Genomic DNA, 115,343 nt, shown 5'->3' with positions numbered 1-115,343 from the left:
GTCGGCACTGAAATTGAAAAGCTTCTACCGCATAAAACCGCAAGAGTCATTCTCACCTCAGACACGCCGCAAACTTATTTGCAAGAAGTTGCTGCTGGGCTTATGGCTCAGCTAGAACATGGGACATTGGGATTTTGTGGTATAGAGCCAACTCAACATACGCTATTTGGCCCTGCGCACTTAGCAACGCCTGAGGTAATTGATAACTGGCTGAGTGAAGTAACAAGTCTAGCCGTGCGAGGTGAGTGAATAAAAACACATAACTTCTATTGCTAAGCTTATTTTAAATCAAAATTTGCAATGCCGAATGTTGCTATCTTTTACACCAAGATGGCAACTTGGGCGGAGTGTATGCGAATTTGGAGTTTATTACTTTTTGCGTTTCCATTATTGGGAGCAGCAAATGAGCCAATTCTGCCACTTGAGCCTGCAATAGGGCTTGATGCCGATAAAGTCAGCTTGGGCAGATCACTTTTTTTTGATAAGCGGCTTTCCCGAGGAAACCAAGTCAGCTGTGCGTCATGTCACCAATTACCCAGTCATGGCGCGGATGTAAAGCCCCTTTCCAGTGGCGTTAATGGCGCACTCGGTGAGCTAAAAACTCCAACTGTTTACAATGCGGCTTTTAATATTCGTCAAGCATGGGATGGCCGTGCGCAATCGCTTTATGATCAAATCGACTCACCCATCTTAAACCCAAAAGAGCATGATATGACTTGGCCAGAAGTCGTTGCCAAGTTAAATCAAGATAAAACGCTGGTCGCGCAATTTACTAAAGTGTACTCGCAAGGAGTAACGCAGCACACGGTAAAAGATGCAATAGCGACTTTTGAAGGGTCGTTAATCACGCTTAATGCGCCGTTTGATTTATGGCTTAAGGATAACAGCATAGGATTACCTAAGTCGGCTATTGCCGGTTATGAGTTATTTAAACGGTATGGTTGCATTAGCTGTCATCAAGGGCGCAATGTTGGTGGCAATATGTTTGCCAAAATGGGCACCTTTGGTGATTATTTTGGCGATAGAAATACACCAATTCAAAAAGCGGATTATGGCCGTTTTAACGTTACCGGCAACGAGCAAGATCGCTTTGTGTTCAAAGTACCGAGCTTGCGACTTGCTAGCAAACAAGCATACTTTTTTCACGATGCTAGTCATAGCAGCCTAGAATCCGCCGTTGCGACCATGGCCAAATACCAACTTGGTCGCAATATATCAGACTCCGATATAAACAAGCTAGTTGCCTTTATTGACAGTCTAGCAGGACATCACCATGAAATGGATTTGGAAAACCACGAATGAAGAATAAGGCTTTCATTGGTGTGCAAGCGTTACTGCTGTGCGCGCCAATTGCGCTGTTTGCGTATTTTTACTCGCAGCAAGAGCTCAGCAGTCAAACACACCAAGCACGAGTTACCCTGCTCTTTGAAGCCAAAAGTATTGATGCCAAACTGGATGCCGCGGTGTTACAAATGCTTAGTGCACAGCTCAATCAATATGATGAGTTAGCGCAATTAGCACATGCAATCGACGCTTTGAATACACCACAGCGAGATGCATTATTTGCAGAAGCCACGCCCGACATTCGACAGCAATTTGATGCCTATCGTCAGCTACTCAGCAATAAAGTATTGCAAGTCGAATCCATTAAAACAGCGGCAGCAAATATTAAAAACAGCCTGCTTTATCTCCCCGAGTTGCTAATCGAGCTGGAGCAGAGTGAGCCCGAACTGGCAACCCACGCCAATAGAATGCTTGCTAATTTAATGTTGGGTCAGCTCTATGAATTTGTCGCAGAGCCTTTAATGACCATCAACTCTGAAAATGGCTTAGAGCAGCTTATCTATCAGCATTTTAACGTCGCGCTTGCTAACAGTGCAGAATTAAAAAAGGCAAAACAACGCTTTTTGTCTTTGCCGAGTGATCAAGCTTTTTCAGCCCTTTACGCGGCATATAGCCAGCATCACAGTGAAACCATAGAAAAAACCAAGCATCAAAGTGAATTGCTTTTACTGCTGACCATTGTGCTATTTTTGCTCTTGATTGTGTTTGCAAATCGGCTTTATGTGGCCAAAAATAAAATTCTGAGCACCAGCCAAACTTTGTCTGATGCCGTTGCGCGTTTAACCGAAGGCTTTGCTCTTTTTAGTCGCAGTGGCAATTTGCTGCTCTGTAACAGTGCTTGGCGTAATCATTTTGCAATTGCCGATAGCGAAAAAATGCCACGCAAGTTAGAAGAGTGGCAGCAGCAGTTTGGAGAAATTTTTAACTCCGACGCCAATTTGCATCAAACCGAATCTGGCGCTTGGTTACAGGTAAAACAAACGAATACACACAACAATGGCCAAGTGTTTGTGAGTGTTAATGTTTCCCTTTTTAAACAAGCGGAAGAAGAGCTTCGCAAGTGGGGCCATGCCATTGAGCAAAGCCCCTCTTCTATTGTGATCACCGATCCTCGTGCTCGCATTGAATACGTTAACCCTAAGTTTGAACAAGTTACTGGGTATTCACTTGAGGATGTGAAAGGACAAACACCCAAAGTACTAGGCTCCAAACAAGGATTTACCGACTACAAAACGCTGTGGCAAACCATCAAACAAGGCAAAGTCTGGCGTGGTGAGTTTTACAATCGCCGTAAGTCTGGAGATTACTATTGGGAGTACGCGTCTATTTCCCCGATTAAAAACCAGCAAGGGGAAATCATTAACTTTATTGCGATCAAAGAAGATATCACTGCACAAAAAAGCGCAAGTGCACAGCTTAAAACCGCAGCGGCGGTATTTAATGCAACGCAAGAAGGGATCATGACCACCAACGCAAAACTTGAGATCACCGCGGTCAATCCAGCTTTCACCAAAATTACTGGATACGAAGAACATGAAGTGCTCGGTCAACGACCTAATATTTTAAGTTCAGGTAAGCATGACAAACATTTTTATGAGCAGATGTGGAGCACCCTCAACTCGCACGGACAGTGGGCAAGTGAGATCTGGAACAAGCGTAAAGACGGTACTTTATATCCAGAGTGGCTAGCAATCAGTGTCGTGCATGATGACAAAGGGCTGGTGCAGCAATACGTTGCTATATTGTCTGATATGACCGAGCGCAAAGCGCAAGAAGAGCAGATTGAATATCAAGCCTATTACGATGTGTTGACCGGACTGCCGAATAGAACGCTATTACTTGAGCGCATTGAGCAAGATATTAAACGCATGAGCCGTACTCATCATCAAAGTGCAGTGTTATTTATTGATTTAGATAGGTTTAAGCGTGTCAATGACACCATGGGTCACGAGGCCGGAGATGCCTTACTTATCTCCGTAGCTAAGCGCTTAAACGGCCTGCTGCGTAAAAGCGATACCTTGAGCCGCTTTGGTGGAGATGAATTTGTATTGTTATTGAGCCAAATTGCGCACCCGGATCATGCTGCTCAAGTAGCCGATAAAATTGTCAAAGCACTGAGCGAACCATTTGTGATCAACGGCTTTGAGGTATTTACGGGGGCAAGCATCGGGATCGCGATTTTACCAAGTGATGCAAAAGATCAAAAAGAGTTATTACGACTTGCCGATTTAGCCATGTATAAAGCAAAAGAAGCGGGACGCAATCAGTATCACTTTTTTGCTCAAGAAATGCAGCAACAGGTGAATCGGCGAGTTGAGCTGGAGCAGCTGCTCCGAGCTGCGCTTGAACATCAGCGCTTAACCGTACATTACCAACCTATTGTCGATACGGTGTCGGGTAAATTATATGGTGTCGAGGCGCTCATGCGCTGGCCAACTGATTTCGGCCAGTATATTTCTCCTGCTGAATTTATTCCTGTCGCTGAAGAAAGCGGTATTATTGCTCCTCTTGGTGAGTGGTTACTTGCTAAGGCATGTAATGATATTCGCAGATTAAATAAAGCACTTGGCATGAATTGTTATTTGACGGTAAATGTCTCGAGTCAGCAATATCGACTTGGCTTTAACGCCACTACCATTAAACAAATCATACAGCAATCAGGCTTTCTTCCAGAAAATCTAACGCTTGAAATCACAGAAAGCATCTTACTTGAAGATGATAAAGCCGTAACTGCTTGGCTGCAAAGCCTGCGGGCAACGGGGGTCAACTTAGCAATCGACGATTTTGGCACTGGCTACTCTTCGCTTAGCTATCTTAAACGCTTCCCCATCAATATATTAAAGATCGACCGGGGTTTTATTCAAGATATAGATCAAAACCAAGATGCGGCCGTTTTGGTCAACGCGATTTTGTCGATGGCGGAGAGTTTATCGCTCAAAGTGATAGCCGAAGGCGTAGAACAACAAGGACAACTAGATTGCTTAAAAGACCTTGGTTGTCAGTATGTACAAGGATACTTTTATGCCAAACCAATGGCGGTTGAAGGATTAATCGACTGGGTTGAGCAATTTGCCATTGCATCGGAGCGAATACCTCCCAAACTGTGGTTGGATTGAAGTGTGTGGTTGTTAAATTGCAGTATGGGGTGTTGTGATCCAATGAGAGCTGATATCTGGGCCCGTGAATGGGTTCCCAATCAAATGGCAATCCGTTCTAGATGGGTTGGCAAAGCTGTTTAGCTTTGCCAACTACTCAACGCAAAATTGCAGTTAGTAAAATTAAGATCTGTAAAAGTAGGCAAAGTACATTGGTAACAATGATTGCCATTCGCTGAAATCTCAGCCCATACATCAGCCAAAAACTAAACACCAACACATACCCGATTAAAAACGTAAAGGACAAGTTGGTTGGGCCTTGGCGCTCAAGTTCGCTGAGTAGCTGGCCGAATAATGCGATAAAACCGATACCGCCGAAGAATACACCGGCGAAATCCCAGTAGGTATCTTTCGTTTGATAAAAGCCTGTCAGCCATGTTTTCATTCGCTTACTTCCTCTGATAAGTAGATATCCTGATAGTGATTGATACGGGCAACAATATGGTCGTGGTGAATTGTGCAAAAACGGTTAACCACGACTACGTCACAGCCTGCGCTAAGTGCGGATCTTACCCCTTGATCTGAGTCTTCAAATGCAAGACATTTAGAGGCTGCCACTCCCAATCGTTTGGCCGCCAATAAAAATGGCTCAGGGTGAGGCTTACCTTGCCCAACATCATCTGCGGTAATTAATATTTTAGGAATAGGTAAACCTGCTGTGGTGAGTCGTGCAATTGCATTGTGGCGATTTGCAGAAGTTGCAATGGCCCATTTGCGTTGCTGTGCTTTTATTTCGCTTAAAAACGATTTAGCTCCAGGAATGGCTGCTACGGTATGGGCAAGGTTGGCTTCAGCTTGTTCCAACAGCTCGACTTCATGCTGGCTATCTAAATGCGGAGTAAATTGTTCTATAAAGTCTTTGAAACGTGCACCTCGGCCCGTTGTTAATACCATTTCCAAATTGACATGATGTTTCTCACACCAAGGCGCGACGGCCTGTCGTACTGCAACTTCAGAATCAACAAGTGTGCCATCCATATCGAATATCAATCCCTGATAATGGTTCAGGTTGAGTGAATTAAGTGCCATTTTTACTCCTTATGATAATGTTTCATGCATAAACAGGCGTTTGTTGATATTAAATCGGCTTTATCGTGCATATGTGTGCAAATAATACGCTTGTATCTCGATCTTTTTCAAGTAAAATTACGCAAAAACATGCAGGAACATGCAATGCTATTGGCAGAACGTCATCAATTCATTCTCGATCAGCTTAATTTACAAGGGCGGATCACCTCAGTGTCCTTGGCGCAAACGCTTGATGTGAGCGAAGACACAATCCGTCGGGATTTAAACAAACTTGCTGAGCTTAAGCTCCTGCGGCGTGTTCATGGTGGCGCTTTAGCGCTGCAGGATAATACTCCTGACTATATCGAGCGTTTAGATAAACCCGATACCAGTAAAATTCGTTATATTGAACCTGCCTTAGCGATGCTCGTGCCTGGACAAACGATAGTGATTGATTCTGGCGAGACGTGCCGTTATTTAGCACAACACTTACCTAAAAATATGCCGTTGACTGTGGTTACGGGTTGTCCACTGATCGCCAAAGAGTTGGCCTATCATTCGCTGGTGGATGTGATTGTATTAGGCGGTCCTATGTTTAAACCAGCAATGCGGGTGGTAGGCATGACGGCGATCGAAATGGTGAAACGGATCCGTTTTGATATTGTTTTTATGGGGATTTGCTCGTTCCATATTCACCACGGTTTTAGCGCGAGCTATATAGAAGAAGCGGAGATCCTTTCTGCTACTATTCGTCAGAGCGACCACACTGTGATTATGGGACCGAGTCATAAACTAGATAAAGTCGCTACTTATCAGATTGTTACAGCTAACGAAATTGACACAATTATTACCGATGAAGAAATCAATCCAAGCTTAAAAAAGCAGATTGAGTCGCTAGAGATAGCGCTTACTTTGGTCTAGGTTAGTTGCATTAGGTTAACAAGTTTATATCGGCTACTTAGCAGCTAGGGTAGCCGACTTACGGTCGAGCTAAACAGCTACATATCTAAGGTTTTAATAAGGTAAAAATATGATTGTTATAGAAACGTTCATTTTTGAATATGGCGCGTTTTAACACCGCTTCTTGCTCAAAACCTGACTTCTCTAGTAGCTTCATTGATGCATGATTGTCGTCAAATACTGCGGCAAAGATCCGTTCAATATTGGTCTCGTTAAATACCTCTGACGTAATGTGTAAAATGGCTTTATGAGTAATTCCTTTACGCCAATGGCTTTTTGCGAGCCAATAGCCTATTTCACCAGAACGCTCATATTCAAACCCGCCAGGGTTAACACCTATACAGCCGATAAGCTGCTGACCATCGCAAATCGCCCGAACATAGCCTTGTTTACTGCCTTCATTTACCCACCACATGGCATCTTGCTCGGTGTAAGGTTGCGGAATTTTTGTTGATAAATACCGAACGACATCGGGATCGTTCAAAATCACGACCATATTGTCAACATCATTGGCTTGGAACGGTCTTAGTTTGAACATTGAGCTCTCTTTCAATAAATTTAAACGTAAATTCATCAATAAGTTACCATTCCCTTTCGAGGTATACAATGCGTGCTTTGTGTAGAGAAAAGTAAGCTGGGGTTGATTGTCGTCATCGGACTTTATTTTGCGTATTTTGATTGCATTAAATAACGTTAATTATTTTAGACGAGGAATGCACAATACTAACTTCAAGCCTTGCACCGCAAATTCTTCAACTGAGATTACCTAACCTGAACTCGGGATAAGAAGTTAGTTAAGTTACTAAAATATCTAAGTTCAGGTTACCTATATTGTTTTTATTTTGTTTGCCCTAATAAAGAGAGTGAGATTACAAATTAATTGCAAAGGATTAGGAAGAAAAAACGATGGATAAAAATACCTTAATTGAATTGGTGACTGAGTACTTTAAAAAGATTGATGTTGGAGATTCAAGCTATTTAGACCTATTTCATGATGAAGTGACTTTCTTTTTTCCAAAGTTTGGTGACGCTGTTGGTAAGCAAGCATTACTTGAGTTTGGCGATAAAATTGGCAGCTCACTCAACAGCATTTGGCACGATATTGCGCATTTTAATTTCATTGTGTCTGGAAAAACTGTTGTTGTTGAAGGGCGCGAAGGCGGTGTGATGCGTGATGGTACGCACTGGCCTGATAATCAAATTTCATCTGGCCGTTTTTGTAGTGTGTTCGAATTCTCTGATAACTTGATCACAAGAATGCATATTTATGTTGATCCAGACTTCTCAAGCCAAGATAGTGATAGAATTTCAATATTATCGCGCTAATGTTGAGCGTTTTGATAAAGAAAAGGATAGCTGAATTATGGTTTTCTCTGAAAGTGAAAAAAATACCTTACTCGCACTCAAGGGAGTCGGCCCAACGGTGATAAAGCGTTTTGAAGAAATCGGTATTTGCAGTTTGAGCGAACTTGCGACTTATGAAGTTGAAGAAATAGCTGAGCGGGTCGCTTCTATGTTGCAAACAACTTGTTGGAAAAACAGCCCGCAGGCCAAAGCTGCCATTCAAGCTGCAATCACGAAAGCACGTAAGATGAACTAGCGTGTAAAGCCCCTTTACGGGCTTATTTAAAGTAGTCTGGTAAACATATTATCTAGGCTTACTAAGCAACAGTTTCTACAAAGTTGAGGTCGAAACGTCCGTCCGGATCTTCTACTTTGATAAGCTCGTTAAGCGGTTTGTTTTTTAATGCCTTATTTTCAGCAAAGATGTCTAACAATAGTGGTTTTACTGCGTTTCCGCATAGCGCCTTGGCGAGTGCTTCATGAGAAAGCTTGAACAACAGGTCCATATTCTCGTCCTCGTCTTCAGCGAGTTCTATATCTTCCCAGCTCTCGAAAATGTCTCTCAGTTTACTGACTTCTGCGCAGTCTTCTTCAAAGTCAGATAAGATGATAAACTCGTCTGAGGCAACGTTTTTATGTTGTTCAAAACGGCTTTCTGGCAGGCTATAGATATTCCAATTTACATCGTAATGCCAAAACTCAACAGATAACGACATATGAGAATAAGCGCTTTGATTTACATAAAATTTTAGTTCGTTGATGCGCTTTTTAATAAGTGTAATTAAAACGTTTTCGTAAGCTTCAATAAGCGTATTTTTATCAAACATAATGTATCCTAACTGCGGTCTTAAATGCTAAGACTACGTGCTCCTATATTTGTTCTCAGTATTAATTCCACTCTACTATGTAAATGTGAACTTTTGTTACTGGCGTTTGCTAAAAGGTAATTTATCCAAAACAGGTTAATTTAACCACCAGTGTAGAAAAAATACCAGCCTATGCAGAGCCAATATGGCTTTAAATTGACAGTGTACGTTTAGTCAAAATAAGCTTGCTGTTTCGTTGTATAGCCATCGCACGATAGGCCCTTTGCTTTGATCTCTGCGTTGCACGATACCCATTTCGACGACCAGCGGGTTAGGAATATGTTCGGTTGATAGCTCGACCAGTTCGTTCATGTACCATGGTGTGTTGACAACATGTTCAGGTACTAATGCCCAACCAACCCCTCTAATGGCTAAACCCATGATGTAATAGTAACTGTCAATATGCCAGTGGCTTGTAGATATGGCTTGTGACTGAGTATTACCAATGCGGTCACGTATAACGAGCTGCCGATGTTGGTTTAGCTCCTCAATGCTTGGAGCAGAATGTTGTGCAAGCGAGTGGTGAGGGGAGCAGATCAAGATTTGTTTAAAGCTGCTAATTGAGGTGAAATCCAGCGATTCTGGCAATGGTTTTTGGTGAAATAAAATGCCTATTTCTGCCCTTTTTGCGCTCACCCATTGTGCAATGTCGTCTTGGGAACCATTAATAATGGCTAATTTTAATAGCGGAAATTGCTGAGCTAATCGTTCAAACAATGATTCAAATGCGATGATGGGCACTGCTTCATCCATGGCAACAGTGAGAGACACCTCTTCGCCACTATTAAGAGAATTGGCTCTTGATTGCAGGCGCTGACACTGCATGAGCACCGCTTCAGCTTCTTTAAACAGATCGAGACCAGCTTGATTTAACATTGGCAGTCTGGCAGAACGGTCAAAAAGTGCAAAACCTAGATCGGCTTCCAAATTGGCAATTGCGGTGCTGACCCGAGATTGTGCCTTTCCCAAGTGTCTTGCCGCAGCTGAAAATGACCCCAACCTGACGGCGGTGACAAAGGCTTCAAGTTGATCGAGTGTCCAATGCATAATGATTAACCTATCCGAATTTCGGATGGATACTAACTTTGACCAATCTCAATTACAAGGATAATAACGGTTTTTCTTGCTTAAGGATTTCATCATGCTGTTAGATTCAGCGAGCAAAACCCCCACAAAAGACACCAACGTTACCCGCACTTTTTGGCGTTATACCATCCCTGCCGTTGTCGCAATGATGGTCAATGGATTGTACCAAATCGTCGATGGTATTTTTATTGGTCACTACCTTGGTGCTCAGGGGTTGGCTGCTGTAAACCTTGCTTGGCCCATTATAGGGATCATTATTGGTTTTGGCGTTTTAATCGGGATGGGATCTGGCAGTTTGCTGTCGATTTATCGCGGCGCTGGCAACAATACAGGCGTGCAGCAGCTGATGGGCACTAGCTTTTGGCTCATCGCTATCTTGACTGTGGTTGCAATGACTGTCCTTGTATTATTCGGACCTACTTTGCTTGAGCTTCAAGGTGCATCGGGTGAGCTTTTACATTCCAGTTTGGCCTATTTGCAGGTATTGAATTGGGGAGCTGGAGTTACCATTGCGGCAGGTGCGTTGCCGTTACTACTAAGAAACAATGGTAAACCAGAAATGGCAACGGCTTTGCTGATTGTAGGGGCGCTCGGCAACATAGTGCTCGATTATTTTATGATTGTGGAAATGCAATGGCAACTTCCCGGTGCTGCACTTGCTACGCTGATTTCACAAGGGATAGTCGCACTTGCAGCGCTCTACTTTTTACTCACTTCTGGTGAAGAAAACAAACCCAAAGGTGCGTTTAATCAGCCCCTAGCCCTAGAAATACTAAAGCAAGGCGCAGCAGGATTGGTGATGTTTTTGTATTTTGGCTTTATCGTTGCGTTACATAACAAGCAGTTGCTGATATTTGCCAGTGAAGTTGAGGTGGCGGCCTTCGCTGCGGTTGGTTACCTTGGCGTTATTTACTATTTTATCGCAGAAGGCGTAGCGAATGGTGTCCAGCCGCCTATCAGTTATTATTATGGAGCAGGCCTTTACCAGCGCATTCACACTATGTTTAAGCTGGCGCTCAAAGTGAGCTTGGGTTTTGGTGTGATGATGGTAACTATGTTTTATCTGTTTCCGAAGGATGTACTTGGGCTCTTCAGTGAGGATTTTGCTTTGCTCAACGCGGCCGAGCGTGGTTTGCAGCTGCATCTATCCACGTTATTCTTGGATGGTTTTATATTTCTTACCTCGATGTACTTTGTTGCGGTAGGTAAAGGCGGTAAAGCGTTGGTTATTTCACTTGGAAACATGTTGGTGCAATTGCCGTTTTTATATTTATTGCCCTTCTGGTTTGGTGTTGATGGGGTGTGGCTTGCGGTGCCTATCTCAAACATCACGTTAACCGTTATTATCATCCCTCTGCTTTGGCGTGATTTATATCAGTTAAAGCATGCAGATATGGAAGCTACGTCAGGTGATAAGCTGTGCGCTTAGTTGCATACTGCAGGCGCTTATTTTAAGCGCCTTCTTAGGGTTATCTTTGGCGTACGTAGTAATTTTTTACCACGCAATCTAAATATCTCACAGCATTCACATGTCTAAATTTAAGCGGTTCGTTTAATTTTCCGAATAAAGGTATTCCGCCACCTAAAATAGTTGGAATGGTCGTGATAATTAGCTCATCAATGAGATCTTGTTGAAGAAAGCTTTGTATGGTTTTTCCGCCATCAATGTATAGATTTTTAAAGCCCTGCTGAGCCAGTTGTTCGGCGATATCTGTCAGTTCACCCCGTACAAGCGATACCTTATTTGAAAAGACTTTTGGCACTTCTTTAAGCGTATTACTTAATACAAAAACAGGTTTATTGTATGGCCAGTCGCAATCAAATCCTTGGATTGTCTCAAAGGTATTACGTCCCATGATGATGGCATCTACGCGGGCCATAAAATCGGCGAACCCCAAGTCTGAACCTTCAGGGTTGGGTAAATCATGTAGCCAGTCTAAGTGGTTGTTTTTATCCGCGATAAAGCCGTCTAGGCTTGCCCCAATATAGACGATGTTTGCCATTTTATACTCCAATTGAACCCTAAACTATTTCAAGATAAAATAAATTCTACACTGTAGAATTTATTTTATCTTAGCGAGAGTAAACAATGAGTGTCAAGGATAAGAAGCGTGGCCGACCGTTAGCGGAAGGTAAAGCACTAAGTCAGGAGCTGATCATACAAGCAGCCAAATTGCAGATGAAGGAAAGTAGAAAAGTGCCTAGTATTCGAGCGTTAGCGAGCAGCCTACATGTCGATGCGATGGCAATTTATCACTACTTTAAAAACAAACAGGCTTTGCTCGAAGCTTTGACCTGCTCTTTAGTCGATGAAATATATGAACCTAGCTGCGATGAACAGTGGCAAACAGAGCTACAAAAGCTCAGCGTAAGTTATTTACAGCTACTCGACGACTATCCAGGGCTGTTAACTGTGCTGCTATCAATGGACTCAGTAGGTCCAGCTGAAGTGTTTCAAACCCGATTTGAGGTGCTCACTCAAACGCTTGAATTACAGGGGCAGGCACAACAAGATGCGATTTGCTTACTGGTTGATTATTTACATGGTTTTGCACTTGCTATGGAGTGTCACCCAGATAGAGAAGCGTTAAATGTCTCGATGACAAACGGTACAATTGCACTAATTTGTAAAGCGATTGAGGCTTAATGTCATTGCGTTGTGGCGTTGTAAAGGGGCATTACAACACATAGAGGCGAAGTACCTGTTAGGGACGCCTGAGATAACGATTGGGAGTGGTGCCGATTATTTCTTTAAAATCTCTAATAAGATGTGACTGATCGGTATAGTTCAACTGAGCAACAATGTCTGCCATTGTAGTCGCATTGGATTCAAGCAGTGCAAGTGCTTGGTGCAAGCGGTACTTTCGAATTAGCCATTTAGGACTAAAACCGATGTAGTGTTGGCAAAGCCTTTGTATTTGTCGTATTGGCATGTCGCATTGTTTGGCAAGTTGCTCAACCGTAAAAATATCGCTGTGATCTTGCAAGGTGTTGAGAATACCTTCGGCCATAGCAGCACCTGTGCTTTGAGGGAGTGTAAACGACATTAAAAATTGTGATAGCACTGTTACCCGCTCTGCATCATCACTTGCCATGGTTAATGAAGAAACAAGTGAACTTGACGGCACATCGCAAAGATGCTGCAAAGAAAAGGTTTTATCGACACATGCCAAAGGGGTGATATCAAATCGTTCTACTAGGGCTCCGACCCTAAATTTAACCCCCAAGATCTGCCCTTTTCCATGCATTGTGTAATTGTATACTTTGCTTACAGGGCCAATAATTTTTATTTCATCGGTACTTAGCAGTAAATGAAAGTTGGGATCAGGTAAGTTTCTTTGTGTATGGGTTTTATTATCCGGCAAACTCCAGTCGACAAACCAAAATTGCTCGACAAGACCTTTTAACTCTGTGCATGGGAAATACCGTCTAAGCTGGTAGTTTGGAGCGCTTTGTTGTTGGTGGAGTACACCGGTGACTGGACTAAGGTTAGATTTCATCGTTGTCTTGTTATGGATAGAACTCATTGTTTGTTGTCGCGTTTTTACAATACCAATTTTAAATTGCGTGCTAGATTTAAAACAAGCTGCATAAAACTGCAGAGCAAGGTCAAACTCTTTTACTATAAAATTAAGGGAAATGCGATGCAACTAACAGGTGTGTACGAAATTATCAATTGGCAAGAAACCACAGAAAAACAATTTGATGATGGTGCCAAACTCTCCAAAGCCGTGGTGAGCCTCAGTTACGAAGGCGAAATTGAAGGCAGTAGCGAAGTTTATTATCAGCTTCACTATGCCGAAGAAGGAGATGTTGAGTTTAATGGCTTTGAAGCAGTAATCGGGTACTTTTCTGGGCAACAAGGCAAGGTTGTATTGATGCACGATGGTCGTTTTAAGCACGGTAAAGCACATAGTAATTTTACAGTGGTACAAAGCGATGTTGATGCTATTGCTGTGGGTGATAAAGGGTCGTTTGAGTCGACTGAGGGAAAAAAGGCAAACTACCAAATAACACATAACTGATAGCTTCAATGTTATTGCGCTAGGCTAAGTAGCGGTGTCTTCTTATGTCTAGCGTGTACAGCGCATCCACTAACTCCGCAAAGTGACTAATGACAACATCTGCTTGCTCTGCGTAGTGAGGTTTGTCATTAGGGGCAAACAAGCATGACGGCATGTTGGCGTTATGTGCCGCCTCTATATCGTAGAGGTAATCGCCAACATAAACACATTGATAAGGTGGCACTTGCCAGGTCTGAGCAACTTGCAGCAGCGCGGCTGGGTCTGGTTTGGCTGGCGCATCGTCTCTTGTTAAAATCAATGGAATTGGCAATCCCGCTGTTTTAAGCTTCAATCGCGCCGCTTTTGCAAAGTTTCTGGTCACAACGGCAAGCGGGACCCCCATTCTCGAAAGGTGCGCAACAGACTCCTTAACTCCAGGAATAACTTCACAGTGCTGTGCGTCACATAATTCATGTTGGTGGACGATGTTCATAGCCTCTTCACGCATGTAAGGTGAAGGCAATGTACTGATAAAACTGAGTAAGTCTTGCCCTACCGGACAGCCAATTTGCGCCCGAATAAGTGAGAAGTCGAGTTCAGATGTCACTAGTGTGCCATCTAGGTCAAAAATAATGCCTTTAACCGGTATCCTATCCATTTTTAATATCCTTTGGTTTCGCATGTGTACTGCGTAGCCCTACTTAAAGGTAGGTACGTAATTGAAGTTTGTAAAGATCAAGACGATGGAGTTTTGCTTTTGCGAGATGAGTGGCTCACTGATGGTAACGGTGAGCCACTTTTTAGTCTTTTCGAAGTTTTATGCGAGTTTGCGTAGTAGCCCTTGCGTGTTTTGTTTCATGGTGTTCGCCACCATAAAGTAACCAATCACAGCGACGAATGTTGCGCCAGTTGCAGGCCCTAATAGCCAAATATAGGGGTGCAAACGGCCATCCACATCGAATGTTTGAACTTGGATCACCAACAGTGCAATGTCACTGACCACGGCAGCTACCAGTCCTGCTAATCCGCCAAGTAATAAAAATTCATAAAGCGTGGCGAGTTTTATCAAACGACCTTTGGCACCGAGTGTGCGCAAGATAACGATTTCCTGCATACGTTCGGCAAGGCTTGCCTGAACCTGAGAAATGAGCACCAAAGAACCGCTGATAAGCACGATACTAAGTACAAAGCTAATCGCCAGTGAGACTTGAGAAATCATCGATTGTGCCTGTTTGAGCTGGCTCTGAATGTCGATCATACTAATTGTTGGATACGCTTTCAAAAACTGACTAATAACCTTAGTGTCTGCTATTTCAAGCTTGGCGGCAGTAAAGTAAGTCACAGGGAATTGGCCGGCGATTTTATCGTTGAATATCATCACAAAGTTAGGTTTCAGCGAGCCCCAATTGACACTACGTAAACTCGTCACTTTGGCTTCAATTGTTTGACTATTGATTAGGAAGCTAAGCGTGTCCCCCACTTTTATCCCTACCCGCTCGGCAAGCCCTTGAGCGACGGAAACTTGAAGCGCATCAGAGTCATCAAACCACTCGCCATCGACTACTTCATTACCCGCTGGCAATTCATCTAACCAAGTAAGATTGAGCTCTCGCCCTACCCCATCACGTGCATCTTCGTCTTTTTCTTCACCCTCTTGCAGTGAGACTCTGCGTGCAAACTCTTCGCCATTTAGCGCATTTACACGACCCAAAAAGACGGGATAAAAATGTTCATGCTTGATGCCACTTTCATCGAGTTTGCTTTGCATTGGCTGAATTTCTTGTTCCATGATATTGATAAAAAACGCATTGGGTGCGTCTTCAGGCACTTGCATCTGCCAATCTGAGATCATGTCATTTTTCAGCACCACTAAAAACAACATTAATTTGATAGCCAGAGCAAAGCTAATAAGCTGTACCGCATTTGCATTGGCACGTTTTTGCAGTGTGGCAATGGCAAGAGACCAACTTGAGCCCGGACTCAACCCTAGTTTTCTGCCCGCTGAAAATAATAGTCGTGAGATCACGTATAGCACGGCCATGAGTAGCAAGGTTGCGCCGAATAAAATCGCGGTGATCTTAATATCGCGACTAAATAGCCACATTAACCCGAAAATTGTTAATACTGAAAGCGCCATATGAATTCGACTAATCGCGATGGTGTCTCCAAGGTTGCGTCTTAGGACGCGCAGCGGCGGGATGTCAAATAAATCTAATAGTGGTTTTAATGAAAACATCATTGCGCATACCACACCCACGGCAATGCTCAACAGCCAAGGCCTAAACCCTGCTTCAGGCAGGGCCGTATCCATAAAGTTAATCAGGTAAGCGGCCCCAACACTTTGCAGCCCGTAACCGATAGCAAGACCGACTACAACGGAAAAAAAGGTCACTAAAGAAAGGTGTAAAAGATAAATACGGCGGATGGTTTTGCGACTACCTCCGAGCGTTTTCATCATGGCGACGGGATCATATTGGCGCTCACAATAGCGCTTTGCAGAAACCGCCATCGCTACGGCAGCGAGCATGATCCCAAATAGTCCAGCAAGGAGCAAAAAGCTCTCCGAGCGAGCTAAGTTTTCACCCAAAGGTGATTGCCTGTCTTTTATTCCCTGCCAAGATTGATTGCTTTTGAGTTGTGGTTTGAGCCAAGTGTAGTACTCTCTCAGCTGCTGCTCTGAGCCCGAAAATAATAGTCGGTAGAATACTCGGCTCCCGGGTTGAATGGCTTTAGTCACCGCAATATCATCATGATTAATAAGGACGCGTTTGTTCCCCGCCAGCGAGAAGAAAGGGGCATCAGGCTCGCTAATAAGCACCTTACTCACTGTAAACTGCCCTGCCCCTATTTCTACCACATCGCCAATTTTAAGGCCAAGGGAATAAAACAAGCCTTCGCTGAGCCATACATTGCCCTTTTTCGGAGCGGCTTGAACTTGGTAATTCTCGCCATTAAGGCTATCTCTTAAAGTAAGTTTACCTCTAAGTGGATATGTATCTGTCACCGCTTTTAGCGCGCCAAGTATTAACTCATCGTTGGCAAATAACATCGAGTCAAAATACACTTGCTTGGCGGTATTTAAGCCAAACTCTCGTGCTGTGGTCAGTACTCGGTCGTCGAAATCATGGTTGCTCGAAAGCCGCCTGTCAGCAGCGATAAAGTCTGCGGATTTTTGTTCTAGATTCAAACGGATCCGCTCGGTAATGGAAGACAAGCTAAACACAGTCAATACTGCAAGCGCAATTGCAGCTAGGATGATGGTGAGCTCGCCTCGTCTAAATTCCCTAGAGAATAAAGTAAGTGCTAACTTAAACCACATTGACAGCCGCTCCTTGTTTTATTACTTCTAGTTTTCCAGCTTCAATATGAATGATGCGATCACACTGTTGAGCGAGTTGCTCATCATGGGTAACAAGCACCAAAGTGGTGCCATTCTCTTTGTTTAGGTCAAACAGCAAACGCTCGATAAGATGGCCGTTCTTGCTGTCTAAATTAGCCGATGGTTCGTCGGCGAATAGGATTTTGGGTTTGCCAACAAAGGCTCTGGCTATAGCCACTCGTTGCTGTTCGCCACCCGAAAGTTGTGAAGGATAGTGCGTTAGACGATGAGACAAGCCAACTTTTTCTAATAACTCTGTCGCTTGATTTTTTGCACCTTTGTCCCCAGCTAATTCAGCAGGAAGCATCACATTTTCAAGTGCTGTTAAGCTTTGCACTAACATAAATGACTGAAATACGAAGCCGACTTTTTCTGCTCGCAGTTGAGCTCGAGCTTCTTCATCCATTTTTTGTAATGATTCGCCATCTAAATGAACTTCTCCTTTGGATGCGATATCTAATCCGGCAAGCAAACTAAGTAAGGTTGACTTACCTGAGCCTGAAGCGCCAACGATAGCCACGGACTCACCTGACTTGACAGTGAAATCGATATCACTAAGGATAGTGAGATTACCTTCAACGGTAGAGACCTGTTTAGTAAGGCCTTTTACTTGGATCATATTTAACTGAGAAAGCACTGACATGAAGTACTATTTCCTAAAGTTGTTGTTCATACTTGTTATTGTAATGACGCCGTTAAGCGCAAATGCCAAGCAAAAACTCATGATAGTTGGTGATAGCTTAAGCGCCGCTTATGGCCTGAAACAAGATGATGGTTGGGTTAAATTGTTACAAAATAAATACGAAATAGAACAAAATCCGATCGAAATTATCAATGTTAGCGTTAGCGGTCAAACAACAGGTAATGCTGTGGCAAAAATAAATCAGCAATTGAAAGCGATTGCGCCTACTCATGTATTAATCGAATTGGGTGGTAATGATGGCCTACGCGGATTTCCTGTAAAAAGGTTAAAGGCAAATCTCACACTGCTGGTGCAATCTAGCCAACAAGCAGGCGCCAACGTTGCCGTAATGGAAATCCAAATCCCCCCTAATTTAGGTCCTCGCTATACCAGTATGTTTACCGAGAGCTACCAACAAGTGACAGAGCAAACCGGTAGCTACCTAATGCCCTACTTTATGCTAGAAGTGGCGGCCAAACCGGAATTAATGCAAAGCGATAACTTACACCCCAACAAAGAAGCGCAACCTCTAATCCGCGACTTTATGTATCAAGAAATCAATCAATGGCTGGAAAAATAAGCATACAAAGCACAAAAAAACCCGCTAAGAGCGCGGGTTTGGGTGTGTTTTAGTTTGAAACTTTAACTTATTGCAGTAGTGCTTAATTAACTACATTGCGATTACTTGAAGTTTGCGATACTCGTTTTAGTCGCATCTACCGTTTTCCAAGCATATGATTGACCAACTACACCATAAGGCACGCCGCCAAGAGACCAGTTCGGGTTTGCAAAGTAGTCGTATTGTGTTGCATTACCAAATACATGTGGATAAGCCATGATACTAGCGAAGTTGTCTTGTACACCGTGGCCCATGCCATCAACGTATACACCACCGCTGGTGTCACCTTGTTTGCGTGAATGCGCTAGACCTTGGTTGTGACCAAGCTCATGTACAAAGGTTGTTGCACCACAATCGATACCTGTAATGCTGAACATACGGTTGCTCATGCTTGAATATAGGTTGCCATTACTACCTTGACCTACCCAAGCTAGACCACATGTGATGTAGTTACCATTGCGCTCACCTGTACCAAGTACCGCAACCATATCTGCACGCCAAGTATTACGAAGGTTAGCTACATAGCTACTGTTAGTCACAGAATCTAACCAAGCACTCGTTGGTGTGATGTTGTAGTTACCTAAGTTTTGTGTACCTGCAAGACGTAGTTGCAGATCGATGCCATTTTGGCTGTAAACTTGGTTTGTAAACGCAATCAGCTGATTGATTTTAGTATTAATGTTTGACGTAGCAGCCGCAGATTGATCGGTATAAAGAATGCCGATATCGACGGTTACTGCTGATGCGCTTGCAGATAGAGCGAGTGCCGTTGCCAGCGATGCTGCCTTTACTGTTGTTTTCATTGTTTTTCCTTTCTTTTTAGTTAACGTTACTTTTGGGTTGAAAAATATCTTTCTTCACAGAAACTGAGTTATGGTCTGTTTCGTCATGGCTATCATGCGGATGTAGTTCTTCTTCTTTGTGGGAGCGGTATAAGTCTCGCTTGGCAGCAATCCAGCCAAATTGATCTTTTGATTCAAATACATAGTTGCCACTTGGGGCGGTAAGTTGACCATATACGGCGTCTTTGCCTACGGTTAAAACGGTGGTATGGAAACGACCATCAGCACCGGTTACCTTACCAAAAACACTTTTATCGCCGTTTTCCGCTAAAGATATGCCTGTCACTTCTGCTACAAATGACTCTTGTGTTTGCGGAATTAACAATTCAAAGTTATCACCGCCTTCTAATTCTCTTAGTGTAGGTAAGTCAAACTCAATATACGCTTCGTTGCTTAAATCTTGTGGTAAAACCTTTGCGGCTGAAAGCACTGCTTTTGCTTTATTTGATACCTTATTCACAGCGTAAAAGTCATTGCCCTTTTGTATTGGCGTCGCTGTAGGGGTGACCTGCTCAGGGCTCGATTCAAGCGTCTCATGCTTTGGAGTTGCCTGGTTATCAGTTTCTAAGTTGTGTGAAGCTTGAATTAAATTTACCTGTGAAGGTTGAGCTTCTGGCATCATTTTCCAAAAGGCAATTCCAATAAAACCAATAAGTAATGCAACAATGAGCACTCGCATAATTCACCACGATGACGTTAATAAGTAGTGAAATACTATTCATGATGCAGCCTTCTTATCAACTTTTAATTTACTGAATGTTTTCATTGTTGATAGTTAAAATTAAATATCTTCATGATATATATGTATAAATGTCATTAACAAATCTTTACAATGTGAGCGTGTTAAGTGTGTTATGGCTTGTAATTGTCAAGCTAATGTAATCAAAGTGTGCTGTTTCAAAGTGTTTGATTGGATTAGCTTTATTTTTTGAAATAGCTGATAGTTTTATTATTTTTTGTCTGAAATAATGGTATTTCAATTTAATCTTTTTGATCTTCATCGATATTTTTATTCATAGTCCTGATGCGTGTGCAGGGTATTTTGCCATTTGTTTTGAAAATTGTAGTTTGACTTGATTAAGTAACTGATCTGGCGTGAGCTCTGCTGTATTGTCGATCGCTGGCATAATAACAAAAGTTTTACTGCGGTAGTCTATTGCCATAGGCACAATGGGGACTTCGACGGATTGCGCAATGTAGATGAAGCCTTTTTTCCATTCTAGAGTGTATTTACGAGTTCCTTCTGGAGCTAAGCCCAAAATCAATTTGTCGCTGGCATTAAAAATATCGCGAACCTGCGTGACCATACCATGCGGTGTATCTCGCCTAACCGGAATTCCACCCCATTTGCGTAATAACCAGCCAAATGGTGGGGTAAAAATGGTGTGCTTGCCTAAAAAACGAATTTCAACATCAAGTGCAAGCTTGACAGCAATGCCAATAAAAAAGTCCCAGTTTGACGTATGCGGCGCGACGGCTGCTACAAACTTTTCTTCACTTGGGAAGGTGCCAGCTATCTTCCATCCCATCATCTTAAGCATCAAGCTACCAAGCTTTCTACCAATCGGGCTGTTTGAGCGTGGGATATTGGGTGGAATATTGATCAAGGTAATGGCCTTCTTTATTTGTGTTATTTGCTGGTGGTGAATTCATTCTAGCTGAAAGTTCTAGGGCCTGTTGACCGTTGCTGCAAAAACAAACTTGAAAGATAAACAGGGCTTAGGCACTAAGCGCTGGTATGCGATGTTATCGTATAAAACGAATTACTGATTAGGCTGATAAATCTACAAAAAACTAGATATCCCTTACTTACACATACCAATCCCAAATTAATTAACCAAAGCCGATAATTCAAGTGTCAGTAGCTTATCACGCTGGACTGGGCCTAGTTGGGCGATATGCACTGGTGGATAGGTTGCCAAGTATATTTGGCGTTAAACAGGGTATCCCTTGTGTGACCACTCAAGTTTGGGTTTTGAAGTTTTAAAGCTTTCCTATCCTCAAATTTGGCTTTTGCAATGGCTTCACGAGTAATTGGATGATTGAAAAATAGTCTATCAAATGAGCCGTCTTCTATTGCTTTGTTGAGGCCATAGCTAAGGCGTTCCTTGAGTCGACTATTATTTTTATTGACGAAAAAGTACATAGCAGTGGGATAACAAAACGCGAACCTAGACTCTACTACTGTGCTATCCATGCTTTGTAACTCTGTCCATGGTTCGTGAAGTGCGCGAGGGAAGAGCTCAAAGCGTTTTTCTTCTAACATCTTTGGTAGCAAAGAAGCCATGCTAGTGACTACAACAAAGCCATTTTTTTCGTAGATTGAAGTATCGGGCCAGTCGATACCACTACCAAGCGTGAAACTCATTAATTGGGCGGGAGAGTGAAGCAAAGAGAGTCTTTCTTCGGTATCTTTGTGGATGAGAAATAAACGCGCGCCCATCATTCCTTTTAGTAGCGGCACATATACCGTCGCTAAACTCTTTTCTCTTTTGATGGATGTCATACTCCAGTGAACATCTAAAAGCTTCCCTTGCTCCAAAATTTCTAAGGTGCGTCCTTGAGGGGTATGATCGAAAGAGTTTTCACTGAGTTGGTAAGCGCCATATTTATCGCGGCTCTTATTTAGAGCCAGCCTTAATAACGCGATGTAGTAGTCTTGTTTTGGATCTGCAAATTCTTTAGAGATGTTATAGCGCACTAAATCGTTTGCACAGACGCTAAATGACGTCAGTAATATGCAGGTCAACACCAGCTTTATTGAGGCTATCATTCCTTTTCCTCATCGTGCATTAAAAAGTATTCTTTAACTTTAGCGCAGAACTTGAGTTGATAAAGTAAAAAAGGCACCGGAGTGCCTTTTAACTTTAGCGAGTTAGATAACCTAAAACGTGACGCTTAGCCAATCATCATTACCATCAAAGTGCAACGACCTGACTTTTCCTTTGCCTTCAAAGTTTACTAAATTGACTTGTTCTGACCACACATCTCTGAGTGCATTATGGCGCATTTTAAGTTCATTTATTGGTGAGAACAGCGGTGTTTCTTGATATACCCAAAAAAATTGGCCATCAATTTCCGCACCAACCAAATTTAAGGGCAGCACTTTACCTGCGCCTGTTTTTAATTCAACGCGCTTACTGACATAATTCGCAAAGCTCACTCTATCAGCAACATTGTTAAATATATCGGCATTGTGACTAAATAGGCTCTCTACCGCATGCTCAGTATCATGGAGATAGAATCTGTGCATGATTTCGATATTACCACTGCGTTCGTTAAATAACACCGTGGTGACCGCTGCTTTTAATTGGTGCGCTTGACAAAGCGGTGAAATCAGCACAAATAAACAGGCTAAGCGCCAGGTTTTCATTAGTTATCCTTTTTCTCTTCAAGTGGTTTTAGCTCGGCTTTAACGTCTTGCATGATATCGCGATACACTTTACCTTCACGTTCTTTCTTTTTATAGAGCTCTAGGCGAGATTCTATAATGCGTCTTGGGTAATGGTTATTCTCAATATCAACGTCAGCAGTTTCCCACCGCGGGTCAACGGTCACGGACGCAAGCGGTTTATCTTTATCTGTAATAATTAGCTTGCTGACGTTACGGGCATTGCGACGCCAAATCTCGGCAGGGATAGTCCGCTCTTCTTTGCTACCATCTTGGTACGTGAGCTCAAGTAAGATTGGCATCACGAGTCCACCGACATTACTAAACTTAAATACGTAATAGTTTTTGTCTTCTTTTACCGCGCGCTCAAGAGTACGTTTTTCCCAAGGTTTAAGCTCAGATAAAAACTCACGATACTCATTTCGTTCTTCATTGGTTACCGTAAACTGGTCATTATTATCGTAAAAGTCTGTTATGTCTTGGTTTTTATCAATCCAAAGTGCGCGCCCTTGTTCTTGATTGCGTTTGACGAATAACGACATTGGTTTGTTCTTTTCAAACTCACGTAGGCGACCAAAGTCGATGTCTGGGTTTTTGGTGTCCAACCGCAATTGATAGATTTTATCTAGTGAGATATCGACATGATCAGTGCTGTAAAACCAGCCACGCCAGAACCAATCTAAATCGACCCCAGAAGCTTCCTCCATCGTTCTAAAGAAATCAGCTGGCGTTGGGCGTTTATATTTCCAGCGTAGGGCATATTCTTTAAATGCAAAATCGAATAGCTCACGGCCTAAAATCACCTCGCGCAGAATATTAAGCGCTGCAGCAGGTTTCGTGTAGGCATTTGGGCCTAAGTGCAATACGCTGTCTGATTGCGTCATGATTGGAGACTGATCTTCAGATTTCATGTAGGCAGCAACATCTCTTGGCTCAACGCCCCAAGGAATGGTGGGATCCCATTCGCGGCCAGCAACGCCATCTAAAAAGCTATTGAGGCCCTCATCCATCCATGTCCACTGGCGCTCGTCTGAGTTGACTATCATAGGGAAGTAGATGTGCCCTACTTCGTGAATGACAACGCCGATTAAAAAACGTTTCTCGGCCAGTGAATAGGTGCGAGAGCCATCATCTTGCAATTTCGTACGAGGACCATTGAAAGTGATCATCGGATATTCCATCCCACCGACAGGACCATTTACTGATTGCGCGGTTGGATAGGGGTAATCAAACGAGAAGCGTGAATAGACTTCCATGGTATGAATAACGGCTTCGGTGGAGTACTTTTTCCACAAGTCACCACCCTCTTTGGGGAAAAATGACATGGCCATCACGAGAGGCTGCTCGTCACCACCTTGCTGATAGCCTTTAGCATCCCACATAAATTTACGTGATGAAGCCCAAGCAAAATCTCGCACATTTTTGGCCTTAAAGCGCCACGTTTTGGTGTCGTCTGTACCCGCTTTTTCGTTCTCTAGTGCTTCTTCTTCAGTAACGACGAATACCGGGCGTTTTGCTGTTTTTGCTTGCGCTAGTCTGTCACGCTGGGTTTTGCTCAGAACTTGCTTTGGGTTATCTAACTCACCGGTTGCAGAAACGATATGATCGGCCGGCACCGTGATTTCAACGTCGTAGTCACCAAACTCGAGCGTGAATTCACCACTGCCAAGAAACGCCTTGTTGGTCCAAGCTTCATAATCTGTATACGCCGTTAGGCGAGGGAACCATTGCGCGAGCAAAAAGATGTCATTACCGTCTTTTTCAAAGTGCTCATAACCCGAACGTGCGCCAACGGCATCTTCTTCAACAATATTAAAGGCGAAGTCCATACTAAATTGTAGATCTTTACCTGATTTGAGCGGCTCGTTTAGGTCAACACGCATCATGGTATCAACAATCGTGACCTTGAGCGGTTTACCGCGACCGTCCTTGACATTATTGATGATAAAACCAAGCTCAGTGTCATCCATAAACTGCTGGCGTCTGAGTTGATTTAGTGAAATTTTTGCATGTTTTGTAACCGGATTACTCTGTAATTCGTTCCCAAAAGTTGCAGTGCGTTCAGCAATTGAATCATTTTTGAAGATATTTTGGTCTAATTGTAGCCATAAATATTTGAGGGTGTGAGGAGAGTTATTTTTGTAATGTATGGTCTGCGTAGCGGTTAACCTTTTGGCTTTCTCGTCCAAGTTTACATCAATATCATAATCCACCTTTTGTTGCCAATAACGCTCTCCGGGCTCACCGGCTGCGCTGCGGTAGATATTTGGGGTCGGTAAAGTCTCATCTAATTGGCGAAACTTATCTTCAAAATGCCCTTTGGTTTGCGAAATGGCGCTGGCGTGTGCGACACCGGATAGCGCTAGTGCAACCAATAAAGGCATGGCTGGTGTTGATTTTTTCATTGTTATTTCCCATTTTATCGTGCCAAAGCATTGACCAATAAACATTTTTATTTCAGTTTTTGCTCGGAGTGAGTAGAGGGGATTTGCATGGTGACAAAGGAAGACAAATAAAACCTTCTACGTGTCAATAAACTGACAAATAAAAACACATAAATCAAAGTTTTGAGATAAAGTAACAAGATTTAGGCACGACTGAAATTACGCTGTTTTGAGTGTTTTTTAATCTGTTGTTTTCGATAGAAAAAACACAATGCTCAAAAAAATTAATTTGTATGCCAAAAAGGTATTTTGCTGGGTTATTGTCTACATTTTATAAATAAATAAAGAAAACAAAATTAGTTGTTGATATTGACCCAAGTTTGTCTTTAAAATCGCGCACTTTACAATCTATGGGTAAAACTGGCGTTAGTTTTGCTCTGTACTAAATACCCGTTTAGCGAATCAAATGTGGTGGGCAGTATGGATTTCTACATACTAAAAAAACAAGAGAAGTTTGTTGCAATTCCTGCAGACGAACAAAACTGTAAAGATTATTTAGATGACGGCTATTTTTATGTTGATAAAGTAGCTGCCTGTAACGAGAAATCGGCGATTAAACGCGTGCAAGATAAGCATAGTCGTGTTTTCAAGTTACCTGCTAAATTCTTTTTACTGGCATTACCTATAATCATTTTTGCTTGGTGGCAGTTGACTCACTAAGCTGTTAAAGCGTCAATATTCACAAGACGAATATTGCTCGACGATGCTATATTAGCGTTTCTATAGGAAAAGGAACGCTAAATGAAGGTTTTACACACGTCTGACTGGCACTTAGGGCAATCGTTTTACGAGCATGATCGCAGTGAAGAGCATCAGCTGTTTTTAGACTGGCTATGCGATGCGCTGGTTGAACAGCAAATTGATGTACTGTTGATCAGCGGTGATATTTTTCATACCGCAACACCGCCCGCGAGTGCTGAAAAGCAACTGTATACCTTTATCCAAAAAGCATCTCAACTGTGTCCTCAGCTGCACATTATTCTGATTGCAGGCAACCACGATTCCGCTAATCGCATTGAAACCGCAAAACCACTCTTAACCTTATTCAACACCCATGTTATTGGACGCTTTAACAAGCAAGCGCCTGAACAAGTTGTTATCGATTTACCCATCGCAGCGCAGCATATGCATGTTGTGGCAATGCCATTTTTGCGCAGTGCTGATTTACCAAAACCGCTAGATGACGAGTTTGACTATCAAACCGGGGTGCAATTAGCTTATCAGCATGCGCTAAGCACGATAGAAGAAGTGAAAGGTCCTATTGTGCTAATGGGGCATCTGCACGCCAAGGGTGGAACGATTTCTGAAGATTCTGAGCGTAACCTCAACATTGGCGGCTTTGATGCGGTGTCTGCCGGCGTGTTTGGCGAGCAGTTTGACTATGTTGCACTAGGCCATTTACATAAAGCGCAAACCGTCGCTAAGCAAAGTGCTATCAGATACTGCGGCACACCTTTGCCAATGTCATTTTCCGAACGCAATTATAAGCATCAAGTATTGCTCGCTGAATTTAATGAGCAAGGTCTGGTCGATGTAAACCCCCTTTACGTTCCCCGTTTTAAAGATGTGTTATATATCCCTGAAGATGGTGCAAAGCGCTTGGCTGAATTATGCGAAGCTATCGCGGCGCAGGATTTTAGCAAGTTCGATAGCGCTCCCTATGTTCGCTTAAAATTATCTGCAGCTGAAACCAATAGCCGCTTTCGGGCCGAGATTGATGAAGCGCTAAAAGGAAAGGATATTAAGTTTTGTGGTATTGAGCGGGTGTCTAAAGGCGCAGCTGCCAGTGAGTGGTTGTTTGAAGATTTGGGCAAAGTTGAATCGTTATCACCCAATACCTTGTTGGATATTGCCTATCGCGAAATTGAACCTGAGCAGGAAAAAGCACCCGCGACATTGCATGAAAAATTAGCAGAAGTGATCGCGAGCATGGAGGAGTAGTGCAATGAAACTTGAAAAAATATTAATCACCAACCTTGCCTCTATAGAAAGTGCTGAAGTCGACTTTACTGCGGCACCACTCAAAGACACCGGTCTTTATGCCATTACCGGTGATACAGGGGCGGGAAAAAGCACTTTACTGGATGCGGTTTGCCTTGCATTTTATGGCAAAACCGCACGGTTAAAATCGGACGACAAAGAGAAAGTTGCCTTTAATGGCGATAACATTAAGTTAAACGACCCGCGAAACCTATTGCGTCGGGGCTGTGTTGCGGCATCTGCTAGCGTGGTTTTTATTGCTCAAGATAGCAAACGTTATCAAGCTAGTTGGTCGGTAGAGCGCGCTAGAAAAAGCCCTAAAGGTAATTTAAAAACTGCCACTATTGAGTTGTTTAGCCTACCAGATATGACCCTAGTCTGTGAGAAGAAAAAAGAAACAGAACAACGAATCGAACAGCTAGTCGGGCTTAACTTTGAACAGTTTACTCGAGCTGTGTTGCTTGCTCAGCATGAATTCTCCGCGTTTTTGAAGGCAGGGGGAGATGAACGGGCTCAGTTACTAGAATGTCTTACGGGTACCGAAAAGTTCAGCAATATCGGTAAAGCGGTTTTTGAAGCGCACAAGCAAAAGAAAACTGAGCTGCAATCTCAGCAAGATAGGCTAGGTCAAATTGTGCTCTTGTCACCAGAGCAGCATGCCGAACTTGAAGCACAGAAGTTGGGATTGCTTGATACAAGAAATCGACAACAAGAAACAAGTACAAAGCTGCAAGCTCAGCTGCAATGGCTCGCGGATGTCGAGCTAAGAAAGCAAAAAATAGCTGAGGTGGAACACTCGCTACAAACGCTTGAGCAGCAAATAGAAGAGGGAAAGCCACAGCAGGAATATGCGCAGCAAGTCTTAAAAGCCAATGAGATGCGTGATAACCGTGAGCAGCATGAGCTGGCGGATAAACGCTTTGCGCAGCTATCTCAAGAGCGGCTAGCACTGCAGCAACAAGATTTTGCATCCGCCATTACAACGCTCAAAGCAAAACAGCAGCAACTGGAACAGCAGCTTATTACGCAGCAAGCCAATTTTGTAAAGTTAGAACCAAGCTTTAACAGCATTCGTATATTGGATGAAAAGCTGAGCCTACATAAAGCGCAAGAACGAGAAACTAAGCCCTATCTAGATAAACACGCCAATCTTATTGCGCAACATGAGGCTGCAATACAGAAGTATCAAGTGCAACAAGGCGAAATCGATACTGAATTACAGCAGTTAGAGCATGAGCAAGCGAATTTGCACTCAGTTAGCAATATTGCCGGGCAATGGAACGTGGTTCAACCTCAATTCGATGATCTGCAAAAGTACCAACAACAACGTAATGATTATGAAGTCCAGTTGCAAAAATTACCGAACGAACAGCAAGCGCTAGGTACACAATTGAGCAAACATGAGGCTGAGGCACAGCACCTACAAAAGGTTTACGACACCGAAGCCAGCGCGCTCTCCGCATTAAAAGAAGCACTCGCACCTTTGACTCAACAAGACCTAAATCTGGCATTGCAGAATTGGTCTCTATGCGTGCAGGCTTATCGTAGTATCGAAGAAGGAGATGCCTTGCTGCATCAGCTACGATCGCAACAAACTCAACATCATATTGGCTTGGAAAGGCTTGAGATACTGATCCGAGATACCAAGCAGCAAGATGAGTTGTCTAAGCAGCGCCTAGCCCTAACTCGTGATAACTTGGAGCAAGTGCAGTTACGCGCAAGTGAGCGGATCAGCGATTTACGCGCTCAATTGCGAGCAGGGCAAGAATGCATGGTATGTGGCTCAAAAGAACATCCTTATGGTGTAGAGCACATCGATGCCCATTGGGAGCAGTTACTATCGGATTTTCGGTCTCAGTATCAAGCTGCTGAGCAAGCTCGTGAGCAAGTGTTGCAGCGTTATAATCAACAAGTCGGTGAAAAAGAGCGTGAAAATGCGCTATGGCAGTCAGTCACTCAGGAAATTGCTCACTGCACTAAGCAAATAAATGAGAATCGCGCTCGACTAGATGCGTTGAGTGATGAGTATAAAGTTGGCAGCGCTGAGCAAGCTGAATTGCAACTCGTGAGTATTCAGTCACGGCTAAATGAACTATCCAAGTTACGCAATAATATCGACCGCCAGTGGCAATTGGTTCAGCAGGCACAACAACACCTCGAGCAGGCTAAACATAAAGGGCAGGCACTTCAGCAGCAGCACCATGATTTAGGTAATCATATTGCCTTTTTGCGAACCGAATATGATCAGCTATCACAAACAGTGGCTGCCTTACGCAATCGGCTTGAAGCGTTAATTTCCGATAAGTCGTGGTGGCAAGACTTTGATTCATCTCCTCAAGCTGCCATTAGGCAACTTAAAACGGGGGTGCAAACTTGGCTAAAAACCACCGAGCGCACTGATGCGTTAACGGCGGAAAAAGTTCAGCTTGAGCATCAATTACATCTTGTCAGTCAACAAAAACAAGATGAAGCGCAGCGACTTGAAGAATTAGAACATACGCTTTTACAACATCAGCAGAATATTGAACGCCTCAATCGCGAACGTGCTGAATACTTACCACAGCAGCACACCAGATTGGATGATTGGATTGCAGAGCTTAAGCTGCAAGAACAGCAAAGCCGAGAGCAGATCACACAAACCCAGCTAGCGCTGAGCCAAACCGAAGCACAGCGTGAAAAGACCCAACACAGTCTGACGCAACTAGAAAAGCAAATTGCCGAGCAAACATCCCGGTTGCAGCAACTTGATGCGCGTTTTGAACAATGGTTGCTCGACCAGCAAGGGCAGCTAGACAAAGTAAAAGTATTAGCGTTACTTGAGGTTTCTTTGGATGAAGCTCGAGCGAATTTAGAAAAGTGTGCGCAAGTTCAGCAAGCCTTTCAAAACACTAAGCTGCAGCTTAGTCATCAGCGTGAAGAACTCAGCCAACTTGAAAGTAAGTACCCTGATGGGGTTGATAGTGAACAAGTTAAGCAAAGTCATGCCGAGACGACGCAAGCACTTGAACAAACTCAAAATCAGTTACTACAAGTGCAAAGTGCATTAGAGGTTGATGCTCAGAATAAACAACAATTCTCTTTGCAAGCCGCAAATCTCGCTCAGTTGCAACAAGACTACGAGCAGTGGCATTTGCTAGATAAGTTATTAGGCGACGCAACAGGCAAAAAGTTGCGTAATTGGGCGCAAACGCAAACGCTAAAAATCTTATTGCAGTATGCTAACCAGCAATTGCATACGCTTTCTAGACGTTATCTGCTTACCAACATTGAGCAATCTTTAGAAATTGCGGTCATAGATAAAGATATGGCTGACGAACAACGTAGTGTCAACACCTTATCTGGAGGGGAGTCCTTCTTGGTATCTTTATCTTTAGCACTTGGACTTGCTGCACTTTCATCAAATAAAGTGCAAATACATTCATTATTCATTGATGAAGGGTTTGGTACGTTAGACCCCGAGACGCTAGGTGTCGCGATTGATGCACTAGACGCGTTGCAATCACAAGGCCGCAAGGTTGGAGTGATCTCGCATGTTGCTCAGATGAGCGAGCGGATCGCTACCCGTATCCATGTGAATAAACAGCCGGGAGGCTACTCATCTTTAAATTTAGTACCACAAACATAAGGAAATTTGGATGCCGACTTTTACGGGCGAAGAAGCCCAAAACTACGACTCTAGGATCACAAAACTGGTGCCAGGTTATGCGTTAATTCACCAACTTACCGGGGCGCAACTTTTAGCACTTTACCCAGATAGCGCAACCATTTTGGTTGTGGGTGCAGGGACAGGCAAAGAAATTGTAGAGCTTGCTCAGCTAAACCCGAGTTGGCGGTTTATAGCGCAAGATGTATCTGCTGATATGTTGGCAATTGCAGATCAGCATTTTACTAAGTTGGGCCTACAGGAGCGTGTGCAGATCCATCATGGCGCGATTTCACCACAGGCCTACCAAGCGGATGCAGTACTGTGCTTGCTGGTGATGCACTTTGTAAAAGATAACGGCGATAAAGCAAGCTTGTTTAAACAAATGAGTGAGCAGCTAAAGTCGAATGGGCGTCTTTTTATTGCCGACTTAGAAAAACCTGCGACAAGCTTTGAACGTGAAGCGCAATTAATTGTTTGCAAACAACTTGGGCTGACTGATGTTGGCGAGCAGCGTATGAGGGTGAATTTAGAGCATGAGTTTTACCCCGTGGATAAAATGCGCCTTGCAGAGCTGCTAGACACCGCAGGTTTTGGCATTGCCAAACCTTTCTTTAAAGCCCTTGGCTTTGCGGGCTTTGTGGTAGATAAGCAGTAGTTTTTATCTAAATAACCTGAGCTTCGGATAAATAAGCCAGACCATATTCGGGTGTGGCTTTCCATTCTTACTCTTTCAAAGTAGCTTACATTAAGTTAGTAAAATAGTGATCTATACCAAGCCAATTGCTGCCCCGCCACTGGCGTCACTGCGCTTTATCTAAACCTCAGGTCATTTACTTCTAAAAAGTTAGTAAAACTCTGATCTCAATGACCATGATGCGGAAGGGAGATCAGTATTTTACTTAGTAAAACACTGATCTATTCACGAATTGGTATGCTGTTTAGTTGCCGCCTAATATCTAACTTTGTCTTATTATATCTACTAACTTATTGATTTTTATATTACTAAGTTGGCGATAATCCAAAAATGGCGAAATGATAAGGCGCAAGTTATAGTCAACGGCGAACTCATCATCTAGCCAAATTAGATTGTTAGTAAAAATCTGATCTCTAAGCAATGATTTTGCATAGGTGCGTCCTGCAATTATATGCCAATCGTATGTTTTTGCTGAAAAATCAGGCGTTGAGAAGAGCAGGGCTTCTTGACTTGAAGCTTGAAGTAACGCGCTATCTCGATATGACTGCCAAGTTGAATAGTTAGTAATATCGTGATCTGGCAGCTTTGCAGCAAATAAAAACTTGGCAAAAACATTGAAGATTTTCCGCCAACCATTGCCGCAATGCGCATTAATATGTTCGATCTCCCTATTGGCTAACGCACTGACTTGCATCAAATTATTATAAGGTTCTATGCGTGGCGGATGTTCAATATAAAACGCAACCTTACCCGTTGCTACACCCAAACCATGAGTTAGTATTTTTTTGCTCTGTGCTGTATTCATCATACTTTGCTGCGATCTATTCATTTACACGTAAGTTTAAAATAAATAAAGTGAAATTGGCATGGTAAGGGTTTGAATTAAATTTTGCTTTTACTAGATAAAAATCGAACCTATCGTTAACCTTAGTGCTTGGTTACTACGTATGACATCAAGATGGAATATGGAGAACTTATATGAAAGTACGACAGTTATTTTTCACAGCGATTTTAGTGCTTGCAGTTTCAGCATGCACAGGGCTGCCTGAGGGCATCAAACCAGTTAAAGACTTTAATGTTGAGCGATATACAGGCACTTGGTATGAAATCGCGCGATTAGACCATTCATTTGAAAGAGGAATGCAGAACGTCACGGCAACTTATAGCCAAAATCCCGACGGTTCAATTAAAGTCATAAATAAGGGATATGTAACAGAGGAAGGAGAGTGGAAAGAAGCGGTTGGCAAAGCTAAGTTTGTTGCAAATGATGAAATAGCGCATCTGAAAGTGTCATTTTTTGGTCCGTTTTATGGCAGTTATGTGGTATTCGAGTTAGATGAAGACTACCAGTATGCATTTGTTACCAGCTACAATCGTGATTACCTTTGGTTGCTTTCTAGAGCACCTAAAGTGTCGGATACCGTAATGAACAAGTTTAAAACGATGTCAGAACAATATGGTTTTAACACCAATGAACTTATCTATATGAGACACGAAACCGTTCGAAAAGAATAGTGTAAACCCCCTTTACACTAAAGTTCCTTTTATGGGTATTTTAACTTGCTAACAGAAGGGAGGCTGTATGTGAGTTGAGTATAAGTGTCTTATTCCTGTAGGAAATGGTTAATAAATCATTCAGTCAACTGTAACAGGAACACTTCACACTGTTGCACGCTTTACAAAAAATAATACTTAGGAACTGGAGTAACTCATGAAGCGTGTAGCATATTCTCTTATTGCAGCAGCAGTTGCAATGGCACTTACAGCCTGTGATGGTGACGATGGAGCACAAGGTCCTGCGGGTCCTCAAGGTGAGCAGGGCACTGCTGGCCAAGACGGTGCAAACGGCACTAATGGATCGAATGGTACTAATGGCTCAAACGGCACAAATGGACAAAATGGTACTGACGGACAGGATGGTCAAAATGGACAAGACGGCCAAAATGGTCGTGATGGTAGTTACAGCGTACCAGGCCTTGTTCGCATCGCAACCGTCCCAGCTGGTGCTGAAGTAACTGGTCTATTTCTTTCTGAAGGGGGTGACTTGTTCTTCAACGTTCAGCACCCAAATGACACCAACACTGCTACTGATAAGTTCAATAGCAAGCCATTCAATACAGGTACTGTCGGTGTACTAACCGGTGTGAACTTTAATAATCTACCTGCAAATATCCCAAGCGCGCCAGTTCCAGCTTCGACCATGGAACAACAAACCGTGATTTCTGCAATTGGTCAATATCAAATTCTAGGCCAAACAGGTGACACATTCGCAAACCTTGGCACTAAAGGGTTAGCGGGTGGTTTGGGTGTACATTACAGCATCTCAACTGGTGAAGAAATCATTAAAAATGATAACCCTGATTTCAATGGTTATATTCCAGTCGATGCAAACACAGGTTATCTATTCACAAACTGGGAAGCGTACCCAGGTGGTGTCAGTCGTTTGAAAATGAGTAAAGCGACAACGGGTAAATGGTCAATCGAAGAAGCCATGATGGTAGACTTCGACGGTGTTAAAGGCACAGCAGCCAACTGCTTTGGTTCAGTATCACCTTGGGGCACACCGCTGACTTCGGAAGAATGGATTGTCTGGTCTGAAGTTGATTCAACACAAGATCCACAGTGGAATAATCCTGCTGAAACAGGCAATGACACAATGGAAGCGTTAATGGCACCTGATTTCCCTAACCCTTATCGCTACGGTTACATTGCGGAAATCAAAAATCCTACAACCGAAACGCCTGATGTTGTAAAACACTTCACAATCGGTCGTTATGAGCATGAAAACTCGGTTGTAATGCCTGACCGTCGTACTGTTTATTCATCACAAGATGATACCGGTGGCGTACTATTTAAATTTGTTGCAGATCAACCAGAAGACTTAAGTGCAGGTACCCTATACGCAGCAAAACTAACTCAAGATGCGGGCCTTACCGATCCGGCTGTAACTGGCTTTGACATTAGCTGGGTTGAGCTGGGTAGCGGCAGTAATGCACAGATTGAAACTTGGGTGGCTGAGTACGACGGCATCAATGAGACTGACTATGTTGAAGGTCAAACAAGCTATTTGTCTGTTGCTGATGTAAAAGCGTGGGCGGAAGGCGCTGCTACTTATCCAACAGTTGCAAACGGTGGCGGTAAAGTAACGGCAGGTAAAGCGATGGACAACCGCGCTATCTTCCTAGAGTCTCGTCAGGCTGCACGCCAAAAAGGCGCTACGGCTGAATGGCGTAAACTTGAAGGCTTAAGCATCAACCATAACCGCGTACTTGAGGCGGTAACTGGTCAAGATGTTGTTGCCGGTGAAGTGGTAGATAAAGCCTATATGTATATCGGTATCTCTGATATCGACAACACCATGATTGATGGCGAAGGTGACATGCAGCTTTCTGCGCGTGTTAAAGATTGTGGCGGTGTATACCGTGCACATATCGATAATAACTATAACCTAACTCGCATTGAGCCAGTTGTCATGGGCGCAACTTACCGCTCTTCACTAACTGGCGCTGAGCGTTGTGATGTCAATCAGCTTTCACAGCCTGATAACGTAATCGTTATGGAAGATGGTCGCATCATTATTGGTGAAGATGGCTTCCAAGAAAACAACACGCTTTGGCTTTATGACCCTAAAGCAAAATAATTAAGCAAGTAGCAGTGCACTGAATGGTGCGCTGCTTTTTTTTAGCAAAATTTTGGAGTCATAAAAATGAAATACGTTAGCCTAACTCTAGTGGCATTGACGAGCGTAGCCTTGTTTGGTTGTAATGATGAACAGACTCAAGGGCTAACCAATACCGCACTTATGTCGGCGCAAACTACAGCACCTTATAAACAGGGTGATGATATTCCTGCGGCCGCATTTATGCAGCACAATGAAGTCTATAACCCCGAATCAGTGATCCCTCCTCAGTGTTACACCAAAACGGATGGCGTGAATAACCCTTGTTATGCCTGCCATCAATCATATGATGAAAAAAACCGACCAAACATGATGCGCGATGCCAATTTACAAGGCGCTTATGAGTTTTCCGATCTTGGGTTTAAAAACCATTGGAAAAACCTGTTTAAAGATCGCTCTGAGCTTATCAAGGATATATCAGATCAAGATATTACTAACTGGGTCAACCAAGATAATTACACCCCTTTTATCGAAAAACTAAAAAATAACCCTGACTGGAAAGGTGAGATCACTCCACTTAACAACTTGGCATATCCAGAAAAAGCGTTCGATGAGCTTGGTATAGCAAAGGACGGCAGTGGCTGGGTGGCATTCAATTATAAACCTTTTCCTAGTACTTTTTGGCCAACCAATGGCTCGACGGGGGATGTCATGATCCGCCTTGCTGACGCCTTCAGAGAAAAAGGCGAAACGTATAATCAGGACGTTTACCTTGCCAACTTAAGCCTAGTTGAAATGGCTGTAAAGGGACTTGACGAAATATCAACGCCAGTGATTTCTGAATCGCGAGTTGGCGTAGATTTAAATGGTGATGGCAAACTCACGAAGATCACTAGCATGCTGCGCAGTGAACGTTACCTTGGTGATGCCAATACTATCGAGCTTGCTCATCAGTTATACCCACAAGACACCGAGTTTTTACATACCGTTCGGTATATTGGGGTGGATGATAATGGCCAAGTATTTAATGCGCCAAGAATGAAAGAAGTGCGCTACATGAAAAAGCACAACTTTAAATCCAAGCAATCACTCGGTGCTGCTTACTACAGAGAAGCGAAAGAAAAGTCATTCGAAAATTACCCACAAACGCTTTATTTGGGCGACCAAGGGATCAATAACAACTTCGGTTGGACGATTAACGGTTATATAGAGGATAAAAATGGCGCACTTCGTCCACAACATGAGCAAGAGCTTGCTTTTTGTAATGGCTGTCACAAAACCATTGGCTCAACCTATGACCAAACCTTCTCGTTTGCACGTAAAGTTGAAGGCAAACTGGGTTGGGGTTATATCAATTTAAAAGAGATGCAAGACGTACCTAACAAAGGCGAAGAGCAGGGCGAATTCTTGACCTATATGATGCGTGTTGGCGGCGGTGATGAGTTTAGGCAAAACCAAGAGATGCTAATGCGCTGGTTTAACGAAGATGGCACGGTAAACAGCAAAAAAGTGCAGTCTGCGAAGAACCTTTATGAATTGATCACACCATCAAAACCACGTGCGCTGGCGCTGAATAAAGCCTACTTAACCATTGTCAAAGAGCAAAGCTACCTGTTCGGTCGTGACGCCACTATAGTAAAAGCGCGTAATGTGCTTGAACAAGTCGATGATTCTCAACAGCCTCTAGAGCCAGAGCACCGATATGTGTGGGATATGCAGCTGGATTGGAATAAAGCCGAGTAAATCGTGTTCAGGGTAGGGGCGCTTCCTACCCTGAGTTGATAAAGGCTCAAAGATAAAGGGACTGGCACTGATAAACTGCCATCATCCTAAGAGGTAGTTTCAAATTGAAATTGCACGCTAATCTTCTTATCACATAGACCTTGAAGGTAAGATAAAGCTTAAGCTCGGATCAGAGCAGAATTACTCTTCTCGCTTTCTGGATCAGAATTTAACCAACCAACAGATTTCCTTTGGCGCTTAGATCAGAATTTTACTAAGTTAGTCCGATAACAAGACTACCAGATCATGTTTTTACCAACTGATTAAGCTAATTGAGCTCATTAGATCATGATTTTACTAACCTAACTTAGTTTGAGTTAGTAAATTTGCGGTGTATAGCGTCATTATTGCTGATATTTTATGCTAAATGATGTGGTTTCAAAGAGTTAACAAAGGAATGTTAGTAAAATTGTGATCTAAAAAAGGCGCCATTAGTGGCGCCTTAGTTAAAATATGATCCAATACAGCGTACTGAGCAGCATAGTGATAATGACTAGGTAAAATAGTGATCTGAAGTAACTAGGTTTGGTCGCAAAGATAGCGATAAGTAGTAATACTGCTAAGGTCATATAACCAATAAACTCTAAGCTACCGTAGGTCCCCTGAGTTTTAAGAGCAAGTGCTAAGCTGCCGCCGAGGCAGAGCCAGCCGGCAATGGTTAATTGACTTGTTACGTTACCTTTTGGACGTGTACCAAATACTTCTTTATAGTGATTGGGCTTTGCTACTGCAAAACCCATAAATGCTAGCAGGCAAAGTAAAAACGTTAGCCATTCCATTAGGCATTTACCTCGCGTTTTGCTTGGCGACGCGGTGTCGCTGGTGCTGCTTTGGTACTGCCGAGCTTTTTGGCTTGAACCAAGAAACCGAATGCGATACCAAGAGCCATCACATCAAAACCAAATAATACCCACTGACCATTAATGAAATAGCTCACGAGGCTGCCATCAGTCGTTAGCATGTTTACGACAGGCAGTAAGCCCCATATGATTGCATTTACTTTCGCAGATAGCATCCACGCGAGCCTATCCGACTTAAATAGAGCGGCCAGAGTGAATATTCCCCACGTAACAAAGAACGCCAGAACTTCTTTGTCTGCACGTCCTGTTAATTCTATTGGAAGCAAACGGTTTGCATAAAAGAACATTGCTGTTGCGGCTGGCAGCCCCATGATGGTGCCTAAATTGAGCGACTCCACAAGCCTAAGGCCTACACCCGGCTTGTCATCACCCTTGAGCTTTTGGCGTAGTCTTTTTGCCCACATAACAGCACCCGTTGCAATCATGGCACAACCTGCTAATCCAGCAACAAAGTATAGCCAACGTAACAGTGGCTCCGCTAAACGCCCGGTGTGCAGTGCTATCATTCCACCATAGAGGTTTTCAGCGCCAGACAGCGTCACATTGTGTGTTTTTAACAACTCACCAGATGCCGCGCTATACATCCAACTGGGCGGATCATCCTGCACTGCGCGTTGAGCATTGGCATAAAGCTTAATCGTTGCACTTGCATCCCCTGGCGATGAGATCACAATGCGGCGAAGCGGTGCGTCACCAGAGTTAGTAAAATAATGATCTAACGCTGTATTTAATGCGAGCCCCTTCAGTGGTTGTCCCGCCTCTTGGGTAGGGGCCAGAAATGGATAGCGTTCGGCTCTAAGCGTTTTTGTATCTTCAAAGCGCTGCTCGGCGGGCTGTGGCAGTAACATAAAAATGAGCGTCACTAGGCCGGTGTAAGTGATCATAATATGAAACGGTAATGCCACCACGGAAGAAACATTATGAGCGTCAAGCCAACTTCTCAGCCCTTTCCCATTTCTAAATTGGAATAGGTCTTTGAAAATGCGTTTATGGATCACCACGCCAGAAATAAGCGCAATCAACATAAACAGAGTTGCAAAACAGACTATCCAACGCGCGGTGATCGCGTTCATGTAATGCAAGTCAAAATGCAGACGGTAAAAAAAGTTACCGCCTCTAGTCTCCCTAAACTCAGGAAGTGCCTCCAGCGTTACTGGGTCAAGATACTCAGAGTGACGTTTTCCGCGCCTTTCTCCTTCGGCTGGCTTTTCGGAGTACATTAATAGCAGGCTTGGGCGACGCTCCGTCGGCATTTCAATACGCCAAGACTCGGCGTTTGGCGCTATATCTTGAAATCGTTCGATACTCTTTTTGACCGTTTCATTTTGTTGGGCACTATCATAATGAGGTAGATGGTGCGTTGCAGGTTGCGCCCACAGACTGATCTCATGTCTGAAAAAACTCGCAGTACCAGCAAAAAAGATTAAAAACAGCAACCAACAAACGAGTAAACCAACCCAAGTGTGTAGCCAAGTCATACTGCGGAAAAATGACTCTCTCACAGGGAGCCTCCAAAATGCGTCAAAGTACCGTAAAGAATACAAAGTAGTCCGATCATGCCAAGAAATACCTTTTTAAAAGAGCGGCATCCAAACACCCAAATAAAGACAATGGCGTAAAAGACGATGCCAGTTGTTAATGCATATAACAGCGCATCTAGGCGCGGAGTAGGTAAAGTTAAAGCCAATAAAGATGAAGCTAAAACAGTCACGTAATAGCCGCCGAAAATAGCGATGAAAAAGCGTGCAAGCACTTCAGCTCTGTACAAAATAGCCTTATTATTTGTGTTATCCCGACTAGGCATAGCACCCCTTTAAAAGACAGCAAACGTAATAGAATATTATCCAATAATTTGCATCTAAATGATAGTGATTCGCACTTGTTTTAAATTGAGTGGAGTCGTTTTAACGACTAAGCACTTTAAGTTTTGTTGGTTAAATGGGGTTTTGAATATGGCTATGCCATAATGACCCTTGGTGTCATTGGGTAAAATAAGTAAGGAAAGATGGATATTTTTGAACGTGTTAGGCAGTGCAAGCTTTGTGATAAAGCGCTTCCCATGGGGGCAAAACCTATCATCCAAGGCAGTTATAAGGCCAAAGTCTTAATTATAGGCCAAGCGCCGGGTTTAAAAGCACATCAAACCTGCCAGCCGTTTAATGACCCAAGTGGAGATAGATTGCGAGACTGGCTGGGTGTAAGTCGAATACAGTTTTACAACCCTGAACTCTTTGCCATTATGCCAATGGCATTTTGTTACCCTGGTAAAGGGAAATCTGGAGATTTACCACCACCTAAAATCTGCGCGCCCACGTGGCATTCTCAGGTGCTAGCTACACTCAGCCACGTATCGCTGACACTACTTATTGGGCAATATGCGCAAAAATGCTACTTAACGCAATATTCATCAGTAACTGAGATGGTAAAAAATGCTGACTTTTCCAGTCAAAGTCATTTGCCATTACCTCATCCCAGCCCTCGTAATCAGATCTGGTTAAAAAAGCACGACTGGTTTGAAAAAGACAGTGTACCGCAGTTAAAGACAAGAGTTTCAGCTGCGCTATCATCTTGATAATGCGTTAATTAAATTTTCACTTAATGCTTTAGGGTTAGGTTTAAAATCAAAGGCAATCTGATAGGTTTAAAACTAAGGAATAAAGGTCATATCAGCTAATATTTATCACCATTTAGTTGCGTAATTACGAGTATTACCTCATACTCCAGCCTGTTTACATAACAAACACTTTTTAACATTTTCAAAGGACTTGATAATGATATACAAAACTACCGGTTGGGCTGCTGTACTCCTTTCTCTCGTCGCATTTTATCCAAGTATGCAACCTGGTGCGTTTTCCGTTATAGGCTTCTACTTATGCCTGTTCTCCCTCATTATCGCAGCATTTGCGAGCCATATGGATAAACCGATTTATTTTCGCAGCGTGATCACACTGTCTCTTGTTAATATCTTATTAGTGAATGATGGTACTCGTGCAAGCCTTTGGTTTGGCCAAAGCGACTGGGTTTATATCGGCTCTATGTACGGTATCTTTTTAGTCGTGGTGAGCATTTGTGGCTTTTTAGTGAGTCGAGACTTATTGATATCAACCTTAGAAGGTAAGGTTGAGTAAAAAATAAGTGCACAAGCAAAGCCCGTGCACAAGATCAGCGGTAAAATATGCTTAATTTTTTGCGAGCGACTGGGCCACCGTTGTGGTCGGGCGACCAATCAACTGGCTGAGCGCATTACTCTGGGTTGCCAAATATCCTTGTTGCGCTTGTGCCTCCGCGTCAACCAATAACGCAGCAAACGCCGCTGGTACGCCGAGAGCAACCAAGTGGGCCAAATATTCTTCGTCAGATACAAACTTTGCTTTTACTTCAACTTGAGTATGCTTTGACACCGCTTGTGCCAAACCTTCAATTGTAAATGCGTTATCGCCAGCCAGCTCATAGACGGAATTGTCGTGGCCAGCGCTACTTAATATGGTGGCAGCAGCCAATGCGTAGTCTGCACGAGCAGCACTGTTGATCTGAGCTTGCGGCGCGATTGAGGTAATCGCATGATTTGCTGTAAATACAGGTACTAAATCAGTGTAGTTCTCGTTATACCATCCATTTCTTAGCATGCTATAAGCCACGCCGCTTGCTCTCAAATACGCCTCTGTTTCTTTGTGCTCTTTAGCCAGCTCTAGTGGTGAATTGTCCACATTCAAAATGCTGGTATAGGCAATTAAGCGCACTTGGTTTTTCACTGCGGCGTCAATAACTGCTTTGTGTTGAGCTGTTCGGCTTCCGATCTGATTGCCTGAGATCAGCAGCAGTTTTTCAACACCTGTAAGTGCTGCGTCAAGTGTGTGCGGTTTGTCGTAATCAGCTTGCCTTACGGTGACCCCTAAATTGGTGAGTGCCTTTCCTTTATCGAGATCTCTAACTAGAGCCACGATGTGCTTAGCTGGTATCTTTTGTGCCAAAAACTCGATAACTAATTGACCTAATTTGCCTGTTGCGCCTGTGATTGCGATCATGATGTATACCTCTTTTGAAAATGAGAATGTATTGGATGTGGCTATTATGCGTGGTAATTTTTGTTATCATAAGTGGGTTAATTCGATATGGTGAGTTCTGAAATTGAGTACAATAGACTTAAATGCATTAAAACTATTAGCAATATTTGCAACGGTTGTGGATGCGGGAAGCTTTGCTCAAGCTGCGCGAAAGCTCGCGACTAGCCGTTCTAGAGTGAGTGAACAAGTGTCCCAGTTAGAGACCATGCTGGGTGTTCGACTACTGCAGCGTAGCACGAGGCAACTCACGCTAACGCGAGAGGGGCGTGACATTTTGGCTCAAGCGCATTCATTGCACGCTATTTTGGATGATGTTGAGGTATTGCTCGATAACAAAGAGCCTCATGGTATGGTCTCAATAACCATGACACACGACACCGCACATAAGTTTCTGTTACCAAAACTTTCTGAGCTCACGGCGCGATATCCGAAGATCCAATTAAATATCATCGTTGATGATGACAAGCGCGATATTATTAACGACCAAATAGATCTCGCCATCAGGGTTGGCTTTCCTAAAGACAGCGCACTGATTGCAAGGCAATTACATCAAGAATGTTTTAAGCTCTATGCAAGTCCTAAACTGATAGCATTGCATGGGTTACCAAGCAAAGACACACAGCTAAACCAGCTACCTTGGTTACTGTTAGAGCAGGCTAAATCAACGGGGATGACGCAGTTTTATCGCAGTGGTGAAGCCGTAAACTTTACACCAACTCAAGTGCATTGGTGCAATTCCCCTATGCTGTTACAACAAATGACAGTATCAGGGTTAGGAGTTGCGCAATTATTGCCTTCTACTGTGAAGCAAGAAGTTGAACGCGGGAGTTACAAATGATCTGTCCAGAGCTAAGTAGCGAGCAACTGGTGTTTTCTCTCGTTTATCCATCACGTAAACAAATTCCGCCTAGAACACGGGCGGTGATTGACTACCTATTGGAAGCGAATCTGTTTGGATAGCTTTAATTCTTTTCAATAGAATGATGTATGATATTTTTACTAATTTAATTTGAGTTTAAAAATAGCCAGTTAGAACATCCCTTATCCAAACCTCAGGCTAATTAACATCATTAAACCGAACAGTACAATGGCATCAGTATTATCTTTATTTGGCCGAGTAGGGCTACCAGCCATTTTTATACTGGCTGTGATTAATAAAATCTAATACTTCGAAGGTAATGCTGCATACATGGCTTCAAGCGGATTACTAAGCGAGCTGCTGCCATTGGTTATAGCCTTTGAATTGATAGGAGGGCTTTTCATTCTTGCGGGGGCATTTACTCAGCTGACAGCAATTGCATTTGCAGGATTTAGTATTGTTAGTGCGTTGCTATTTCACTTTGATCTGGCCGACCAAATACAATTCTTAATGTTTTTTAAAAATATTGCAGTGGCTGGTGGCTTTCTCGCACTCGCCGCGTCAGGTGCTGGTAAATTCAGCATTGATAGTAAGCTAGTAGAGAGTAAGTAACCTGAGCTGCGGATAATTAATGCCTTTCTAGCAGCCAGTTTTAGCGCTAACTGCGTTGAATTCACTTCCAATAGCCAGCTATTGGTGCGTAAATTCGCCTTGCCTACAGGATGTAGGTACCTTAGCGAGAGCAGGACGCGGAAGCGGTGTTTTCCCTAAAACTCTCTGGCTAGACAAGGAAAAAACTAAGTTGTGCTTTAGCAACAATGAGTTGGAACATTCCTTATCCAAACCTCAGGTTAAGTAATTACGAAATAAAAGCGCACAAAGGTTGGGACCGTGCGCTTTTAGTTGTTCCTGTTAAGCCTGCTTAAATTTAATTTGCGCGACAAAGAATAATGCAAGCGTTTGTGTAATTAGGACGGCCACATGGAGATAAACTGGAAAACCCAAGGTGGCATCAATGGTCGAAAGCGCCAATTGGGAAATATGGAAAGTTGGCAACAGCCAAGCAAACCATTGCATCGCTTCAGGGAATAACATGATAGGCAGCCACAGGCCAGAAAGCAACGAGAGTGGTAGGTAAATTAAGTTAACCACCGCAGGTGCCGCTTTTGCTGACACTGACAGCCCCAACTAACAGCCCTAACATACACAAAGGCAAGGTGCCGAGCAGGGCAATGGCAATCACGAGTAACCATTGAGCTAAACTTAAGGACACGCCGGAAAATAATGCCAGCAAGCTCATTAGGCAGGCTACGAGCAATGAAAAAGCCGTCGCACTCACACATTTTGCGAGCAGATACTGATAGGGAGAAACGGGAGAGAGCTGCTTGAGTATCAGCCAACCATTTTGCTTTTCAAGGGCGACGTTAACGCCAAAGGAAAATAGCGCAGGTCCTATCATGCAAATATCAGATAATTGATATACATATAGTTATGGGAGTCATGATGACTGAACACCACGCCGAAGAAAAGATAAAACAAGCAAGGAAATAGTGTGGCTGGGATCACAAAACCCTTACTTCTAAATGTGCTCAAAAGTTCAGTTTTTGCTTTCAAGTATAAAGGATGCTGTGTTTATCATGGTTAAGCGCTCCTAGCATTCATTAGGGATAAATAAGCTTCTTCGAGGCTCATTGGGGCTACATACAAATTGCGGATAGAAAATTTTTCTAATACCTGCTGCACAATATGGTTTGGCTCATCCGTCAATATAGTGAACTGATCGCCTTTAACATGCAGATCTATCATAGGAAATGCGTTAACCAGTGCAGCAGCAGGCAGGTCGCTGGTGAACTTGATTTGTGAGCGACGATAGGTGTTGGCAAGCTCAGGTATGTCGTTAAGCTTGGTACATTTTCCTTCTTTAACACTAATAATTCATCCGCTAATGCTTCTGCTCGTGAAGATAGTGTGTGGTAAGAAGTACCGTTTTATTTTGCTGTTTTAATGTGCGTATGGCCTGCCACAGTTGCTGCCTCGACTCTACATCCATACCAACACTAGGTTCATCCAAAAAACAATGTCGGATTGCCTGCTAGTGCAATTGCCATAAACAGTCGTTGCTTTTGACCTCCAGATAACGTGTCGAAAGTTTGTTCTAAAAATGGTGCTAATTGGCAGAGTGAAATTAATCGCTCCAATGGAATTGGGGTTTGATGGTAACTTGCAAATAACGCCAGAAACTCCCTCACCTTGTTTGCAGAGGTAGCCCGCCTAACTGCATCATGGCACCCACGCGCTGGCGACAAAAATCAGACTCAGGCTGATGGCCAAAAACTGAAACTCGTCCTGATGTGGGTCTTAGTCTGCCAAGCATTATATTGATCAGGGTGGTTTTTCCTGCGCCATTTGGACCAAGAATGGAATAAACCTTACCTGTTCAAGCGTAAGGTTTAGGTCTGATAATATTGGCTTAGTATTGTGTATGCAAAACTGATATTGATAACTCAATGGCGTTGCGCATCGTCTTCGCTCCTACTGAACTGTACGATTTGCAGTATGCGCTGCTATAAGATGAAGCGTGAGTGAGGGTTGTCAGAAAATAAAATGACAAATGTCAGAACTTAAAAGGTAACTCACAGGCATTGCAGCACCTGTGAGTATTCAAGTATTACAGCCCCGTCATTTTTGATAAATGCGTAGAGAGGGCAAGTTGGATCTTAGTGTCAGGGCCTTTACAGTAAACAAAGCCTCTTCAAAATCGCCTTTTGAAAAGCTATCGTGAATGTTATTCGACAGTGCATAAGGCTCACTTGGCATGCGGTAAATGGGAAGATCATCCGATCCATGCCGCCATCACCATCTTCGTCATGGATCACGTGATCGCATACTGGCCTGCAGGCACGCCTTCAAAAGTGACCGTCGTGGTAGGAGTTTGTGGTGTGACAATCAGCTTGCGAAAAAGTGAGCGTCTGGATCATTCACATTTTTATCGCTGTGGTAGTCAGCGCTATTGTCAAATAACAGTACTAGCATTTGACCATCGGTATTGGTCACATCAGTGATCTCAACCGTAAGATTCGTTGGGGGACCTGCAACCGTATTTACGCTTACCGGACTTGTTGAACTACACGCCGCAAGTAGTGCCAGCGCAAACAACAATAAACTTAGGGACCTCATCCTTTGCTCCTATTAAGGGTTAAATTGTAGCTCCACAAGCTTGTCAGATAATTGTGTAAATACTGTTAAAAATTGTTAGGTGAGAGCAATGTTAAAGACTGTTCTGACCAGTGTGACTACGCGTTGTAATAGATTGGAACAATCATTCGACGCAATAGAACGAAATAGCCAAATTTGACTAATTTTATTCTCGCGCAGGTTTGGTAGGCTAACTATTAAATAATTGCGCTGAACTGATTATTCCAAGTTCAGGTTAACCCGAGAGCTATTATGAACATTATCCGACGAACAAAGCACAGGCAACACAAGAGGTGCTGGCGTAAATATTAACCGCATCGCTGGATTTGAAACTATGGGGAGCAAACGTTGCTTGAGCTTGACCCAAGTCAAAACCTCGCTCTCCTCGCGACGGATGATGTTGGCTTTTTGATCCTTGCAGGGCAGCCGATTAATGAAAAAATAGCGCATATGGGACCATTTGTGATGAATACCCAAGAGGAGCTTCATCAAGCGGTAAGAGATTATCAACAAGGACGCTTCGGCGATATTGTATAGGGGGTTTACATGGGATTATTAATTGACGGTCAATGGCACGATAAGTGGTATGACACAAAAAGTAGCCAAGGCAAGTTTGAGCGTGAGTCTGCAAAACTAAGAAATTGGGTAACAGCAGACGGCAGTGCGGGGCCAACGGGTAAAGCGGGTTTTAAAGCCGAATCCGGACGCTACCATTTGTATGTTTCCCTTGCGTGTCCTTGGGCTCATAGAACGCTTATTTTCAGACAGCTTAAACAATTAGAGGCGCATATTGATGTATCGATTGTAGACCCTGATATGTTAGATCAAGGTTGGTGTTTTACCAGTCAGCGTCCAGAAGTCGGTGATAGCCTGTATCAGCTCAGTTTTATGCATCAGCTGTATACGAAAAAAGACCCAAATTATTCGGGTCGAGTCACGGTGCCAGTCCTTTGGGATAAACAAACGGAGCAAATCGTGAGCAACGAATCGAGTGAAATCATTCGTATGTTTAATCGTGCCTTTAACCAGATAACGGGAAACGACACCGATTATTACCCAGAGGCGCTACAGCATGAAATCGATGAAATAAACGACTTTGTTTATCACAACATCAACAATGGCGTATATAAGGCCGGATTTGCCACAACCCAAGATGCTTATCACAGTGCGGTAAGCGCGTTATTTAACGCGCTAGATAAGCTCGAAGCAAGACTCGCTGCGCAACGTTATCTTGTGAAAGGACAATTAACGGAAGCCGACTGGCGATTATTTACGACTCTCATCCGTTTCGACAGCGTGTACCATGGTCACTTCAAGTGCAACATTAAGCAAATCGAAGATTACCCCAATATTTCTGCGTACGTACGTGACTTATATCAACATCAAGGTATTGCAGATACAGTTGATTTTTACCACATTAAAAGGCACTACTACTTTAGCCATACGATGATCAATCCAACCCAAGTGGTACCAGAAGGGCCAAGCATTGATTATCACCGTTTTCATAACCGTAAAGGCATCACATTGTAAATAACCTCCGTGTGCAGGGTAAGTAATCTTTGTCTTTGTTTCTATTTGGACTAGATTTAATAATGCGTTTGCTTGTAGCTGCCCTTTGTGCTTAAGTGCAAACGCATTTTAGGTCTTTATGCCTAACAGTTAGGCCACTGTCCAAGGAGAAAATGTGTCTTCTTCCAATATTGCTAAGGGCGCTATTGTACTGCTGCTCGCCGTAATGGTGAGTGCCATCTTATATTTTGAAAACAGTATCCATCGTGACCTGAACGAGAGCTTTTATCAGCGATTGGAGCAAGTTCATTCGGCGCAAAACAATATTTATTTGGGAGAGATCGACGATAACCGCCGGTTTCTTTATTTTCTGCTAGACACCCCGCCAATTCAGGGGATCGCCAGAGCGGAAAAAAACGATGGTATCGACCCTCAAGAAAACACGCCGCTTGATGTTTGGCGGGCACGACTAAGTACGATTTTTAGGTCAATGTTATATTCGTATGATGGCCTTAACCAAATCCGCCTACTTGACGCCCATTCTGGGATGGAAATGGTTAGGGTTGAGCGGCAACTAGGCCAAGTGATCACGGTCCCTGATAGCAAATTACAAGATAAAAGTAAGCACGACTATTACGTTCAAGCACTGCAACTGCCAGAACGTACTATCTATTCCACAACAATCAACTTAAATCGCGAGCACGGACAAATTGTTACGCCTTTTCAACCAACCAAACGTTTTACTTTACCGACTTACGATATAGATAACGACTTATTTGGTATACTGATTATCAATACCAATGCTGAAAAAATGATAGATAGAATTGTCTCTCAAGCGCCAAGTATGCAACAAGTGATGCTCTTAGACGCAGATGACTCATTTATTTATCACCCAGAATTTTCGCTACGATACAGCAAAGATATAAACCCCGAAATCAACTTTCAAACATTATATCGCGTGACGCCATGGTCCAATAAAATCCAACTGGTGGAAGAAAAATCAACGGGAGAGCAGTTTCTTGCGCTCATTAGCAAGGTTGAAGGGGCTAACTTTAACAACTTAGAAGTTAAGCTCGTTAATCTTATCCCTTTTGCTGTTTATCAGCAAAGCCTCAATGAAAAACGATTAACCACCTATGTTTTACTCGCTATTGCCTGCGGTGTATTCGCTCTAGTCTTTTTTGCATTTTGGCAATATACGAGCAGTTTACGTGCGCTCGATTCAACGCGAGCAGAGTTTAAGGCGATTTTAGATGGTGCATCAGATGGTGTGCTTGGCTTTGATAGCAACTTAAAGCTCACCAGCTTTAACGAGTCAGCACAGCGCTTCTTTAAACAGCTGAATAACAGTCGTTTAGGTAACAACCCACAGTTTTTGCCAGAGGCTGTGCATCAGTTTTTATTTCACTATGCCAATATGGTTTTACAGGGCGAAGTGGTGGAGTCTAAGTCATTACAACTAGACTTAAATGCCCATGAAAACATCTGGCTTTCACTTAGTTTGTCTCCAATCTACGCAGGAAATGGACGCATTCAGGGGGTTGCACTATTTGTTGAAGACATCACTGTGAAAAAAGAAGCGGAAGCACAGTTAGTTGGTGCAAATGAACGACTAGAGCAAGAGGTGAAGGAGCGCACCAAAGAGCTGGTGGACGCTCGGGATAAAGCAGCGAAAGCGTCAGAAGTGAAAAGTGCATTTATTTCTACTATCAGCCATGAAATGAGGACGCCTCTCAATGGGATTTTAGGATCACTAAACTTGGTGAGAAAAGAGCCCGTTACTAAGCACCAACATAAGTACCTAGAAATGATGGAAACGAGCTCGACTACGCTTTTGTCGTTAATTAATGATGTACTGGACTTGTCGAAGATAGAAGCGGGTAAGCTGGATATTGATAATGAACCATTCAACCCGCTCTCTGTCATTGAACATGTCGCGCTGTCTATGTCGGCGAAAGCCAAAGAACAGGGTATCACTTATATTTTGGACCAAACTGGTTTAGCGCATATTGAACTGTGTGGGGATGCGGCGCGCGTTAAACAAATAATTTATAACCTCCTTAGTAACGCAATTAAATTTACTAAAAAAGGTCATGTGAAATTGACCGTTATCACCGAACAGTTAGACGACACGGTATGGCTTAAAGTCATAGTTGAAGACACTGGGGTTGGAATTGAAAAAGCTAATCAAAACAAGCTATTTCAATCGTTTAGTCAAGAATCAGCTAATACCTCGAACGAGTTTGGTGGAACAGGCCTTGGACTCTCTATTTGTAAGCAGTTAGTTGAAAAAATGCTCGGTCATATTCATTTTGAGAGTGAAAAGTTTAAAGGCAGCAAGTTTTGGTTTGAATTACCCTTTTCTAGTGCGCAAACTAAGCCCATCAACGTGCCTGAAGTATTGGCCGGAAAAACAGCCTCTGTGCTCAGTAAAACCAAATTGGAGTCAGACTCTATCGCTAAGCTTATCGCTAAATGCGGTGGCGAGTACGTTGATAGAGAGACACAGAGTGATATATGCATCATTACCAATGAGCAAGATTATATGCAAATGAAATCAGCTCAAAATCATTTTGAGAAACTTATTTTAGTGGGGGATGAGCTTCAGAATATTAACGATGCTGATAACATAGTGCATATCACTTCACCGCTTCGGGTTGGAGAATTTGTCGCGCTATTTGACTTAAATAAAGCAATTCGATTACAGCCTAGCTTGAAGAAGTCAGGTGAGACAGTCGCATTAAGTGGTAACTTGGTCGCGGGCTGTCACTTCTTGGTGGTAGACGATAATCAAATCAACCGGATTGTGGCAAAAGGTATTTTGGAAGGACAAGGTGCTAAGGTGAGTTTTGCCGTTGATGGTCAAGATGCTGTGAATAAACTACTGTTATTTGAGCATCAAGAGGTTGATTTTGATGCAATCTTTATGGACTGTAATATGCCAGGAATGGATGGTTATCAGGCCACAAGAGCGATCCGTCAAGGTCAAGGTGGCGATAAGTATAAAGATGCGATCATTATTGCGATGACTGCCAGCGCCCTTGCGGGTGAAAAAGAACGTTGTCTCAATGCAGGAATGGATGAGTTTGTGACTAAGCCTGTGGTCGTCGAACAGTTATTTGACGTGCTAGATGTGCTAGGTGTGCATGCTAAGGATGATGACTCTGTGCTTATTCACCCGTTTGAAAGCGTGGCAGAAGAGCAAACGGGCATGCCGATAAACGAAGCTGACGTGCTCGAGCGCCTCTCTGGAGATGAAGAATTACTTAAAAAGGTGTACACCTTATTCTTGAACGACTCTGAAAATCAAATGCAACAGCTTAGATTGAGTATCAAAAATAGTAATTGCGACGCTTCGGCAAGGTACAGCCATGCACTTAAAGGTCAAGCTGGTGATTTAGCTGCAGAAACACTCTTTGATCTGCTCGATAAAATAGAGACTTATGCGCGTGAGCACCAAGCTGGGCAGTGTAAATCACACTTGGAACAGGCGCAAAGTGAATACGATAAAGTCGTCGTATTTGCGAAAAAGCGCGTGAGTGAGTTAGAGTTCGCAGATATCAACAATGGCTAGAGTGAGCGAGGCCTTCGTTTAATAATGGTGGGTTTACTCATCATTATTAACTTCTAGGCCAGTCATAATCCATTTGGGTTGCGGTCTTTCTTGCTACCGATTGCCCAAAGCGCTTTTTCACCAGTTCTAGACTCATATCGATACCTGCCGAAATACCCGCTGAGCTAGTAAAATTCTGATCCATTACAAACCTTACGTCCTCAACGACTTCTAAAGAGGGATATTGTTCTCTCAAATCGTCGATATCCTGCCAGTGGGTGGTGACTCGCTTGCCATCAATAAGGCCTGCTTCGGCATATAAAAACACACCTGTACAAACAGATGCACACTGAGAGGTATGGTTCGCTGTTTCTGCAAGCCAATTAAGTACGTTGTGATCACTGCAAATTTGGTGATGCAGTCCGCCGACTACGATGAGCAAATCAAACTTTGGGTGCGAGTAGATACTGTAATGGGGGTTTACACTCATGCCGCCACGCGAGGTAACAGGAACATGACTTGGCGCGACAAAGCTGACGTTAATTGGGGTTTCGATAAATCGCTTTGCGGTATTGAATACCTCAAATGGGCCACAAAAATCTAAACACTCCGCACCGTCATAGATGAAAATACCAACTTCCATTATTTTTCCCTACAGATCAGTTTTTTACTAACTTGGCTGATTTTAGTTAAATTTTCAAGGTAAATTGTAACAACCCATGAAAAAACTCCACTCACTATAGTTTTAGTGTCTTTAAGCTACTATGAGTACTAGCATTTTTGCTCTATCGCAGGGAACCTTGTTTCTCCCGCAAAGCGATTGCACTTTTAGAGACGATCCGTAATATCTATCCCACGATAACAACAAGCGATGAAACAATATGTTCAAACCTTCCATCACATTATTAAGTGCAGCTGTATGTTTAGCCCTTGCGGGTTGTGCGGGCACAGCAGACCAAAGCCAAGAACCAATAAAATCACTGCAAAGTAAGCAATATGATAACGTGCTTTTGCAGGAGTTTTCAGGTCCTTATCAAGGCGTTCCTCATTTTGACAAAATGAAGCTTGAAGATTTAGAAGCTGCGCTTGAAATTGGTATGGCTGATAATTTGAAAGAAATTGAAGCAATAGCCAACAATCCAGCTAAGCCAACTTTTGAGAACACCATTGTTGCACTAGAAAGAGCGGGTGCTCCTTTAGATCGTGTTTTTACCTACTACGGCCTTTGGAGTGCAAATATTTCAAGCCCGGAGTTTAGAGAAATCCAATCGCGAGTTGTGCCTAAGTTTTCAGAGTTCAGCTCTAAAATCACCCAAAACCAAGCGCTTTTTGAACGGGTAAAAGCGGTATACGAAGGCGCTGAATATAAAAAGCTAACGGCAGAAGAGCAGCGTATTACTTGGATGCGTTATAACGGCTTTGCCCGCAATGGAGCGACGCTAAAAGGTGAAGACGCTAAGCGTTACGCGGACATTAATCTTGAGCTATCAAAGCTACATACTAAATTTGCAAACAACGTCCTTGCAGATGAAGAAAACTATGTAGTCTATCTCACTAAAGACCAGTTGTCAGGTTTGCCTGAGTCGTTTGTTGCGTCGGCAGCGGCTGCTGCAAAAGCGCGCGGTAAGGCGGACATGTACGCGATCACCAACTCTCGTTCATCAATGGATCCATTTTTAACCTACTCAACAGAGCGTGAGTTACGCGAGAAAGTATGGAACAACTACTATAACCGTGGCAACAACGGTGGCGAGTACGACAATAAAGCGATTATCTCTGACATCCTCAAGCTTAGACATGAACGCGTTAACTTACTCGGCTACGATAATTACGCGCAGTGGCGTCTTGAAGACCGCATGGCGAAAAAGCCTGAAAACGCGATGGCGCTGATGAAAAAAGTATGGCCTGCTGCAATTGCGCGCGTGAAAGAAGAAGTAACAGACATGACATCTATTGCTAAGCTTGAAGGCAATGATATAAAAATCATGCCATGGGATTACCGTTTCTACGCTGAGAAGGTTCGCCAAGCTAAGTATCAATTGGATTCAAACGAAGTTAAAGCCTATTTACAGCTAGATAATTTGCGTGAAGCGATGTTCTATGTAGCAGGCCGTCTGTTTAACTTTGAATTCACCGAAGTGCCAAAGGGCTCGGTGCCTGTATTCCACCCTGACGTTCGTGTTTGGGAAGTAACAGACAAAACCACTGGTGATAATATCGGCCTTTGGTATTTAGACCCGTTCGCACGTAAAGGTAAACGCTCTGGTGCGTGGGCCATATCATATCGTAGCCATACAACATTTGATGGTAAAACAAATGTGCTTAGCTCAAACAACTCGAACTTTGTGAAAGCACCAGAAGGTGAAGCGACCTTAATTTCTTGGTCAGATGCAGAAACCTATTTCCACGAGTTTGGTCATGCGCTGCATGCGCTTTCATCAAACGTGAAGTATCCAAGTTCAAACTCTGGTGTTCGTGACTACACCGAGTTCCAATCTCAGTTATTGGAGCGTTGGTTGGCGACAGACGAAGTGATCAATCGTTACTTAGTTCACTATAAAACAGGCAAACCTATGCCTAAAGCGTTAATCGAGAAAATCAAGAAGTCAGCAACCTTTAACCAAGGTTTCGCGACGACTGAATACCTTGGTTCGGCTATTATGGATATGCTTTTCCATACCACAGATCCAGACAAGATTGGCGACCCTGTTGCATTCGAAAAGTCTCAGTTAGGTGCGCTAGGTATGCCGGACGAGGTCGTGATGCGTCATCGTACGACTCACTTTGGTCACGTATTCTCAGGGGAAGGTTATTCAGCGGGTTACTACGGTTACCTGTGGGCTGAGGTATTAACTTCTGATGCAGCAGAAGCGTTTGCTGAAGCGCCAGGTGGCTTCTACGACAAAGACGTTGCACAGCGTTTAGTGGATTACCTATTCTCAGTTCGCAACTCAATGGATCCAGCAGAAGCGTATCGCAAGTTTAGAGGCCGTGACGCTGAAGTTGAAGCGCTTATGCGTGATAGAGGCTTTCCTGTAGAGCAGTAAAAAGTTTACTCTGCTATTCGGATAATAAAAAACCCCTGAACCAAGGGGTTTTTTATAAAGCTTTAGCTTTTGGATTTCGTGCCGTCACCAAATAGGGATTTAAGGCCGTCGGCAAATTGCTTTATTTGCGCTTTCATCGAGCGCTTTACACTAACTTCAATGCTACCCAAAATCATTCTGCCGTGAATATAAATTCGTGGACGCTGTTTCACCTGCCCTGCAGATGCAAGCGTATTTCTTGTGTTTTCTACTGAACCCATAATATTACGAATATCGGTGACGACATCGACTGTGTCTGGTACGAAGATTTCATCACTGCCTAAAATGCAATCTATATAAATATGTACTTCAGGGTGACTAAAAATTGCGTTGGTAAAATCTAGTTCCAAGCTGCCAAGGTAGTTTTTTAGGTGGATCTCTTTAGGTACGATCCACTCGCCACTGCGATGGTTGGAACTAAGTATAGAGGTAATGCTTATTGCCTCCGAACCATCTACGTTTGAGGTAAATTTTGGACCCAAACGAGCAGCTTTTTCGCTGTGATATCTTGCATCCGACTTTAGCGGTAAATCAGCACTAAGTGCTGCAATTTGTTCTTGTTCGTTCAGGTCGTATGCTTTATCCAATCGTCTCTCGAATGCATCAGCCGAAAGCTCACCGTGGCTGTAATTTAGAATTAACTGGTCAATCACCTCTTCCCTGACGGATTCGAGAGGTCTATCTTTTAATGGTACAGACATATGGTTGGTTCCGTTCTCTTGATTTATGCTTATAGAAGCAACAACTAAGCCAATATTAAATCATATATAAAACAAATGATTAGTATTTTACTATATCGAATTGGTCTATTTATTTACTAACATTTAGCTGCAAAAAATAGTATTTGGTCAAAATTACCACTCGTAGACGGAGAGTAACGCAGTAGTCCAAGTGTGGTTTGATATTGTCAGCCACTTTGCTATGGTAGTAGGTGTTCGCAAAACAACCAAAGGAGATTAGTTATGGCGAAGAAAAGCGATGTTAAAGCGCTTAAAAAAGAGCTGAAAGCGCGTAAAGCAAAGATTGAAAAGCATGAAGCAAAAATCAAAAAGCTGAAAAAAGCGATTAAAAAGGCTTAAAAGCCAAGTAGCCCTAACGTAAAGGGATAAGCAAGTGAGCGGTAAATATACCGCTCTTTTTGCGATTAAATCGAAAGATGGCTATATAGCAACCAAGTTCCCACACAGATTAAGATCACCCCACCAAAGGTTTCAGCTCGACTACCAAGGAACTTTCCAGCCGAATGCCCAATCATCACACCAATTGTTACCATCATGGTGGTGGCAAGGCCAATGAGCGAAGCGGCGAGCCATATATTCACATCAACAAATGCGAGACTGACACCGACAGCCATTGCATCAATACTGGTACCAAACGCTGTGATAATGGTTTTTAACCAAGGTTGCTTTGCGTGCTGTGCTGGCGCATCGTCATTACCCTTAAGGCTCTCATAAATCATATGAGCGCCAAGTCCTAACAGTAATATAAACGCAATCCAGTGATCCCAAGCCTCGACATAGCCAGCTGCAGATTGTCCTATTAACCAGCCAATCAGCGGCGTACAGGCTTCAATAACACCAAAAATGAGGCCGATTTTTATGGCTTCGGTAAGCCGAGGTGATTTTAGGCTGGCGCCTTTACCGATTGCCGCGGCAAACGCATCGGTAGACATGGCGTATGCTAACAGTAGCAGGGTGACGAAATTCATTTACATTGCTCCGGTCGGGCGATTTGAGTCCACGACATATCCACACGCCCGACCACAGGCATGGATATATCGATGGTCTCGCCAACCGAGAGGTGTCCGCACCATGGCATTTTGGCCAATTATGTTGATACGAACTCTTCCGAGCATTGGAAGCAGGCTACTCCCCAACGAGTTGCGATAATATCAAGAATTGTTCTAAATAGAAATCTAAGTTTATAGCTAGCTCTACACGATATGGTGAATGAGTTGGCTCCATTTTTAGTTATTTATCTTATAGCAATACACTAAAGCAGCTCCCTTTTCCTAATTCAGAGGTTGCGCTGATCCGCCCTTTGTGGCGATGGATAATTTGTTGGCTGAGTGCAAGTCCAATTCCTGAGCCATGAGATTTCGTGGTAAAAAATGGTACGAATATTTTCTCAAGTGCGCTGGGCTCTATTCCTTCCCCGTTATCAGCAACTTTGATCTCACATTTGCCGTAGCGATTAATCGTTGCTGATATAGTCACTATTTTTTCTTGGCTGTTATGTTTCATGGCATCTTTGGCGTTATTTAGTAGATTGAGCAGCACTTGCTCTATCATCTTTCTATCAACATTAATGCTCAGCGCAGCGGGCGTCACGTCAAAGTGTAGAGTGATATTGGCGTCACTAAAGTCGCTTTTTATCAGTGGTGTAATGTCGTCAAATAAAGTCTGTACCGCAAGCGGTTGGAGGTCAAGTTCAGGAATATGCGTGAGCTTTCTGTAGTTATCAATAAAGCCAAGTAAAGACTGGCTTCTAATACCAATCGCTTGCAGGCTTTGTAGGTAGTCTTCAACGAGTTCTTGGTCTGTCACCGCTTCAGCTAACTGATTATTGGTGATATTAACTAGCGTATTTGAGAGTGAATAAATCGGTGCGACGGAGTTTCCTATTTCATGGATAAGCACGCGGATCAGCTTTTGCCAAGACTCGATTTGGGTACTCTCTAGCTGCTCTGAAATCGCGGTGAAAAGCCAAAGTTGGTACTGATTACCTTGATTGGAAAACGTAAAATATTTAAATAGTAAGTCTTTGGCGATGTGGCTACCTACTTTGGCTTGTTCAAGCTCTGGGTGTGCTGCAAGTAATGAGTGTCCAGACTCTGCGCCGCGAATATCCAACAATTGCTTTGCGCTGTTATTACAAATCAAAATGGTGTGGCCATTTTTGATAAGGATCAGACCTGCTTCTATGTGTTGTAGCATGGTTTCGTAAGTAGTGACGAGCTCTGCCTGTTTGGTTTTATCTTGCTGAGCTTTCTGAATAAGCTCGTTACAGGTTGTAAGTGCTTGCTTACTTATTGGGTGCTTATTATCAATTCTAAAGCTGCCATCTTGATACTTGAGCGCAGTAAACACCTCTTCGAATTGTTGTTTCTGTCTTTTCAGTGTGGCAATAGACAGCACTGTGAATAGCACTGCAATCGCAATGGATAACCCACTAAACAAAAAGACGTAGCTGTGGAGAAAGCCCAACACACCAAGTGTGGCGAATACAATGGCTGCGAGTTGAAAAATGGCCATGCGAACGAGGCTATTATTCCACATCATACTTCTCCATTTTACGGTACAGTGACGCGCGGGTGATCCCAAGCGCTTTAGCCGCATGGCTGATATTACCCTTAAAGTCTCGGACCGCCCGCTCTATGGTGTGCTGCTCTATTTTTGCGAGGTTATAGGTGTCAATAAAGCCCGCACTCTCCTCAGAGCTTGCCCCTGGACTGGCGAGCTGAAACTGCAATTGGGTTGAGTCAGATAAAATAACTGCGCGTTCAACCAAGTGTTGTAATTCTCGGATGTTACCGGGCCATTGATACTTGACTAAATCAGCCATCATTTTGTCGCTGACCGTTTTGCACTGTAGCTTGTACTTTTTGCTGTATAGATCAGCATAAAACTCAATAAGTAGTGGAATATCTTGGGGTCTATCTCGTAGTGCTGGAAGTGTGATCTCTACGGTATTAATGCGGTATAACAAGTCCTGACGAAAACTGCCTTCGCGCACCATGTCATACAAATTCATATTGGTTGCGGTGATAAGGCGCAGATCAACCTCTATTTGTTTGCTGCCTCCCACTGGTGTAACCACTCGATTTTGGATCGCAGTAAGTAACTTTCCCTGTAACTCGAGCGGAATATTGGCTATTTCATCTAAAAATAAAGTACCGGATTCCGCAAGCTCAAAGCGACCTGGCTTATTGGCTTTCGCATCTGTAAATGCGCCTTTCATATGGCCGAACAATTCACTTTCGAACAAAGAGCTGGCTATCGTGCCCATATCGACAGACATGAAGGTATTGTCTTTTCGTAAAGACTGTTTATGTAGCTCTCTGGCAACGACTTCTTTACCTGTGCCGCTTTCGCCTAAGATTAAGACATTGGCATCGGTTTTGGCGGCCTTTTCTATGGTTTGAAAAACTTGCTCCATTGCTGGACTCGAGGCAATTAAATGCTCGAATGGTTTGTTTTGCGCAGCCATTGAGATTTGTGCGATTTGCGTGAGCTTCTTGGACTTTTGCCGTTGTGCGCTCAACTCGATGCAATTGGCAACCGTTGCGAGTAGCTTTTCATTTTGCCAAGGCTTGAGGACAAAATCGTTGGCACCAAGTTTGATGGCATCCACTGCCATCGTTAGGTCGCCATAGGCGGTGAAGAGTACAACCACGGCATCTTCATCCAAGGCTTTTATTTGTTTTAGCCAGTAGAATCCTTCGGCGCCGGAGGTTGATTCTCGAGTAAAGTTCATGTCGAGCAATATCAGTGCAAAGTCCTGTGCCGACATTGTTTTAGCGATATCGTGGGGATTCTCTAGCGTCACGACTTTTTTGTAATATTGTTTGAGCAACATTCTCGTGGCGACGAGAATTTCGCTGTTGTCGTCGACAACTAAAATTGCCTTATCGCTGATAGTCATTACATTTCCTTTTCTCATCAAACTGTACGATATCGTACACTAGGTGTTTAATTTTTTTACACTCTTTTGTTCCTTTATTCCAAAGAATTGTTTTATGTTTTTGATTTTTATTTGTTTTTTAGTTTGGCATGCAACTTGAGTTATTAGGCTAACCTGAACTCAAGAGAGTGACAAAATGGACAGAAAAATAACACCTAACAAAAGATTTCAGCTGTGGTGGCTGGCGCTACCTGTCATCGTGGTAGCGTATTTTGCATTTGATAGTGCAGCGAGTAGCAGCGGGGATCGTGTTAATCTGGCGATGGATAAAGTCAAGATAAGTACAGTGACAAAAGGCGAGTTTCATGATCTTATTCCGCTTAGAGGCAGCATCATGCCGAGTAAGTCTGTGTATCTAGATGCCATCGAAGGTGGGCGAGTCGAAGCGCGTTTCGTCGAAGAAGGTGCGATGGTTAAAAAGGGTGACAAACTGATCGCACTGAGCAACACCAGTTTGCAGCTGGATGTGATCTCTCGTGAGGCGCAGATCTCAGAGCAGCTAAATAACCTACACAATACCCGCTTAGCGATAGATCAAAACCGTTTAAACTTAAAACGAAACCTATTAGAGCTAGATTTTCAGGTAAGTCAAAGTGAGCGAAAGCTTGCACAGTTCAAGCGCCTTGGTAGCGGTAATTTAGTTTCAAAAGATGAGCTACAAGCGGCCGAAGATGAAACTGAGTATCTAAAAAACCGCCGCAAGTTAATTATTGAGCAGCAGCAACAAGATGAAAAAATCCGTACGGCACAAATTGCACAGCTAGAAGATAGCGTTGAGCAGCTCAATAAAAACTTGGGTTTTGCGCGTAAAAATCTTGAAAATCTAATTATCAAAGCGCCTATGGATGGCCAATTGACAGCGCTAGACGCGGAATTAGGCGCGTCAAAGGCGAGAGGATCACGCTTAGGGCAAGTGGATATTGTGTCTGAATATAAAGTGTCGGCTCAAATTGATGAATTTTACTTGGGCCGCGTGTATGCGGGACAAACCGCAAGGTTAACGCTGCAAGGGAGGCCGTATGAGCTAACGCTCGCAAAGGTCTATGCCGAAGTGTCAAATGGTCGATTTGAAGTGGATTTAACTTTTAATGCTGCGCTGCCCAGCGACATTCGTAGAGGTCAAAGTTTGCAGTTGGAGTTGTTATTAGCAGATGCGAAAGCCGCGACTTTAATACCAAATGGTGGATTTTATCAAGATACCGGCGGCAAGTGGGTATTTGTACTAGAGCAGGGTAGCCAAGTGGCGGTGAAGAAATCGGTGACGTTTGGCGAGCGTAACAACAAATATATTGAAGTACTTGATGGGCTGGCAGTCGGCGACCGAGTGATCACCTCAAGTTACAGCAGCTTTAAAGACATGCAGTCGGTCAGTTTGACTCGTTAATAGAATTAAAAGGCAAAAGAATATGTTACATCTAACTAAAATAAATAAAGTTTTTCGTACTGAGCTGGTTGAGACTTATGCCCTTGAGGATGTCACGGTGACCGTAGAGCGTGGCGAGTTCGTTGCTATTATGGGACAGTCAGGTTCAGGTAAGTCTACCTTACTCAATATCATCGGCATGCTAGACCATATTGATGGTGGCGAGTATGTTTTTGATGGCAAGGACATCAGCCAGTTAAGTGAAGGTCAGCTTGCTGATATTCGTAAAGACAATATTGGTTTTATCTTCCAAAGTTTTAACCTTATTGATGAGCTCACTGTATATGAGAACGTTGAGCTTCCGCTTATTTATCAGGGGATCTCTAAAGCCGAACGAGCACTGCGTGTGACAGCCGTGCTGGAAAAAGTGAACATTGCGCATCGCAAAGATCATTACCCACAGCAACTTTCAGGTGGTCAACAGCAAAGGGTTGCAGTTGGGCGTGCCATTGTCGCAAAGCCAAAAATGATTCTAGCGGATGAGCCAACCGGTAATCTTGACTCAAAAAATGGTGAAGAAGTCATGGGGCTGTTAGCACAGCTTAACCAAGAAGGGGTAACGATAGTCATGGTGACGCACTCAGATCACCATGCAAATTACGCGCATCGCACGATCCATGTTTTGGATGGCCATATTGTTTCGAGTCAAATGCAGGAGGTTCGTTGTGCTTAAAAATTACTTGTTAATCGCGTATCGCAGCTTACTGCAACAAAAGCTCTACTCAACAATCAATATTTTGGGTTTGGCGATTGGTTTAGCTATTTGTATCAGTATGGCCATCTTTGTTGAATCTGAGCTGGGTTACGACAAGTTTATTGAGGGTCACGAGCAAATCTATCGCTCGTCTGTAAAATGGATGCCGCCAAGTGCGCCTGAACAATACTATGCGCAAGGGCAAGTATTTAACGCAGAAAACTATCAAGCACACTTTGAAGAAGTGGTTGATGCTACTCGCTTTCGAGAAGTGAGCGTTGCGCTTGGGCAAGGCAAGGAAAGTTTTCTTCATGATGGTGTATTCCTCGCTGACCCCAACTTTGTTGATTTTTTCTCCTTAGATCTAATTGACGGAGAGCGTCAGTCGGCACTCGAGGCTCCCAACACCATTGTTTTAACCCAAGCAGCTGCAATGCTCTATTTTGGTCGCACGAATGTTGTTGGAGAATCTTTACTTGGTGCAGGAAAACTACCGTTAAAGGTGAGCGCTGTGATAAAAGACTTGCCACTGCGCACCCATTTAAACGTCTTTGCGCTGATCAGTATGGCAACGGCCACCACTTATTATGGTGATAACAGCTGGCAGCGTGACCCAAGTTTTAACTATTTCACTTACGTTAAATTAGCGGATGGGGTAACCGGTGAAGATGTTGAAGCAAAAATCCCAAGTTATTTAGAAAATCATTATGGTCCGGGAACTAGCGACACCCTTGGCTTTGAATTAATGCCTATCACCGATATTTATCTTCACTCACATCATTATGGTGAAATGAAAGAAAATGGTGATATCAATACCGTTTATTCGTTTAGTGTTATTTCAGCGCTTATTCTCTTTATTGCGTGTGTTAATTTTATGAATTTGTCGACTGCCACAGCAACCAAGCGCGCAAAGGAAGTGGGAGTACGTAAGACATTAGGCGCTAAACAGCAGCATTTAGTTATGCAGTTTGTGGTTGAGGCGATGATGCTGAGTTATATCGCGTTGATCATTGCTGTAGCGCTGGTTGAGGCTGGTTTGCCTTTGTTTGCGAGCTTTATCGGCAAGCCGCTCAGTTTTGACTTCTATTCAGAGCCGTTAGTGTTGACTACGCTGTTGCTGTTAGGGTTATTCGTTGGCTTAATCTCAGGCGCATACCCTGCCTTTTATCTAAGCCGCTTTAAACCTGCAAAAGTGCTTAAAGGAGAAGTGACACAGGGTAAATCTGGCGCGCTGCTGCGTAAAGGGCTGGTGGTATTTCAATTTAGTGTCGCCGTGGTGCTTATTATCGCCACCACGGTATCTAACCAGCAACTAAAGTATGCCAGAGCCATAGAACTCGGTTATGACAAAGACAATACTTTTGTGCTGAGCCGTCTTTATACAGATATCGCCAGTCAACAGCGTAGCGCATTAAAAACACAACTGCTCTCTCACCCAAATATTGTCAGCGTGACAGCAAGTTCAGCAGTACCAACAGAGACCATTGTCGATGCTTTTGGGATGGTTAATCCAAAAACACAATTGTCGCAGACCATGCCGACACTGGCAGTAGATGAAGATTATTTTAGCAGCTACAACATTAAGTTACTGAGTGGCCGAGGGTTTAGTCGCGATTTTCCTGCCGATAAATTCGCGATGCCGAGTGCGGCTGAGCCAAATCCGCGTTTTTCGGTTGTGATTAATGAAAAGGCGGCGCAGAGTTTAGGATTTAGTGCTGATGAAGCAGTTGGTAAAACATTTGAAGTACGATTAACTCGGCATTCAAGTGCTATGGCCACTATCATCGGGGTGACGCAAAACTACTATTTTTCTTCACTTAAAACAGAGATAAGCCCAACGTATCACTTGCTAAGAGAGAATGAAGGCAATTCGATGGCGATAAAATTTCAAGGTGATACAGCGCAAACTCGCGACTTTATAGAGGCCACTTGGCGCAAGCTAGTACCAGAACAAGAAATGGAACTGACTTATCTACAAACTAAATTTGAGCAGATGTATCGCCAGGAAGACAAAGAAATCATTGTGTTTAATTTGTTCTCTATGCTGGCGATTTTCATTGCTTGTTTAGGCTTATTTGGTCTTGCCTCTTTTACTACAAAAAGGCGCACCAAAGAGATTGGGGTGCGTAAAGTGCTTGGTGCTTCGGTGATGGATATCGTGATATTGATCAATAAGGAATTCTCAAAGCAAGTGCTGATCGCAAACCTGATAGCGTGGCCGCTTGCGTACTTTGTGATGCAGCAGTGGTTAAACAATTTTGTCTATCGTATTGATCTTTCAATCGTACCATTTTTGATTGCAGCAAGTTTAGCATTTGCAATTGCTTGGCTAACGGTCGGCTCGTTGACGCTAGTTGCCGCACAAGCGCGGCCTGTAAAATCATTAAGATACGAGTAATTGCAACAAAACAGGCCTCACAATGAGGCCTGAACAGAGATAAGTTAAGCACCAGGACCACATTCCAAGCAGTGCTTGATAATATCCGGGCCAAACTTCAAGTTTGCATTCAGATTTCGCAGTGCCGTTCTTAGGCCTTCTTCTATCACTGGGTGGTAGAAAGGCATTTCGAGCATTTGTGGCACGGTCATCTTGTTTTGTAGCGCCCAAGCAAGTAAATGCGCCATATGCTCAGCAGCAGGGCCGACAAATTCGGCACCTAAGAATAATCCGGTGCCTTGCTCAGCGTAGACTCGCATATGGCCTTTGTTTTTTAACATCACGCGGCTGCGGCCTTGGTTTTCAAAGCTTACCTCTCCGATGGCAAAGCAGCCACAATTGCCATATTGCTTTTCCAATTCTTTATAACTTGCTCCAACCATGGCAATTTGTGGGTCGCTAAATACCGCCGCAAGCTTTGCACGGCGCAGTCCCACTCTCACATCAGGGAAGCGACCGGCATTTTCACCTGCAATCGTGCCTTGATCTGCGGCTTCATGTAGAAGCGGGATCTGGTTGCTGGCATCACCTGCAATAAAAATCGGGGCGTTACCTGAGCCATCAAGACATTGCATGGTATGTGGGTCGGCTAGCGGTACGCCTCGGTCATCAAGCTCTAGCGTGGTATTTTCTAGCCCTAAGTTATCAACATTGGGTACACGGCCAGTGGCTGCCAACACATAGTCAAACTGCTCGGTTTGCGGTTTCCCTTGTTTGTCAATATAGGTAAGCTCGGCTTTGTCACCGACCTGTTTCATATCTGATACTTTGGCATCTGTGTCGAGGTAAAACTCATCACTGAACACAGTGGTAGCATAGTCTTTGACGATTGGATCGGTTAGTGGTCCAAGGCCACCGCCGACACCAAATACTTTGACCTTTACGCCAAGTCGGTGTAGCGCTTGACCTAGTTCTAAGCCAATCACGCCGGGGCCAAATACGGCCACTGAGTCGGGTAAATTGTCCCAGTCAAAAACGTTATCGTTAATGACTAAGCGGTCGCCAAAATTATTAAACACACCGGGGTAGCTAGGTCTTGAACCTGTAGCGATAACAAAACGTTTGGCTGTGATCTGAGTGTGGTCGTCCAACTGTACCGTATGGCTGTTGATAAATTTTGCACTGCCGCGTAGTTTATCTTGCTCAGGTAGTTCGTCGACAGCTTCGACGACAAAGCCAACGAAGCGATCTCGCTCATGCTTTACTCTCGCCATAACCGCTTTACCGTCAATTTCAGCGGGTTTTACATTAATACCAAATTTAGGCGCGACCTCAATTTGATGTGCAGCTTCAGCTGCGGCAATCAGTAACTTGCTCGGCATGCAACCAACCCGTGCGCACGTTGTGCCGTATACGCCAGACTCAATCATCAGTACTTCTGAGGTATATTTTTTGGCATTTCTATAGGCGCTGAGACCCGCTGTTCCCGCACCAATCACGACTACGTCGGTGTTTATCTTTTTCATTTTTTGCTCCGAAATCAGAAAGTGTGATACCAATTTACTTAATTAAGAGGTCTATTTGAGGCGAGAAAATCTTGTCGATAGCCAGGCAAAAATTTTGCTATTTAGTTGTTCTAAATGAGAAATTTTTAACGTAGTTAGCGTCAGATTTGCTCCTTCAAATTGAGCAAGTATTAAGATAAATTGGTATACTCCCCCCATGACAGCCAGTTATTAGCCATCGTGTTGAGGGGGAACATTTTGACTTGGTGAGCAAGTTCACCAAGTCATGTTGTGGGGGATGAGTGATTAAGCGAAATATTCAGCTAAATCGTCTGAACCACCGATGTGTTTACCGCCGATAAATACTTGCGGCACGGTTTCGCGACCAGACAGCGCTTTAAGGCTGGTTAGCGATGCCTGTTGGCCAAGTACCAGCTCTTCATATGCCAGTCCTTTTTCTTTTAGCAAGGCTTTGGCTTTTTCACAGAATGGACAGCCAATCTTGCTAATAACGGTAACCGGCTCTGGTTTGATTTGGCGCGGGTTAATGTACTCCAGCATAGTATCTGCGTCTGATACCTCAAACGGGTCGCCAGGCTTTTCTGGTTCGATAAACATTTTGTCAATCACACCATCTTTTACCAGCATTGAATAACGCCAGCTGCGTTTGCCAAAACCTAAATCGTTTTTATCAACTAACATGCCCATGCCGTCAGTGAATTCGCCGTTACCGTCAGGTAGTAGTGTAATATTCTGTGCTTCTTGGTACTGTGCCCATGCGTTCATTACAAACGTATCATTAACGGATAAACACACGATTTCGTCGACACCATTTTGTTTAAATACGCTAGCAAGCTCGTTATAGCGCGGTAAGTGCGTTGACGAACAAGTTGGTGTAAAGGCACCAGGCAAAGAAAATACAACCACAGTTTTACCTTTAAAAATTTCATCGCTGGTGACGTGCTTCCATTCTTCATTTTCTCTAATTGGGAATGTAACCTGTGGTACGCGTTGACCTTCAATATTCTTTAACATTTTGCTTTCCTTCTTAAGTTGATGTAGCCATTATGCCGCGCGCATTTTGATTTGTATAATTGATAGTTAAGATTAAAGTGTTCAATAAAATTGATTGTTTTCAACTTCAAATATTTGTATTTTTTAACCTAGCCAATGCCGCTAAGTTGAGGTTAGTCAATTTTTACGGGAACAGGGAATATTTAGATGAAAGCAAACTTTGAATTAATGGCGGATTACAATCGCTGGATGAACGAAAGATTATATGAAGCTGTTTCGGGATTGAGCGTCACGGAATTACACCAAGATCGAGGGGCTTTTTTTGGATCCATTATGGGATCGTTAAACCATATTCTTGTTGCCGATATTATTTGGCTTAAGCGCTATACAGAGCATAGCCATCATGCTGAAGCACTGAATGCTGTAGCAACAATGCCTCTGCCGACAAAGCTTGATGCGATGCTGTATGAAGATTTTGCAGCGTTGAGACAGGCAAGGGCGGAAATGGATAAGGTGATTATTGAGTTTGCGAATGAAGTCACTGAGGAGGCGCTTGCAGCCGATTTACACTACAAAAACACACAAGGTAAAACCTTTTCTCGCAAGTTTGGTTTTTTAGTGCATCATTTATTTAATCATCAGACGCACCATAGAGGGCAAATAACGACATTACTCAGCCAGATTGGTATTGATATGGGAGAAACCGATCTATTAGCTCGGATCCCCACATCATTTGGTTAGTGGTCTAGCTTTACCGCTTCAGTTATGTCTAGTGTTATCAGCAATGAGAAGGGTTATAAAGCTAGACATTAGCTCTACAGGTCTATTCAAAACCGTGTTCGGTAAAGCCTGCTAATAAGAATTTCACTCGCTAACTTTCACAATAACTCTGAATAGAGCTCCTCTAGCCATTCATGAAGGTCCTCTATCGAGTCAAAATCTTCGTCTGTTAATTCTTCATACTCTGTTAGTGAAATAAGGTTTAAGTCTATAGCCTCCCGAAGTTGAGCTCTGACTTTAATCAAGTCATAAGGGTAGTCTTCTCCAATGCCGACAGCTCTTCTCAAAATACTGGGGTCATAGCTTTCGACATGACAATAAGTTTTTAAAATGGTTCTTAAAGGATCTTCAAGTTTATTCATCGTATATTTACTTCTTTAGTTCAGGGTATAATGTGTGCAATTTAATGTTACCATCTTCTATTAGATATATAGCTTTGGCGTTTCCGTTTGAAAAATCTGTAACCTCGTATCCAGTGGGGTTTTTCTTGGAACCTAGTCTAGTTATTCCCCGTACAGCACTTCTGTAGTTAGAGCCAAAAATATCTTCAAGTGGTATTTATGCGCTCCTCGTTTATTCCGTTGAAACAACGCTATTGAGCGAATCAAGAAAACGTCGGCCCACGTCACACTGACTCCTCAAACCACAAGCCGAATAGCGTAGTGGGAGGTGGTTTATCCGCCGAGAAGTTATGCTTTTCTGGTGTGGTGTTGACGTCGTCTAGGCGTTTTACCGTGGCTTGCATGCCTTCGATGGCAGCGTCTGGGAGCAGTAGGTCGTAGTGCCAACTGGTAGACATGTCATCGAGTGAATCGCGCAGGCCTTTGACGATGTTTTTAACTTCCGTAGCGGATTGTTTTCCTAGGTCTTGCCAGTTGATGTCTCTTAGGTATTTAACTGGGTCGCCTTTACCGACTTTTCTTTGGGTAAAAAGCCGCAGTACGGCAAGCGCTGCAGAGAGAGATTCTCCGGTATTTTTTTAAGATAACTTTGACTATGGTTATGATATGTCTTGGGTCTTTATTTATGGCTTTGTCTTACCACTGCATACCATCTCAGTAGAGTAGTTAAAGATTAACAACCGTGGTTTCTCTAATTAAAAATGTACATGAAAGCAGCAGAAGAAATTTGGTGAGAAGTGTAGGCTAGGAAGGTGATTGAACCTAGCCTTGTAACGTCCATGTTGTTAAAGTGTGTGGTTTAGCAAATTAGACTTCTTTTTTTAATTTACCTTAATCATTTTGGTGGATTAGGGTTTACCAGCCACTGAAGAATATAGCCATTTTCTGTGGTCAAATCATAGCCTTTAATGTCTTTTGCTAATGCAGCCATTGCGATTAGCGGGATGGATAGTGCGCCATCAATTTCAAATTTCTCTTCTTTGGTATCGTAGAATTCTTTATGAAGTAGCGTCGCTTTTTCAATCGCTTGGTTAAACTCCACACCGCCATCATCGGTAAATATACCTAAAATGACAGAAACTACGGGCCAGTAGAGTCTACTAGCATAGTGATAAGCCTCATCGTATTTGTAATCGTCTGGATTACTGGTAATTAGTGCTTTTTCAATTGCCGAGGCTAAGTCTGCGTCAGGCGTAAAAATGGACTTGAGCAAATCAACTAGCGCGTAATCAAAAGGAGTGAATTGCTCAGCATAGTTAGCCGCTTTAAAAACTGAATCATCAACTTGAATTAGATAATCAATCGCATCTTGATTTCGCGTAATTATTGCGAGGTACATGGCGGTAGGCCAGTTAAATATATCGGCTTCTTCCGAGTCTAGTGCACCATTGAGCTCAATTAGTTGGTTATCATAGCAAAGTTTGAATGGCTTTCCAGGGTTATCATTGGATTGAAAAATTCCTAAGCTTAGTTCTTGTGCACGTACTAGATATTTCCACGCATTTTGGCTATTTGGATGCTCAAGAGCTTCAATAAAAAGCGTTTTTAAGTTCTTTTTATACAGCCTAGAAATGGCAGTGTGGGGTTTATTCTTGATCCCCTCAATAACCCTGTTATCTGACAATTTATTGTAAAGTTCTTGACTTCTTTTATAGGTGTCAGGTGCATAAGTGTAATGATTCTTAATCATTTTCTATCCTTCAAATATTTTTAATATCAAAAATGGTTGCATCAATAGCTCCTTTTACCTCTGTACCCGAGACTTTTTGCTGTACACCAATATATTCGATAGGGTTGTCAATAAAATCTTCCATTTCAATAGCGCTCTCATACTCATCAAGCATTTTACTCAATTCTTTAACCTGCTCGTTAAACTTAGCCTCATTTGGGTCACCATATTTCGGGTCAGCTATATATTCTGTTAGTTTCTTCTCATAATTCTTAAAAATTGAATCCATATAGGCTCTAGACCCTTGCTGAGCACGCTTTGTTCCGGCCATTCGACTCCCCCAAGTTGCGCTACCACCTTTGGCTTCAATAACTAGGAGTCTACCGTCTTCGGTTTGATATAATTGGTCAAATTGTCCTTGCTTACCATCTGTGAGTAACTTTGATCTCAGTGGTGTTGCTCCTGGGTAATTTTGTTCTACGAAGATCCGGGCGGCTTCTTCACCCAGCTCTTCACTGGCTGCACGCATATCTTTATATGCTGCTTTAAGGTGCTCTGCATTACCAGACTTTAATGCGGCATCGCGTTTGGCGATGGCTTGATTTCTTTGTGCTTCTAGCGTCCTAAGCTTTTGTTTTGCCGCTGGAGTGAGTGACTTGTGGTCAACCTTCAAGCGTTGCAAGACTTTATTAGGTGTATCAATTCTATTCGAGGCGAAAACAATTTGGCCGTCAACATACTGCAATTGGTCACTGACCGTTTGGTTTCGTCTTGTTATATACGGTTTTCCATCTCGTAATGCAACCCGGTAATTATTCTTTACATGCTCAGGGGCATCACTTAAAAAGTCATCCAATAATATTTGAACATGCGTCCTAGGGTTAACTTTTAATGCAACTGAGACGGGTGCGATAGACTCAATTCTTTTAACGTCGTCAATGTCGGTTTCGACCTTTGGGATCCGGTCTAGTTGTACTTTTTCAGTTGTACCCGAGCGAGTGTAATTTAAGCGTTTTAACTTGGTGGCTTGAGTGAGCTTTTCCAATGCGCGGGTTGCTTTAACAAAGTAATTGGATTTAGCGATAGCAGAAACCACTGCACCACTACCAAAGGTGGCAAGGGCAAGCAGTATTTCAAACGACAAGCGACCTGCCATTCTGGTGCGTTCAACACTGGAATGGGCGTTAAAGTAACGTGCTGGGAAATTTGCAAGTAAAGTACGCGCTTCTTCATCTTCTGCAATAATAACTAATGTTTCAAACGCTTCAACGATGCCATTAATAGACTCTGAGGCAGTTGACATAATTTGCTGTAACTCTGCCCGCATAGCTTCCACATCGCCAGTTGCAAGGTGGCCCAAAATACGGAAAGTTGCTGCGCCAACATCATAAATTGCTCCTGCTGTGCCTTCGACTAAATCTGCGACTCCCGTTACAATGCTTTCTCCTTGTTGATAAAGCCCGTATAAGAATGCACCGCTATAAATAAGCCCTTGCATCCCAAGGTTTTCGTCATCAATCAGGCGCTCTTGAATGTCAGCTTGCTTGCGGATTTCTGCAACCATTTGGTCAAGGGCCGTGCGAAGCTCTTGGCGTAACAAGATAATCTTCTCTTCGTCTTCGCCGATGTAACTCACGGTATAATTACCCGCAGGCACATCAATGACTTCTGCGGTACCGCCACTAAGCTGGCCTGTGTATATGTGGCCGTTATCCATCACGACTTTGTAATCAATGTCTTCTACTGGTGTGCCATCGCTATAAAAATACGAAAGGTCAATGGTTTTATCAGCAAGTGATGCTGCGCCATCAGCGGTTAACGACAAGCGTTGATTTGCTGCTATCTGCGCTATTTGCGGTACACTCGGCATCGTGGCGCTTTGTTTGCCACCAATATCTTGCTCCATGCTGCCGTCAAACACGGTCATGGCTTTGCCTTTTAAGGTCAGTAACTTGTCCGCAAAGATGTTGACGTTACCACTTGAGTCAATGCTGATTTCACTGCCACCATTGGCAAGAGTGAGGTTGCCAGAGCCACTGCCTTTAATCGTGATATTGCCTTGGCTTTGAATGAGTTGACTTCCCGCCGGCGCGGTGATGGTAAGGTTGTTGTCTGCCTTGAGGTTGATATCATTTTGGATAACACTGCGATGGCTGCGACCCGCCTTAAGGGTGATATTTTGTGTGGCGCTTACGTCAATTTGATTAGCGATGAGTTCAAAGTTAATCATCATCGCATTTTCAATTAATAAGTAAGTGTTTTTAGTGGTAAGGAGTTAAGTGGTTTTTATTTGCTACTTTAATAACAGGAGCATTTATTATGAATAAGCCTTAGCTATAAGCCCTTGTTGGTCTAGTATTTCTTTCTGACCAAATGATGCTAATACACTTAGATGGGCGAAAATATTTACTTTACTGACATTGTCAATGGTAGGCTGCCCACCAAGAAAAAAAGCGGGTTCAAAAGCATACATTTCGTTATATTTTAATTGAGATAATCGAAGTTTACATTTCTCAAAAAGTAAGCCTCCACTCGTATCATCTATATCCAGCGATGTTGGCCTTTTTGCACCAAAGAAAAACTGTATGGCATCGTTTTCTTCTCCAACTGCTATGTCTTCGGCATTACCTTCTTTCTCTATAATCCAACCGTGAGATGGGTCGATTAGATATTTATGTCCAAATTTCTCTCCCCATAAGAATAGCTCTCCAAAAGCACTGCGAGCAATTACATAATATGTGTCTTGCTCGACGATACCTGTATCTCCAAGCCATGCATCTAAGGTATCATCATAATCATCGGGATTAGTTAACCAAAAAAGTCCTTCCCCGAAACCAGAAAATCCGTATTCACTCCAATATTCTAATAATCTAGCAGGCAGTTTACCTTCAAACTTTTTTGTTATTTCTGCTGGGGCTTGATGTTTTTCAGTAGGCTCTTCAAATTTTTCAAGAAACCACTCGAAATCTTCATCTATTTCAAATTGTTTGGTCATTACTCTAACCTCCTTACTTACACCGTTCTAATTCTATATTCATTTGGGTGGTAGGGCCCATTGTTCTCAACGCAACCCTTGCTGCCTCATCTATACCGAAAACTCTCCATATACTGAAACGTTTTACCTATGGCTTGCATGCCTTCGATGGCGGCGTCTGGAAGCAGTAGGTCGTAGTGCCAACTGGTGGACATGTCATCAAGTGAATCGCGTAGGCCTTTGACGATGTTTTTAACTTCCGTGGCGGATTGTTTTCCTAGGTCTTGCCAGTTGATGTCTCTTAGGTATTTAACTGGGTCGCCTTTACCGACTTTTCTTTGGGTAAAAAGTCGCAGTACGGCAAGCGCAGCGGAGAGGGATTCTCCAGTATTTTTTAAGATAACCTTGCCCACGCCTTTGACTGCTGAGCCCACAACTGGTACTAAACCAATGCCCGTTAGGGTAAAAGCAAGCCAAGCGTCGGTGTCGTTGGCTTCATCATCGTCGGTCAGTAACATGACATTGGCAATGATATCTCGTAAATCCATGACTTGGTCGATAATCGGTATCATGGAAATCGAGGGGCGACTACTGTCGGTGAAGGTTAGCTGCCTAGCCCTGCAACACCCAAGTGGTTCAGCCTATCCTTTCTTAAAAATCATGCGCAGAAGTTTATCTGATTAAATCAACCGGAACATAAACACTATCTTCTAAGGATTTTCTTGGTATCTCTAGAACATTAGCGACTAAAACTAATTCAAAACACCAATAACCAATATAATAATCCGTGTACTCGAATTCGCATTCACAGTTATGATTATCATGCCAGTCCGCCAAGCCCTCTAACTTACTGTACCAATTTTGTGCAAATTGCTTGAGTAAATCAGGCTTTTGCTCATTAGGTACTGTAAAAGCGAGTGAAAGGTTTTGATAAATTTCAGGGTAGTAGAGTGTGGGCGAAATAGGTCTATCGTTATCACCAAGTGCAATGGCTACATTATCAAGTAAGGTGTCTTTGCCGCGCTCGCCAATAACATCGAGTACTTCTTGAATATGAGCTGGAGCGACATCACAGGCTTGTAAAAGTGCCAGCCACCACAAAGTGTAGATATAACGATTGATATTAGGGGAGCCGACAGCATTGATTTGCCCGCCCAACTTTTCAAAAGCATGGCGGTATATTTGATGATTTACAGGTAACTTATCACAGTAGTGTGTCAGTTGTTTGCGATACGGCAAAATCGCTTCGGTATAGCGCTTAACATCCCCAAGGTGAGCACCATATGAGTAGTGCGCTATCGCTCGCATAATCGCGAGCTGATATATACGCTGGGCAACATCAACTCGCTCGCTAGGTGTGGTAAAATTACCTGCATCGAGGGCTTCCTGTGTTTCTTTAATGCCAACTTCAATGTCGACTAAGAACTCTTCGAAATAATCGTTACTTCTCCGTGTATCGCGCACCTTTATCTCCTACTGATTATCTTGCCAATGTACGAGGTCTTTAGGGTAGTATGGGTGATCAATAAAGCTGCTATCATCAATATTGAATAACTTAACAACAAGTGCAATTTCCCAGCACCAATAGCCAATGTATGCATCTGTATCCATTAAATGATAATCTGGGCTACCCTCCAATACATACCAAGCCTCTAGATAGGCTTTTGCAAGTGCTGGACGTTGCTCTGGACTTCCTTCAACTACTTTGTAAAGTTTACCGAAACGTTTTTTGAACAGAGTATCCGCAGCTATTTCACGATTAGTGTCACCTAGGGTTATAGCAATTTTATCAAATAGCGCGTCTTGACCTTGATTACCAATAAGACTCAGCACCTTTAGGTAGTATTCTTTATCCATATTTAAACAGAAAGCGAAACTCAACCATTTAAGATGATCTTCGAGGTAATCTTCTCTTAGTTCTTCCCAGCCAATTCGCTCTACTTGCTCTTTATCTGGCAAGGCGTCAGCATAATCCTTTTGCCATTGGCGGTAGGTCAACATATTTAATAAAAGTGGCTTAAATTCTGAGAGATCATCGCCGCGAGAGTATTTCTGATGAAGAAGATACAATGAGTCACTAACTAGCCTAAATGAACCTTTCATTTTGACTTCAGCTTCAAACTGACTATCAGGTTGGACTTTCTGTATTTTTTTTTCGATAACCTTTACTCTAAAGTTAACTCTATCATTGTAGTAATCAATATCTCTCAAATTATCTCTTTGCATTTATATGTCCTAAAATCCGGTTGCTTTACCAATATTGTGGGCGTTTTTATCCAGTATATTTACTATTAGATTGCCATCCAATTTATTACGGATAAGCAATTTTATGACTCTGCCATCATTATCTTCAATGGCTTCTAGTATGTCTGCTATCTGTTCCTCGTTCAACCCAGCTTTCCTGAGCCGTTTTTCCGTTAGCCACTGATCACTCAGTTGCTTGCCTGTTTTGGTTTTTCCCAATTTACTTTTATTGTATTTCGCTTCAGTGAAAGCATAATCAGGTGGTGGATTTGGGTGCAAATAAATCCCATCTATACCGGTTTCGCCGGGCTTAAAATTACCGTCGGTTTTACCTAGTGGTGTATAGCCATTCTCCAACATTAATTGGTGTGCATTGTACTCACCAGTAGCGCCTTTTCTGTGGTTTAGTGATTTATACTGCGTAAAGTCACTAGGCGTTTTGCGTGATGGCGGATTAACTTTGTTAACTGGGGCACCTTTGAGATCGTTTCCTTCTGGAGCTGAAAGCTCCGGTGCTTTAGATTTCTTCGGCACATTGGTAACGCCTCGAATTGGTGATTGGCCTTGATACTCATCCAGTGCTTTATTAACTCGCTGTCCGATTTCTTGGGCGGCTTGTTGCATATGCTGGTCGATTTTGGGGGTGACGTCGTCTAGGCGTTTTACCGTGGCTTGCATGCCTTCGATGGCGGCGTCTGGAAGCAGTAGGTCGTAGTGCCAACTGCTAGACATTTCATCGAGTGAATCGCGTAGGCCTTTGACGATGTTTTTAACTTCCGTGGCGGATTGATTTCCTAGGTCTTGCCAGTTGATGTCTCTTAGGTATTTAACTGGGTCGCCTTTACCGAGCTTGCGTAAAACGGCAAGCGCAGCAGAGAGCGATTCTCCAGTATTTTTTAAGATAACCTTGCCCACGCCTTTGACTGCTGAGCCCACAACTGGTACTAAACCAATACCCGTTAGGGTAAAGGCAAGCCAAGCGTCGGTGTCGTTGGCTTCATCATCGTCGGTCAGTAACATGACATTGGCAATGATATCTCGTAAATCCATGACTTGGTCGATAATCGGTATCATGGAAATCAAGGTGCCTACCACGATTTGTGACGTAGAGGGGTTTTGATTAAAGTCGCCTTGTAGTGTGCCCCACAACCAATCGCCTGCTTGGGTTGCAATGCCATTGGCTTCTATCAGTGGTGCGGTATTGCCGCTGCGTACCATTTCAGCGGCTCGCGCTGGGGTGATTTGTCCATACAGTGGATTTTTAGGGCGATTATCTTCTGGCAGGTAATCGCGTTTGTCCTCACCATATTGCACGGTATATTGACCGGGTGGTGCATTCTCAATTTTTGCTTTACCGCTGTCGTCTAAGTTACCGGTCAACTCTGTGCCGTTTGCAAATCGAATGGTATAAGGTGCGCCCATAATTGGGCTGCCATCTTGATAGGTATAAGACAACTCAATGGTACTGCTCATCATGGTGGCAATGCCATCGGCGGCAAGTGAGAGTCGAGCATTCTCAGAGAGCGCTTGAATTTGCGGTACACTCGGCATCGTGGCGCTTTGTTTACCACCAATATCTTGCTCCATGCTACCGTCAAACACGGTCATGGCTTTGCCTTTTAAGGTCAGTAACTTGTCTGCAAAGATGTTGACGTTACCACTTGAGTCAATACTGATTTCACTGCCACCATTGGCAAGGGTGAGGTTGCCAGAGCCACTGCCTTTTACTGTGATATTGCCTTGGCTTTGAATGAGTTGACTTCCCGCCGGGGCGGTGATGGTAAGGTTGTTGTCTGCCTTGAGGTTGATATCACTTTGGATAACACTGCGATGGCTGCGACCCGCCTTAAGGGTGATATTTTGCTTGGCGCTGGCGTCAATTTGATTGGCGGTGACGTCTAGGTTGGTTGCTGCATCAGCAATCACCGACTTTTTACTCTCCAGTGCCAGTTGTTGTTTGGCGCTGGCAATAAAGGTTTTATTGGTGAGTAGTCGAATTGCGCTTTTAACACTGCCAAGTTGTATGTCTTTGGCTGCAAAAATATTCATCGCGCCAAGTTGCGCAAGCCAGTGGATATAAGGCTGCTTTTTATCCCCATGTAACACCAAGTGCTGGTTGCCTGCTAGGGTTTGCAACACAATATGCGGGGTTTTTGGGGTGTCATCAAACATCAACAGGTTTTGGCCGCGAGAGCAGAGCACGTTTTGGGCGTTATTGGCGCTAGTAACAACAGATGGTTGCGTGTCATTAAGCGCAAACCCTAACAAGTAACTTTGGTCAGGGTCGTTGTTCATACAACCGATGAGCACATTACTGTCTGGCAGCAGTGGAAAGTGTAATCCCGTCGGCTGCTTTTGACCACGACAGGCGTATTGTGTGAGGCGCTTTACCGATTCAGTCACCTGACTATCAAAATGTACTTGCGTGGCATATTGCCCTTGTGCATCTAAGTGAGGATTGGTCTTTGACCCCGACAGTGAACGTACCGTGGCGGTAAACACCATCGGCTTGGGACTATGCTCTGGGGGCGCGATACGTATTGGCTCACCCCGTGGTACACACACCGACTCGCTATGATGCGCAACTTGCTTAGGGTCATTGGCACTGCCTTGCTTATACACCTGTTTACTGCGAATACAGGTATAATCGCCACCTTTCGCTGTGCCCAATTTACCATTTAACGAAAACGAATAACCGGCATTGGCTTCGGCTACGTTTCCTACCAGCGTGACTTCATTTTTACCTTGTTGATAGGCAAGCTCTAGATTACCTGTGCGCTCAAATTGCTCAGCAGGGTTTTGTGCAGCAGGCTCAAAATAACTGCGCTGGGCCGAGCTGACCGAAGTTGGCGGATGGGCATTCATATGCACTTGTGAGCCACCCATTCTAAAGCGATGGCGGCTTTGGCACTGCGTAAACCCAACAAAGCCGGTTTCATGTTCGTGCACCAGACCATCTTTATCCGTTACCGACAGCAAGCCTCGCTCAATATAGGGGCTTGCAAGATTCCCCTCGGCAATCACTATCGACTCAATAAAATCATGGCATTCAAACCAATAAATTAAGCCGTACTTTGCTAAGAGTCGGGTGAAAAAGGTGTAGTCGTTTTCTAGTGCTTGTACGCACTGCGGTAGCGTGGGTAAATCTTTAGTGACTCGCCATTTTATCCGGTCTTGTGAATAGCCGGCTTTTTGTATCAGCTTATTGAGGACAGACTGGACATTGGCTTGTACAAAGATTTGGCTCTTTTCTGTTTGCTTAAGTAACTCAAGGCGAGGCTTTAAGACCACCTCTGCACCACAGGTGTGCTCAGACACAAAACCAGATTGGATATCAAACAAAGTCCCAGTGAAATACGTCGATATTGCATCTGGTGACTCAATTTCAAACGTGAGCATATTGCCGACAAGTAATTCATCAGCCAGGTCAAATTGGGATTCTAGGTTCGCTTTGAGTAAAAAGCCGCTATTGATACAGGTCGTGAGTTCAAAATCGACGACATGTACAGGATGGTTAGTACCATACACCACAATCCTTGTTTGCATTTTTTATGTCCACTGTTGTTGGTTAAAGCCGTTCCACCAATACGCGGTACTACTTCCTAGTGTGCTGCGATTGGTTTTTATTTGCGCGCTATTGTTACATAAAAGGCAAGCATTTTTAACTCATTTTTTTATTTAGCATTCGAATGCTTATCTTTTGGCATAACGGATGGTTTTGAAAACACCTCCCCGAAATCACACCGAATCCTCAAATCCAAGTCGATATATAATATAGCGTTGTGGGAGGCGGTTCACCCGCCGAGAAGTATGCTTTTCAGGTGAAGAAGAAGTGCCTTTTCTTTTGCGCAACGATTCTTTGGGCATCAAAGAAAAGTATGTCGTAGCCCATGGATGGGCGTCGAAATACGTTGGGAGGACATATTAGCCTTGCCCTTCCATGGCTCGTACCAAAGCGCATCCATGCGCTCCTCGTTCATTCTTTTTAAACGACGAAAAAGAACGAACCAAGAAAACGTCGCCCCAACATCACACTCAATCCTCAAACCCTAAGCCGATATAGTGCAACCGTCTTGTAAGGCACGTCCCTATGCCAGACAAGGCTTGGCCGACACCCTGTCGGCACATTGCATATCGACTGATGCTTTTCGGGTGTGATGGAGGGGGAAATAAGTTGTCTGTTAGCTGTCCACAAAGCCATCAGAAACATAGTTGCTTGCAAGCACCACAATAATTTATCAGCGCCTTGTGTCTCCCTCATCACACCCGAAAGTAAATTGCCAATGAGTCATTTCAACGCATGGATGCGTGAAAAGCGGTGACAGGGCCAAGGATGGCCCTTACACCGCGGTGACGTTCATATTGGCAATTTACTTGAGGAGTCAGTGTGATGTTGGGAGTGCCTTTTCTTTTGCTACCTTTTCTTTGGGCAAGCAAAGAAAAGATAGTCGTAGCCCATGGATGGGCGTCGAAATCCGTCAGGAGGACATATTAGCCTTGCCCTTCCATGGCTCGTACCAAAGCGCATCCATGCGCTCCTCGTTCATTCTTTTTAAACGACGAAAAAGAACGAACCAAGAAAACGTCGCCCCAACATCACACTCAATCCTCAAACCCTAAGCCGATATAGTGCAACCGTCTTGTAAGGCACGTCCCTATGCCAGACAAGGCTTGGCCGACACCCTGTCGGCACATTGCATATCGACTTATGCTTTTCGGGTGTGATGGAGGGGGGAATCGCGCTGTCTGTTAGTTCTGGTTTTATCCAGTAAAGTAGCTAATTAGCTTACAAGCACCACAAAAACGATCGGTGTGAACTCCTAATTAACAGTCTAAATAGTTTTGTGGGAGGTGATTCACTCGCCGAACAGTTATATTTTCTGGTGTGGTATTGGCCGTGTGCACTAGTTTTTCTCTCAAAAGCAGCTAATTTTCCTGCAAGCACCAAACAAAACTATCAGCGCCTTGTATCTCCCTCATCACACCTGAAAGTAAATTGCCAATGAGTCATTTCAACGCATGGATGCGTGAAAAGCGGTGACAGGGCCAAGGATGGCCCTTACACCGCGGTGACGTTCATATTGGTAATTTACTTGAGGAGTCAGTGTGATGTTGGGAGTGCCTTTTCTTTTGCTACCTTCTCTTTGGGCAAGCAAAGAAAAGATAGTCGTAGCCCATGGATGGGCGTCGAAATCCGTCAGGAGGACATATTAGCCTTACCCTCCATGGCTCGTATCAAAGCGCATCCATGCGCTTCTCGTTCATTCTTTTTAAACGACGAAAAAGAACGAACCAAGAAAACGTCGCCCCAGCATCACACTTAATCCTCAAACCCTAAGCCGATATAGTGCAACCGCCTTGTAAGGCACGTCCATGATGCCAGAAAAGACTTGGCCGACATCCTGTCGGCACATTGCATATCAGCTTATGTTTTTCGGGTGTGATGGAGGGGGAATACGTTGCTTGTGAGATCTTCTAAGGTTTTAGCAGTAAAGCTGTTTGAAAGTATTTCAAAAACTATCATCGCAGAATGCTTCCTAATTCACAGTGCAAATAGTGTTGTAGGAGACGGTTTACCCGCCGAGAAGTTAAGTTTGTTGGGGGATGAGAGAGTGCCTTGTCATTAGGCATCAAAGAAGCCCTTGGATGGGCGTAGAAACCTGTCAAGAGTTACACATAGTCTCGAGTTAATGTTGAACTTTAGTGTGGAACAATCGTATATTGCTCCACACTAAAGTGATTCAGCTAGTCATCTAGCTTTACGGCTCCAGCTATCCTATCTATTTTCACCGAGCCTGAACCTGATTCGGTAATGGTCAAGGAACCGGCATTTACCACACGAATATTTCCAGCGCCGTCTTCTATTTGAACATGGCCCTTCACTGCTTCGATATCCGTATTGCCCGAACCATCAACGATAGTGACATCGCCTTGGGCGTGACGAACTCGAATATTACCGGATTCATCATCGATTTTAATATTACGTCCGCCTTCAACAACCAGTGCGCCAGAGCCATCGATGATATCTGCGTTACCGCTAAAACCGCGAAGGGTTAGATCGCCAGACTCATCTTCTATTTTGATATCTGTGCCGCCAGTCACATCAATATTACCCGAGCCATCCTCCAACTCTAGTGTATCGACTAATCCCTTTATAGTTATGTCGCCAGAACCATCGTCGATAACAAGTTGCTGGACGTTAGTGATATGGATATTGCCACTGCCGTCATCAATTTCAGCACCTTGAATACCTTCCAACGTTATATTGCCAGAGCCATCATCTAGTTTGATAAAACCTTTGATATTTTTGATGGCTATATCCCCCGAACTGTCATCAAGTGTTAGCGCAAGTTGGCTTGGCATGGTGATGGTTAAGTCAATTCTAGGGCTATTATTGCGATACCATTGTACACCAGAACTTGTATCTGAGTCGGCCACCAATATGGCGGTATCACCTGATTTTTCCAGTGTAAGTTGGTAGTTTTCTGCTTCTGTGGTTAACACGGAGGCTTCCACTTGGATCTCTTGTTGATTGTCGTATCCAATGATCTGGATATTACCCGAAGTGGTATTTGCATCAAGTTTGCTGATGTCTGCAGCGTTGAGTTGCAAAGATTTATGGAGTGTTTTGGTTGCTGCTGCGCTTGGAGAGATATGCACAACACAGCCAGATAAAAGGCTAAGTGCAGCTAAACTGGTGAAGAGCTTTTTCATTGTTGTTATTTTCCATAGTGGTGATGACATGATGTTATCATCCAGCAATAGTTATACCAGAATGAAGATATAAAAAAATCAATAGATTAAGAAGGTAGCGAACTTTTGAGTGGTCAAAATAGCGAAATCAAATAGTGAGCTGAACCAAAAGTTTGCAGATATGACTGTCATGTGGTTGTAAATTCGACAATGTAGTCTGGCACTATTGTTTGTTTATTTTCCTAACAGTGCAATGAAAGACACGACCAAGCTACACGCTGTCAATCCGCAATCATTCGTTGATAGTCACTGTAAACCAGACGCAGCAGTCTTTTTAGGAGTTGGAAGTGCCGCCAGCGCTGCAACTCTTGGGTGCTCTACCTGTGTATTGACCCACAGAGGCCTACCTTGGTTATTGATAGATTGTGGCTTTGATACGGTGTCGCGTTATAAAAAGCATTTTTCGTCATTACCCGATGCTGTGTTTATCACCCACCTTCATTATGACCATGTTAGTGGATTGGAGCAGCTTTACTTTCAGGCAGCATTGAGTCAGCACCAAATCACGTTATATGCCCCAGCAGAGTTAATCGTTGGGTTGTGTAATATGCTCGCCTACACTGGGCTAAGCGAAGGTAACTGTGGTGTTTGGCAGGTCTTTCGTTTATTTCCAATTTCAGAAAGCTTTCTTCATCGTGGGCAACGTATACATAGTTATGCCGTTCGTCATCATGAGCCCAATAGCGCTTTTTCGTTACATCTCCCTGGTAGCTTGTTTTACAGTGGTGATACTAAGGCGATTCCTGAGCTGCTCCATCATCACGTCAGTAACGGCGAAGTTATTTTTCATGACTGTGGTCTTGCAACTAATCCCAGCCATTGCTCCCTTGATGAGTTGTTGATGAGCTATCGTGAAGACATCATTAAAAATATTTGGGTCTATCACTACCAGCATCAAGAAGATGTTGTGAAGTTCGAGCGCGCAGGGCTCAAAGCGGCTATCGCTGAGCAGCCGATTGCGCTTTAATTTTGCGACTGAGAGGTTAAATAGGCTTTTAATTCTCGAACAAACTCGCTGCCGATCTCATGGTGTATCGCTTTTATTTTTTCGGCGCACTCAGTGGTGTTGTTATCAAGTGCCGAATACTCTAACGCCTGTAGATGTTCAGCTAGTACCTCTGCACCCACTGCTTTTGCGGAGGTTTTGAGGTAATGGGCTTCGTCTTTTAACGCTTGAAAGGCACGAGTTTGGTAAGCAGTTTTAATTTTTGCGCAACTAGATTTCGATTGTACTAGAAAGTCGGTGTAAAACTTTTTTGCCGTAGCAAAATCATCACCTATTAAATCGATAAGCACCTGAGGGTTGAGGGTTTTGCTCATTGTGTAAAGTCCATATCTAACCATTTACCTAAGGTGTTTTTAAGCTCTTGTAATCGCACCGGTTTGCTAACATAGTCATTCATGCCACTATCTAAACAAAGCTCTTTATCCCCTTTCATAGCAGCGCCTGTGACGGCAACAATAGGAATGGCGCTGCGCTCTTCTTTGGACTCAAATGCGCGAATTAACTTAGTTAATTCATAGCCATCTATCTCCGGCATATGGCAATCCGTCAACAAAAGCTGATATTGCTGGCTTTTATACATCGCCAAGGCCTCTTTGCCGTTATTGGCGATATCACAGGAAACTCCAAGTCTAGAAAGCTGTTTGACGATGAGTTTTTGGTTAAAGGGGTTGTCCTCGGCAAGGAGTATATGCTGCTTACCACTAGTATCCGATTCATCATCGGTAGGGCTAGATACTTTATCGTCTAGTGAAAGGAGCGCATCTAGTTCACTGAGATCGTTTAATTCACCTAAATCAGTCTCGTCACTTTGCTGACTTACTTTCAGCTTGCTCAATAATTGGCCGATAGCGTATTGAGTCTGCGGTGCAATTGGTTTTGGTGTGGTTAACGCTGTACTGTTCAAGTTAGCAAACGCCTTTTCATCAACAAATACTAACTCTGGAATAGGTGAGCGTATTTGCTCTGCAGAGGGGGCGGCTTGCGTTGTGACAGCACGAACAAGTGCAGTATCGTCAGTCTCTTTGATTTCACTGGGTGACTCGATGACTTTGATCTCATCGCAAAAATGCGTGCAGGCATTGTACAACTGAGTCAGCGCCAACGAACTCTGCCAAGGCGCATCACTTAACCAATAAAGCGTATTAAATATAATATTGGGTTGCTGCTGTGTTCTTGGACGCCAAATAGGAATGGTAATGGTGAAAGTTGAGCCTTCAGCGGATTTGCTTTTTAAGGCGACCTTGCCGCCCATTAAGTCAATAAGCTTGCCACATATTGCAAGCCCTAATCCGGTGCCGCCGTACTTTCTCGTGATAGAGCGTTCGGCTTGTGTAAAGGGGGTAAACAGTTTCTTTTGTACTTCTGGTGCAATGCCAATACCATTGTCTTCTATCTTAAATATCAAGTGAGATAAGGCTACGCCTTCACATGCCCAGTGCACATTGATGGTGACTTTCGCGCCGCCTTCGCGATCTGCAACGCTAAATTTTATGGCATTGCTGACAACGTTAAAGATAATTTGCCGTACTCTATTTTCATCGCCAATCACTTCTAGCGGTAGTTTTATGTCCTCATGCACCGTTAATTTTACTGATTTGTCGCGCGCGTGGGCTTCGAAGGTTTTGATGATGTTATTGAGCATTTTAGATGGGGAGAAAGGATAGCTCTCAAGCTCCATTTTCCCTTGCTCAACTTTGGCTAAGTCTAAAATATCATTTAATATTGAGACTAAATTATTGGCTGAAATAGACGCGGTTTCTAAAAGTTCTTGGTTGTCTTCATCAAGCTCTGATAGCGCCATGAGATCTAAGGAGCCGATAATGCCATTCATGGGGGTTCTGAGTTCATGGCTCATCATGGACAAAAAGTCTGATTTAGTGCGATTGGCCTGCTCAGCTTTAATAATTGCAGCCTCAAGATCAGCGGTGCGCTCTGCGACGCGTTGCTCTAATTCTTGATTAATGTGCTGGAGTTTTTTCTGGGCAATATATACATCGGTTTGATCGATAACAACGCCGTCAATACGTGCTGGCCGACCCTGTTCATCAAGTCCTACAACACCTTTGGCATACACTACAACAATGTCCTGGTCGTTAAGCAGGCCGCGATAGCGCTGTTCAAAGATTTTGCCTGAATTCAATGAGGCTTCTAGCGCTTGCGTAACACGTACTTTATCGTCGGGGTGAAGGCTTGCTTCCCAGAGGTGTAAATTGCCAATATCGTCTTCCGAAAGTTTAAAAATATCATTGGCCTGATGATCCCAATTCCAGATCCATTGATTCGCTACTCGTATTGCTCGCCAAGTACCTATTTTCCCCGCTTGCATCGCAAGTTCTTTACTTTCTTCTGCATCATGTAATGCGACTAACATATCTTTTTCGTGAGTACAGTCAGCTAAAATCCCATAAACACTGTGTGTGCGAATACAATACTTAACTTGCTCTCCCTTAAATTCAAACCAATGAATTGTTCCTCTAACCTCAAGTCGGAACTCAAAATGCAGCATAAGTCCTTGCTCAATATGGTGAGCGAGTAGCTCGGCAAATAGCGGCTGATCTTCTTGGTAAATCATGCTTTTTAAGGTGTCCCAGTCTAGTTCTGCCGAGGCTGGGAGACCTATCAGTGATTTGAATTTAGGAGAAAAATACGCAGTCTTGTTTAGGAGGTCGTAGCACCAAACACCTAGGTTTGCGCTGTTAACGGCGTGGCGCAAAATTCGAGTTTGTTCGTCTTCTAATGGATTTTGACAATAATAAGTAGAGAGCTCGGCAATATGTACAAATATTTCGTTACTGCGAACATCATAAAACGACAGCAAAAATTGTACGTTTGGTGATGTGCGCAACGACACTTGTATCAAAGAACCATCAGCAATCGTCTTTTGCTGTTCTTCTACGCATAAAGGAAAGATGAATAAGTCTTCAAGGTGTTTATTGATGACGTTATCGACGGGAGCGAACAGTTTTTCCGCAACGGCGGTTGTGTGACTGACATACCACTCAGATGTAACAATCAAAATTGGCATACTGTCTTTTAGTGCTGTTAGCATCGTATCCCCCCATAATATCCTCATAAAACAATATAGCAGTTCATGATTAACTTGCTGGATTTGTGGTCAATCTAGAGAGGTTTAGGAGAATGTGTAAAGCTTGTAGATCGTAGAAGTTTGAGTCTAAGTACCGTATTCATGAGACCCACAGGCATACCGATGCGCACGGTAATACTGAACTGAGCGAATGGCTTAGAAAGAATCGGCTATAAACGATGACGGATTTCACGTTGAGACTAAGCGATTTGCTATATCAAGTCTATAAACTGTAATATGTCTTTGTACCCCAAAAAGGGTGATATGGTTAAAAATAATAAAAGGATTCCAAGTTGAAACGTTATTTATCAGTGGCCAAGCTTATGCACAGCAAGACCAGGCTAATGAGGAGAATATCACCGCGATTGTTGAGCAACAGGTAGCGGCCTATAACAAGCGAGATATAGATGCATTCGTCGCAACGTATCACGATGATGTAGAAATTCACTATTTTCCTGGTGGAATAGCGTATTCCGGGAAAGAAAAACTGAAGAAAACCTATACACAGCTTTTTAGTAGGGTCACTTGCCTGAGCGCCAAAATAAGTAACAGAGAGATCCAAGGGCGCTTTGTTGTAGATACTGAGGTTATAGAGTTTTGTCTAATGCGTGATGGTGAGGAATATAAATCAAATTATAAAGCCATCGCGACCTATGAAGTCGTCGATGGATTGATTAAGAGAGTCTTATTCTTAAAAGAAAAATAGTCAGCAGTGTAAAGCAAGATTTTGCTTTCCTCTAACTGTACGAGTACCACATTACTCAGTGGATTACACCGCCTCTACATTGAGTCTTTCTGCGAGCAGCTGGCGCTGAGTATTTAACCCTCTGTAGTCTCTAAGTCCTGCGATAAGTGCCCTGATTAATACGGTATCGGGGTTTTTACTTTGTAGTTGAGCTTCCAATAGAGCGATTGTGTGGTCTACGATCTCACGCTTTTGTGGTGTGAGTTTTAGCTTCTGAGACTTTTCTTGGAGCTGTATAAAAGCTTGTTGGATTTTTTGTTCATGGAGTTGTCGTTTTTTGGCTTCGATCTCTTTTTGGGACGGGAAGTCCTGCTCGGTTAATACCGGCAACAGTGCTTGATTTGGTAGCGCTGTACAAATTGAGTCCATACATGAGACTACCCAATTAACCAGCTTTTCAGTGTCGAAATTAATACCTTCAATCACGGGAAGCGAAAGATAATTAGCAATAATGCCATCAAGGGTCATCGCAAGATCGGTTTTCCATGGACGAACTTGCTCGCCATAGTTTTCAAGTAAAAAACCTTCCTGTAGCGTAAGCCACGTTAAGCGAAACTCTTGATAGAACATGATCAAGTTATTTGAAAAGCTCAGTGACTCCTCCTGCAATAAGAGCTGAAACATCGCTTGGTACTGCTGTAAATCTTCGTGCTGGAAGCGGATTTGTTGTTTTAACTTGGCAATTGGAGTCAATTTATCACTTTCTAATATCGCTCTTATTTTATCCAGCAGAACCGCTGTTTGACTCTCAAAAACGGCTAATAGTAGTTCGTCTTTTGACTTAAAGTGTAAGTAGATAGCACCTTTCGAAATGCCCACCTTATTGGCGATGGTTTGCATGCTAAAGGCACTATCGCCCTCAGCTAAAAGTAACTGCTCCGCGCATGCTAGTATTAATTTCCGCTTATCAGACATAGCTCCTCCTGTTCACATTGCAGTATACAGTCAATTTAAAAATGACCAATAGGTCAATTTTAAATTGACTAAATTTAAAGTTTGGTCAATTATTATGTTGTCTATTCAACGGGGACATAATAATTATGAACAATACATCATCTTTAATTCAACTAGTCAGGCGTACGCGGCCAAGTCGCCTATTACTATCAACTCTGGTTTTGTTTACACTGATCTCTAGTATTTTAGGTTTATTGGTGCCTTTGCAAACGAAAAATCTGCTGGAAGAACTTGGAGAAAATGGTCATTTTTCAAATGAACAGGTAGTCATATTAATTATGGTATTAGTATTTTCCGCTGTGCTAACAGGGTTGATGACTTATATCATGGGTAAAATTGGCAATGAGCAAAAGCTTAAATTACGCGGAGACCTTTTTCAGCACCTCATTCGTTTGCCTGTTTCTTTCTTTGATAACACAAGGGCTGGGGAGCCGGCGAATCGCATCGTAAAAGACACTGAAATTATTGAAAACCTAGTGAGTGAGCAGTCTGTATCTTTTATATCTGGTGTAGTTTCATTATTTGGTTCTTTTATTATTCTATGGTTTTTAGACTGGCAAATGACACTCGTGATGCTCAGTGCAGTTACGGTTAGTTTTCTGATTATCTTACCGTTTTCCGTAAGACTGACGGATCTGTCTAAGTCATTACAAGATACTGAAGCCTCTATGCTAGGAAGGTTAACCGAGCTGTTTGCTAATATCCGCTTAATAAGAGCACAAGGTGCAGAGAAAACAGAAGCTAAAAATAATAACAATGAATTGAAGTCACTCTATAAAACCGCAATGTCAGAACATACGCTCTTAGCTACCATGGGCGCATTGGTGAATTTAGTGATCATGGCTTCGATAGTGTTAGTACTAGGGTTTGGCGCATCAAGGGTTGCCAACGGTGCGATGACCCTAGGCGCTTTTGTTGCGTTTATTATGTTTTTACTGAACATTGTGTTGCCGATGGGGCAGTTAAGCATGGTGGTAGCCGCTTTTAATAAAGCAAAAGGAGCGGCCGTTCGTATTAATGAGATCTTAGCAACGACACCACCAAATGAAAGTGGTCATACGATTAGCCTGACTGATAAGTCAATTTATTTTCGCAATTTATCTTTTAGTTATGCTAATGATAAACCGGTATTTAAAAGCTTGAGCTGTGAGTTCTTAAGTGGAAAAACGACCGCTATAGTTGGGCCATCAGGAGTTGGTAAGTCTACACTCTTTGCTTTGTTGCAGGGCTTTTATCAGGCACAACGTGGTTACATTGAAATTGCTGGGCTTAATGTTGAAGAGTTAGACCGAGCCAATTTAAGAGCGCAAATTGGCTACGTTGCGCAAGAGAGCCCGCTGTTGTGCGGCACCTTATATGAAAACTTGGTCTACGGTGCTTTTGAGGCAATAGATGATGAACAATTACAGCATGCCATTACCACGGCCGATTTAGCAGAGTTTATAGCGACACTACCTGATGGGTTGAATACTCAAATTGGTGAGCGTGGCATTACTTTGTCTGGCGGACAAAGGCAACGAGTTGCATTAGCGCGAGCACTATTAAAAGACCCTGCATTGCTGCTGTTGGATGAAGCAACGGCAAGCCTTGATTCACAAAGTGAAGCAGCTATTCAAATTGCCCTGAAAAATGCAAAAAAAGGTCGTACTACAATTATCGCCGCGCATCGACTCAGTACGGTTATGGATGCTGATAATATTATCGTCATTAACAAAGGTGAGATTGAGTCACAGGGAGATCATCAGTATTTGATGCAACACTCTTCGCTTTACCAAAGCTTAGTGAATAAACAGTTCAACCTTCAAGCTGCAAGCTAATAACTTTGGTTGAGGCCCGTTAGTTGGATAGGTGGAAAGTGAATGAACAGCAACGTCATTAGTAAACGATTAAATTAATACTTTTTGATGTTTTTTTGAAGTGATATAGCACTAAAAGTTTAGGTGTGATAAAAAGTAATCATATTTAACTAAGTGCTATTTTTGTTTTTGGTTAAAAGGGATTGGTTTTTAGGGAAGACAAATTAATTTTCGTAGGTTTGTTTATGCCCCATAGAGCATCACACACAAGTTCGCATACCTCTATTCCGCTGATTGTAGCGCTAACAAGCGTGTTGTTATTACTGACTTTACTGAGCTTTCCAAGCAAGAGCAAACAGTCTGTAGAAACCAAAGTAACAATGCTTAAGAGCGGCGCGATAAAGCATGATGCTCGCCAGACAGAATAAGAATGAAAAATTCTTATTTACCTAAAAGTATCTAATTCATACCATCACCTTACACTTTGTAACAGTTCAGAGTTCTTATATTTTATTTATTTAAAACAGATTGTTACTTTATTTTTATAGCGATATTATCAAATTTCCGCAGGCATTCAGCCCATCATCTCACCTCGATAATTTGCTTATTATTTCTAACTCGGTATAGTTTGACGTCGGTCAGAATAGTAATAATATTGCTCACGTTTATGGGCGCAGGACAAATTGGCCTTACTTCTCAGAGGCAGGTATGCAATTAATTCAGTTAAAGTCAGATGACCCACAAGTAGTCGCGGTGTTTTCTGAAATCGATAAGCTTATGAACAGCTTATATCCAATCGCAAGTGCACAGTCTTTATCAATAGAAGAAATTAACCAACCTAACGTGTATGCCGTTGGCTTACAAAATGAAGAGGGCATTGTAGCGTGCGGTGCGATTGTAAAGCAGTTTGATAAAACCTTATACGGTGAAATTAAACGCTTATACGTAAAACCTAGCTATCGAGGTAAAGGGCTTTCTAAACGTATTATGCAAATTTTGCTTCACTATGCAGGTGAAGCGCAGATCCCACTTATTCGGCTGGAAACCGGCTCTAAGCAAGCCAGTGCGATAAGTCTTTATGAGAGCTTGGGATTTGAGCGATGTGAACGCTTTGGTATGTACCGCGACAACCCGTTAAGTGTTTTTATGGCGTTATCACTAAAATCTTAATGTAGTAAAATAGGGGTTGTCAGTATCGGCCGAGATACTGGCAATTTCTGTCAGCACCACGGTGACTGGTTGGCTTTCTTGTTCTAAAACTAAACACTCCTGAGCCTCGACTATAGTCGTGTTTTTGCAGCTGCCACGCACAACTTCACCACCTTTCATCTCAATAGTAACCACTAGGCGTTTTAGGCACGCCAGCTCGATATAATCATACTGTTGGCAACTGATCATAGATAAGTTCTTATTTGAATAAAGCCACCTGCTTTTACAGATGGCTTTTCAAGCTTGGCTTATGCTTAAAGAGACTTAATTCCCATATTGTAAAGCGTAAAGCCATAAATATCGGCATACTGTTCAATCGTCTTGCTTATTGGTGTGCCTGCGCCGTGTCCGGCATTGGTTTCGATACGAATAAGCGTTGGATTCGGACCTGTGTGTTTGCTTTGTAGCTCAGCTGCAAACTTGTAAGAGTGTGCAGGTACTACGCGGTCGTCATGGTCACCTGTTGTGATCATGGTTGCTGGATAATCTACGCCAGCCTTTACGTTATGTACAGGTGAATAACCTTTCAGGTATTCAAACATCTCTTTGTTGTCTTCCGCTGTACCATAATCGTAAGCCCAGCCAGCTCCAGCTGTAAACGTGTGGTAACGCAGCATATCAAGTACCCCAACCGCAGGTACAGCCACTTTGAATAAATCTGGACGTTGCAACATCGTTGCACCTACTAACAAACCACCGTTCGAACCACCGTTAATTGCAAGCTTTTCACTTGAAGTATAATTTTCAGATACTAAGTATTCGCCTGCAGCAATAAAGTCATCAAAGACGTTTTGTTTCTGCATTTGAGTACCTGCTTTGTGCCATTTTTTGCCATATTCGCCACCGCCACGTAAGTTTGCTACAGCATAAACACCACCTAGCTCCAACCAAGCTGCACGTGTAGGGCTAAAGTAAGGCTTAAGACTGACATTAAACCCACCATAACCGTACAACAGAGTTGGGTTGTTACCATCCAGTTTCAGCCCTTTTTTATGGGTGATGATCATCGGTACGCGGGTGCCATCTTTCGAGGTGTAAAAAACCTGTTTAGACACGTAAGCATCTGAATCAAAATCTACTTTATCTGAGCTATATAATTCGCTGACGCCAGATTTTGCATCGAAAGCAAAGATAGATCTCGGGGTGTTGTAGTTAGTGAATGAGTAATAAAGTACTTTATCTTCTTCCTCACCGCTAAAGCCACTCACAGTGCCTACACCTGGAAGCGCAATGTCACGGATCAGCTTACCTGTGAAGTCATATTGTTTTACCAATGAAATTGCATCTTTGATGTAAGTCGCAAATAGGTAACCTGAACCTGTTGAAACCGATAGTACATTGTTGGTTTCTGGGACCACATCTTGCCAGTTTTTTGGTTGTGGCTGTTTCGCATTAACTTTAACGATACGACGGTTCGGCGCATCTAAGTTCGTGCTTAGGAACAATGTGTCGCCTTCACTGTGGATCACGCTGGTATCAGAGTTGGTATGATCTAAAATTGTTACCCAGTCACTATCTGGTTTGCTTAAGTCACGAATAAATAGCTTGTTACCCGATGTTGATACTGCAGCAGAAATCACCAAGTATTTTTTATCGTCTGTTACACCACCATAAACATAACGGTGCTTTTGCGCATCAGTGGCACCAAAAATGACCTTGTCTTGAACTTGAGGTGTGCCAATCTTGTGGTAATACACCTTATGTTGGTCAGTTTTTGCAGAAAGTTCACTGCCCTCAGGTTTATCATAGCTTGAGTAGTAAAAGCCTTCATTACCAAACCAAGAGATACCACTAAACTTCACGTCGACTAGCGTTTCACCAACCTGCTCTTTAGTCTCGGCGTTTAGCACAATCACTTTACGCCAGTCACTTCCACCTTCGGAAATTTGATAAGCCACCAATGAAGCGTCTTTACTAAAACTTAATCCTGCAAGCGATGTTGTGCCATCGTCGCTCATGGTGTTTGGATCTAAAAATACCTCAGCCTCACCACCTTCTTTTTGGCGGTACAAAACACTTTGGTTTTGCAGCCCATCATTTTTATAGAAATAGGTATAGTTGCCGTGTTTAAAAGGTTGAGAAACACGCTCGTAATCAAGTAGTTCGGTGAGGCGCTTTTCGATGTCTTTACGATATGGAATTTGCGATAAATATGCCTGTGTTGCCTCGTTTTGTGATTTTACCCACGCTGCGGTTTCTGCACTTTTATCGTCTTCTAACCAGCGATATGGATCCGCTACTTGCGTGCCAAAGTAGTTGTCTACAACGGTGCCTGTTTTAGTGATTGGATATTTCACAGATTGTGTCAATGCCGCATTATTGGATTGTTCATTTTCGGTATTAACACATCCGACAAGCGCAAGCGCTACGGCTCCAGCTAGTATCTTCTTTATCATGGTGGGGGTTCCTATTGGTTCTTATTAGCTACGATCTTGCCGCAGTTTCTTGCGCTTTACTCAGCAATAAAACTTTTTGGTGCGGCATTTTTTATTGAGCACTTCTCAGTGTTGGGCACTAGTCGTGCTACGAGAATAGTGTGGATTTTAGTGGAGTCGGTGTATTTGTCTACAAATTGTAGACAAATACACGAGTAAGAAGGTTAAATTGAAGTTGATTTGGCGTAATTATTATTGCCTTTGCATAAATATTGTTACTTCGGCCATCACAATACCAAACTTTTCGATATAAGAGCGGTTCATAAGGGTGGTTTGGTCAAAAGACCACATCCAATCATCAAAGTGTACTTCATAACTGGTATCATCAACGGGTAGGTCCATTCTATACTGCCAATTCATTGCATTGCCGAAGGTTTCGCCTGATGCTGAGTTGAGGATATCGTCGGCGCGGCCGGTATATTTATTGCCTGCAGCTTTTGTAATAGTCCAAACTCGCGTTTGAACCCCGTCGCCGAGCAAATAGTTGAAGGACTCATCTAAAATAAGTTCAGACTTGGTGTTAATAGAGCCCTTGATATCGACAGTAAACTGTTGAACTAAGTTGCCATCTCTGTCTTGGACTATTCCCCACGCTTTTACATCACCAACAAAAAACTCGTAGGGGTCAAATTGCGGTTTAAGTGTAGCGTACTTTTTACCGTCAATCCCGGAGCTGCAAGCCGACAATAAAAGTAAGGTGAGTACTGCAAGAGTGATGCGCATTGTTTTCTCCTTAGGCTTGAGGCCTCTTTGAGTGCTATTGCTTCTATTATGTCCTGTTGAACAAAGTATTGATGTTGAAATTGAGGGAAAAGGAGCATTAATTATTCTCATTTCAGGCCCAAAAGTTCAGTTCGCATGGCAGGTTCGGAGGTTTTTTCACCGAGCCAAATATTGAAAAAGCGGGTCGTAAATTCCGAATCTTTCACTTCGCCAATAAGCTTTTTATCTTGGTAAAACTGCGTAGTTCCCTCGGGTGTTCTTACGCCAAATAGCATTGTGCCTTTAGAGACATTGGGAAAAATTTTTTCCATTTCTGCCAGCCATCGCTCACCTTGACTTGAGTTAGTAAACCCTTGTTTCTCTATCTCTTTCAGTGATCGTTTTGCTATTTCTTTGCCGTCTAGCTCGCGTAAATATCTTAATGCCAACACAAAAGGCTGATCTTGAGAGTAGGCTCCTTGGGGGGCATAAAGGCTGGCATCATAAACATCCCAAAACAAATAGGTCATTCGACTTGTTTTGCCGACTTGTTGAGGGTTTTCTATAAATTGATTGACAAGAGTACTGGTGCTTGCGAACCCCTGAGTGCTGAATAGCAACATCAAAAAGGCAAAGATGACCCTTTGCATACTAACCTCGTCCTATAATAAAAATCAGTTGGCTTGTTATACGAACGAGCTGGAGAATTTGTTCACTTTGCTGCTGCCTGAAAGGTGCTGTCATCCCCCTTTACAATTTGTTAAGCTGACTAAAACCTACATACAGGAGCCATTATGAGCCTTTCAATTCGCCCAGCAGAAGTAGCTGATGCCGCGACGATACTGCACTTTATCAACGAACTTGCAATTTATGAGAAAGAGCCAGATGCCGTGCTCAATACCGTGGAAGAAATAGAACAGAAACTGTTTGGTAAAGAAGCCAGAGCACACAGCGTTATTTGTGAACTAGATGGCGAAGCAATCGGGTTTGCAGTGTATTTCTTTAATTATTCTACTTGGCTTGGCAAGCACGGTCTTTATCTTGAAGACTTATATGTATCACAAGATAAGCGCGGTGTTGGTGCAGGTAAAGGGATCATGAAATATCTCGCAAGACTTGCACTACAAAAGGATTGCGGTCGCTTTGAGTGGGTGGTACTTGACTGGAACAAACCATCAATCGACTTTTATGAAAGCATCGGTGCTAAAGCACAAAACGAGTGGATTATTTATCGCCTAACAGGACAGGAACTCATCGATTTTGCTGAGCAAGTATAGTGAAGTTTATTAGTCTGTTGGCTATACATTATTTCAAGAGAAACCCCGATCTTTAACAATTGAGCCGAGTAAACATACGTAGAATTTGTACCCAATATTTTTGGTGAAAATTGCAATGGTGATTTTTGTTAATAGAAACAGTGATATATCTTTAGAGTGTTCCCCGTATGCACGGGGCTAAACCGCACGATACATGGGCCTAAATGCATTGGTTCGTGTGTTCCCCGTATGCACGGGGCTAAACCGCCTACCTCTAGAATCTATAATTAAATCTCTAGGTGTTCCCCGTATGCACGGGGCTAAACCGGAATCTTTTCAGGCTGCGACTATCATTACAGGGTGTTCCCCGTATGCACGGGGCTAAACCGTGGGTTTTGGTAATACCCTTTACGAAAGTTACGTGTTCCCCGTATGCACGGGGCTAAACCGTCATCCAATCGAGTTATCTTTGCCACTCTTAGGTGTTCCCCGTATGCACGGGGCTAAACCGGCTATACGGGGTCGGTCGCTGGTTCAAATCCAGTGTTCCCCGTATGCACGGGGCTAAACCGGCGGTGTTGTTTTGGTCGCTAATGCTAACCGCGTGTTCCCCGTATGCACGGGGCTAAACCGTTAGGCACCAACTGCAATAGCGTGGCGTAGAGGTGTTCCCCGTATGCACGGGGCTAAACCGTAATTTGCCATAGCAAAAAAAGACGCCATAGCGTGTTCCCCGTATGCACGGGGCTAAACCGCTAAATCTGCAGTATCCGGATCTTCCAACCAAGTGTTCCCCGTATGCACGGGGCTAAACCGCCCACATGCTTTCACCTTTGCACGCTACTTTTGTGTTCCCCGTATGCACGGGGCTAAACCGCGTTTTAGCTTTAACCTCAGACGGAGCGTCACCCGTGTTCCCCGTATGCACGGGGCTAAACCGCTGGTTCATCCTATCGGCAAATCCGTCTATTTGTGTTCCCCGTACGCACGGGGCTAAACCGTACAAATCTGACCGAATATCCCATGATGCAAGACGTGTTCCTCGTACACACGGGGCTAAACCGCACCAACGATGAGAATGTTTTCATTCGGTAATGTGTTCCCCGTACACACGGGGCTAAACCGAACCAGGAGCACCATGAAATATTGACGTTGCCGTGTTCCCCGTATGCACGGGGCTAAACCGCTCATATTCGCATTTAGGGCATTGCTTACCTGGTGCTCCCCGTATGCACGGGGCTAAACCGCTCGCCCTGCCTGTAGAACCTATATCCAGTTGCGTGTTCCCCGTACACACGGGGCTAAACCGCCGCAACGAATGCGGCAATGTTCAAAACGAACGTGTTCCCCGTACACACGGGGCTAAACCGCCAATTCGAGCAAGTACCAGGGTGTTAGGTAAGTGTTCCCCGTACACACGGGGCTAAACCTGAGTTATTCAGGTCTGAATCATGTGCTGTATTCGTCCGTGAAGCAGCATCCCTCACGCATCCATGCGCTCACCTTAGCAGGCTGCGAAACGGTGATGACTCCAGACTTCCTGTCTTTCGCCCTTCGGGTCAGCAGAGCTGTTCAAAAATATTCCAGATATTTTTGTCGGTCCTACTTCGCCCCTGTACGCACGGGGCTAACCAGTAGAACATTTTAGTAGGAAAGAGGCGGTGGACAGCTTGGCTGGAAGTGGAGACAGGGTGAGACTCGAACTCACATCATATATAAACTGCATATAACCGTTACCCATTGGAAACACTGCCGCCATAGTTGATTATTAATCTACCATCAAAAAAATGCTAGCGTGATTTCACTGTCAGTTTGTCTCAGGTCAAAGACTTACTTTGTTTGTTTTGATACATTTATTTTACGAAAATTTTACCAGAGTGTTTTATGCAGGCTAAGGAAGAGCTGTATTTTAGATATATTGAAGCGGTATTGTTTTGGCAGGGAGAAATCCAGACCGGTACTTTCCAGAGCAAATTTAAGCTTTCAAGGCCCAGCGCACGGCGTTATGTCACCGACTTTATTGAGCGTTATCAGATTGCCGCAAGCTATAATGAGTCTGAAAAAGCTTATGTGCTGGCAAGCCCCTTTACACCTAATTATATCTCTCAGGATTTTACTGAGTATACTAGTCTCACTGGGGAACAGTACATACACAATCTGAGTTCCTCAACGATTACTTCGCTGGCATTACCACACAGAAAGCTTAATCCCACCATTTTGCGGCCCATATTGAATGCCTGTCGGCGACAAAGCGTGCTGGATATTCGCTATCAGTCTATAAAAGAAGGCGGTGAAACCGAGCGCGTGATCCGCCCTCACACGCTGATTAACTCTGGACTGCGCTATCATCTGAGAGCCTACTGTGAAAAAGCCAAAGGCTTTAGAGACTTTTCATTATCGCGTATCGTCTCTGCCTCCCCAGAATTTATCAGCAAAGCACAAAAGTACAAAAAAGACGACGAAGCTTGGCAGCAGGAAGTCACCTTAACCATAATCCCCGACCCAAGACTCAGCGAGTACGCCCAGCAAGTTATCGCTCACGACTTTGATATGCACAACCACCAAAAGCAAATTAAAACCAACGCTGCATTGATCAACTACCTGATCAGCATTTTGAGGTTAGATGTTCAGCACCCACACCCGGAAGCACAGCAAATTGTGATGGAACCAGCCTGCTATAGAGAGCTGAGGGCCAGAAGGTTGTTATGGAACAGCTAAACAAGCGCACCAGACCGGGTAATTTTTTTACTGGTTGCAATCGCAGGATTGTCGGTATTTTATTCGCGTCGTAAGCTGAGTGTATTGAAAGCAAGGACCAGAGCAATATGACAGATCTAAACAGTTTAATGTTCAAATATTGGGGCAAAGCTAAAAAGCCACTCGAGGTAGATTACTGCATGAGTGAGATTAATGGCGAGTCATTACAAGATATTGTTGAACGCCATCCAGGCGTTAATTCTGTCGATCACCTCAAAGCACTTGCGAGCAAAAAAGGGTGGCAAATCGCCAGACAGGGCGAAACTTTTTACCGTTATCACCTACTTGTATTTCATAGCCTAGATGTGGCGGCGGTTGCACTGACTTATCTGGATTTGAATAAGCAATTTACACAAGATTCGGCCGAGTTTCTGGGGTTAACTATTCCACAGTTTAAGTCTTTGGTCGGATTCTTTGTTGCCATTCACGACTTGGGTAAATTTTCTTCAGCATTTCAAAACCTAGCAGAATTTAGTGACAGTAATTTAAGCCAGAAAAAGTCGAGAGAACCTTATTCTGCAACAGATGCCCGACATGATGGGTTAGGCCATCATTTTTGGAAAAGCTGCGCCAAGCAAATTGAAGGTGCACCGGACGAAGTAACGCAGGCATTTAAAAAGATAGATTCGGTGCGAGTCATGCTGAATTGTGTTTTTGGTCATCACGGTGAGCCAGTTGTAGCGCACAAATTTGGTAGCAGAATAGAAGACTATTGTGTCGATGAAAATTACCAGGCTTGTAGAGAGTTCATAGCGTATTGCCTTGAGTTATTTGCTGATGATCTGCCAACGGAAAAGTTTTCGGATAGAGTGTGGCGCGAGCACCTAAGGTATGCTAGTTGGCACCTTGCTGGTTTGTGCACTCTTGCTGACTGGTTGGGCTCAGATACTCAGTATTTCACATATCACTCCGAGCCGATGGATATACAAGCTTACTGGCTCGAAGCTGTAAAACAGGCACATAAAGCGCTTACAAATAGGCAGTTGACCAGTCAGGTAGAGGTCTTCCCTTATGAGTCAACCGCTAAGCATTTTGGCTTTAGTACACCTACGCCATTGCAGTCGTTTGCTGAGCAAGTGCCTGTCGGCCCTTCACCACAATTGTTTATTCTGGAAGATGTAACGGGTGCAGGCAAAACCGAGGCGGCGCTAATCTTATTGCATCGTTTAATGCAGGCGAAGGCTGCGGATGGCTTTTACTTTGGTTTACCGACTATGGCTACCTCCAGTGCCATGTACCATCGTATCGCACAGCATTACGGACAAATGATGTCCGTTGATGGAAAAAAAACCAGTCTGGTATTAGCACACGGCGCGAGTATGATGGAGGACGCTTATCAGGAGTCACTAGTTACAGAGCAACTCCCCGATCTTGAATATGGTAAAGCTGATGAAACAGCAAGTCAGGCATGCCATATCTGGTACGCAGACTCTAAAAAGAAGGCGCTGCTTGCTCATGCTGGCGTTGGCACGGTTGACCAGCCTTTGCTATCGGTTTTAGCCTCCAAACACAGCACGCTACGTTTTCATGGTTTGTTTCGTAAAATTCTAGTGCTTGATGAGGTACATGCCGCAGATCAATATATGTTCACTTTGCTAGAAGATCTTTTACGTATTCATTTACGGTTTGGCGGCAGTGTGATCCTGCTTACTGCGACCTTGCCGCTAGAAAGACGCAACAGGCTTTGCCAGATCTGGCAAGAAGAGCTGGGTCTTGAATCTCCCGAGTGCACTCAAAAAACAAGCTTTCCGCTCGCAACCTGGGTAAATGAACAAGGGAAATTAAATGAGCAACCAGTGGAAAGCTTACCCAGAAATCACAAATCCGTGCAGGTTGAGTTTTTCCACTGTGAGCAGGCCTGTATTGAAGAGATAGTGGCAAGAGCATCACGCGGCGAGGCTGTGGTTTGGGTGCGTAATACGGTCGCGGATGCGCAGCAAGCATATACTTTACTCTCAGAGCGTTACCCGCAAACACATATCACTTTGTTCCATAGTCGCTTTACCTTATACGACAGAAAACAAAAGGAAAAAGAGGTGCTTGGTAGACTGGGTAAGCAAAGCACAACACAGCAAAGACTGGGACAAATATTGATTTCAACTCAGGTGTTTCAAGAATCAATTGATGCGGACTGTGATTTTATGCTCAGTGATATTTGCCCCATTGACGATTTAATACAGCGTGCTGGGCGACTTAAACGCCATATCCGAGATGAACACGGCAATTACCAACCCGCACTGTCAGAAGATAAACGTCCGCCAGCTGTATTGAAAGTATTTTGCCCTGAGTGGCAAGGCGAGCCAGAAAAAGACTGGTTACACAAAAGCCACCCTGGTACGGCCGCCGTTTACCGGAGCCCAGCCATTATATGGCTTACGCAAAAAGTGCTAAGAGAGAAAGGCGGGTTGTATTTACCGGAGGATGCACGCCATTTGATCGAAAGCGTTTACAGCCAGGCTGCGCTAAACACCAGACCAGTAGATCTGGATTGTTATCACAGCGAGTATCAGGCGCAAACTCAAGCGATGGAAAATCAGGCAACGCTTCAGAAACTGGATTGGAAAGAAGGCTACTGCCGACAGGCGGGTAACGTGTGGATGGGGGAAGAGCTAGAGATAAGCACCCGATACAGTGACAGAGTCAGTATTCAGGTTGTGGTGCTAAAGCTTGATCAATCTGGGAATATGGCCTTCTATGCTGAAGGCTGCACCGAAAAACACCTGCTACAGCATAGTGAAATACGCGTCGATCAAAAGCGCATAGCCGAAAAGCTGAGCCCAATTCCGAATGAATACAGTGAGCAACTGGAGAGGTTGCTGGAGCGTTATCCTTCACTCAAATATAAGCAATGCTGGTTGCAAGGAAGTGATGAACGATTTTTATATGATGCATTTAAAGGGCTAACAGAGGTTGGTGAATAGCCTATTTTAGGGGCTTGACCCCATTTCAATTAGGGAAAATGGTATGAATAATTTAGTACAGGACCCTTGGCTATATTATCGGCTAAGAGATAACTCTATCACGCAGTTGCCTTTATCGGCGATAGCAAACCCCGATGTGGTTGACTTTGCTTTGCCACGCGCCGATTTTTACGGAGCAGCGTATCAGTTTACCATTAGCTTATTGCAAACCTGTTGTTCTCCCGAGGAAGGAGAAGACTGGTACAACTGGTATGAATCACCTCCTTCAGAGCAGGCGCTGTCAGAGACGTTCAGTAAAGCGGCACATGCATTTAATTTGTTTGGTGATGGCCCGCTGTTTATGCAGGATTTAGAGCCGTTACAAAGTGCGGGCACGCAGAACGTCAACACCTTGTTGATTGAAACGCCGGGTGACAACACGCTTAAAAATAATGTAGATCATTTTATAAAACGTGGTCAGGTTGAAGCGATGAGCCCAGAAATGGCGGCGCTTGCATTATTCACCTTGCAGATTAATGCGCCAGCGGGGGCGTTGGCTACAGAACGGGTTTACGCGGTGGTGGACCATTGACGACCTTGATACTACCCAATGAAGAGTCGACGAGCTTGTGGCATAAACTGTGGTTGAATGTTTGTATTGCGCCAAAGGCAAATGATGCGCAACTGCACAGTGGGCAAATCTTCCCTTGGCTTACAGATACCAAAGTCAGTAAAGAGAAAGGCACAGAAGTGCTTTTTAAAGATGCACACTTTCTTACACATTTTTGGGCAATGCCGAGACGCATACGGTTACAGCCAGAGGAATCACTAGGCACTTGCTCACTGACAGGCCATGAATGTGATGTACTGGTGAAGTCTTTTGCCACCACGAATTATGGCAACAACTATGCAGGGAGTTGGTGGCATCCGCTCACGCATTATCGCAGTAATCCTAAAAAGCCACATGAAGATAACCTATCCAGTAAAGGGCAGCCCGGTGGCATTCAGTATAAGCAATGGCACGCCTTGTGTTTCGCCAATGAGAGCGAAGGCAACCATCCAGCCAAAGTGATAGACGAGTTTTACGATATCAAAATGGACTATGTTGACCAGCAACCCAGACTCTGGGCATTTGGCTTTGATATGGACAATATGAAAGCCAGAGGTTGGTATGACAGCCAGTTTCCGGTGTTTTTTCTAGACGAGGCTAAGCGTGCAAGCGTGATCCACGACCTCAATCAGACAATTCAGATTGCCATGGAATTTAGCAGCATGATGCGTACCTTAATTAAAGAAGCGCTGTTCGATAGGCCAAAAGATGTAAAGGCAGATCTGGCCCAGCATACGCTGAGTTACTGGCAGCGCAGCGAGCGCGACTTTTTTATTGCAGCTCAGGCTATTTGTGTTGAGGGAGAGCTACGAAGTGAAGACGCAAAGCGCTGGTTCTATCGTGCCCTCAATACAGCGTTAGATATTTTTGACGAGGTGGTATTGAGCACTTCCATGGATAACAAAGCCATTGCCAGAAAAGTGGCAGCAAGACAGAAGCTGACCGCCTGGTTACATGGGAAGAAAATAAGTAAAGACTTTAAACGGCGTTACAACCTAAAGACACAAGACAAGGAGGCACAAGCCAATGACGCTTAATTACAAACCAAAAAGTCAGCTGTTCAATACAATTAGCTGGGATGCATTTCATACCGTGTTTCGCTGGTGGGTTTCTATGTCGGATGATGAGGCAACTCAGGCTGAGTTAAGTATCAGGCCAGCGCCAACAGTATTTCGTGCCCAGCTTAAGCGTGCTTCCAGGTTGGACGACGTTTATCTCACTCAGGGCTTTTCGGCACTATGGCAGGCGCTACCCGTCGAGATACACAATCATAAAAAGGGCTGGGTGATGCCCTGCTTTGCCGTGATAGCCAAAAGCCTCAGTATGGTGCGGAGCCATCATGAGCGTGGCACCTTTGCCAGAGACTTAGGGCATGTGGAAGAGGGCGCAGATAAGCCTGTAGTCAGTGAGTTGCGATTTCAGAACCTTCAGGCTGCAAAAAACGAGCAGGAATTTGTTACACAATTGAGCCGTCTTCTGGCCCAGTTGAACAATAAAACAAACATTTTAAGCCTAGCAGACGACATCGCCTGCTGGTTTGAAGAACACAATTATCAGGCGCCCAGACGGGCTGACAAGCGGATCGCCGTACGCTGGGCGATGGACTATTACAAAGATGTAGCGAACAAGGCATAAATAAGGAAAATACGATGAGCAAATTTATTCAGATCCACACTCTTACATCATACGCACCTGCAAATCTGAACAGGGAAGAAACCGGTAGACCGAAAACAGCCAAGTTTGGTGGCTTTGAAAGGCTGAGAGTCAGTTCGCAAAGTTCAAAGCGCAATTGGCGGGTGAGTGACGTATTTCAAACGAGCTTAGCTGATCACATTGGTACTAGAACCAAAAAACTTGGCGTTGAAGTATTCAACTACTTGATAGAAAAAGAAGTAAAAGAGAAAGATGCCAAAGCTTGGGCAATTGAGATCGCGGGAGTTTTTGGCAAAGGTAAAAAAGATTCGCTGGAGATTGAGCAGCTGGCACACATTAGCCCCAGCGAAAAAACAGCGGTATTTGCATTAGCAGATCAACTAGCAACAGAAAATCGCGGACCGCAAAAAGACGAGTTGCAACTACTTAAAGCAGAAAACCAAGCCGCAGATATTGCTTTGTTTGGCCGCATGTTGGCATCAAGCCCAGAGTTTAACGTTGAAGCGGCGTGTCAGGTTGCGCATGCAATCAGTGTTGAAAATGTCACGGTAGAAAGTGACTACTTTACCGCGGTAGACGATCTCAATGCAGGAAAGGGAGAGCAAGGTGCTGCGCATATTGGTGACAGCGGTTTTGCTTCTGCGGTGCTGTACAACTATATCTGTATTGATAAAGAGCAGTTGGTAGATAACCTTTCTGGTGATTTAGTGCTTGCCAACAAAACCATTGCTTCTTTGCTTGAATGCATCGCGAAAATCTCACCAAAAGGCAAACAAAATAGTTTTGCATCTCATGCTTATGCCTCTTACATTCTGGTAGAAAAAGGGGAACAGCAGCCTCGTTCACTTGCAAGTGCTTTTGTAAGCCCTGTAAAGGCCCTTGACGAGAGTGAGAACGTGACGCAAATCGCTGTTCAGCGTTTAGAAAGCCAAATCGAGAACTTTGATTCTGTTTATGAGCCTTGTGCTGATAGTCGTCAATCTATCAATGTATTAACAGGTGAAGGCAACTTTAAGTCTTTGCAGGCTTTTGCTGCTGATTAATGGGGTCTCTATGAAAACCAGTAATTATTTGGTGATCAGACTATACGGGCCTTTAGCCAGTTGGGGAGACGCGGCTGTGGGCGGCGACCGACCCACCAATATTCGCCCAACACGAGGCGCATTGCTTGGTTTGGTTGCTGCTGCGCTTGGCATTAAGCGTGAAGATAAAGCCGACTTAAATACGTTAAACGAAGCGTTAAGCTGCCATGTTAAACAGTACAATGCGGGTAGCTTGCTCAGAGACTTTCATACAGCGCAAGTACCGAGTGAAGATAAAAAAGTGCGGCTATACACTCGGCGTGACGAACTGGTTAAGTCGAAAAAGGTAAACACCGTACTGTCAAACCGTGATTACCGGGAAAGCGGGCTGTGGGTTGTTGCGCTAGAATCGAGCTCTTCAACGTACTCGTTAGAGGTGATCCGCGCTGCATTGTTACGGCCTAAATATATGTTGTACTTGGGACGTAAATCTTGCCCATTAGCAGCACCGCTGTGCCCGACCTTGGTTGAAAACGTATCGCTAAAAGCGGCATTAGATCATGAGTTCCCACCGATACTAGGTACTGAGCAGGCCGATTCAATTTGGCTTAAACCGGATAAAACCGTGAGTTACTACTGGCAGGGTGACAGGGCAGATCTCATCGCTGAGCAGACAGAGCGAGTTCATACTCAGAGTGTACGGGATAATCCGATAGACAGGAAAGAATGGCTGTTTGACTTGCGCACCGAGCATCAGCTGGTGGTTGAATATCAAAGGTAAGGAGGAGCTAGTGTTTTTAAGTCAGATAAAGTTGTTGGGTAATGCCATGGCCAGAGAGGAGCGTCAAAAACTCGCTGTGAATGGTTGCTACGCCAGCCACCAGTTACTCTGGAAGCTGTTTGCCGGTGAGCAAAAACGCGGTTTTTTATATTGTACCGTCAATGACGCGCTCGATCAGTTTATGGTGCTCTCGGCACAGGAGCCGAAAAACTATAATGAGATATTTGCTATCCAAACCAAGCGATTCAACCCTGTATTATATCAGGGACAAAAGCTCGGCTATCAAATTACACTTAATCCGACGGTGTGTAAAAACAACCGTCGCCACGATGTGGTGATGAACACACAGCAAAGTTTATTGCTAAGCGAGCTTACAAAGTTGGGGGTAGATCCTCAAGTGAGCAAAAAATCTCGGCTTAAAAGCCAATTGTTGGATTTTGCTGATGATGGTGTTGTCGCTAATTGGAAAGCGGAATTGCAACTTTCTGAGCAAATAGCACGCAGCGATCTACTTGAAATGTGGTTAAGGTTTAAAACTGATTTAGTGTTGCGCCAGTGGTGGAGTGAGCGGTTGTTGAGCCTGAGTGCCAGAGCTGAGTTAGCTGATTGCGATATTTTTGCTTATCAGCAACACCAGGTTGCAAAAGGGAAAAACCAGATCCGCTTTTCTACTGTCGATATAGTCGGTCAGCTTGAGGTGACAGACCCCGAAAAGTTTACTGAGGCATTATTCAACGGCATTGGCCGCTCCAAAGCTTTTGGCTGCGGGCTGATGTTGATTAAACCTTTGTAATCTAATCAGTAAGGCGGGGTGACTCGCCTTTTTCCTAATTTTTTACTTAATTTAGGAGTGCAGGGAATGGCATTTCTTCCTTTAAAACCTATTCCAATTAAAGATCGTAACTCAATGATTTTTATTGGTATGGGGCGTATTGATGTGCGCGACGGCGCATTTGTTGTGATTGATGAAGTAAACGGCGAGCGGATGCTTATTCCGGTGGGCTCTGTGGTGTGTATTATGCTGGAACCGGGCACTCGGGTGAGCCATGCTGCGGTGAAGTTGGCAGCGACCACGGGCACGTTGCTTATTTGGGTGGGAGAAGCGGGAGTCAGGCTTTACTCCGCTGGGCAGCCCGGTGGTGCACGCTCCGATAAGTTGCTCTATCAGGCCAAGCTGGCGTTGGATGAAAACCTGCGACTTAAAGTCGTGCGCAAAATGTTTGAGCTACGCTTTGGCGAACCGGCACCGGAGCGACGCTCGGTTGACCAGCTTCGGGGCATTGAAGGCACGCGCGTGCGCAAAACCTATGAGCTGCTTGCCAAACAGTATCAGGTGAGCTGGCAGGGACGACGCTACGACCCTAAGGATTGGGCAAAGGGCGATGTGATCAATCAATGTATCAGCGCCGCTACGTCTTGCTTGTATGGCGTCACCGAAGCAGCAGTGCTGGCCGCTGGCTATGCGCCTGCCATTGGCTTTTTGCATACAGGCAAGCCATTGTCGTTTGTGTATGATATTGCTGACATTATAAAATTCGATACCGTGGTGCCTGTGGCGTTTAAAATTGCCAAACGGCGGCCACAATCCCCCGATCGTGAAGTACGCATCGCCTGTCGCGAAGCGTTCCGTAAAGACAAGGTATTACCACGCCTTATCCCGCTGATTGAAGAAGTATTAGCCGCCGGAGAGGTAACACCGCCCGAGCCCTATGCTGACGCACAACCGCCTGCTATTCCTGAGCCTGAATCCATAGGCGACGAGGGCCATCGCAGCGGAGGGTCACTATGAGTATGTGCATGGTTGTTACTGAGGCGGTGCCACCGAGGTTAAGAGGTCGTCTGGCGGTGTGGCTGCTGGAGATCCGCGCCGGTGTGTATGTAGGTGATGTGAGCAAGCGCATTCGTGAAATGATCTGGTTTCAGGTCAGTGAGCTGGCGGAAGACGGCAATGCGGTTATGGCTTGGGCAACTAATACCGAGTCGGGTTTTGATTTTATCACTTACGGCGAAAACGCCAGAATGCCTGTCGATTTTCAGGGCCTGAGATTGGTGAAGTATACGCCCAGAGCAAATGATAATCCGGGAGCTGGTTAGCGAACTCCCCTCGTTTTTTTAATTCGATTTAATGCTCTTTAACAAGTTGGTGATTAAGATTTATACCTCATAGTGAGAGGTGCTTTTGTACCTAAAATTTTCGGTAACTTTTACTAGGTGATTTTTCTTTATTAAAAACAAGTATATAATTTTAGAGTGTTCCCCGTACGCACGGGGCTAAACCGCCGGTATCAGTTTCGATTTTTTTCGAAACATTGTGTTCCCCGTACGCACGGGGCTAAACCGGTAAAAGAAAAGTTTAAACATTGCAACTCATTGTGTTCCCCGTACGCACGGGGCTAAACCGAATGATATACCGAGTGACACATCACCCAGTGGGTGTTCCCCGTACGCACGGGGCTAAACCGGTAAAAGAAAAGTTTAAACATTGCAACTCATTGTGTTCCCCGTACGCACGGGGCTAAACCGCGTACTTACCATATGCTTGGCCAACCAAATATCGTGTTCCCCGTACGCACGGGGCTAAACCGTAACTGCCAAACAGCATGATGCTATAAGCACTGTGTTCCCCGTACGCACGGGGCTAAACCGATGGAATAGCTCTCTTGTCCGATATTGAAAATGTGTTCCCCGTACGCACGGGGCTAAACCGTTTGTTAGGGTAGACCTTAATATCAACCTTTGGTGTTCCCCGTACGCACGGGGCTAAACCGATACCGTAGCTGTATCCATACTTGGGTTTGTTGTGTTCCCCGTACGCACGGGGCTAAACCGTATTTTAGCCCCGGTGCAAATTGGGGTGTATAGTGTTCCCCGTACGCACGGGGCTAAACCGATAGGGGTCGACCATTTAATAACACGACGGAGGTGTTCCCCGTACGCACGGGGCTAAACCGTAGATGGTTTAGATGAGTACGGAAGAAATAGTGTGTTCCCCGTACGCACGGGGCTAAACCGGACTTCACGCTATCACGAAGCACAAACAGCATGTGTTCCCCGTACGCACGGGGCTAAACCGTCTTGGGATGGCTTTTTTATATGCCGAGATGGGTGTTCCCCGTACGCACGGGGCTAAACCGTTTTCTCATCATCAATAAAATCCCTGTTTTTGGTGTTCCCCGTACGCACGGGGCTAAACCGTTAAACTTAAAAACAGCGAAGGTCAGCAGGAGGTGTTCCCCGTACGCACGGGGCTAAACCGTATTTGTTTACTTTCCTTGTCTGAGACAATCCCGTGTTCCCCGTACGCACGGGGCTAAACCGGGTAGGCGATACCTAGAAAGCTTAGAGTTAGTGTGTTCCCCGTACGCACGGGGCTAAACCGCAGCGAGTCGTCGCGTAAATCTGGAGACTCAACGTGTTCCCCGTACGCACGGGGCTAAACCGGCATTTTCATCAGAGTTGAATCCTATATTATTGTGTTCCCCGTACGCACGGGGCTAAACCGAGTTAGATGTAGGTAAAAAATAGCTATACAAAGTGTTCCCCGTACGCACGGGGCTAAACCGCAATAATGAAATTGAGCTTAAGGCAATAGAAAGTGTTCCCCGTACGCACGGGGCTAAACCGGACGCTACAAGAGAGCGTGAATACCAGCGCCAGTGTTCCCCGTACGCACGGGGCTAAACCGCGAGGTGTTTGGGTCGGTCAGTTCCCACCATCGTGTTCCCCGTACGCACGGGGCTAAACCGGCCATAGCCATTCTGTCTTTTTGGAACTATTAGTGTTCCCCGTACGCACGGGGCTAAACCGGGATTGTTTCCAGTTGAGAAAACCAGTAACGAGTGTTCCCCGTACGCACGGGGCTAAACCGAGTTAGATGTAGGTAAAAAATAGCTATACAAAGTGTTCCCCGTACGCACGGGGCTAAACCGCAATAATGAAATTGAGCTTAAGGCAATAGAAAGTGTTCCCCGTACGCACGGGGCTAAACCGCGCCTGAAATCAACAATTGGCTTTGCTGAAAAGTGTTCCCCGTACGCACGGGGCTAAATCTGAGCGACTCAGGTCTGGACCATGTGCTGGAATTCGTCCGTGAAGCAGCACCAGATGCTCACCTCATTGAGCGGTGAAACAGCGGCGATTCTAGGCCCGACTGTAATCCCGGGATTAAGTTATAGCCATCATTGTTAGCTAGTTATTTATCCACATGACCTAAATCACGCTCAGGATCTAACAAATCTCTCACCCTTCTTTTGAGCACTTTGGCTTCAGGAAAACCTTCATCCGCCTTTCGGCACCAAATTAGCGTATTGTTATAGTAAATTTTGAATATGCCTTTACTTGCTGGCACTAACGCGACTTGTTGTAAATCGTCAGAGAAAGTTGAAAGTAACTCTTGTGCAAGCCAAGTTGCTCGCAACATCCATTGGCAAAGTACGCAGTAATGGATAGTGATGGTCGGTTTTTGCATGAATTTACGTTTTTTTGAAGGCTGTGATGGGATTCTAGCACTGTGATTTATCATATGGCTAGCTTGAAAAAAACGGGGGTCGCCCCCCGAAATTATCCAGGGAGACCTTAATTATAAGGTCAGTCTTAACGTTACGGACTATTTGTATAGTAACAACCCCTTTTGTGGCAAGTTGAAGGGTTGCCGTGACGAAAATTGGGATACTAGTGATCGCTTCTGTATTCACTCAGAGTTGCATTTAAATTGTCAATGAGGTTTTGCCTATTTAAAAACTCTAACTGGATTGCTCGGCGCTGAGTTAATGATAGATCAGGGTGCCAAATGGAGAAAATAAGTACAATCCGATCTCGGTCACTACCGTTGTGCGCTAAATGCAAATAAGAGTCGTCGAATATGGTGAGTTGATGTTCTTGCCATAAAATGCGGTTACCATCGACCTCCAAGTAACAGTTGTGGGGAATATCTATAGCCAAATGTACTGTTAGACTGTGATTGGAAAGGCCGTAATGTGGAGTAATAGTTTGGCCTTTTGCTAGCTTAGAGTAAAACACTTCGTATGGGGATGCCGTCAAGCCGTAGTAAGGCACTTTCTCTAAAGCCTTTTTTAGAATAGGAAAGTGCTTTGACACCGAAACGTCTTCGATCCCCTCTTTAAAAATGGATAGTGCTTGCCAGTTGTTGCTGTTTGCAAGCTTTGGGAATACGCTTTCATACTCTTTACCCGATAAATAGGGGGTAAGGTGCGAAGATGCGGTATTAAAAGTAGCGTGAAACTCTTTAATGATGTCGGGGATCATGGTGCTAAAGCTTTCATACCATGAAAATTGCTGTGCCAGCCAGATTGGTTTTGCAGTTAGATTAGGTACGTAAAAAAGATGTGGTGCTTGAGGTGTTTCAAAGGGCTTACTACTGTATTGAACCCAGCGTCCAGACTCAATGCTTGATGCAGTACCAAGGTTTCTTTCCATACATTGCCAAGCTTTTTGAAAACGTTTAAGCGTTTGAGGAGCTGTGCTATTGGCAAGCTGAAGCCGTTTAAAGCTGCCTGTCAGTGTTTCACACAGGGCATAACATGCTAGTGCCGTATTCTCCTCGCCCTTAGTCTCTAGTAAATATCCAAGGTACAAGTAAACTAGATAGTTTTTGGGCGCAAGATCAAGGCAGTGAAAGTAGGCTTTTTCACTTTCGGCTAACGCCCCAATTTGTTCTAAAATGACAGCTACACGATAGCTTAGCTCTGCACTCTGTGGGTAGGCATCGAGTAACTTTGGTAGTAATAATGGCCAACTATTTTGCGATTCGCATTCTAGGATTGGCTGTAAAAGTGTGTCAATGTTGAGAGGTTGTATCTCTTCGTTTGCCATCAAAATAATATCTCTTGTTAATTATTGATTACGCCAATATCGAGTGGCAACGTCATTCGATAGCTATTGTCTGATGCGTTAAATGGCTGTGTTCCATGCCAAAAATAAGAGGGGAAGATCACGATTTGTCCTCGTTTAGGTTTTACAGTTTTAAATGGTGGAAAATCGTAAGGAGGTGCTAGGGGAGGTCTACCAAATTCAATTACCCCATTGTTGCTATCGTCGTTTGGCGTGTTGATATATAAAACCACACTTATCCAGCCAGCGGGGTGGATATGACTCACGTGGAAGCCTTGCTCTGTTAATTTGACAGACCACGAACCAGTAATTAATTTATCCTTATTTAAATGAGCCAAAAATGGGTGCTCAGGCACTAACTCTAAGTTATTGAGACATTTTTCAATATCTTGCAGTAATTGAGCTCGAGCTTTGGTGATGACTTCGATATCTCTATTAAGCAAGCCACCAGAAATTTGTGAACCATTTACTAAAGTTTGCTCACTTGGTGCTTGCTTACCTTGATGAAGCGTTAGTAAACAAGACTCTAATTCTTTAAGAAAGTCTTCACTATTTTGATAGCCGTTCGGAGTGTCTAAGGTTGTAGTAAGGACAAAGTTTGGGTTGCATAAAGCACGATGCTTTTCTTTGTCCGTGGCTTGATACACTACGCTTAGCCAAGCTAATGCAAGTTGTGAGTTAGGCTGTGCTTGCAACACGTACTCGAGTAGGGATTGTGCGGTACTAAACTCCCCAAGTTGGATTGCAAATTTTGCTTGCTCACAGATCCTGTCATAATTAACGGTTAGCTTATTGGCATCATCTAAATGTTTATAGGCAGTGTTTAGCTCATTGTTCGTGGCTGCCAAACGCCCTCTTAATGCTAGAAGCGTGGCTGATTTGTCTGCATAACCCGACTTCCGTATGCATTGCTCGCATAATGTGTACTGACTGGTGTTCCAGTAAAGTTCGGCTAGACACTCTGTAAGTTGCTGTTGATTATTGGCTGACTCTAGTGCTGTTATTAAACTGCTAGCAAAAAGCTGATGTTGCCCGCTCTGCCAATAAAGTTCGTTCAGTGCTTTATGGACGGTTGGGTTGTGTGGCGCTCGCTTCAGTGCCTGAGTGTAGGCTTGTTGTGCTGGTTCAAACTGACCATTTGCAAAAAAGCAGTCCCCAAGATTATAAAGCGGCTCGTAGTGTTCAGGGGCGCTTTGGTGAACAAACCTAAAGCATTGAATTGCTTGTTCAAATTTAGCTTGTAACTTATAGCAAAGGCCTAAATTGTGTATTGCTCGAAAAGCAACCTGAGAGTGTTGCGGTACTGATTGATAATAGCTGATCGCTTGTTTGAGGTTTCCCTTTGTTTTTTCAATGTCTCCGAGAATTTTGGTGAGTTGCCCAGAAGTATCGAGTGATTGTCCTTTCAAAGCCCACTGATAGGCCATGTCGAGGCGGTTTTGTTCGAGATAAAGAAGCGACAAGTTTTTAAGTAAATCTAGATTCTTTGGCTCAGTATTATACAGCGTAAGGTAATGAGACTCTGCTTGGTGCAAATCACCCGATAGCCAATAACATTTGGCTAAATGAGTTAAGATCTCGGTTTTAAGTGGCGCGAGCTTAGCGGCATCACTTAATGAGGTTATTGCACTCTGCCATTCGGCTAGTGACTTATAGCAAATTCCCAAAAGATAATGTAGGTCGGGGTGAGGCGAATCAGTAAACGGCTGAAGCTTCGTTAACGCTTGCTGATACTGTTTTTGTTGGAGCAATTTGAAAGCATCTTGAACTGCGATATTGATTTCGGATGTTTGCTTCATGTTATTTTTTCTTAAACGGTCAATTAGGCTGAGCTGCATACTCTTTATCTTAGTCAAACTTTATCTAGTTGCGAGCAAAGTGACGCTGCTTGAAGTTTTGTTAGGATTAATCAATCTTTCAGCGAGCTTGATTTAAAACTTAGTAACCTGCTGTGAATAAAAAAACTATTACACAAATAACTGAAAAGGGAGCCGAAGCTCCCTTGTTTTCTGTATTAGTGGATTAGAACGTGTACACAGCGCTTAAGAAGTAGCGAGGACCTATTACGTCATACAACTCTGGGAATGTATTTGCTTGCTGTTGAGCGTCACCTAGTGGTGTTGGCTCTGTGTCTAACACATTCTTGATACCAAATGTTGCTTGTAGGTGATCTGTGAAGTGGTAGCTCGCACTAAGGTCAAGGTACCATTCTGCTTTAGAAATCGGGGCGATTTCGTTAGTGCCTGAGTCGTCATCAACTTCGCTCATATATCGAACTAGCGCCGCTACGCTCAAATCACCTGAAGTCCATGTAAAGCGGTTATTACTTTGGAACTCAGGGCGTGGCGTACCACAGGTGTTACCGAATTTACCTTCACAGTAATTAGTTTCTGTGAAGCCAACGCTTGGCGTTCTAAAGAACTCATCCAAGATTGTGTTCTTAGAGTTAATGTTCAGTGTTGAACCATTTTCACCGATACCAAAGCCAAGCTCTGTGGTCCAGTTGAAGTTAACGTCATAGCCTTTGGTTCCTAGTGACGCGATGTTCGCATTTAGCGCTGTAACAAGGTCTACGTTACCGTCAGGACGACGAGTAATTGCTTGACAGAACTCTGAGTTAGGATCTTTAAGTTGGTTGTAACAAATATCTAGAATATTGTTCACGCCACCACCTAGTACATCGATTGCATCATCAATCGTGATATCAAAGTAATCGATTGTAATGTCAAAGTTTTCGGTCGGTGTAATAACAAGACCGAGAGTAACGGTTTCTGATGTTTCTTCTTTCAGGTCAGGATTACCACCGAAGCTACCTTCGATTTGCGCGTTTGCTTGCTCAAATACGCCAACTTGAGAAGCTGAAACGCCGTGAGCCTCACAAAGAGCTCTATCTGTTTTTCCTTCTACAAAACCGTCTACGCTACATGGATCGGTTGCGCTTGGGAAGCCATTTGCTGCGCCTTGGAATAGCTCTGCGATGTTAGGTGCACGAACAGATTCTTGGTAACCAGCTCGGAACGAAACGTATTCGTTTACTTTCCAGTTTATAGTTGTTGCAAATGAAGATGCATTGCCGATGTTTGAATAGTCAGAAAGACGTCCCGCAAACCAAAGTGTAATGTCTTCAGCAAATGCTGCGTCTGTTACTAGTGGGATATCAATTTCTGTGAAAATCTCATCAACGCTGTAGCTACCTACAGTTGGTTCACCAGCGTTAAAGCCAAGTACATCACCGGATGCTAAGAATTCATCAGGACGGAAGCTTGAATCATCAAAACGGCTTTCGTAGCCAATTACAAAACCAATTGGCATATCAGCAGACGGTACAGTAAATGGTAGCTCACCAGCAAAATCGATGTGGAAAATTTCTTGCTTAATGTTTGTTACGTTAGATGCCCCGACGTTGATAAAATCAATCGCTGCTTGTGAAATATTGCCTTCACCGAAGATGTTCAATGGTGCACAGCCACCTGACGTGTCTTGACATGCACTACCATCGTCAGTTACTAAAATAGCTTGTCTGAAGCGCGTTTCAGAAACGTCGTTATTAAGTAGGTTAGAGCGGTCCAGCTCAGAGCGGCTGTAGTAAGCATTGTATGCCCAGTCACCGATAAAGCCATCTACACCAACTAATAAACGCATCGCATTACGTGTATCAATCGCTTGGCGTGGACCATTTTCAACCATACGACGACCTATTGTAGCGAATGTAAAGTTACCATCGGCGTCAAGTTGACTAACCATATTGCCAGTTGGTTCACCGTCATCATCGAGTTCTGGCACCAATGCTTTCATTGCGGCTTGAACGTCTGCACCGAAGTATGGACTGTCAGGGTTAACCACCAAGCCATTTACGAACGCTGGAGTCGGAGCTAGCTGCTGCGGAACTTCGTTGCGAATGAAAGATAGTTCACTATATAAGCGTGTGTCATCATTGATGTAATAGTGTGCAAAAGAGTTAAGTGTTAGACGCTCTTGTGGCAGTTGCAGGTAGTTATCAGGGGCATAGTTAAATGCATCGGCTGATGTATATGGTAGGCCTTCACCATTTGGACCAAAACGACCTAGAGTTGTACCGTTAGGAAGTGTAGGGCCTGCAAATATTCTTGTCCCAGGAATACCAGATGACCCACCAGGCACTAAACCTGTATCGCCTTCAGTGAGCGTTACATTAGTAAAGTCTCTGTCGCCTTGGAAGATTGATTCACGTTTGGCATAACCGATATACACAGTAGCGTTGCCTTTACCATCGGCAAAGTTTCCACCCAAGGTGAGGTCTGTGTTGAACTTTTCCCCGTCGCCTTCTTCGGTGATGTCGTATAACGCAGAAATTTCAGCGCCTTCGAAGTCGTCTTTCAATCGAAAGTTTACAACACCTGCTAGTGCATCAGAGCCATATACCGCACCTGCACCACCGGTAATGATGTCTACACCTTCGATAAGAGAAGCTGGAATTGTGTTTAAGTCGACAACACCTGTTTGTGTTGCTGGTACCCAGCGGCGACCGTTAACAAGAACAAGGGTGCGCTCGTTACCAAGACCACGTAAGTCTACTCGAGCGGTACCATCACCAGGGTTATTTGAGCTTGGTCCGAAAGAAGGAACTGTTAGTGGTAACTCGGCAAGCTTCTGCTCGACGTTTAAGTTACCAGATATAGCAAATTCAGTACCGTCTAGTTCGATAACAGGTGTTTTTGCCGTTAACGCGACACGCTGAATACGAGAGCCCGTAATAGAAATTCTTTCGACTTCGTCATTAGCACCATCAGCAGCTTCTTCAGCTGATGCTTGAATGCTCAAACTTCCACCGATTAGGCACGCAGAAGTTATAAGCATACTTAACTTAGAACGCTTGAATTGTTTCATGATATCCCCTGATAGGTTTGTTTTGGATACCTTTGGCGAGCTTGCTAACTCATCACAAAGGCTTATTAGTATCACGAGGAGGCTATGTCGGAAGTCGGGAATATGCCAGTTGAGATACGTAAGGTGACGGAAAGTAGTGACGACAGGAGTTAAAAAAAAGATCAAATTTAATTTGCGAATTACACTGTGACAATCTATAACAATTATTTGTTAACTATTGTGAAATGAGATACAAAGTATTAGTATCTTTGTTAACCTGTTGATGTCTTTAAGGTGATGAATGAAAAAAGTGACAATCTTGATTCCCTGCTATTTGTCTGCGCTTGGCGTTGAAATGAGTACAAAGTTAAAGGAAGTCGCTGTTTGTTCCCAGTTTGTTTACTATCAAACATTTGTTGATATTTTGGAAACTATTGAGTCGGGTGAAATAGACTGTTTGTTAATAGATTCTTCGTTTGAAAGTGATCCCAAAAAGCAAGAATTGATCGCGAAAAAGTTCTCATCTGTTTCGACTATAAAGATCACTACAGATACCAAACTCAGTTCTTGTACAGTGATGTCTCTTGAAGGGCGAGATAAGACAGATACGCTTATTGAGAACATACTTCATACAGTATTCTCAAGTCCTCAGGAGCTAACCTCTGAGTACATGCCAAATCAACGACTAATAGTGAAAGACTCCGGGCATATTCATGTTATTAAAGTTGAAGAACTGGCTTGGGTTGGAGGTGCCGGTAATTATGTTGAGCTCCATTTGATAAATAGGCAGCGCTCAATACTTCATCGGGATACCATGTCTACGATGGAAAAAAATTTAAAGATGTTTGGCTTCTCTAGGATCCACAAGTCTTCACTCGTTAATTTGAATGCAATTAGTGAACTTAAAACAAGAGATAATGGTGATTACGATGTTATTTTGGAAAATGGCGACTCACTTCATCTATCAAGGCGATATAAGCAGAATTTATCTTCTCTTTTACAGTCCAACATAAGCTGACACTTTAAGTCAGCTGATGCCCTTCGCAAAGTTTACAAATTCGTTAAAAATGGAGTCCTTAATCAATCTGTCTGGTGTGAAGGCGTAGTAATTTTGGTATGCACTTTCAATTGTGCCTATAAGGTTTACATCATAATGGCGCTTCAATTCTGATTGTATTGACAGCGGAGCTGGGAAGATACCGAATCCTTGTTGGCCTAATGCTTTCATTAAAGCACTATCATCTACATG

Annotated in this window: 98 protein-coding genes, 2 pseudogenes, 2 CRISPR repeat arrays and 1 riboswitch (2 of these 103 cut by a window edge); of the genes and pseudogenes, 45 read left to right on the top strand and 55 right to left on the bottom strand. The window is 43.7% G+C overall.

Features of this window, described 5'->3' with window-relative positions:
- The 3 genes from GSF13_RS05020 to GSF13_RS05010 form a co-directional block, all read left to right on the top strand.
- Nucleotides 1-249, top strand: partial view of an NAD(P)H-dependent oxidoreductase gene (locus GSF13_RS05020; RefSeq protein ID WP_211865440.1) — the 3' end only. 324 nt of this gene lie to the left of the window's left edge; only the last 249 of its 573 coding nucleotides appear in the window; the start codon falls outside the window, past its left edge; it ends in the stop codon at nt 247-249.
- Nucleotides 250-351: 102 nt separating this feature from the next.
- Nucleotides 352-1,302 (top strand): cytochrome c peroxidase, encoded by a 951-nt coding sequence (locus GSF13_RS05015; protein ID WP_211865438.1) that lies wholly within the window; start codon nt 352-354, stop codon nt 1,300-1,302.
- Nucleotides 1,299-4,460 (top strand): EAL domain-containing protein, encoded by a 3,162-nt coding sequence (locus GSF13_RS05010; protein WP_211865436.1) that lies wholly within the window; start codon nt 1,299-1,301, stop codon nt 4,458-4,460. The genes GSF13_RS05015 and GSF13_RS05010 overlap by 4 nt, the downstream gene beginning before the upstream one ends.
- Nucleotides 4,461-4,596: 136 nt before the next feature.
- Here the strand turns inward: GSF13_RS05010 and GSF13_RS05005 are convergent, their stop codons facing one another.
- Together GSF13_RS05005 and GSF13_RS05000 are read right to left on the bottom strand one after the other, a co-directional pair.
- Nucleotides 4,597-4,884, bottom strand: a complete 288-nt coding sequence (locus GSF13_RS05005; protein WP_019647463.1) for a hypothetical protein — start codon at nt 4,882-4,884, stop codon at nt 4,597-4,599.
- Nucleotides 4,881-5,528 (bottom strand): HAD-IA family hydrolase, encoded by a 648-nt coding sequence (locus GSF13_RS05000; protein WP_174169129.1) that lies wholly within the window; start codon nt 5,526-5,528, stop codon nt 4,881-4,883. Before GSF13_RS05000 ends, GSF13_RS05005 begins: the two co-directional genes overlap by 4 nt.
- A gap of 144 nt (nt 5,529-5,672) precedes the next feature.
- On the opposite strand from GSF13_RS05000, the gene GSF13_RS04995 reads away from it, so the two are divergent.
- Nucleotides 5,673-6,428: a DeoR/GlpR family DNA-binding transcription regulator gene (locus GSF13_RS04995; RefSeq protein WP_010605574.1), complete on the top strand. Its 756-nt coding sequence runs from the start codon at nt 5,673-5,675 to the stop codon at nt 6,426-6,428.
- Nucleotides 6,429-6,513: 85 nt separating this feature from the next.
- On the opposite strand, the gene GSF13_RS04990 is transcribed toward GSF13_RS04995, so the two are convergent.
- Nucleotides 6,514-7,005, bottom strand: coding sequence for a GNAT family N-acetyltransferase (locus GSF13_RS04990; RefSeq protein WP_029215811.1), 492 nt, complete (start codon nt 7,003-7,005; stop codon nt 6,514-6,516).
- A gap of 368 nt (nt 7,006-7,373) precedes the next feature.
- Between GSF13_RS04990 and GSF13_RS04985 the strand changes: the two genes are divergently transcribed.
- Complete coding sequence (locus tag GSF13_RS04985; protein ID WP_010605576.1) at nt 7,374-7,793, top strand: nuclear transport factor 2 family protein; 420 nt, start codon at nt 7,374-7,376, stop codon at nt 7,791-7,793.
- 37 nt (nt 7,794-7,830) lie between these two features.
- Nucleotides 7,831-8,067, top strand: coding sequence for a helix-hairpin-helix domain-containing protein (locus tag GSF13_RS04980; RefSeq protein ID WP_010605577.1), 237 nt, complete (start codon nt 7,831-7,833; stop codon nt 8,065-8,067).
- Between the two features lie 61 nt (nt 8,068-8,128).
- Here GSF13_RS04980 and GSF13_RS04975 read toward each other — a convergent pair whose 3' ends face one another.
- The gene (locus GSF13_RS04975) at nt 8,129-8,638 is read right to left on the bottom strand and encodes a hypothetical protein (RefSeq protein WP_206471859.1); all 510 of its coding nucleotides are present in this window, start codon (nt 8,636-8,638) and stop codon (nt 8,129-8,131) included.
- A gap of 213 nt (nt 8,639-8,851) precedes the next feature.
- Nucleotides 8,852-9,724 carry a LysR family transcriptional regulator gene (locus GSF13_RS04970; protein WP_211865434.1) on the bottom strand — a complete coding sequence of 291 codons (873 nt, stop codon included), beginning with the start codon at nt 9,722-9,724 and terminating at the stop codon, nt 8,852-8,854.
- Between the two features lie 94 nt (nt 9,725-9,818).
- On the opposite strand from GSF13_RS04970, the gene GSF13_RS04965 reads away from it, so the two are divergent.
- On the top strand, nt 9,819-11,192 hold the full coding sequence (locus GSF13_RS04965; protein ID WP_211865432.1) for an MATE family efflux transporter: 1,374 nt from the start codon (nt 9,819-9,821) through the stop codon (nt 11,190-11,192).
- A 40-nt stretch (nt 11,193-11,232) separates the two neighbouring features.
- On the opposite strand, the gene GSF13_RS04960 is transcribed toward GSF13_RS04965, so the two are convergent.
- Nucleotides 11,233-11,766, bottom strand: coding sequence for a dihydrofolate reductase family protein (locus tag GSF13_RS04960; RefSeq protein ID WP_211865425.1), 534 nt, complete (start codon nt 11,764-11,766; stop codon nt 11,233-11,235).
- 86 nt (nt 11,767-11,852) lie between these two features.
- On the opposite strand from GSF13_RS04960, the gene GSF13_RS04955 reads away from it, so the two are divergent.
- The gene (locus tag GSF13_RS04955; protein WP_211865424.1) at nt 11,853-12,410 is read left to right on the top strand and encodes a TetR/AcrR family transcriptional regulator; all 558 of its coding nucleotides are present in this window, start codon (nt 11,853-11,855) and stop codon (nt 12,408-12,410) included.
- A 58-nt stretch (nt 12,411-12,468) separates the two neighbouring features.
- Here the strand turns inward: GSF13_RS04955 and GSF13_RS04950 are convergent, their stop codons facing one another.
- On the bottom strand, nt 12,469-13,263 hold the full coding sequence (locus GSF13_RS04950) for a helix-turn-helix domain-containing protein (RefSeq protein WP_249122649.1): 795 nt from the start codon (nt 13,261-13,263) through the stop codon (nt 12,469-12,471).
- Between the two features lie 144 nt (nt 13,264-13,407).
- Between GSF13_RS04950 and GSF13_RS04945 the strand changes: the two genes are divergently transcribed.
- Nucleotides 13,408-13,788 (top strand): DUF3224 domain-containing protein, encoded by a 381-nt coding sequence (locus GSF13_RS04945; RefSeq protein WP_211865420.1) that lies wholly within the window; start codon nt 13,408-13,410, stop codon nt 13,786-13,788.
- Between the two features lie 19 nt (nt 13,789-13,807).
- On the opposite strand, the gene GSF13_RS04940 is transcribed toward GSF13_RS04945, so the two are convergent.
- The 3 genes from GSF13_RS04940 to GSF13_RS04930 all read right to left on the bottom strand — a co-directional run bounded on the left by GSF13_RS04940 (nt 13,808) and on the right by GSF13_RS04930 (nt 17,789).
- Complete coding sequence (locus GSF13_RS04940) at nt 13,808-14,425, bottom strand: HAD-IA family hydrolase (RefSeq protein WP_010605585.1); 618 nt, start codon at nt 14,423-14,425, stop codon at nt 13,808-13,810.
- 159 nt (nt 14,426-14,584) lie between these two features.
- A complete protein-coding gene (locus tag GSF13_RS04935) occupies nt 14,585-17,086 on the bottom strand; it encodes an FtsX-like permease family protein (protein ID WP_211865418.1) in 2,502 nt (833 codons plus the stop codon).
- Entirely contained in the window at nt 17,076-17,789 is a 714-nt protein-coding gene (locus tag GSF13_RS04930) for an ABC transporter ATP-binding protein (protein WP_010376092.1), read from the bottom strand. Before GSF13_RS04930 ends, GSF13_RS04935 begins: the two co-directional genes overlap by 11 nt.
- Between GSF13_RS04930 and GSF13_RS04925 the strand changes: the two genes are divergently transcribed.
- Complete coding sequence (locus GSF13_RS04925) at nt 17,788-18,408, top strand: arylesterase (RefSeq protein ID WP_174169120.1); 621 nt, start codon at nt 17,788-17,790, stop codon at nt 18,406-18,408. The genes GSF13_RS04930 and GSF13_RS04925 overlap by 2 nt on opposite strands.
- Before the next feature lie 101 nt (nt 18,409-18,509).
- Here the strand turns inward: GSF13_RS04925 and GSF13_RS04920 are convergent, their stop codons facing one another.
- The 6 genes from GSF13_RS04920 to GSF13_RS04895 all read right to left on the bottom strand — a co-directional run bounded on the left by GSF13_RS04920 (nt 18,510) and on the right by GSF13_RS04895 (nt 25,085).
- Nucleotides 18,510-19,250, bottom strand: coding sequence for a reprolysin-like metallopeptidase (locus GSF13_RS04920; RefSeq protein ID WP_010605588.1), 741 nt, complete (start codon nt 19,248-19,250; stop codon nt 18,510-18,512).
- Between the two features lie 16 nt (nt 19,251-19,266).
- Nucleotides 19,267-19,968, bottom strand: coding sequence for a hypothetical protein (locus tag GSF13_RS04915; RefSeq protein ID WP_102058179.1), 702 nt, complete (start codon nt 19,966-19,968; stop codon nt 19,267-19,269).
- A 334-nt stretch (nt 19,969-20,302) separates the two neighbouring features.
- On the bottom strand, nt 20,303-20,896 hold the full coding sequence (locus GSF13_RS04910) for a 1-acyl-sn-glycerol-3-phosphate acyltransferase (RefSeq protein WP_211865416.1): 594 nt from the start codon (nt 20,894-20,896) through the stop codon (nt 20,303-20,305).
- Nucleotides 20,897-21,174: 278 nt separating this feature from the next.
- Entirely contained in the window at nt 21,175-22,062 is an 888-nt protein-coding gene (locus tag GSF13_RS04905) for a hypothetical protein (protein WP_010605591.1), read from the bottom strand.
- 111 nt (nt 22,063-22,173) lie between these two features.
- Entirely contained in the window at nt 22,174-22,662 is a 489-nt protein-coding gene (locus GSF13_RS04900; RefSeq protein WP_010605592.1) for a DUF6702 family protein, read from the bottom strand.
- Nucleotides 22,662-25,085, bottom strand: a complete 2,424-nt coding sequence (locus GSF13_RS04895; protein WP_211865414.1) for a M1 family metallopeptidase — start codon at nt 25,083-25,085, stop codon at nt 22,662-22,664. The genes GSF13_RS04900 and GSF13_RS04895 overlap by 1 nt, the downstream gene beginning before the upstream one ends.
- A 459-nt stretch (nt 25,086-25,544) precedes the next feature.
- Here GSF13_RS04895 and GSF13_RS04890 point away from each other — a divergent pair, with 459 nt between their 5' ends.
- The 4 genes from GSF13_RS04890 to GSF13_RS04875 all read left to right on the top strand — a co-directional run bounded on the left by GSF13_RS04890 (nt 25,545) and on the right by GSF13_RS04875 (nt 31,405).
- A complete protein-coding gene (locus GSF13_RS04890) occupies nt 25,545-25,784 on the top strand; it encodes a hypothetical protein (RefSeq protein WP_010376069.1) in 240 nt (79 codons plus the stop codon).
- A gap of 81 nt (nt 25,785-25,865) precedes the next feature.
- Nucleotides 25,866-27,065 (top strand): exonuclease subunit SbcD, encoded by a 1,200-nt coding sequence (sbcD, locus tag GSF13_RS04885; protein ID WP_010605594.1) that lies wholly within the window; start codon nt 25,866-25,868, stop codon nt 27,063-27,065.
- Nucleotides 27,066-27,069: 4 nt separating this feature from the next.
- Nucleotides 27,070-30,729, top strand: a complete 3,660-nt coding sequence (locus tag GSF13_RS04880; RefSeq protein ID WP_211865412.1) for an AAA family ATPase — start codon at nt 27,070-27,072, stop codon at nt 30,727-30,729.
- A gap of 10 nt (nt 30,730-30,739) precedes the next feature.
- Nucleotides 30,740-31,405 (top strand): class I SAM-dependent methyltransferase, encoded by a 666-nt coding sequence (locus GSF13_RS04875; RefSeq protein ID WP_010605596.1) that lies wholly within the window; start codon nt 30,740-30,742, stop codon nt 31,403-31,405.
- Nucleotides 31,406-31,706: 301 nt separating this feature from the next.
- Here GSF13_RS04875 and GSF13_RS04870 read toward each other — a convergent pair whose 3' ends face one another.
- A complete protein-coding gene (locus GSF13_RS04870) occupies nt 31,707-32,249 on the bottom strand; it encodes a hypothetical protein (RefSeq protein WP_010605597.1) in 543 nt (180 codons plus the stop codon).
- 173 nt (nt 32,250-32,422) lie between these two features.
- Here GSF13_RS04870 and GSF13_RS04865 point away from each other — a divergent pair, with 173 nt between their 5' ends.
- From GSF13_RS04865 to GSF13_RS04855, 3 genes are all read left to right on the top strand, one after another.
- A complete protein-coding gene (locus GSF13_RS04865) occupies nt 32,423-32,959 on the top strand; it encodes a lipocalin family protein (RefSeq protein WP_211865410.1) in 537 nt (178 codons plus the stop codon).
- Nucleotides 32,960-33,155: 196 nt separating this feature from the next.
- Nucleotides 33,156-35,084 (top strand): alkaline phosphatase PhoX, encoded by a 1,929-nt coding sequence (locus GSF13_RS04860; protein WP_010376054.1) that lies wholly within the window; start codon nt 33,156-33,158, stop codon nt 35,082-35,084.
- Between the two features lie 66 nt (nt 35,085-35,150).
- Nucleotides 35,151-36,806 carry a hypothetical protein gene (locus GSF13_RS04855; RefSeq protein ID WP_010605599.1) on the top strand — a complete coding sequence of 552 codons (1,656 nt, stop codon included), beginning with the start codon at nt 35,151-35,153 and terminating at the stop codon, nt 36,804-36,806.
- A 485-nt stretch (nt 36,807-37,291) separates the two neighbouring features.
- Here the strand turns inward: GSF13_RS04855 and GSF13_RS04850 are convergent, their stop codons facing one another.
- Genes GSF13_RS04850 through GSF13_RS04840 form a run of 3 tightly spaced genes read right to left on the bottom strand, consistent with a single transcriptional unit; the run spans nt 37,292 to nt 39,473 of the window.
- Nucleotides 37,292-37,624, bottom strand: a complete 333-nt coding sequence (locus tag GSF13_RS04850) for a DUF3325 domain-containing protein (RefSeq protein ID WP_010605600.1) — start codon at nt 37,622-37,624, stop codon at nt 37,292-37,294.
- Nucleotides 37,624-39,207 carry a PepSY-associated TM helix domain-containing protein gene (locus GSF13_RS04845; protein ID WP_211865409.1) on the bottom strand — a complete coding sequence of 528 codons (1,584 nt, stop codon included), beginning with the start codon at nt 39,205-39,207 and terminating at the stop codon, nt 37,624-37,626. The genes GSF13_RS04850 and GSF13_RS04845 overlap by 1 nt, the downstream gene beginning before the upstream one ends.
- Nucleotides 39,204-39,473: a hypothetical protein gene (locus GSF13_RS04840; protein ID WP_227387983.1), complete on the bottom strand. Its 270-nt coding sequence runs from the start codon at nt 39,471-39,473 to the stop codon at nt 39,204-39,206. Before GSF13_RS04840 ends, GSF13_RS04845 begins: the two co-directional genes overlap by 4 nt.
- Before the next feature lie 237 nt (nt 39,474-39,710).
- Between GSF13_RS04840 and GSF13_RS04835 the strand changes: the two genes are divergently transcribed.
- The gene (locus GSF13_RS04835; protein WP_010605603.1) at nt 39,711-40,277 is read left to right on the top strand and encodes a uracil-DNA glycosylase family protein; all 567 of its coding nucleotides are present in this window, start codon (nt 39,711-39,713) and stop codon (nt 40,275-40,277) included.
- 199 nt (nt 40,278-40,476) lie between these two features.
- Complete coding sequence (locus tag GSF13_RS04830; protein ID WP_010605604.1) at nt 40,477-40,833, top strand: hypothetical protein; 357 nt, start codon at nt 40,477-40,479, stop codon at nt 40,831-40,833.
- Between the two features lie 51 nt (nt 40,834-40,884).
- Here GSF13_RS04830 and GSF13_RS04825 read toward each other — a convergent pair whose 3' ends face one another.
- Nucleotides 40,885-41,730, bottom strand: coding sequence for an SDR family oxidoreductase (locus tag GSF13_RS04825; protein WP_211865407.1), 846 nt, complete (start codon nt 41,728-41,730; stop codon nt 40,885-40,887).
- Between the two features lie 103 nt (nt 41,731-41,833).
- On the opposite strand from GSF13_RS04825, the gene GSF13_RS04820 reads away from it, so the two are divergent.
- The gene (locus tag GSF13_RS04820) at nt 41,834-42,607 is read left to right on the top strand and encodes a LysR family transcriptional regulator (RefSeq protein ID WP_249122648.1); all 774 of its coding nucleotides are present in this window, start codon (nt 41,834-41,836) and stop codon (nt 42,605-42,607) included.
- Nucleotides 42,608-42,958: 351 nt separating this feature from the next.
- Nucleotides 42,959-43,240, top strand: coding sequence for a DoxX family protein (locus tag GSF13_RS04815; RefSeq protein ID WP_249122647.1), 282 nt, complete (start codon nt 42,959-42,961; stop codon nt 43,238-43,240).
- 300 nt (nt 43,241-43,540) lie between these two features.
- Here GSF13_RS04815 and GSF13_RS24625 read toward each other — a convergent pair whose 3' ends face one another.
- The 4 genes from GSF13_RS24625 to GSF13_RS24610 all read right to left on the bottom strand — a co-directional run bounded on the left by GSF13_RS24625 (nt 43,541) and on the right by GSF13_RS24610 (nt 45,805).
- Complete coding sequence (locus GSF13_RS24625) at nt 43,541-43,804, bottom strand: hypothetical protein (protein ID WP_249122646.1); 264 nt, start codon at nt 43,802-43,804, stop codon at nt 43,541-43,543.
- A complete protein-coding gene (locus tag GSF13_RS24620; RefSeq protein WP_249122645.1) occupies nt 43,773-44,087 on the bottom strand; it encodes an ABC transporter permease in 315 nt (104 codons plus the stop codon). The genes GSF13_RS24625 and GSF13_RS24620 overlap by 32 nt, the downstream gene beginning before the upstream one ends.
- Nucleotides 44,088-44,873: 786 nt before the next feature.
- Nucleotides 44,874-45,002: a hypothetical protein gene (locus GSF13_RS24615; protein WP_249122644.1), complete on the bottom strand. Its 129-nt coding sequence runs from the start codon at nt 45,000-45,002 to the stop codon at nt 44,874-44,876.
- A 572-nt stretch (nt 45,003-45,574) separates the two neighbouring features.
- Nucleotides 45,575-45,805, bottom strand: a complete 231-nt coding sequence (locus tag GSF13_RS24610) for a hypothetical protein (RefSeq protein ID WP_249122643.1) — start codon at nt 45,803-45,805, stop codon at nt 45,575-45,577.
- A 366-nt stretch (nt 45,806-46,171) separates the two neighbouring features.
- On the opposite strand from GSF13_RS24610, the gene GSF13_RS24605 reads away from it, so the two are divergent.
- The 3 genes from GSF13_RS24605 to GSF13_RS04785 all read left to right on the top strand — a co-directional run bounded on the left by GSF13_RS24605 (nt 46,172) and on the right by GSF13_RS04785 (nt 50,906).
- Nucleotides 46,172-46,360 (top strand): pirin-like C-terminal cupin domain-containing protein, encoded by a 189-nt coding sequence (locus tag GSF13_RS24605; RefSeq protein ID WP_349251761.1) that lies wholly within the window; start codon nt 46,172-46,174, stop codon nt 46,358-46,360.
- Between the two features lie 9 nt (nt 46,361-46,369).
- Entirely contained in the window at nt 46,370-47,353 is a 984-nt protein-coding gene (locus GSF13_RS04790) for a glutathione S-transferase family protein (protein WP_211865405.1), read from the top strand.
- A gap of 154 nt (nt 47,354-47,507) precedes the next feature.
- Nucleotides 47,508-50,906 (top strand): ATP-binding protein, encoded by a 3,399-nt coding sequence (locus tag GSF13_RS04785; RefSeq protein WP_211865403.1) that lies wholly within the window; start codon nt 47,508-47,510, stop codon nt 50,904-50,906.
- A 46-nt stretch (nt 50,907-50,952) separates the two neighbouring features.
- Here the strand turns inward: GSF13_RS04785 and GSF13_RS04780 are convergent, their stop codons facing one another.
- Nucleotides 50,953-51,528, bottom strand: coding sequence for a DJ-1/PfpI family protein (locus tag GSF13_RS04780; RefSeq protein ID WP_211865402.1), 576 nt, complete (start codon nt 51,526-51,528; stop codon nt 50,953-50,955).
- Between the two features lie 238 nt (nt 51,529-51,766).
- Here GSF13_RS04780 and GSF13_RS04775 point away from each other — a divergent pair, with 238 nt between their 5' ends.
- On the top strand, nt 51,767-53,932 hold the full coding sequence (locus GSF13_RS04775) for a M3 family metallopeptidase (protein ID WP_211865400.1): 2,166 nt from the start codon (nt 51,767-51,769) through the stop codon (nt 53,930-53,932).
- A gap of 62 nt (nt 53,933-53,994) precedes the next feature.
- Here the strand turns inward: GSF13_RS04775 and GSF13_RS04770 are convergent, their stop codons facing one another.
- The 4 genes from GSF13_RS04770 to GSF13_RS04755 form a co-directional block, all read right to left on the bottom strand.
- The gene (locus GSF13_RS04770; RefSeq protein WP_211865398.1) at nt 53,995-54,672 is read right to left on the bottom strand and encodes a LiaF domain-containing protein; all 678 of its coding nucleotides are present in this window, start codon (nt 54,670-54,672) and stop codon (nt 53,995-53,997) included.
- A gap of 443 nt (nt 54,673-55,115) precedes the next feature.
- Nucleotides 55,116-55,679 (bottom strand): manganese efflux pump MntP family protein, encoded by a 564-nt coding sequence (locus GSF13_RS04765; protein ID WP_010605615.1) that lies wholly within the window; start codon nt 55,677-55,679, stop codon nt 55,116-55,118.
- 19 nt (nt 55,680-55,698) lie between these two features.
- Nucleotides 55,699-55,857, bottom strand: a riboswitch (yybP-ykoY riboswitch).
- Nucleotides 55,858-55,950: 93 nt separating this feature from the next.
- On the bottom strand, nt 55,951-57,252 hold the full coding sequence (locus GSF13_RS04760) for an ATP-binding protein (protein WP_238536720.1): 1,302 nt from the start codon (nt 57,250-57,252) through the stop codon (nt 55,951-55,953).
- On the bottom strand, nt 57,239-58,615 hold the full coding sequence (locus GSF13_RS04755; RefSeq protein ID WP_174169102.1) for a sigma-54 dependent transcriptional regulator: 1,377 nt from the start codon (nt 58,613-58,615) through the stop codon (nt 57,239-57,241). Before GSF13_RS04755 ends, GSF13_RS04760 begins: the two co-directional genes overlap by 14 nt.
- Nucleotides 58,616-58,790: 175 nt before the next feature.
- Here GSF13_RS04755 and GSF13_RS04750 point away from each other — a divergent pair, with 175 nt between their 5' ends.
- Genes GSF13_RS04750 through GSF13_RS04740 form a run of 3 tightly spaced genes read left to right on the top strand, consistent with a single transcriptional unit; the run spans nt 58,791 to nt 63,169 of the window.
- Nucleotides 58,791-60,038, top strand: coding sequence for an HlyD family efflux transporter periplasmic adaptor subunit (locus GSF13_RS04750; protein ID WP_211865396.1), 1,248 nt, complete (start codon nt 58,791-58,793; stop codon nt 60,036-60,038).
- A gap of 22 nt (nt 60,039-60,060) precedes the next feature.
- The gene (locus tag GSF13_RS04745; RefSeq protein WP_206473702.1) at nt 60,061-60,750 is read left to right on the top strand and encodes an ABC transporter ATP-binding protein; all 690 of its coding nucleotides are present in this window, start codon (nt 60,061-60,063) and stop codon (nt 60,748-60,750) included.
- Nucleotides 60,743-63,169: an ABC transporter permease gene (locus GSF13_RS04740; RefSeq protein WP_206473701.1), complete on the top strand. Its 2,427-nt coding sequence runs from the start codon at nt 60,743-60,745 to the stop codon at nt 63,167-63,169. Before GSF13_RS04745 ends, GSF13_RS04740 begins: the two co-directional genes overlap by 8 nt.
- 44 nt (nt 63,170-63,213) lie before the next feature.
- Here GSF13_RS04740 and GSF13_RS04735 read toward each other — a convergent pair whose 3' ends face one another.
- Together GSF13_RS04735 and GSF13_RS04730 are read right to left on the bottom strand one after the other, a co-directional pair.
- Nucleotides 63,214-64,674 carry a dihydrolipoyl dehydrogenase gene (locus GSF13_RS04735; protein ID WP_211865394.1) on the bottom strand — a complete coding sequence of 487 codons (1,461 nt, stop codon included), beginning with the start codon at nt 64,672-64,674 and terminating at the stop codon, nt 63,214-63,216.
- Nucleotides 64,675-64,959: 285 nt separating this feature from the next.
- Nucleotides 64,960-65,688 (bottom strand): glutathione peroxidase, encoded by a 729-nt coding sequence (locus GSF13_RS04730; RefSeq protein ID WP_069021877.1) that lies wholly within the window; start codon nt 65,686-65,688, stop codon nt 64,960-64,962.
- A 186-nt stretch (nt 65,689-65,874) separates the two neighbouring features.
- Between GSF13_RS04730 and GSF13_RS04725 the strand changes: the two genes are divergently transcribed.
- Nucleotides 65,875-66,408 carry a DinB family protein gene (locus tag GSF13_RS04725; RefSeq protein WP_102058209.1) on the top strand — a complete coding sequence of 178 codons (534 nt, stop codon included), beginning with the start codon at nt 65,875-65,877 and terminating at the stop codon, nt 66,406-66,408.
- A 137-nt stretch (nt 66,409-66,545) separates the two neighbouring features.
- Here GSF13_RS04725 and GSF13_RS04720 read toward each other — a convergent pair whose 3' ends face one another.
- From GSF13_RS04720 to GSF13_RS04665, 11 genes and pseudogenes are all read right to left on the bottom strand, one after another.
- Nucleotides 66,546-66,809: a hypothetical protein gene (locus GSF13_RS04720; RefSeq protein ID WP_095727608.1), complete on the bottom strand. Its 264-nt coding sequence runs from the start codon at nt 66,807-66,809 to the stop codon at nt 66,546-66,548.
- A 263-nt stretch (nt 66,810-67,072) separates the two neighbouring features.
- Complete coding sequence (locus tag GSF13_RS04715) at nt 67,073-67,246, bottom strand: hypothetical protein (RefSeq protein ID WP_211865995.1); 174 nt, start codon at nt 67,244-67,246, stop codon at nt 67,073-67,075.
- A gap of 437 nt (nt 67,247-67,683) precedes the next feature.
- On the bottom strand, nt 67,684-68,538 hold the full coding sequence (locus tag GSF13_RS04710) for an immunity 49 family protein (RefSeq protein ID WP_211865392.1): 855 nt from the start codon (nt 68,536-68,538) through the stop codon (nt 67,684-67,686).
- Nucleotides 68,539-68,548: 10 nt separating this feature from the next.
- A complete protein-coding gene (locus GSF13_RS24600) occupies nt 68,549-70,750 on the bottom strand; it encodes a hypothetical protein (RefSeq protein WP_249122642.1) in 2,202 nt (733 codons plus the stop codon).
- Nucleotides 70,751-70,834: 84 nt separating this feature from the next.
- A complete protein-coding gene (locus GSF13_RS04700) occupies nt 70,835-71,512 on the bottom strand; it encodes a GAD-like domain-containing protein (RefSeq protein ID WP_211865390.1) in 678 nt (225 codons plus the stop codon).
- Between the two features lie 86 nt (nt 71,513-71,598).
- Entirely contained in the window at nt 71,599-72,063 is a 465-nt protein-coding gene (locus GSF13_RS04695) for a hypothetical protein (protein ID WP_211865993.1), read from the bottom strand.
- A 100-nt stretch (nt 72,064-72,163) separates the two neighbouring features.
- Entirely contained in the window at nt 72,164-72,955 is a 792-nt protein-coding gene (locus GSF13_RS04690; protein ID WP_211865388.1) for a PoNe immunity protein domain-containing protein, read from the bottom strand.
- A gap of 9 nt (nt 72,956-72,964) precedes the next feature.
- On the bottom strand, nt 72,965-73,717 hold the full coding sequence (locus GSF13_RS04685; RefSeq protein ID WP_174170865.1) for a PoNe immunity protein domain-containing protein: 753 nt from the start codon (nt 73,715-73,717) through the stop codon (nt 72,965-72,967).
- A 498-nt stretch (nt 73,718-74,215) separates the two neighbouring features.
- Nucleotides 74,216-74,467, bottom strand: a pseudogene (locus GSF13_RS24980) (hypothetical protein); the annotation flags it as partial.
- A gap of 1,959 nt (nt 74,468-76,426) precedes the next feature.
- Nucleotides 76,427-77,134: pseudogene (locus tag GSF13_RS24975) on the bottom strand (phage late control D family protein); the annotation flags it as partial.
- Nucleotides 77,135-79,480: 2,346 nt separating this feature from the next.
- Complete coding sequence (locus GSF13_RS04665) at nt 79,481-80,449, bottom strand: hypothetical protein (RefSeq protein WP_211865386.1); 969 nt, start codon at nt 80,447-80,449, stop codon at nt 79,481-79,483.
- Between the two features lie 232 nt (nt 80,450-80,681).
- Between GSF13_RS04665 and GSF13_RS04660 the strand changes: the two genes are divergently transcribed.
- Nucleotides 80,682-81,455: an MBL fold metallo-hydrolase gene (locus GSF13_RS04660; RefSeq protein ID WP_206471701.1), complete on the top strand. Its 774-nt coding sequence runs from the start codon at nt 80,682-80,684 to the stop codon at nt 81,453-81,455.
- On the opposite strand, the gene GSF13_RS04655 is transcribed toward GSF13_RS04660, so the two are convergent.
- Both GSF13_RS04655 and GSF13_RS04650 read right to left on the bottom strand, forming a co-directional pair.
- A complete protein-coding gene (locus tag GSF13_RS04655; RefSeq protein ID WP_010603970.1) occupies nt 81,452-81,808 on the bottom strand; it encodes an Hpt domain-containing protein in 357 nt (118 codons plus the stop codon). The genes GSF13_RS04660 and GSF13_RS04655 overlap by 4 nt on opposite strands.
- A complete protein-coding gene (locus GSF13_RS04650) occupies nt 81,805-84,543 on the bottom strand; it encodes an ATP-binding protein (RefSeq protein WP_211865384.1) in 2,739 nt (912 codons plus the stop codon). The genes GSF13_RS04655 and GSF13_RS04650 overlap by 4 nt, the downstream gene beginning before the upstream one ends.
- 295 nt (nt 84,544-84,838) lie before the next feature.
- Between GSF13_RS04650 and GSF13_RS04645 the strand changes: the two genes are divergently transcribed.
- Complete coding sequence (locus tag GSF13_RS04645; RefSeq protein ID WP_211865382.1) at nt 84,839-85,285, top strand: nuclear transport factor 2 family protein; 447 nt, start codon at nt 84,839-84,841, stop codon at nt 85,283-85,285.
- Nucleotides 85,286-85,348: 63 nt separating this feature from the next.
- Here the strand turns inward: GSF13_RS04645 and GSF13_RS04640 are convergent, their stop codons facing one another.
- The gene (locus tag GSF13_RS04640; RefSeq protein ID WP_211865380.1) at nt 85,349-86,239 is read right to left on the bottom strand and encodes a TetR/AcrR family transcriptional regulator; all 891 of its coding nucleotides are present in this window, start codon (nt 86,237-86,239) and stop codon (nt 85,349-85,351) included.
- A gap of 125 nt (nt 86,240-86,364) precedes the next feature.
- On the opposite strand from GSF13_RS04640, the gene GSF13_RS04635 reads away from it, so the two are divergent.
- Both GSF13_RS04635 and GSF13_RS04630 read left to right on the top strand, forming a co-directional pair.
- Nucleotides 86,365-88,095 (top strand): ABC transporter ATP-binding protein, encoded by a 1,731-nt coding sequence (locus GSF13_RS04635; protein ID WP_206471705.1) that lies wholly within the window; start codon nt 86,365-86,367, stop codon nt 88,093-88,095.
- 687 nt (nt 88,096-88,782) lie between these two features.
- Complete coding sequence (locus tag GSF13_RS04630) at nt 88,783-89,244, top strand: GNAT family N-acetyltransferase (RefSeq protein WP_010603965.1); 462 nt, start codon at nt 88,783-88,785, stop codon at nt 89,242-89,244.
- Here GSF13_RS04630 and GSF13_RS04625 read toward each other — a convergent pair.
- The 4 genes from GSF13_RS04625 to GSF13_RS04610 form a co-directional block, all read right to left on the bottom strand.
- Entirely contained in the window at nt 89,233-89,472 is a 240-nt protein-coding gene (locus tag GSF13_RS04625; RefSeq protein ID WP_174169687.1) for a Rho-binding antiterminator, read from the bottom strand. The two genes, GSF13_RS04630 and GSF13_RS04625, sit on opposite strands and share 12 nt — an antisense overlap.
- Before the next feature lie 65 nt (nt 89,473-89,537).
- On the bottom strand, nt 89,538-91,679 hold the full coding sequence (locus GSF13_RS04620; RefSeq protein WP_211865378.1) for a prolyl oligopeptidase family serine peptidase: 2,142 nt from the start codon (nt 91,677-91,679) through the stop codon (nt 89,538-89,540).
- A gap of 231 nt (nt 91,680-91,910) precedes the next feature.
- On the bottom strand, nt 91,911-92,441 hold the full coding sequence (locus tag GSF13_RS04615; protein ID WP_010603962.1) for a DUF3833 domain-containing protein: 531 nt from the start codon (nt 92,439-92,441) through the stop codon (nt 91,911-91,913).
- A 107-nt stretch (nt 92,442-92,548) separates the two neighbouring features.
- Entirely contained in the window at nt 92,549-93,070 is a 522-nt protein-coding gene (locus GSF13_RS04610) for a chalcone isomerase family protein (protein WP_211865364.1), read from the bottom strand.
- Between the two features lie 144 nt (nt 93,071-93,214).
- Here GSF13_RS04610 and GSF13_RS04605 point away from each other — a divergent pair, with 144 nt between their 5' ends.
- The 11 genes from GSF13_RS04605 to cas2e all read left to right on the top strand — a co-directional run bounded on the left by GSF13_RS04605 (nt 93,215) and on the right by cas2e (nt 105,493).
- Complete coding sequence (locus tag GSF13_RS04605) at nt 93,215-93,697, top strand: GNAT family N-acetyltransferase (RefSeq protein ID WP_010603960.1); 483 nt, start codon at nt 93,215-93,217, stop codon at nt 93,695-93,697.
- A gap of 156 nt (nt 93,698-93,853) precedes the next feature.
- Nucleotides 93,854-95,106: a CRISPR direct-repeat array (repeat unit 28 nt; unit sequence GTGTTCCCCGTATGCACGGGGCTAAACC).
- 454 nt (nt 95,107-95,560) lie between these two features.
- Nucleotides 95,561-96,394 (top strand): WYL domain-containing protein, encoded by an 834-nt coding sequence (locus GSF13_RS04600; protein ID WP_206471713.1) that lies wholly within the window; start codon nt 95,561-95,563, stop codon nt 96,392-96,394.
- A 107-nt stretch (nt 96,395-96,501) separates the two neighbouring features.
- A complete protein-coding gene (gene cas3, locus GSF13_RS04595; RefSeq protein WP_211865362.1) occupies nt 96,502-99,354 on the top strand; it encodes a CRISPR-associated helicase Cas3' in 2,853 nt (950 codons plus the stop codon).
- A 43-nt stretch (nt 99,355-99,397) separates the two neighbouring features.
- On the top strand, nt 99,398-99,925 hold the full coding sequence (casA, locus tag GSF13_RS24970; protein ID WP_211865360.1) for a type I-E CRISPR-associated protein Cse1/CasA: 528 nt from the start codon (nt 99,398-99,400) through the stop codon (nt 99,923-99,925).
- The gene (gene casA, locus GSF13_RS04585; RefSeq protein ID WP_211865978.1) at nt 99,922-100,980 is read left to right on the top strand and encodes a type I-E CRISPR-associated protein Cse1/CasA; all 1,059 of its coding nucleotides are present in this window, start codon (nt 99,922-99,924) and stop codon (nt 100,978-100,980) included. The genes casA (GSF13_RS24970) and casA (GSF13_RS04585) overlap by 4 nt, the downstream gene beginning before the upstream one ends.
- Nucleotides 100,970-101,578, top strand: a complete 609-nt coding sequence (gene casB / locus GSF13_RS04580; RefSeq protein WP_211865358.1) for a type I-E CRISPR-associated protein Cse2/CasB — start codon at nt 100,970-100,972, stop codon at nt 101,576-101,578. Before casA (GSF13_RS04585) ends, casB begins: the two co-directional genes overlap by 11 nt.
- Before the next feature lie 14 nt (nt 101,579-101,592).
- Nucleotides 101,593-102,639, top strand: coding sequence for a type I-E CRISPR-associated protein Cas7/Cse4/CasC (gene cas7e, locus GSF13_RS04575; protein ID WP_211865356.1), 1,047 nt, complete (start codon nt 101,593-101,595; stop codon nt 102,637-102,639).
- A gap of 10 nt (nt 102,640-102,649) precedes the next feature.
- Nucleotides 102,650-103,399: a type I-E CRISPR-associated protein Cas5/CasD gene (gene cas5e / locus GSF13_RS04570; RefSeq protein WP_102058227.1), complete on the top strand. Its 750-nt coding sequence runs from the start codon at nt 102,650-102,652 to the stop codon at nt 103,397-103,399.
- A gap of 10 nt (nt 103,400-103,409) precedes the next feature.
- Nucleotides 103,410-104,192: a type I-E CRISPR-associated protein Cas6/Cse3/CasE gene (gene cas6e, locus GSF13_RS04565; RefSeq protein WP_102058228.1), complete on the top strand. Its 783-nt coding sequence runs from the start codon at nt 103,410-103,412 to the stop codon at nt 104,190-104,192.
- Nucleotides 104,193-104,258: 66 nt separating this feature from the next.
- Entirely contained in the window at nt 104,259-105,188 is a 930-nt protein-coding gene (cas1e, locus tag GSF13_RS04560) for a type I-E CRISPR-associated endonuclease Cas1e (RefSeq protein ID WP_102058229.1), read from the top strand.
- Nucleotides 105,185-105,493, top strand: a complete 309-nt coding sequence (gene cas2e, locus GSF13_RS04555; RefSeq protein WP_010603952.1) for a type I-E CRISPR-associated endoribonuclease Cas2e — start codon at nt 105,185-105,187, stop codon at nt 105,491-105,493. The genes cas1e and cas2e overlap by 4 nt, the downstream gene beginning before the upstream one ends.
- A 156-nt stretch (nt 105,494-105,649) precedes the next feature.
- Nucleotides 105,650-107,450: a CRISPR direct-repeat array (repeat unit 29 nt; unit sequence GTGTTCCCCGTACGCACGGGGCTAAACCG).
- Between the two features lie 141 nt (nt 107,451-107,591).
- Here the strand turns inward: cas2e and GSF13_RS04550 are convergent.
- From GSF13_RS04550 to GSF13_RS04535, 4 genes are all read right to left on the bottom strand, one after another.
- Nucleotides 107,592-107,867 (bottom strand): SelT/SelW/SelH family protein, encoded by a 276-nt coding sequence (locus GSF13_RS04550; protein ID WP_206471720.1) that lies wholly within the window; start codon nt 107,865-107,867, stop codon nt 107,592-107,594.
- 203 nt (nt 107,868-108,070) lie between these two features.
- Complete coding sequence (locus GSF13_RS04545; protein ID WP_206471721.1) at nt 108,071-109,231, bottom strand: aspartyl/asparaginyl beta-hydroxylase domain-containing protein; 1,161 nt, start codon at nt 109,229-109,231, stop codon at nt 108,071-108,073.
- A 17-nt stretch (nt 109,232-109,248) separates the two neighbouring features.
- The gene (locus GSF13_RS04540) at nt 109,249-111,048 is read right to left on the bottom strand and encodes a tetratricopeptide repeat protein (protein WP_174169683.1); all 1,800 of its coding nucleotides are present in this window, start codon (nt 111,046-111,048) and stop codon (nt 109,249-109,251) included.
- A 223-nt stretch (nt 111,049-111,271) separates the two neighbouring features.
- Nucleotides 111,272-114,115, bottom strand: a complete 2,844-nt coding sequence (locus GSF13_RS04535; protein ID WP_174169682.1) for a TonB-dependent receptor — start codon at nt 114,113-114,115, stop codon at nt 111,272-111,274.
- Between the two features lie 280 nt (nt 114,116-114,395).
- On the opposite strand from GSF13_RS04535, the gene GSF13_RS04530 reads away from it, so the two are divergent.
- Nucleotides 114,396-115,112 (top strand): LytTR family DNA-binding domain-containing protein, encoded by a 717-nt coding sequence (locus tag GSF13_RS04530; RefSeq protein ID WP_174169681.1) that lies wholly within the window; start codon nt 114,396-114,398, stop codon nt 115,110-115,112.
- A gap of 9 nt (nt 115,113-115,121) precedes the next feature.
- On the opposite strand, the gene nhaR is transcribed toward GSF13_RS04530, so the two are convergent.
- Nucleotides 115,122-115,343 carry the final stretch of a transcriptional activator NhaR gene (gene nhaR, locus GSF13_RS04525; protein ID WP_010603946.1) on the bottom strand. It continues 669 nt past the right edge of the window, so the window shows 222 of its 891 coding nt (coding positions 670-891); its start codon lies off the right edge, out of view; the stop codon is at nt 115,122-115,124.

Source organism: Pseudoalteromonas sp. M8, from assembly GCF_018141365.1.
Taxonomy (GTDB): Bacteria; Pseudomonadota; Gammaproteobacteria; order Enterobacterales; family Alteromonadaceae; genus Pseudoalteromonas.
Note: the sequence above shows the minus strand (reverse complement) of the source record. Positions and strands in the feature narration are given on the sequence as shown.

Bases quoted from the DNA above. Each gene is read 5' to 3' on its own strand.
- GSF13_RS05015 (WP_211865438.1), top strand. From the start codon at position 352: ATGCGAATTTGGAGTTTATTACTTTTTGCGTTTCCATTATTGGGAGCA.
- GSF13_RS05010 (WP_211865436.1), top strand. From the start codon at position 1,299: ATGAAGAATAAGGCTTTCATTGGTGTGCAAGCGTTACTGCTGTGCGCG.
- GSF13_RS05005 (WP_019647463.1), bottom strand. From the start codon at position 4,884: ATGAAAACATGGCTGACAGGCTTTTATCAAACGAAAGATACCTACTGG.
- GSF13_RS05000 (WP_174169129.1), bottom strand. From the start codon at position 5,528: ATGGCACTTAATTCACTCAACCTGAACCATTATCAGGGATTGATATTC.
- GSF13_RS04995 (WP_010605574.1), top strand. From the start codon at position 5,673: ATGCTATTGGCAGAACGTCATCAATTCATTCTCGATCAGCTTAATTTA.
- GSF13_RS04990 (WP_029215811.1), bottom strand. From the start codon at position 7,005: ATGTTCAAACTAAGACCGTTCCAAGCCAATGATGTTGACAATATGGTC.
- GSF13_RS04985 (WP_010605576.1), top strand. From the start codon at position 7,374: ATGGATAAAAATACCTTAATTGAATTGGTGACTGAGTACTTTAAAAAG.
- GSF13_RS04980 (WP_010605577.1), top strand. From the start codon at position 7,831: ATGGTTTTCTCTGAAAGTGAAAAAAATACCTTACTCGCACTCAAGGGA.
- GSF13_RS04975 (WP_206471859.1), bottom strand. From the start codon at position 8,638: ATGTTTGATAAAAATACGCTTATTGAAGCTTACGAAAACGTTTTAATT.
- GSF13_RS04970 (WP_211865434.1), bottom strand. From the start codon at position 9,724: ATGCATTGGACACTCGATCAACTTGAAGCCTTTGTCACCGCCGTCAGG.
- GSF13_RS04965 (WP_211865432.1), top strand. From the start codon at position 9,819: ATGCTGTTAGATTCAGCGAGCAAAACCCCCACAAAAGACACCAACGTT.
- GSF13_RS04960 (WP_211865425.1), bottom strand. From the start codon at position 11,766: ATGGCAAACATCGTCTATATTGGGGCAAGCCTAGACGGCTTTATCGCG.
- GSF13_RS04955 (WP_211865424.1), top strand. From the start codon at position 11,853: ATGAGTGTCAAGGATAAGAAGCGTGGCCGACCGTTAGCGGAAGGTAAA.
- GSF13_RS04950 (WP_249122649.1), bottom strand. From the start codon at position 13,263: ATGAAATCTAACCTTAGTCCAGTCACCGGTGTACTCCACCAACAACAA.
- GSF13_RS04945 (WP_211865420.1), top strand. From the start codon at position 13,408: ATGCAACTAACAGGTGTGTACGAAATTATCAATTGGCAAGAAACCACA.
- GSF13_RS04940 (WP_010605585.1), bottom strand. From the start codon at position 14,425: ATGGATAGGATACCGGTTAAAGGCATTATTTTTGACCTAGATGGCACA.
- GSF13_RS04935 (WP_211865418.1), bottom strand. From the start codon at position 17,086: ATGTGGTTTAAGTTAGCACTTACTTTATTCTCTAGGGAATTTAGACGA.
- GSF13_RS04925 (WP_174169120.1), top strand. From the start codon at position 17,788: ATGAAGTACTATTTCCTAAAGTTGTTGTTCATACTTGTTATTGTAATG.
- GSF13_RS04930 (WP_010376092.1), bottom strand. From the start codon at position 17,789: ATGTCAGTGCTTTCTCAGTTAAATATGATCCAAGTAAAAGGCCTTACT.
- GSF13_RS04920 (WP_010605588.1), bottom strand. From the start codon at position 19,250: ATGAAAACAACAGTAAAGGCAGCATCGCTGGCAACGGCACTCGCTCTA.
- GSF13_RS04915 (WP_102058179.1), bottom strand. From the start codon at position 19,968: ATGCGAGTGCTCATTGTTGCATTACTTATTGGTTTTATTGGAATTGCC.
- GSF13_RS04905 (WP_010605591.1), bottom strand. From the start codon at position 22,062: ATGATAGCCTCAATAAAGCTGGTGTTGACCTGCATATTACTGACGTCA.
- GSF13_RS04900 (WP_010605592.1), bottom strand. From the start codon at position 22,662: ATGAAAACCTGGCGCTTAGCCTGTTTATTTGTGCTGATTTCACCGCTT.
- GSF13_RS04895 (WP_211865414.1), bottom strand. From the start codon at position 25,085: ATGAAAAAATCAACACCAGCCATGCCTTTATTGGTTGCACTAGCGCTA.
- GSF13_RS04890 (WP_010376069.1), top strand. From the start codon at position 25,545: ATGGATTTCTACATACTAAAAAAACAAGAGAAGTTTGTTGCAATTCCT.
- sbcD (WP_010605594.1), top strand. From the start codon at position 25,866: ATGAAGGTTTTACACACGTCTGACTGGCACTTAGGGCAATCGTTTTAC.
- GSF13_RS04880 (WP_211865412.1), top strand. From the start codon at position 27,070: ATGAAACTTGAAAAAATATTAATCACCAACCTTGCCTCTATAGAAAGT.
- GSF13_RS04875 (WP_010605596.1), top strand. From the start codon at position 30,740: ATGCCGACTTTTACGGGCGAAGAAGCCCAAAACTACGACTCTAGGATC.
- GSF13_RS04870 (WP_010605597.1), bottom strand. From the start codon at position 32,249: ATGAATACAGCACAGAGCAAAAAAATACTAACTCATGGTTTGGGTGTA.
- GSF13_RS04865 (WP_211865410.1), top strand. From the start codon at position 32,423: ATGAAAGTACGACAGTTATTTTTCACAGCGATTTTAGTGCTTGCAGTT.
- GSF13_RS04860 (WP_010376054.1), top strand. From the start codon at position 33,156: ATGAAGCGTGTAGCATATTCTCTTATTGCAGCAGCAGTTGCAATGGCA.
- GSF13_RS04855 (WP_010605599.1), top strand. From the start codon at position 35,151: ATGAAATACGTTAGCCTAACTCTAGTGGCATTGACGAGCGTAGCCTTG.
- GSF13_RS04850 (WP_010605600.1), bottom strand. From the start codon at position 37,624: ATGGAATGGCTAACGTTTTTACTTTGCCTGCTAGCATTTATGGGTTTT.
- GSF13_RS04835 (WP_010605603.1), top strand. From the start codon at position 39,711: ATGGATATTTTTGAACGTGTTAGGCAGTGCAAGCTTTGTGATAAAGCG.
- GSF13_RS04830 (WP_010605604.1), top strand. From the start codon at position 40,477: ATGATATACAAAACTACCGGTTGGGCTGCTGTACTCCTTTCTCTCGTC.
- GSF13_RS04825 (WP_211865407.1), bottom strand. From the start codon at position 41,730: ATGATCGCAATCACAGGCGCAACAGGCAAATTAGGTCAATTAGTTATC.
- GSF13_RS04815 (WP_249122647.1), top strand. From the start codon at position 42,959: ATGGCTTCAAGCGGATTACTAAGCGAGCTGCTGCCATTGGTTATAGCC.
- GSF13_RS24620 (WP_249122645.1), bottom strand. From the start codon at position 44,087: ATGATAGGACCTGCGCTATTTTCCTTTGGCGTTAACGTCGCCCTTGAA.
- GSF13_RS24615 (WP_249122644.1), bottom strand. From the start codon at position 45,002: ATGCTTGGCAGACTAAGACCCACATCAGGACGAGTTTCAGTTTTTGGC.
- GSF13_RS24610 (WP_249122643.1), bottom strand. From the start codon at position 45,805: ATGAGGTCCCTAAGTTTATTGTTGTTTGCGCTGGCACTACTTGCGGCG.
- GSF13_RS04790 (WP_211865405.1), top strand. From the start codon at position 46,370: ATGGGATTATTAATTGACGGTCAATGGCACGATAAGTGGTATGACACA.
- GSF13_RS04780 (WP_211865402.1), bottom strand. From the start codon at position 51,528: ATGGAAGTTGGTATTTTCATCTATGACGGTGCGGAGTGTTTAGATTTT.
- GSF13_RS04775 (WP_211865400.1), top strand. From the start codon at position 51,767: ATGTTCAAACCTTCCATCACATTATTAAGTGCAGCTGTATGTTTAGCC.
- GSF13_RS04770 (WP_211865398.1), bottom strand. From the start codon at position 54,672: ATGTCTGTACCATTAAAAGATAGACCTCTCGAATCCGTCAGGGAAGAG.
- GSF13_RS04765 (WP_010605615.1), bottom strand. From the start codon at position 55,679: ATGAATTTCGTCACCCTGCTACTGTTAGCATACGCCATGTCTACCGAT.
- GSF13_RS04760 (WP_238536720.1), bottom strand. From the start codon at position 57,252: ATGATGTGGAATAATAGCCTCGTTCGCATGGCCATTTTTCAACTCGCA.
- GSF13_RS04755 (WP_174169102.1), bottom strand. From the start codon at position 58,615: ATGACTATCAGCGATAAGGCAATTTTAGTTGTCGACGACAACAGCGAA.
- GSF13_RS04750 (WP_211865396.1), top strand. From the start codon at position 58,791: ATGGACAGAAAAATAACACCTAACAAAAGATTTCAGCTGTGGTGGCTG.
- GSF13_RS04745 (WP_206473702.1), top strand. From the start codon at position 60,061: ATGTTACATCTAACTAAAATAAATAAAGTTTTTCGTACTGAGCTGGTT.
- GSF13_RS04735 (WP_211865394.1), bottom strand. From the start codon at position 64,674: ATGAAAAAGATAAACACCGACGTAGTCGTGATTGGTGCGGGAACAGCG.
- GSF13_RS04730 (WP_069021877.1), bottom strand. From the start codon at position 65,688: ATGTTAAAGAATATTGAAGGTCAACGCGTACCACAGGTTACATTCCCA.
- GSF13_RS04725 (WP_102058209.1), top strand. From the start codon at position 65,875: ATGAAAGCAAACTTTGAATTAATGGCGGATTACAATCGCTGGATGAAC.
- GSF13_RS04720 (WP_095727608.1), bottom strand. From the start codon at position 66,809: ATGAATAAACTTGAAGATCCTTTAAGAACCATTTTAAAAACTTATTGT.
- GSF13_RS04715 (WP_211865995.1), bottom strand. From the start codon at position 67,246: ATGTCTACCAGTTGGCACTACGACCTACTGCTCCCAGACGCTGCCATC.
- GSF13_RS04710 (WP_211865392.1), bottom strand. From the start codon at position 68,538: ATGATTAAGAATCATTACACTTATGCACCTGACACCTATAAAAGAAGT.
- GSF13_RS24600 (WP_249122642.1), bottom strand. From the start codon at position 70,750: ATGATGATTAACTTTGAACTCATCGCTAATCAAATTGACGTAAGCGCC.
- GSF13_RS04700 (WP_211865390.1), bottom strand. From the start codon at position 71,512: ATGACCAAACAATTTGAAATAGATGAAGATTTCGAGTGGTTTCTTGAA.
- GSF13_RS04695 (WP_211865993.1), bottom strand. From the start codon at position 72,063: ATGATACCGATTATCGACCAAGTCATGGATTTACGAGATATCATTGCC.
- GSF13_RS04685 (WP_174170865.1), bottom strand. From the start codon at position 73,717: ATGCAAAGAGATAATTTGAGAGATATTGATTACTACAATGATAGAGTT.
- GSF13_RS04665 (WP_211865386.1), bottom strand. From the start codon at position 80,449: ATGAAAAAGCTCTTCACCAGTTTAGCTGCACTTAGCCTTTTATCTGGC.
- GSF13_RS04660 (WP_206471701.1), top strand. From the start codon at position 80,682: ATGAAAGACACGACCAAGCTACACGCTGTCAATCCGCAATCATTCGTT.
- GSF13_RS04655 (WP_010603970.1), bottom strand. From the start codon at position 81,808: ATGAGCAAAACCCTCAACCCTCAGGTGCTTATCGATTTAATAGGTGAT.
- GSF13_RS04650 (WP_211865384.1), bottom strand. From the start codon at position 84,543: ATGCTAACAGCACTAAAAGACAGTATGCCAATTTTGATTGTTACATCT.
- GSF13_RS04640 (WP_211865380.1), bottom strand. From the start codon at position 86,239: ATGTCTGATAAGCGGAAATTAATACTAGCATGCGCGGAGCAGTTACTT.
- GSF13_RS04635 (WP_206471705.1), top strand. From the start codon at position 86,365: ATGAACAATACATCATCTTTAATTCAACTAGTCAGGCGTACGCGGCCA.
- GSF13_RS04630 (WP_010603965.1), top strand. From the start codon at position 88,783: ATGCAATTAATTCAGTTAAAGTCAGATGACCCACAAGTAGTCGCGGTG.
- GSF13_RS04625 (WP_174169687.1), bottom strand. From the start codon at position 89,472: ATGATCAGTTGCCAACAGTATGATTATATCGAGCTGGCGTGCCTAAAA.
- GSF13_RS04620 (WP_211865378.1), bottom strand. From the start codon at position 91,679: ATGATAAAGAAGATACTAGCTGGAGCCGTAGCGCTTGCGCTTGTCGGA.
- GSF13_RS04615 (WP_010603962.1), bottom strand. From the start codon at position 92,441: ATGCGCATCACTCTTGCAGTACTCACCTTACTTTTATTGTCGGCTTGC.
- GSF13_RS04610 (WP_211865364.1), bottom strand. From the start codon at position 93,070: ATGCAAAGGGTCATCTTTGCCTTTTTGATGTTGCTATTCAGCACTCAG.
- GSF13_RS04605 (WP_010603960.1), top strand. From the start codon at position 93,215: ATGAGCCTTTCAATTCGCCCAGCAGAAGTAGCTGATGCCGCGACGATA.
- GSF13_RS04600 (WP_206471713.1), top strand. From the start codon at position 95,561: ATGCAGGCTAAGGAAGAGCTGTATTTTAGATATATTGAAGCGGTATTG.
- cas3 (WP_211865362.1), top strand. From the start codon at position 96,502: ATGACAGATCTAAACAGTTTAATGTTCAAATATTGGGGCAAAGCTAAA.
- casA (WP_211865360.1), top strand. From the start codon at position 99,398: ATGAATAATTTAGTACAGGACCCTTGGCTATATTATCGGCTAAGAGAT.
- casB (WP_211865358.1), top strand. From the start codon at position 100,970: ATGACGCTTAATTACAAACCAAAAAGTCAGCTGTTCAATACAATTAGC.
- cas7e (WP_211865356.1), top strand. From the start codon at position 101,593: ATGAGCAAATTTATTCAGATCCACACTCTTACATCATACGCACCTGCA.
- cas5e (WP_102058227.1), top strand. From the start codon at position 102,650: ATGAAAACCAGTAATTATTTGGTGATCAGACTATACGGGCCTTTAGCC.
- cas1e (WP_102058229.1), top strand. From the start codon at position 104,259: ATGGCATTTCTTCCTTTAAAACCTATTCCAATTAAAGATCGTAACTCA.
- cas2e (WP_010603952.1), top strand. From the start codon at position 105,185: ATGAGTATGTGCATGGTTGTTACTGAGGCGGTGCCACCGAGGTTAAGA.
- GSF13_RS04550 (WP_206471720.1), bottom strand. From the start codon at position 107,867: ATGCAAAAACCGACCATCACTATCCATTACTGCGTACTTTGCCAATGG.
- GSF13_RS04545 (WP_206471721.1), bottom strand. From the start codon at position 109,231: ATGGCAAACGAAGAGATACAACCTCTCAACATTGACACACTTTTACAG.
- GSF13_RS04540 (WP_174169683.1), bottom strand. From the start codon at position 111,048: ATGAAGCAAACATCCGAAATCAATATCGCAGTTCAAGATGCTTTCAAA.
- GSF13_RS04535 (WP_174169682.1), bottom strand. From the start codon at position 114,115: ATGAAACAATTCAAGCGTTCTAAGTTAAGTATGCTTATAACTTCTGCG.
- GSF13_RS04530 (WP_174169681.1), top strand. From the start codon at position 114,396: ATGAAAAAAGTGACAATCTTGATTCCCTGCTATTTGTCTGCGCTTGGC.